Genomic DNA, 111,742 nt, shown 5'->3' with positions numbered 1-111,742 from the left:
ACATCGCCGACGACCTCCGGCGACAGATCACGACCGGCCGCATCAAGCCCGGTGAACGCCTCCCGTCCGAAGCCGACCTGGCCGACCGGTACAAGGTCAGCACCCTGACCCTGCGCAGCGCCCTCGCCGCACTCCAAGGGGAAGGCCTCGTCGAGAAGATCCACGGCAAGGGCAACTTCGTCCGCCGCCCCCTCCGCAAGATCATGTACGTCGGCGGCTGGGGAACCCTGGACCCGTGGACCGCTGCCGAAGCGGCCCTGCGTGTCACCGTTCGCACCACCACGGTTCAAGCGCACGGACGTCTCACAGGCTTGCTCAACGTGCCCATGGGCAGTCCCGTCGTCGAGGTCTCGTGCCTCAGCTTCGAGGAAGCGTCACCGCACGGGCTGGCCCGCATCTACATCCCGCGCGACCTGGTGCCGGCCGGAGCGCTCGACGACGAATCCGCGCACGGAGAAGAGGTCAAGAGATTCGCCGTTCTCGGTCCTGCGCCGACCGCCATCCGGGAGACGGTGTGCGCCCGTCCAGCGACACCGGACGAGGCATCGGCCCTTCGGATCGGCTCCACCGGGCCAGTCCTCGCCATCACACGCACCGCGACCGACTCCGCTGGACGTGTTGTCGAGGCCGCGCTGCTGGCCTTCCCGGGTGACCGCATCGACGCGGTCTTCACCACCCACCACGTGATCGACGAGAGGCAGACGCAAGGATGACGGCACAAGACGAACTGCGACTCCTCCCGTGGTCGGGCCCCGGCGGAAACCCCTGCTACCTGAGCACCGACGACCGCGACGGCTTCATGTCACGCCTGGCGGACAACATCGAATCGGTCCAACTAGGCACGGCCGCCGAGCTGCTGGAGCAAGCCTCCGAAACGCTCGACGACCAGGACGCGGCCCCAGAGGAAAAGCAACGACTGGCGAAGGAACTGACCGGGGCCCTACGGGACGTACTCCGCGTCGCGATCAGCCGCGGTCACCTGCTGGCGGTGAACGAACCACACGGCACCTGAAGACGCACCTGCACAGCAGCGCTTGCCGATGACGCTCCTCCCTTCCACACGGGAAGGGGAGCCCGAAAATCAACCCGGGCTCTCCTCCCCGTCGCGCTGTGCCAACCCGGGGCAGACGCATCACGCACCGAGGCAGAGACGAACCCTTTCGCGACCGCCTGAACCTCGGCCACAGAAAGTCAGCCACGACGGCGGGCGCGCCGACCGACCACGCACGCGTATGCCCCGCTCCGCCCCCACGTGCCCGAGCCACGCCGTCGGTGCCGTCGACCAGAGCAAGCCGCTGCGGCCCGCCCGTGACTACTGGGCCTGAGCTATCAGCTTGGGAAGCTGCGGTCATTCGGGGCCGGTCCGGACGCTGACCTGGGTAAACGGCCCGGCCGTGGTCCCGTCGGGCTCCGCTACTCTCATTGTGATTCCCCGGTGTTCCCCGCTCGATCTGGTGCGGTTGTGGTGAGGGCTGCACTGTAGCGACCTTCAGCCCTTTGCCGGCGCTTCTCCTCCACAGCTTGAGGCCCGGGCAACGTAGACGGAGAGCCACGTCGGCCTTCCGCCGGTGTATCGGGCTTCGGTGAGAGTCGCAACCACGTCACGGAGGATGCTCAGCGCCGTCTGGAAGTCGTCTTCCGCGTCCGAGGTCGGCCGAACGCCGGGCCAGACGATGACTACGCGGGGCCGTTTCAGTGCATGGAGCCCACCCCAGACAGAATCCGAGAGGGCGTCCCACACCGTGCGGGACGTTCCGAGGGGTGGGTCCAAAGGAAGCGTCTCCCGGACGGCTTCGAAGAAGGCTTCCTTGTCGGTCCGTCCGGCAGTGGAGAGCATGAACACAGGAAGCTCGTGGCAGGCGGCTTCGGCAAGGATCCCGGGGATGTCCGCACCGGAAACCTCGTGAAGGCCTCTGTCGATCACCATGCTCAGAACCGTAACGGTGCGTCTGCCTCCGGGGCGAGTTGCCCGCTAAACGGCGTGCGAGCGAACGGACGCCTTCTTCCTGGTGAGTACGGACGGATTCGAACCGCCGACATCCGCCTTGTAAGTTCGATCACCAGGCGTGGAGCTCCTGGCAACTTATGAGCGGGTAGGCCACGCACGGCCTCCTGGGGGTGCCCGCATCTGCTGCCGTTGATGTCAGACGTGGATGTCAGCCTGCTCGGTCACCAACCCCCACCGAACAGCGGTTGCAAGGTGGCGGCTACGCCCGACGTGATTGCCAGGAGGCCGCCCACGCTGGCGAGGGTGGTGGTCGCGTTCTGGAACAGCTCCTGCCGGAGCCGTGCCCAACGCGCGCTCCAGAAGAGCATCTTGAGCTTCTGCCACTTGTGCTGGCGAAGGTGACAACCCATGAGGGTCCCATAGCTGTTGTTGCGACAGGAGCTGTTGCGGCCCTCTGCACCACACCAGACAGGCACGTTGAAGAAGAAGTAGAAGGCGCTGACCCCGGACAGGACCATGAGCGCGACTGGTCCGAAGTCGAAGGTCAACCAGCCGGCAATGAGTATCGCGAAGACGATCCAACCCCAGTACTTCCCGAATCCCTTCATGGGAGGTCATGATCCAGTGACGCAAGGGGTGCTGAAGTGGCGCGACAGGGGCGCACGGAAGCATGCAGCAGCGCTGGTCCGTGGACTCTCAGCCTGGGAAGCAGCGATCGGAGACGTCGGTAGCCGCTGACCTGGGTGAACGGTTGGGATGTGGCATAGCGATATGGCCTACTTTCATCGCGATTGCCCGCTTTTCTCCCCTCCGTCTGGTGCGCTTGCACGGGAGGTTCAGTCGCCCCGCTGGCGGTCGATCAACGGCAGGCTCATTGTCACTGTCTACAGCTATGGTCTCTGGAGTTGACTGCCAGAAGACGCGCTGGGGCACTGACACGGGCGAGAGCGCGGGTCACTCTCCACTCACCTCAAGTCATCTGAACCTTCAAAGAGTGCGGTGGCCTTCGGAAATAGGGGAATTGCTTTGAGTGAAGAAGCTGCGCGCGCTGGAAATTCTCGAACTGTGGCTCGCGTTAGTCATATCAGTGACGACGGACGGACAACATTCCTAGAGCTAAGGGACGGGCGTACCGCTACGGCAGATCACGAGGAGCCCTTTGCCGACGTTGGTGAGATCGTTCTTATCGATCCCGAGGACGGATCAATTGAGGTTGCTCCGCGAGACCTTTGGAGGGAAGAGGTCTGGGTCGGGGTGACAAAGCTGGTAGTTGATAACCGAGTCGTAGTCGAAATTGGAGGTCGACTCCGCCTGTTCCCGGTTCCGCATAATGAGAACCTACGTGCAGGACTCACCGTAGAAGGAACGGATTCAGAAGGGATTGTAGGAGTTCTCTCCAGCAAAGCGATCAGCTTCCTGGATAACTCGACGGAAGATGCTCTTCCGGAGCGGTTTATCGTGCCGCCCGATGAAAAACTTTCTTTCGAAGACTTCGGCGGCTACGGTGAAATTGTCACGAGAGCTCGAGAACTGATCGAGCTGCCACTCAAGCACCACGCAGCCCTAAATGAAATTGGCACGAAGCCGATCAAGGGAATCCTCTTCTCTGGCCCGTCAGGAACTGGCAAGACTCTATTGGCTCGAATCATTGCCAATCATGCCGATGCCACCTTCTATGTCATTAGTGGTCCGGAGGTTCTCAGCAAGTGGTACGGCCAAAGCGAGGAGCTTATTCGGCGCATTTTCGAAGATGCGAAGCGGCGTGAAAGAGCCATCATTTTCTTTGATGAGATCGACAGCTTGGCATCTCAGCGTAATGACGAGTCCCACGAGGCTTCCCGGCGTGTTGTTGGGCAGTTGCTGGCGCTCATGGATGGATTTTCTCCAGACACTAACGTGATGGTTCTTGGTACTACTAACCGTCCACAGGATGTCGACTCCGCACTGCGCCGACCAGGCCGCTTTGACTGGCACGTTGACTTTCCAATTCCCAGCAGAGAGGACCGAGAGGCGATCCTTTCAACATCGGGACGGAAGCTGCAACTCCAGGAGAAAATGCCACATGACTGGGTTGCCGAGAGGACAGATGCTTGGACTCCTGCTGAGCTTGCCGCAATCTGGACCGAGGCCGGCCTACTTGCAGTTTCCGAGGGGCGTAATTCTCTCCTAGCTGAAGACTACATTGGCGGCTACGAGCGGGTTGCTAAGCAGCGTAGAGATTCGAGAGGGTGATCTCAATTGATTCGGCGGTTCAAGGTATGGTTCAGGGTTAAGGTTCTCCGCCGCGGACTTCGCGAAATGAAACGACTTCGCGAGTTCATCTACCTGGATGAGGTGAGCGTTACGAGCCTGCTGGCGTCCATTCTGGGTGCCATCCCGAGCGAAATCACGGAAAAGCTCACGAACTCCACTCGGTCCGAGGCAAGTGGGAGTGGTGAACATAAGTTCGTTGCAGGGAAGGTCAATGCTGGCATCAAGCGCGAGGTCACTCGAACCAGCGATTACCAAGTCCTGCGGAAGGCCTCAATCCAGGCGACCTTTAAGGACCTATATGCGAGTGTCGAGTCATCGCTCGCACTGCGATCTGGGCACCTGCCGGAGTTGAAGCCAGCAGTCCGAAGAAAGATTCGCAATGCTTCACCTGGCGGTTTGGATATCGCTCCCTGGATTTTTGATTCGACGGAGCTGAAGCGTGGCCAGCTCCTAGAACTTCAGGTTGAACTGCGAGCCGACGCTATCTTTCGGACCAGTACAATCATTTCAAGCATGACCAATATTATCGGCCAGTCCCCTGCTCTTGCGGCTGAGATCGACACGCAAGAAATGAGAACAGCGATCGAGCTCAACGGCTTCATCCAAGAGTTGATGGCTGGCCTGATCCCAATTAAATGCCAAGTCCTTGATTATGAAATCTCTAGTATCGCCGGACGTGACTACATTGTCCACAGCTCCCTATTCTCCGAGCTCCCGCTAATCTATAGGAGAAATCGGAAACCTCTCCATCTGGTTGGCGTGGTCGAGGAGGCGCTCTTCTGGAAAGATATCAGGCGGGTCCTATTTTCAAGCTCTCCGGTAAAGGTGCTTTGTCGCGTCGGGCATGACCGGGTACAGGATTCCTGGAGTCCAGTCAAGCTTGTTGACGTACTCAAAGAAGTAATTCCTGACATGGAAAGTGCGATGGATGATTTCGGTCCCTCTGCGCTTAGGGCACTGACTGGTGGGATGGATGACAGTCGCGACGTCTCGCAGCTGCGGCAGGCGGCATTGATTCGTTACGCCGAACTTCTTATTGAATCGCAAGGGTTGACCATGCCCGAAGCTCTGCGGGCGCGCATCACTGAAATTGCATCTGCTAGATCTTCCCAGCTAGGTTCCGTCATCGCCAATCGCACTATCTTCAGGGAGGTTACCGAGTGCGTCTCCGATGGGATCTCTCATCGATTTGCATCCGAAGATCTGGGCAGACTGCGTGGTCAAGCACTGGCACAGTTCGGCCTAATGGTTGACGGGAGCCTTTCGGTCCGCCCTGAAAATTCTAGCGGCCGACTTGATGAAACAGTCGATGGGAAATTTATCGATGCTGAAATTGTGGCGATCTATTGGTGACTAAATCATCGAACGCTGTTCCGCCCCCGGGTTGTGAAGCGGTCGGCGGAGCGGCTTTGGGCTGGAGCTGCTTTGGGGCGAGTGATCATGGCCCCGTAAGCTCATGGCGAGTCGGGCAGTCAGTGGACCTGCCCGTAAAGCACGACGTTGGGGCCATGATCTTCGAGGCTCGCCCCAAAGTGGCTGCCTAAAGCCGTGGAGCCGGCCGCCCCAGCCACAGAGGGTGTCTCCCACTTCGTGCCCGCAGCTCGCTAGCGCGCCGTCGGGCGCGGCCAGCCGGGGCGGAGACAGGAGGCAGGCCGCGCCGCAGAGGCGGCGCGCGCCCGCGCCGTGCGCGGGCCTTGATGAAGTAGGGAAAGTCTTATCCCGCTGAGATGCAGGTGAGGCGATCGCGCCTGGTGGGCTCAGGCTCCCGATGTTCGGATGCCATCAGAGTCGGCCGGTCGCTGGTGACCGCATGCGAGCCTCTCGCCGTTGATCCCTGTCACTTCGTAGTCGAGCAACGCGTTGTAGGGGTCGCCGTCTTGGTAGAGCCAGACCGTGAACACGTGCTTGGCGACGACCACTGAGAACTGCACGTTGTCGTCGCTCACCGGCACGACTTTGAAGGCATCCCCGGGCTTCAGCCAGAAGTCTTCGCCGTACGGCTCGATGAACAGGCAGACGTCCGTGTCGCCTGCATTCTCCACCGGCAGTGTGGACTTCATGTGTTCCCGCCGAGGAGACGCTGCCCGTCGTGGCTACGGACGTGGGGCCCGTTGCCGTCCAAGGCGTCCAGGAGCCTCACAGCGAAAGCCTCCGACATGCGTTCGCTGACCTCGTCCGGTGTGAGCCACGAGACCGCCAGGGACTCGCTGGACGTGCGTTCCGTGCCGCCCGAGGGCTTGCAGCGGAAGACCAGGGCGACGACGCCGCGGGTCATGTTCTTGTAGACGCCAGTGAGTTCGTCCACCTCGACGTGGATACCGGTCTCCTCCAGGACCTCGCGGGCAACGCCGGCCTCGGGGGTCTCTTCGAGTTCGAGGATGCCGCCCGGGAGCTCCCAGGTGCCGTTGTCGGCTCGGCGGATCGCCAGGAGGCGGCCGTCCTCGCGCACCACTACTCCGGCTACGGATACGGAGTGCAGGGGGGAGGGTGTCACTTCCTGTGATTGACTCATGTAAAGGAGCATAGGAGGCAGGGAAGGACTATGGGAACTGCGGCGGGAGGGGTCGGTTCCGGGCCTCGGTACGTTCAGATCGCGGACGAGATCGTGCGGCAGATCCGGGCGGGTGTTCTCAAGCCCGGTGACATGGTGCCCAGTGAATCGGAGCTGGTAGAGCGCTATGGCGTCTCGGGCGGGACGATCCGTAAGGCCATGGTCGAGGTGCGGGCGAGTGGGCTGGTCGAGACCCGGCACGGCAAGGGTTCGATCGTGAAGGACCGGCCTCCGGTGCGGCACCGTTCCTCCGACCGCTTCCGGCGGTCGCTGCGGCGTGGAGGGCAGGCGGCCTACCTCGCGGAGTCCGCGCAGTCCGGGGCCACCGCCAAGGTCAGCGTCCTCTACATCGGCCCCCTGGAGGCGCCCGAGGATGCCGCCGGACGTCTGGGCGTCCCCGTCGGCACACAGGTGCTGGCCCGTCGGCGTCTCTACTTCCGCAACGGCACGCCGGTCGAGACCGCCACGTCCTACCTGCCCTGGGACGTCGTGAAGGACATCCCCGAGCTGTTCGCCGAGAATCCCGGCGGCGGTGGCATTTACGCCCGACTCGAAGACCACGGGCATGAGTTCGCCGAGTTCGTCGAGACGGTGCAAGCGCGGCCGGCCTCCAAGGCGGAGGCTTCGGAGTTGGCGCTGAGCCCGGGTGCACCGGTGGTCCACCTGATCCGTGAGGCCCGTACAACCGCGGGTCTCGTGGTCGAGGTGTGCGACACCCTCATGGCAGCTGACCAGTTCGTCTTCGAGTACCGGATCCCCGCCGAGGACTGACGGCCACTCAGCATCCCGCAGCCCGCCACGAGTTCTTCTTCGTGGCGGGTTGACTCATATACAGGAGTGAGGCACTCTTCTTCGTGTCACTCCTATACATGAGTGACGGAGTCCAGCATCTATAGAGGAGTGAGTTCTGTGCGTCAGATTCCCGTCGACACCTCCGGTGCAGTCGTGATGGTCGCCAAGTCCCCGCAGGTCAAGGTGCGTGACCGCCGTACCGGTGAGGTCGCCACCGACACGGAGACCGGGGCGAGGCTGATGACCGTGGACGTGATGTTCGCGGCGAACGAGGAGGTGGAGATCCTGTCCATCACCGTCCCGGAACCGGGCATCTCCGGTGAGCTGGCCATGGGCACGCCGGTCGCGCTCACGGGCCTCATCGCCCGGCCCTGGGAGAACGACTTCAACGGCCAGAGGCGGCACGGGATCGCGTTCCGCGCGGTCGCGGTCACCTCGCTCGTCGGTGCTGCCGCCGGGTCCAAGGCAGCCTGATCGTGGCCGACTTCATGGTCGTTCTGGTCCTGGTCGTCGCTGCCGTGGGTCTCCTGCGGTGGCGGCGCCCCGCCTGGTACTGGTTGACCTTCGGGGTCACGCTGGCCGTGTTACGAGTCCTGGTCCGCTACCGCTCGGTCATGGACGCGTGCGGGCTGACCGTGCCGCCCTCGCGGTGGCGGCTCGCCCTGGCCCGTGCCGCCAACCGGCCGATGCCGGAGTCGCGTCCCCCGCGCATCCTGCGGCTGCGGCCGACCCGTACCGGCCTGGTCCTGAGACTCAAACTCCGCCCCGGGCAGGACGCCTTCGACGTCGTCGTCGCCTCGGACCGGCTCCGGCACTCGTTCTCGATGTACGGCGTGACCTCGCGTGAACTGCGCTCCGGCGTCGTCGAGGTGCGGATGACCGGCTACGACGTGCTCAAGCGAGTGCAGATGCCGACCGAGAGCGATCGCCGACCGCTGCGGGTACCGGTCGCACTGCGCGAGGACGGGGCGGTGCACTACCGCGACTACCGGGCCGTGCCCCATGCCCTCACCCTCGGCGCCACGGAATCGGGCAAGTCCGTGTACCAACGCAACCTGGTCGCGGGTCTCGCCCCGATGGACGTTGCCCTCGTCGGCATCGACTGCAAACAAGGGGTCGAACTGTTCCCGCTGGCCCGCCGGTTCTCGGCGCTGGCCGACGATCCCGACACCGCCGCGGAAGTGCTCGAAGCGCTTGTGGTCCGGATGGGGCACGTCTATCAGCTCATCCGGTCCCAGCAACGGATCACCTCCGCCGTCCCGGACGCGGAGATCGCCTCCGACATCTGGGACCTGCCCGACGACCTCCGCCCGGTCCCGGTCGTGGTCCTGGTCGACGAGGTCGCCGAACTCGCCCTGTACGCGAGCAAGGACGAGGAGAAGCGCCGCGACCGCATCATCACCGCCCTGGTCCGCCTCGCCCAGCTCGGCCGCGCGGCCGGCATCTACCTGGAGATCTGCGGGCAGCGCTTCGGCTCCGAACTCGGCAAAGGCATCACCATGCTTCGCGCCCAGCTCACCGGCCGCACAGCCCATCGCGTCAACGACGAGACCTCGGCCAACATGGCCTTCGGCGACATCTCCCCGGACGCCGTCCTCGCCGCGATCCAGATCCCGGCCGAGACACGGGGCATCGCCATCGCGGGTGACTCCTCCGGCGGGTGGCACCGCATCCGTGCCCCGCACACCTCGCTCCGCCAGGCCGTGAACATCTGCAACCGGCACGCCGATCGGACCCCGGACCTGCCCGAGCTGGCTCCGTTCCGGCCCGCTCTCCCCAGCGCTGCCACCGAGCCTGTGCCGCTGGTCAAGGCGTCCTCGGTCACCGTCTGATCCCTGCCCCACCCCCACGGTTGGCGCGACCGCCTTCGCGCCAAGTCCCTACCCCGCCATGCCCAAAGAAGTGGAGACCCGCCATGTGCCCGAACTGCGAGGACTTCGCCCGGACCGTGCTCCTGCTCGGCCAACTCGCGCTCTACGCCGACACGGACGGCGCAGACCTCGACTTCGTGGACGCCGTCAGCCCGGCCCTCGCCGCCTCGCTGCCCGAGCCGCCGTCCGGTGTGTTCCCGGACGGCTACGACCCTGACGACGGCCCCACCTATCCCGGCGACGTCTGATGGGCACCCGTCACGGCCTCCGGGTCGACGCGGTCCTGATTCAGGCCGTGATCGCCGGTGCCCTGTCCTTCGCCCACCTGCACGACCTGGCCGCCGCTGCCGGACAGAACGGCTGGAAGGCATGGGCCTACCCGGTCAGTGTCGACCTGCTCCTCGTCGCCGCCTGGCGGAGGCTGCGCAGCGAGGGACCGTCTCGGCTGGCCTGGTGCTGGTTCGTCGTCGCGCTGTTCGCCTCGCTCGGGGCCAACATCGCCACCGCCGGGTTCCTCGACCTGGCCGACCCGCCCGCTCCGCTCCGCCTCGGCATCGCCGGATGGCCCGCGCTCGCCTTCCTCGGCGGGACCCTGCTCGCCCACTCGTCCGCTGCCGAATCGGAAGCGGAGACGGTTCCGCCGGCCCCCGCCGTGGGAGCACCGGACGCCGAACAGCCCATGTCGGAAGCCGCTCCCGCGCCTGCCGCACTCCCCGCTCCGGAAGCCACTACTGCCGCTGCGCCCCCGGTCCCCGCCGTCCTCGTCGATCACGCCCGCAAGGTCGCCGACGAGTACCGCGCCCGCACCGGCTCCCCGATCGATCCCGACACCCTCGGCTCCCGCCTCGGCGTCCCGTCCCACCTTGCCGACGCCATCGCAGCTCACCTCACCTGATCAGGAATGAGGCACCCACGATGCCCGCAAGCGACAACTTCCACTCCCTGATGCGGATCGGCCCCGTGCAGATCGGTACCCACCGCGACCGCAACGGCCGCACCACGCACGCCGCCGTCTGCACCGCCGACCGCTGCGGCTGGTCCGCCGACTACTCCAGCCAGACCGCCGCCCAGCTCGCCGCCCGCACCCACCGCTGCACCGTCCGCTGAGGAGACACCCCGTGCAGGTCCCGCTCTGGCTCGCCCTGGCCGCCGTCGGCTACCTCGGCGTCAAGCTCATCCGCCCGCCCTGGTGGCTCATCGCCGTGCTCCTCCTCGGCGGCTACCTCCTCGCCGACAGCGTCCTCGCCCCCGCCATCGACACCGCCGTCAAGTAGCGCACCGCGAAGGAGAACTGCCCATGCTCCGACCCAAGTTCCCGACGATGCCCCAGCCCACCGGCCTGATCACCCCGCCCGCCGTCATCCAGCCGACCACCATCACCCCGGGCGCCACGGTCCCGCAGCCGGTCGCTGTCGCCCCCGCGCCGTCCCGCCCGGTCGTCCAGCTCACCCCCGTCACCGCGCTCGCGCTCGTGGGCGGCGGAACGGCCGTGGTCCTGGTCGTCGGCGCCGTCCTGGTCTCGCTGCTCCTGGCGGTCGCCATCACCGGCGCTTCTGTCGCTGTCTGCGCGGTCGTCCTGCGCTCCCTGCTCGCCTCCGACGCCAAGCGCCGCTGACCGGCGCCCGGGCGGCCTCGATACCGCCAAGCATCCGCCGCCCGGGAGCCGTCCCCGCCGATCGATCTCTCAACCGGAAGGAACCCCCAGCATGGCCCACCGGGCCTCTCCCTCGACACAGAAGGCGCCCACGTCCGCCCCGACGCTCGACCCGATCACCCTCGGAGACATCCTCCGGGTGGCCTCGGTTTCCGACTACACCCGTTGGGAGGACCAGATCCGCCGCACCGGCGGCTGCTCCGACCCGATCCACCTGACCGGCTGGACCCTCGCCAAGGACAAGACCACCGGCGAGACCCTGCACCACTACTCAACCGAGAACGAACCCGGCGGACGCCTGCGCCTCGCCTGCGGCAACCGCCGCGCCTCCCGCTGCCCTTCCTGCGCCTGGACGTACGCGGGCGACACCTACAACCTGATCCGTGCCGGCCTCGCCGGAGACGATCGCCGGGACATCCCGGCCACCGTCCGCGATCACCCGCGGGTCTTCGCCACACTCACCGCGCCCTCGTTCGGCCCGGTCCACAACCGCCCCGACCATTCCGGCACCTGCCGCTGCGGCACCGCCCACTCCCCCGACGCCGCCGAACTGGGCACCGCCCTCGACCCCGACACCTACGACTACGCGGGCGCCGTCCTCTTCAACAACCACGCCGGGCAGCTCTGGCAGCGCTTCACCACCCGCCTGCGCCGCGAACTCGCCGCTCGCGCCGGACTGCCCCGCCGCGAACTCGCCGAGCACCTGCGCGTCTCGTACGGCAAGGTCGCCGAGTTTCAGAAGCGCGGCGCCCTCCACTTCCACGCCGTCGTACGCCTCGACGGTCCCGAAGGGCCCGGAACACCGCCGCCCGCGTGGGCCACGGTCGACCTGCTCACGGACGCGCTGCGCGCCGCCGTCGCGCACTCGTACACATCCGTCTCGGTCCCGGCCGCGGGAGACCAACCGGCCCGGACCTTCCGATGGGGAAGACAGCTCGACGTCCGCCCGGTCAAAGCCTTCGGGAACGGCTCCGACATCACCGAACAGGCCGTCGCGTCGTACGTGGCCAAGTACGCCACCAAGGCCGCCGAGAGCACCGGCACCCTGGACCGCCGCATCGGCGAACTCGCCGAACTCGACCGCCACGGCGTGCCCGACCACACCCGGCGACTCATCACCGCGTGCCGCGACCTGGACGGCCTCTACCCGGACCGGCGCCTCTGGGTCTGGGCGCACATGCTCGGCTTCCGCGGGCACTTCTCGTCCAAGTCGCGCACGTACTCCACCACGCTCGGCGCCATCCGCCAGGAACGCGCCGACTACCGCGCCGCCCAGGAGGCATCGGTCCTCGGCCTCGACGACCGCGAGCCGGACACCGTACTCGTCCTGACCGACTGGCAGTACGCCGGCCACGGCCACACCCCGGGCGAGGCCGCCCTCGCCGCAACGATCGCCCGTGACCTCCAGGCCAACCGCGAGACCGCCCGCGAAGCTCTGCGAGACCTGGAAGTGAAAGGGGCTGCGGCATGACCGTTCGCACGCTTCCCGAGCGGTACCTGACTCCGGCCGATGTCGCTGAACTCCTGGGTGTTCCGGTCGAGACGCTGTACCAGTGGCGGCGCAAGCGCTCGGGTCCTCCGGCCTTCCGGGTCGGTCGTCATCTTCGATACGACCCTGTGCGGCTCCGCCAGTGGATCGACGCTCTGACCGAGGCGGCCGCCTGATGCCGGGGCATGTGCAGGATCGCTGGTACAAGACGGAACCGGGTCCGGGCGGCAAGCCGGTCAAGGTCAAATCGGACCGCTACGGCAACGGCCTCCGCTACCGGGCCCGCTACGTCGGGCCGGACGGCACCGAGAAGAGCCGGTCCTTTCCCGACCGTCAGAAGCGTCGGGCGGAGGAGTGGCTGGCCGAGACGGCCGCCGACATGTCTCGGGGCCAGTACATCGATCCCAAGGCAGCACAGACGACCTTCCAGCAGTACGCGGAACGCTGGATCACTGGGCAGACAACCGACCTGAACACACGCATCGGAGCGGAGACCCGCCTTCGGCTCCATGTCTTCCCTCGTATCGGGTCGCGCCCCCTTGGGTCCTTCCGGCCGCTCCACATCCGCGAGTTCGTGCGGGACCTGGAGAACGGCCCGATGAGCGGCACCTACGCCCGCAACATCTACGCCAACGTGCGCGCGGTGCTGTCGGCCGCCGTGGATGACGGTCACCTCGCCCGGAATCCGTGTTCGGCGGCGTCTGTCCGGCCGCCTGCCGCCTCCGCCGCCCGGGTCGTCCCCTGGTTGCCGTCACAGGTTCGGGCAGTCCGCGATGCCCTGCCGGAGCGCTACCGAGCCATGGTCGACGTGGGCAGCGGCTGCGGTCTCCGCCAGGGCGAGATCATCGGTCTGGCCGAGGACTCCGCACAGCTCGACGGTGACACGCTTCGGGTCACGGCTCAGGTCAAGCTGATCAGGGGCGTCGCCGTCTTCGCTCCGCCCAAGGGCAACAAGGAGCGGGACGTACCGCTGCCGTCCTCGGTGGCCTACGCCTTGCGGCGGCACATCGCGAGTCACCCGCCCATGGCGATCAAGCTGCCGTGGATCCGGCCGGACGGCCCCCTCACAGAGCGGCGGCTGATCTTCACCAACACGGCCGACGGAATCGTCTGGCGGAGCAACTTCAACGCCCTGGAGTGGAAGCGCGCCCTTGCGAGGGCCGGCCTCATCCCGACGCCCGACCCCGGGAAGCCGTACGCCTCCGCCCGACAGCACGGGATGCACGCCCTTCGCCACTTCTACGCTTCGGTCCTCCTGGACGCGGGCGAGAGCATCAAGGCGGTGAGTGAATACCTCGGACACTCCGACCCGGCGATGACGCTGCGGGTGTACGCCCACCTGATGCCCAGCAGCCGCGAGCGAGCCCGCCGGGCCCTGGACGAGGTCTTCGTCACGGCCCGGGAACCCTGACGGCCCAGGGACGGCCCAGCGGGTACAAGGCAGCCCCCTATTCGCGGCAACATCGCTGGTAGGGGGCTTCTTTGAGCCCGGATCACATAAGTTCTCCGGGCTTCGGCATAACCCTTCCAGTGTCGCAGATCAACTCACCCACCCCAGGCCGGAACGGGGTGGGGGCGGTCACCCACGGGTGCGGCCTCAGTCCAGCCGCACGGGAGCGGCCGGGAGCTGTTCCCTGTGGGGCCAGGTGAAGGTGCGATCGGGTTCGAGGTGGGCGTCTCCCCAGTGGATGGCGTGGATGCCGTCCTCGGCATCGGCCGTGAAGAACACGCAGACCAACCTGGTGGAGGCTCCCAGCTCCTCGAACGCTTCGTGCAGCCCCAGGTACTCCTCGGTCGCCAGGTCGTCATCGACATCGAACAGGGTTTCCGGAGGCTGCGGCCCGTGGGCCCGTAACAGCCGGTGCCGAGTCGGCGACGCGTTGGCAGGCAGTCGGGCTCGGTCCAGGGGCCTCGGCCTGTCCGCGTACCGGAAAGGGAAGAGCGCGTGATCGTTGATCACCGCGTACTCATACCCGCGCACGTCTCGCACGGCTTCGTCCAACGCGCGTGCCGTCTCCGCCAGGTTCTCGCGCACCAGGCCGGCGAGGGCGACACCGTACGGACTCCGCTTCTTGAGTCCCGCGGCGAGGTGCGCGGCATGAGCCTTCTCATGCGCCGCTGCCAGCCGCTCCGGGACCGCGGCGGCAAGAGCGCCGGCATGCCGCCCGAATCTCTCGACGGCCCAGGCCGACGGTCCTGCCGGATGACCACCCAACACCGACATGCAGTGCCCCCTCCCCCAGGTCCCCGCCTCTGAACTGTGTGACACGCACACGAACGGCACACAAGGGGGCGATCCGGCCAGGGCGCCACCGAACCAGCCGCGGAAGAGGCTGACGACCCGGATGAATTTCCAGACCTACCGTGCGGCTGTCGCTCGGAGCTTCAGCGCTCTTGACGTGCTGCGCATCGAGCATCTTCCCGTTCGTCCGCTGGCGCCCGGGAGCATCCGTGTCGCGGTCCGGGTCGGCGGGGTGAACCCGGTCGACGCCGCGATCCGCTCCAGTTCGTTCGGCGGGAGCACTCCGTTCGTGCTAGGCACCGAGTTCGCCGGGGTGGTCACCAAGGGTGTCTCGGTCGGCGATCACGTGGTCGGGTTCGGCACGCCTGCCTCGGACGCCGATCTCGTCGACACCTCGCCGGATCGCGTCGTGACGAAGCCGGACGACCTGGCGTGGGACCTCGCCGGGGCGTCGGCGCGGTCGGGCTCGCCACACCGAACCCTGCAGCCGCGACCACCAACCACGACAACCGCGAGTAGCACCACGAACGCGTCTGATCCGTAGCTCTATGCGGGGCGTACAGCCGGTGCCCAGCCGAAACTTCGTCCTTCCTCGGGTGGGCTGAGGCCGATTGACCCGGCACGCGATCTCTAGACCCGTTCCACCAGCTCAATCGCGATGGGTGCGGCGGACTCGATCGCGATCGTGGCCCCTTCGTCCTCCTGTAGGACGTCAGAGGAGGCATCGACGGGGAGTACGACCAGCCTCGTGTGCGGTCGAGGAAGCCGACCCAGGTCCAGAGGCGGATCGTGACGCAGGATGTCGAAGACACGAACGAGAGTCTCGGGGATGCTCACGCTGCACGAGTCCCCACGCTTCAGGAATTGAGGGCTCGGCTCGGTGCGAAACAGCGTGTACGACCACTCCCACGAGCCGGGGTCGAGAGGGAAGGCCACTTGCCCGTTCCAGCGGAACCGGGAATCCGGATCGACCTTCTCCCAGGGCCACTCCACGTAGATGTGGAAGCCCCGAACATCGGCAACTCGCGCCCTCGCCGGTGAGCAACTGACTCTCAGTACATCGCCCACCTGGTAGGCCGGTCGACCGCCCTCGCGCTTCACCACGCTGTTCCTAACATGTCTGATCCGTGTCCGAAGGCTACGGCTGGTTGTTGCCGCCTTCTCGCCCTGGGTCTTGCCGGGGATCTTGGCGACCTGCTGCTTCCCGACTCAGGGGCGGTGGGCTCGTGCGCCCGGTCGTCGAGGCCTGGCTCACCCAATACAAGCAGGGCCGTGCGAGGGTAGCGCCTAGCTGCGGCGATACAGCAATGGACTACGCGACCGCGCAGGTTCGCGAGATCTCGAACCGAACTCGGGTTGCCAGCCCCCTCGCGACTCATCGAAAACGTTGGTGGCAGGTGGATGCCAGCCCCAGTTCGAAAGCCTCTGACCTTCTCGATGCGAACTATGGGCGGAACGGTCGCTGAGGTCTACTGCGCTGTGAACTGGTCATCGAGCGCTGGTAACGGTCGGCTGCGGGCGCCGCAGTTGCTGTGCATCCGTGCTCTATTGCAGAGATTCCGGAGTCGGCGGGCCGTCTTCGTGTGCGGGAACCGGCTACTCGTTCACCGCGTCAAGTCCAACTGGCAGAGAAGGCGCGCATGAAGAAATTGGCTGTCTCGCTCGGCAGCGGCCTGCTGGTCGCCGGGATCAACGCAGGGGTGTGGTGGAACTGGTTCCACGAGCCCTATGCCCTGGCCGACGCGCCCAAGGTCGACGTGACGGTGCGCGCGGAAAAGTCCGGGTACCCCGACGTACAGGAGACAGCCGAGGACGTCGACACTCTCGTACGGGTCTACGTGCAGCGGCTCAAGGACGGAGACGCGAAGGGAATCGCCGAGCTGGCCGGCCCCGCTTTCAAGCGGCCCGGGCCCACCGCGGCCCAGCATGTGCGCGAATACGGCCGGGCGGCGGGCGGTCCCGTCGAGGTCACCGTGCTGGAGGGAGTCGTCCCGTACTTCAACCCGGTGACGGTGACGTACGAACAAACCGGCCAGCGGCAGGAGTTGCTCCTGGTGAAGGACGACGGGCACTGGTGGATAGGCCTCGGCGACGGCGACCCCGCGGCGGGCATGTAGCGATGACCGCGGAACTCTGACGTTCAGCCTCGTCTTTGTCAGGGCCGTTGGTGTCAGCTGCTGATGTCACGGTTGGAGGCGGCCTTGTCACGCGCCCACCTTGCCGAGTCGCGTCCGTAATGGATAGCCGCCATCGTGAGCGATGAGGCCAGGACCTGCGGAATGCCGCCGGGGCTGTGGGCTCTCGGCCCCGGCGGCGCGTTCTCATCGGCCTGTGTGCCGGCGTCTTCGGCTTGGCGGCTGGAGGCGTCCGGCGTGGAGGCCGGGGCCGTGCGGGTGGATCAGCGTCCGGCGCGGCGCGCGGTGACTCCGTTGGGTTCGAAGTCGTAGATCGTGCGGTTGACGCGCAGGCCGTCGACGGCGCCGGACCACAGGTAGTCGCGGCCCTTGCTGACGCCGACGGTGTCGATGGTCGGCTTGTCGCCGCCGTCGTTGAGGGCGGTCTTCAGCTGCGCGAAGGTGCATTCGGTGGTCTGGTTGCAGCCGGTGACGTCGCCCGTGTCGCCGGTGATGCGCCAGGTGCCGGTCGTGGTGGCGTCCAGGTAGGGGCTCCAGCGGTTGGGTACGACGCCGTCCGGGTCCCACACCACCGTGGCGAAAGTGTCGGTCGGGTGCCCGGTGAGGTGCGGGTTGATCTCGATGGAGATGTTCGGCATATTCCGCACGCCGCCGTTCTCCACGTTGAAGGCGGTCTGGAAGACGTGGAAGCCGATCTGGTCCACGTCGAGGAAGTTCTGGCCGACGAAGTCGACCTCGTCTCCGAAGAACGCCTTCTCGCTGGCCGGGCTGAGACTGGTGGAGGCGTCCGCCACCTGGATGCCGAGGCTTCCGTCACCGTAGGGCGGCTTCGAGATCGTGTTGTCGAGGCCGACCGTGGCGAACGGTCCGCGCCGCAGCCCGACGTCCGGCGATCCGATCTCATTGCGGGAGACCACGCCCCAGTAGTCCTGGCCGGGCCGGGGTGCGTCAGGGGCGACAGAGGCCACTGCGGGCAGGGCCGAGGCCGTGATCGCGACGAGTGCGGTGACGCCGAGAGCCGTCTTCCGTCTCATGCCGAAGCGAGCGTTCACGCTCACTCCTTTCAAGTCGATGCAGATCGAGACGCAAGATCACGTCCCCCGCAACGCCTTTCACGGCACGTCCCGGCATATGCCACGACGGATCAGGTCGCACCCGTGCGGGCAGCGACTTGATCCCCCTGGCCGACAGCGCCACGACCGCACCCGGATGATCGCCGCAGCCGGCTGAACGGCCCGGCCGGCGGGACGCCGACGGCGACTTCACGACCGTTCGGCCTCACTGACCTCGGACCGCCCTTACGACAATGGGTCCAGAACGGGGGCTCGGCAGGCGGGCCTCGCGACCACCACAGGGAAGACCGAGGCGACCACGTGAGCACACCCCGCGGAATCCGTGTCACCGCGATGACGGCCGAGCACGCGGACGAGGTTCTGGCCATCTACCGGCAGGACATCGAGGAGGGCGACTCCACCTTCGAGACCGCGGCCCCGTCCTGGGAGGAGTTCGACAGGGCCAAGCTTCCGCGGCATCGCCATGTCGCCCTGGACACGCTGGACGCCTCCGGCCGGGTGCTGGGCTGGGTCGCCGCGACACGGGTCTCGAACCGCGGCGCGTACGCCGGTGTCGTCGAGCATTCCGTGTACGTGCGTCCGGACGCCCGCGGGCGGGGCGTCGGGCGCGCCCTGCTGGACGCCTTCATCACCTCGACCGAGGCCGCGGGCATCTGGACCATCCAGTCGGGCGTCTTCCCCGAGAACACCGGCAGTCTCGCCCTGCACAGAGCGGCGGGATTCCGGGTCATCGGCACGCGCGAACGCATCGGCCGGCGTCACGGCGCCTGGCGCGACGTCGTCCTGATCGAACGCCGTAGCCCGGTGGTCTCCTGAGCGGCCGCCGGGACGGAGGCGGTGGCGTCGGTCCGTGCTGCTACGCGCCCGGCGGGCGGAAGGAGACCTGGCGACGGGCCGCCTCGTCGATCTCGTCGAGGGTGAGGAGCGGCGTTGCCCGGGTGTGGAGCGCGCCGCTGGCCTTGACGCTCAGGCTGACCGCGGCCATGGAGACCGAGTCGGGGAAGTCGAGGACGCACACGAAGTCGTCCTCCCCGAAGGAGAAGTACATGGCCTCGACGGTGCCGCCGAGGCCCGCGACGACCTGCTCGACGGCGGCGCGGCGGCCGCTCGCGCCCTCCTTGAGCACACCCTTCGCGCCCTCGGGCGTATAACGGGCCTGAATGAGGAACTTCGGCATCGAGGTGCTCCCTGCCCATGACGTGACCGGTACACGGATGACCTTCCCGCTGCCGCACCGGCCGCCCATCCACGAACGGCAGGATTCACCCGTACGGCCCGGATAGCCCGGATGGCCGGGACGGCCGGGACGGCTCCGGAGACTCGGAAACCCGGAGACCCAGGAGATCCAGGAGACCCAGGAGATCCAGGACGACCGGGCTGGACCTCGGCGACCCCGTACGACCCCGGCAACCCTGGACCGCCCCGCCCGGCCGACACCCGCGGCGGCCGGCCACCAGCCACCAGCCACCCGCGCCGGCCGCCCAAAGCACCCGGGGCGGCCCGAACACCCGGACCGGTCCGCCCCCGCACACGACCCCGGTTACGCGAACTGGCCGGGCCGGTAGTCGCCGGCGGGCTGCTGGATCATGACGTTCACGCGGTTGAAGGCGTTGATGAGCGCGACGCAGGACACCAGCGCGGCCAGTTGCGCCTCGTCGTAGTGCTTGGCGGCGTTCGCCCAGCACTCGTCCGTGACGCCGCCCGCCGCGTCGGCGATCCGCGTGGCCTGCTCCGTCAGTTCCAGGGCGGCGCGCTCGGCGTCGGTGAAGACGGTCGCCTCCCGCCAGGCCGCGACCAGGTTGAGGCGTACGGACGTCTCGCCCGCGGCCTCGGCGTCCTTGCTGTGCATGTCGGTGCAGAACCCGCAGCCGTTGATCTGACTGGCGCGCAGCTTCACCAGTTCCTGCGTCGCCAGCGGCAGCGTCGACTCCGCGAGCGGCCGGCCCGCGGCGACGATGTGCTTCATGACCTTGGCCGAGACGGGGTCGGCGAAGAGGCTGAGACGGGCTTCCATGGTGCGCTCCCTGGGTCGTTTTCGTGGGCTACACCTGGATGACGGAACGGCCCGAGGCGATGTGACCGGCCCGAGTGTGACCTGCGTCTCCCCATGGAAGGGCGGCCTGACGTGGACGGACGCGCTCCGGGTGCTGTCGCGTCCCCGCGCCAAGGCCTAGAATCGAATACGTGTCCGAAAAAGTGTCCCGCCTGCAACACCTGCGCAGCGTCCGCGTCTGGCTGCTCTGGCAACTGCGCCGCACCGACGACACCATCGCCGAGCTGGAACGCCAGGAGGTGGCCGCCACCCGGGCGGCCCGCACCGCTCCCCCGCGGCCGCGCGGCTGGAAACTCGCGATGCGACGGGCGGGCGGCAGCGAAGGCGGCGGTGCCGGTGCGACCCCGGACGCCGTCCACACGGGCGACTGCGGCCTGGCCGGGAAGAACACGAAGCCGCTCGCCCGCGAGCAGGCCCTCCGGGCGATCACCGAAGACGGCGTCACGGCCTGCCCGTACTGCCGCCCCGACACGGATCTGGGTGTCCTGTGAACCACGAACACGTCCCCTCCGCCCCCATCGTCGTCGGCCGCCCGGCCCCCGCCGGAGGCCGTCGCGTGACGATCCGCGGCCGCAGCGCCGGCATCGCCCACAGCGACGCCGACGTGGTCGAGTTCCTGCGCCGGGCGGGTCTGCCCGACGCGTGGGACCACCTCGACGACCCGCACTGGGTGGAGTGGCAGGACGGCGGACCCCGTACATACGACACCACCCCTCCGGGTCACGGGGATCACGGTGAGGTGATCGGATGACCCGAAGGGGTGGTGTCGTGGCGGTGGTTCGCGGATACGGGGGCCGTAAACGCGTACGGAAAAACGATCAGCCGGATCCGACGAAGAGCACCAGCAGCAGCCAGACGACCGGAGCCGTCGGGAGCAGCGAGTCCAGCCGGTCCATGATGCCGCCGTGGCCCGGCAGCAGCGTGCCCATGTCCTTGATGCCCAGGTCCCGCTTGATCATGGACTCGCCGAGGTCACCGAGCGTGGCGCTGGCCGCGACCGCGAGGCCGAGGATCAGACCCTGCCACCAGGTGCCGTCGTCGATCAGGTACTGCATGCACAGCGCACCCGCCGCCATCGCGAACGTGACCGCTCCGAACAGGCCCTCGCGGGTCTTTCCGGGGCTGATCCGCGGTGCCAGCTTGTGCTTGCCGAAGCGCCAGCCGATCGCGTACGCCCCCGTGTCGCTGACGACCGTCAGCAGCAGGAAGGTGAGCACGCGGCGCGGGCCGTCGTCGGCCGTGAGCATCATGGCCACGAAGGTCGCCAGGAACGGCACGTAGAAGGCCGCGAAGACCCCCGCCGTGACGTCCTTGAGGTAGCCCTCGGGCGGTTCCGTCATCCGCCAGACCAGGACGGCCAGCGCGGTGAGCGCCATGGCCACCCAGGCACCCTCGGCGCCGCCCACGTACCCGGCGACGACCATGGCGGCCCCGCCGAGCGCGAGCGGCACGAGGGGTGCCTTGATGCCCTTGCGCTCCTCCAGCCGTGAGGTGAGCTCCCAGAGCCCCACCACCACGGCGACCGCTATGACGCCCACGAAGACGGCCTTGACGACGAACAGCGACGCGACGATCACCGCGCCGAGACCGACGCCCACTCCTATGGCCGCGCCCAGGTCGCGACCCGCACTCTTCTTCTGCGGTGCGGGGGCGGGCTCGGGTGCGGTGCTGGGCATGGGCTCCTGCGGGCTCTGCGGGTCGTGCGACGGAGCCCCGTAGGGCACCGCCGTCGGCGTGTCGTTGCGGACCGAGGGGCCGCTCAGCCGAGCGGCCCCCCTGTCGTCATCCTGGTCTCCGCCATGTGCGGGTACGTCGGGCGCGGTGGGCATGGGCCGAGTGTGCTGCGCGTCATGCGCATCGTACGTGGGACCCGCCGGGACCGCCCCCTGGGCAGGCCCCTGCTCGGACGGCCCCCAGTACCCGGCTTGTGGCGGCGCTCCCCAGGAAGAGTCGTTCATCAGACCTCGAGCAGCTCCGCTTCCTTGTGCTTCAGGAGCTCGTCCACCTGGGCGACGTACTTCGCCGTGGTGTCGTCGAGTTCCTTCTCCGCACGGCGGACCTCGTCCTCGCCGGACTCCTTGTCCTTGACGAGCTTGTCGAGCGCGTCCTTGGCCTTGCGGCGCACGGCGCGGATCGAGACCTTGGCGTCCTCGCCCTTGGTCCGCGCGACCTTGATGTAGTCCTTGCGGCGCTCTTCGGTCAGCTCGGGGAACGTCACACGGATGATGTTGCCGTCGTTGCTGGGGTTGACGCCCAGGTCGGAGTCGCGGATCGCCTGCTCGATGTTGCGCAGCGCGCTCTTGTCGAACGGGGTCACCACGGCCATGCGCGGCTCCGGGACGGAGAACGAGGCCAGCTGGTTGATCGGCGTCAGCGCGCCGTAGTAGTCGGCCACGATCTTGTTGAACATCGCCGGGTGCGCACGGCCGGTGCGGATCGCGGCGAAGTCCTCCTTGGCGACCACGACGGCCTTCTCCATCTTCTCCTCGGCCTCGAGGAGGGTCTCTTCGATCACCACTTGCTCCTGCGTGTCTTGAGTAGGCCCGGCAGCTGTTCCTCGTCGGAGTCCGGCGGCCGGCTGCGTCGCGTCTTGTTCCTGCACGGTTCCGGACCGGCAGGACATTGTCCATCCCCCGGCCGGGGTCCGTCCCGGACCGGAAGGCGTATCCGGTCGGGAGCGTTCCCCGTCAGGCCCTGCCGCTCGGGTCGCCCACGAGTGTGCCGATCTTCTCACCCTTGACGGCCCGCGCGATATTGCCCTCCGCCAGGAGTTCGAAGACCAGGATCGGCAGCTTGTTGTCCCGGCACAGCGTGATGGCGGTCATGTCGGCGACCTTGAGGTCCCGGGTGATGACCTCGCCGTAGCTGAGCGCGTCGAACTTGACCGCCTCGGGGTTGGTCTTCGGGTCGGAGTCGTAGACACCGTCCACGCCGTTCTTGCCCATGAGGAGCGCCTCTGCGTCGATCTCCAGGGCCCGCTGGGCGGCGGTGGTGTCGGTGGAGAAGTACGGCATGCCCATGCCGGCGCCGAAGATGACCACACGGCCCTTCTCCAGGTGCCGGACACCGCGCAGCGGGATGTAGGGCTCCGCGACCTGGCCCATGGTGATGGCGGTCTGGACGCGGCTGTCGATGCCTTCCTTCTCCAGGAAGTCCTGGAGGGCGAGGCAGTTCATGACGGTGCCGAGCATGCCCATGTAGTCGGAGCGCGCCCGGTCCATGCCGCGCTGCTGGAGTTCGGCGCCGCGGAAGAAGTTGCCGCCGCCGATGACGACGGCGATCTGGGCACCTCCGCGCACGACGGCCGCGATCTCGCGGGCGATCTTGTGCACCACGTCGGGATCGACGCCCAGCCCGCCGCCACCGGCGAACGCCTCGCCGGAAAGCTTCAGCAGGAAGCGGCCCGCGCCTTTGCCGTCGTCGCTCTTCTCGCCGTTTCCGGCCTGGGTGGTGGTCATGGAGATCTCCTCATGGTGCACATACGAAGAAGGCCATTGCCGGTGGGGTGTGTTCGCATCCCATGCTCGGCAATGGCCTCCTCGTCAGATCTGCTGTCCTCCGGCACACACGGGTGCGTGCCGGCGTACGCGGACGACTGCTGTCGACCCTATCGGGGTCGCGCGTCGATCGCTGTACGGACTCAGATGCCGACCTTGATGCGCGAGAAGCGCTTCAGGACGACACCGGCCTCGTTCAGAACCTGCTGGACGGACTTCTTGTTGTCGAGCGCGTAGGGCTGACCGAGGAGGGTGGCCTCCTTGAAGAAGCCGTTGACGCGACCCTCGACGATCTTCGGGAGGGCGGCCTCGGGCTTGCCCTCGGCGCGGGTGGTCTCCTCGGCGACGCGACGCTCGGTCTCGACGACCTCGGCCGGAACGTCCTCACGGGAGAGGTACTTCGGCGCGAAGGCGGCGATGTGCTGCGCGATGCCCTTGGCGAGGTCGGCGTCGGCCTTGTCCAGCTCGACCAGAACACCGATCTGCGGGGGCAGGTCGGGCATGGTGCGGTGCATGTACGCGGACACGAAGGCACCGGAGAACTGGGCGAAGCGGTCCAGGACGATCTTCTCGCCCAGGTTCGCGTTGGCCTCGTCGACGAACGCCTGGACCGTCTTGCCGGGCTCGATCTCGGAGCCGAGCAGCGCCTCGATGTCGGCCGGGGACGTCTTGACGACGTGCGTGGCGATCTCGTTGGCGACGGCCTGGAACTTCGCGCCCTTGGCGACGAAGTCCGTCTCGCACTTCAGCTCGACCAGGACACCGGAGGTGTTGTCGTCGGCGATGATGGAGACCACGGCGCCGTTCTCGGCGGAGCGGCCCTCGCGCTTGGCGACGCCCTTCTGGCCCTTGATCCGCAGCGCCTCGACGGCCTTGTCGACGTTGCCGTCGGCCTCGTCCAGCGCCTTCTTGCAGTCCATCATGCCGGCGCCGGTGAGCTCACGGAGCTTCTTGACGTCAGCGGCGGTGTAGTTCGCCATGATTCCTGGAGTCTCTCTCGAAGTCTGAAGATCTACGGGCGGAACGGCGGGGGCTTGGTGCGCCCCCGCCGTTCACAGACCCGAAGGGGTGAGGGGTCAGGCCTGCTCGGCCTCGGCGGCGGGGGCCTCGACGGCCTCGGCCTCGGCGACGGGGGCCTCGGCCTGCTCGGCGTCGGCGACCTTCTCCGTCTCGGCGGAGGTCTGGACCTCGGCGTCGTCGGCCTTCTTCTCGCCCTCGAGCAGGTCGCGCTCCCACGCGGCGAGCGGCTCGCCCGCGGCCTTGTCACCGGCGGCCTTGCCGGCGCCGGAGCGGGCGATGAGGCCCTCGGCGACGGCGTCGGCGATCACGCGGGTGAGCAGGGTGACGGAGCGGATCGCGTCGTCGTTGCCCGGGATCTTGTAGTCGACCTCGTCGGGGTCACAGTTGGTGTCGAGGATGGCGACGACCGGGATGTTGAGCTTCCGGGCCTCGCCGACCGCGATGTGCTCCTTCTTGGTGTCCACGATCCAGACGGCGCTGGGCACCTTCTGCATCTCGCGGATACCACCGAGGGTCTTCTCCAGCTTGGCCTTCTCGCGCGAGAGCACGAGAAGCTCCTTCTTGGTGAGACCCGAGGCCGCGACGTCCTCGAAGTCGATCTGCTCGAGCTCCTTGAGGCGCTGCAGACGCTTGTAGACGGTGGAGAAGTTGGTGAGCATGCCGCCCAGCCAGCGCTGGTTGACGTAGGGCATGCCGACGCGGGTGGCCTGCTCGGCGATGGCCTCCTGCGCCTGCTTCTTCGTGCCGACGAACATGACCGTGCCGCCGTGGGCGACGGTCTCCTTGACGAACTCGTAGGCGCGGTCGATGTACGACAGCGACTGGAGCAGGTCGATGATGTAGATGCCGTTGCGCTCGGTGAAGATGAAGCGCTTCATCTTCGGGTTCCAGCGACGGGTCTGGTGACCGAAGTGGACGCCGCTTTCCAGCAGCTCCCGCATCGTGACGACGGCCATGGCCGTTCTCCTCGGTTTTCTCGGTTGCCGCGTGTGCCGGACGGCACTCGCGCCTGACGCCCGCGACGCGCCTTGCCACAAAGGACCGAGAGGCGCTGACACCGGTGGTGACCGGATGTCGGGGCGTGCGAAGTCGACCCGATGACCCGGGTCGCCATCAGAAGTGTACGGGACCCGAGAGGGCGCAGGTGACGCCGCTGTCCACAACCGGCCGGTACTCCACAGATCCCGGCCGAGATCCGTCCGATGCGGGACGGTTCCCGCATGCGAGTGAACCGATGTGCGCGTCTGCGGCTTCTCGTGGGCCTGGCCGCGATCCTCCTGGGCGCCTCGGCCCCGTCGGCGCCGGCCCATGGGGCCGGGCCGTCACCGAGAGTTCCCGTCTCCCCGCCCGCGGCCGACCCCTCGGTGCCGGCGGTCGCCCGCGTCTGGCCCGTGGGGGTACGGCCCTTCGTCCTACGGGGCTGGGAGCCGCCGGCGACGGCCTACTCCCGTGGACACCGCGGGGTCGACCTCGCGGCCGGGCCGGGCGACCCGGTGAAGGCCGTCGCGCCGGGCCGGGTGTCCTTCGCGGGCAGGGTCGGGGGCCGCGGGGTCGTCTCGGTGGAACTGTCCGGCACGGGGGCGCCCCCGCTGCGGACGACGTACGGCCCGGTGCGGGCCTCGGTGCACAAGGGCGACGAGGTCCTCGCGGGCCAGGTCCTCGGCACCCTGGAGGCGCCGGACCCGCACTGCGGAGCGCCGCCCTGTCTGCACTGGGGCCTGCTCAGGGGCGCGGTCTACCTCGACCCGCTGTCGCTGCTTCCGCCGTGGCTCCTGGACGCCGGCCCCTCGCGCCTCCTGCCGCTCGACGGCCCGGACACCCGCTCCCGAAGAGCGGAGCGGGACGCGCGGGCGGAGGCGGACGTGCAGGCGGGCGCGGAGACGGGAGCGGTCCGACTGCCGGCGGAAAGGCGGCGGGTCAGCCCCGGACGCCCCGGAGAGTCATCGTCACGGCCGCCTCGGTGATCGCGGAGGGGTCCTCGGCGGCGCCCAGTTCGATGCGCCGGGCCGCCGCGTCCACCACACCCTGGAGGAGCATCGCGGCCAGCCTCGGCTCGGCGTGCCCCATCTCCGCGAGCGCCTCGCCGATCATCGTGACCAGTCCGCCGTGCGCGGCCCGGATCTTGTCCCGGGCGCCCGCGTCGAGTTCACCGGCGGAGATGGCGACCACGGCCCGGTGCCTGCGGTCCCCGACGAGGGCCAGCTGCCGGCGCACATAGGCCTCGACCGTGGCCTCGGGGCCGTCCGCCGCGGCCATCGCCGCCGAGACCTCGGCCGCCCAGACGGGGAAGTCGACCTCGCACAGTTCCTCGACGACGGCCGCCCTGGACCGGAAGTACTCGTACACGGACGAACGCGCGAGGCCCGTGCGCTCGGCGAGCGCGGGGAAGGTCAGCGCCTCCGTCCCGCCCTCGGACAACAGGGACCGCGCCGCGTCCAGCAGGGCGGCTCGCTGCATCGACCGGTGCTCGGCCACGGAGGCCGCTCGAATCCTTGGCACGTCAACCACTGTACGGACGCGGTGCCGTCGACGGGAACCACTCCGGCCGACCCGCCCCGGTGGCGTCCGTCGCACCGGTCCCTCCACCGGGACGGCACCACGGGGCCCCCGGGGCGGCACGACGGCAGCGCGGGATCGCACGGCGTCACGAAGGCACGGCCCGGCGTCACGGCGGCGCCGGGTTCAGCGTCCGAAACTGGCCAGCTTGGCGCGCAGCTGGAGCACCGACTTGGTGTGGATCTGGCTCACCCGGCTCTCGGTCACCCCGAGCACGTTGCCGATCTCCGCGAGGGTGAGTCCCTCGTAGTAGTAGAGCGTGACCACGGTCTTCTCGCGGTCGGGCAGCGTGTTGATCGCCCGCGCCAGCAGCCTGCGCAGCTCCCGGTCCTCGGCCACCTCGACCGGATTGTCGGCGGCGGTGTCCTCCAGCGTGTCCATCAGGCTCAGCCGGTCACCGCCCTCGCCGCCGGCGTGCAGCAGCTCCTCCAGGGCGACCACGTTGGCCAGCGACAACTGGCTGAACACCGCGTGCAGTTCCTCGACGCCGATCCCCATCTCGGCCGCGACCTCGGCCTCGGAGGGGGTGCGGCGCAGCCGTGCCTCCAGGGTCGCGTAGGCGCGCTCCACGTTGCGGGCCTTCTGCCGCACCGACCGCGGGATCCAGTCCAGCGCGCGCAGTTCGTCGATCATGGCGCCGCGGATGCGGGTGATCGCGTACGTCTCGAACTTGATCTCCCGTCCGATGTCGAACTTCTCGATCGCGTCGATCAGTCCGAACACCCCCGACGAGACGAAGTCGGCCTGCTCGACATTGGCCGGCAGACCCACGCTCACGCGGCCCGCGACGTACTTCACCAGCGGCGAGTAGTGCAGGATCAGCTGTTCCCGCAGCCGTTCGTCACCGGTCGACTTGTACGACCGCCACAGCTCGTCGAGCGTCGAGGGCGCGGGCGGACGCACGGTGCCGCCGTCGCGGGCGGCTGGCGGGATCGCCGTCCGGTCGGTCCCGGAGGTGTGCTGGGGCATTCGTCGCCTTGTGCCGTTCTGCCGTGAACTGGGATTACCTGGGCGTCCTGTCGGCGTCACGCCGAGATCGCGGGTGTGCTTCGGATTCTTGTGAGCGTAGCGTGACTGGGCTGTCGCAGTGCGCGAAGGGCTGGCTGTCACCCGCACGCGAAACCTTTCCCCGGGACGTCTCCCGGAGTCACGGCGGTCGCCGTGCGTGACCACCGAGGGGCGCCAACTGCGCTGATTCTCAGGCGTGTCGGCGTTCCCCCGGACGGCCGAACACGCTCGGTCAGCATCTCTCCCGGTCACCTCGGACGGGGGTCGTCGCCTGGCGTGTCAACTTCCAGCCGTCGCCGTGTCGTTCGACGAATCCAAGTGCTCGGAGTTCGTACAGTCTCCCGACCGCGTCGTCCGTGCTGGTCGCCGCCCGCCGGGCGATCTCCTCGGCCCCGGCCGGATCCCGGGCGGGCAGGGCGGCCAGGACCCGCCCCGCGCCCGGTTCCAGCAGATCGCGCGGCAGTACGGGCCCACGGCGGTCCGGGGCCAGCTCTCCCATGTCGCCCACCAGTTCGGCGACGTCCGCGGCGTCGGACACCAGCACGGCCTCCCCGCGCAGCAGTTCGTGCACTCCGGCGGACAGCGCGCTGGTGGCGGGTCCCGGCACGCCCATGGTGAACCGGCCCAGCCGCTGGGCCGCGCGGGCGGTGACGAGCGCTCCGCTGCGGTACGCGGCCTCGACGACCACGGTGCCCCGGGTGAGCGCCGCGATGACCCGGTTGCGCAGGACGAATCTGCTCGGCGTCGGATGCTCGCCCGGCGGCAACTCCCCGACCACGAGTCCCTGTTCCGCGATCCTGGTGATGAGCTGGGCGTGTCCACGGGGGTAGGGGCGGTCGACGCCGCAGGCGAGCACCGCGACCGTGGCACCTCCTGCCCCGAGGGCGCCGCGGTGTGCGGCGCTGTCGATGCCGTAGGCGCCGCCGGACACCACCACCCAGCCCCGTTCGGCGAGGCCGGCGCCGAGGGCGGCGGCCATGTGCGCGCCGTACTCCGTGCAGGCGCGGGCTCCGACGACGGCGACCGACCGCAGCGCCCACAGCCGCAGCCCGGCCCGGCCCCTGACCCAGAGTCCGACGGGCCGCGCGTCCCCGAGGTCGTCGAGCTGGGCGGGCCATTCGGCCTCGCCCGGGCAGACGAACCTCACCCCGGCGTCCCGTGCGAGGGCGAGGTCGCGCTCCGGGTCGGCCCGCTCGGCCCTGGCCCGCAGCCCGGCCCAGCGTCTGTCGGTCATCCCCCGCGGCCGTCCCCGGTCCGCGTGCAGCCTTCGGACCGCCTCCGGGGCCCCGACCTCCCCGATCCAGCGTCCGCAGACCTCGTCACCCGGTTCGACGACCCGGGAGAGCGCGGCGCGGGCCGCGTGGTCGGCGGCCGTCATACCGGTGAGCCGATCGCCATCGGTACCCCGCGCGGGACGCCGGTGCGCAGCTGGAGGGCCAGGGCGACGTCCCCGGCGTCGGGCCGGTCGTGTCCGGACAGGTCGGCGACCGTCCACGCGACGCGGAGCACCCGGTCGAGCCCCCGGGCCGTCAGCAGTCCGCGCTCCAGGCCCCGCTCGGCCTCGTCCATCGCTCCGGCCCGGGCCTGCCAGCGTCCGCGCAGCTCCCGTCCGGGCACCTCGCTGTTGGTGTGCCAGGGCGTTCCCTTCAGACGCTCGGCGGCCCGCTCGCGCCCGGCGAGCACCCGGTCCGCGACCGTCTTCGTCGACTCGCCCCGGGCGCCGCGCGCGGTCAGTTCGGCCCGGGTGACCGGCTCGACGTCCACCCGCAGGTCGACCCGGTCGAGCAGCGGCCCGGAGAGCCGCGCCTGATAGCGGCGGATGACGGAGGGCGGACACTCGCAGAAGTCGTTCGCCGTGCTGAAGCGCCCGCACGGGCAGGGGTTGGCGGCGAGCACCAGCAGGAACTTCGCGGGGAACCGCACCACGCCGGCGCTCCGCGCGATCACCACGTGTCCCGCCTCCAGCGGCTGCCTGAGGGCGTCCAGCGCGAAGCCGGCGAACTCCGGTGCCTCGTCCAGGAAGAGCACCCCGCGGTGGGACAGGGACACCGCGCCGGGGCGGGCGAGCCCCTTGCCGCCGCCGACGAGCGCCTGCATGGTCGCGGAGTGATGGGGTGCGCAGTAGGGCGCGACGTCCACCAGGGGTTTGCCGGGCGGCAGCAGGCCCGCGACGGAGTGGATCGCCGTCACCTCCAGGGACTCCTGGCGGGTGAGGCGCGGCATGATCAGCGGCATCCGCTCGGCCAGCATCGTCTTGCCCGCGCCGGGCGGTCCCTGGAGGAAGACGTGGTGGCCTCCGGCGGCCGCCACCTCCATCGCGGTGCGCGCCGAGAGCTGGCCGACGACGTCGCCGAGGTCGTGGCCCCGGTCGTGCTCCGGCACGGCGATCCCGCACAGGCCGGTGGCCTCGCCCGTGCCCGGCAGGCGCAGCCCGGCCGACAGGGGGTCCGGGCGGCCCCGCTCGTCCGGTTCCTCCTCGGGCACGGGTTCGTCCGCGAGGACCGCGATCAGCTGGCGCAGGCTGCGGACGCCGAGCACGGAGACGCCCGGCACCAGTGAGGCCTCGGCCGCCGCGCACTCCGGCACGACCACCTGTTCGTACCCTGCCTCGGCCGCGGCGAGGACGGCCGGCAGGATGCCGCGGACCGGCCGGACCCTGCCGTCGAGGCCCAGCTCCCCGATCATCACGATGTCGGCGAGGACACGCGGGTCGATCCGCTCGGCGGCGCCCAGCACGGCGCTCGCGACGGCGAGGTCGAAGCCCGAGCCGCCCTTGGGCACCGAGGCCGGGCTCAGTCCCACCGTCAGCTTCTTCTGCGGCCAGGCCGCGCCGGAGTTGACGACCGCCGCCCTGACCCGGTCGCGGCTCTCCGTCAGGCTCTTGTCGGGGAGACCGACCAGCGCGAAGGCGGCGATGCCGGGCTCCAGGTCGGCCTGGACCTCGACGACGACGCCCTCCACGCCGACCAGGGCCACCGAGCACGTACGCGCGAACCCCATCAGGCCACCCCCCGCGCGTGCTCGACCACGGGTGCGCCGCGTTCGGGGATCAGGACGCCGACCAGGTCGATGCGGACGCCGCCCGGTGGGGCTCCGCCGTGTTCCTGGAGCCAGCGTTCGGCCAGGCCGCGCAGCCGGCGGGCCTTGGCCGGGGTGACGGCCTCCATCGGATGCTGGAACGCCCCCGCCGTGCGGGTCTTGACCTCGCAGACGACCAGCGCGTCGCCGTCCCGGGCCACGATGTCGATCTCGCCGGTCCTGCCACAGCGCCAGTTGCGCGCCAGGACCGTCATGCCGCTCCCGGTCAGCCCCCGCGCGGCGAGTTCCTCGCCGTAGGCGCCCAGTGCGTTGCGTGCCTCGGATGTCTTCATGTCGGCACCACCTCCGGCACCGACACTGACGCCGTCTCACCCGGCTGTTGGATCTTGGTGGACGAGCGGGTGACTGGGGAAAACCCAGTCACCCGAACGAGTCACCACCGTGATTGCGCTCCTCAGCCGCCCGGCAGCTCCAGATCGCTCTTGTTCAGCTCCTCGATGTTCACGTCCTTGAAAGTGAGGACGCGCACCTGTTTCACGAAGCGGGCGGGACGGTACATGTCCCACACCCAGGCATCCGCCATGGACACCTCGAAAAACACCTCGCCCTGGACCGAGTGCACCTGCATCTCGTAGTCGTTGGTGAGGTAGAAGCGCCGCTCGGTCTCGATCACATATTTGAACAGACCGACGACGTCGCGGTACTCCCGATAGAGCTTCAGCTCCATCTCGGTCTCGTACTTCTCGAGGTCCTCGGCGCTCATGGCATGTTCCCCTTCAGCCGTGCGTTCCCCTATTGTGCGCCAGCCCCGGGAGCCCCTAGACGATTTCCGTGTCGAGGACCTCGGGCGTGGCCGGGGGACCCTCGTCGAGCACCCTGCGCAGCAGCCCGGCGAGCTTGGTCGGATACACCGTCTCATGTGCCTCGGCCAGTTCCCGGCACGTCCACCAGCGCGCTCCGGCGACACTGCGCCGCTCCAGCTCCGTCAGCCCCGTGGCGGCCGTGGCCGTCTGGGTCGTACGGGCCAGGAAGTACCACTCGTCCTGGTTCCAGCGCCTGCCCGCGAACGGGAACGAGCAGACCCGCCGCCACAGCACGGGGCCCAGTTCGACCTCGGTGATGCCGGTCTCCTCCACGAGTTCCCGCAGGGCCGCCTGCTCCCGGGTCTCGTCGCCCTCCACCCCGCCGCCGGGGGTGAACCACCAGTCGTCCGAGGGATCGTCCGGCTCGTGGCCGTGCAGCAGCAGTACGCGGTCCCGCGGGTCGAGCAGCACGACCCGGGCGACCCTGCGCAGCCCTCCACCGGGGCCCTCGTCGGACGCGGGCGCCTCAGGCGGCACCGGCGGACTCCTTGCCGGCGCGGGACCGCCCGGCCAGCTTGGCGACCGGTCCGTACGCCGCTCCGCCCAGGACGAGGACGGCACCGGCGATCACCAGGGCGATCATCGTGGGGAGCGGTCCCGGCGCGGACAGGGCGCCGAGCGCCTTGAAGCCGTCGGGGCGGGCGAGCATGCCGTTCATCGGCCACGCGATGGCCTCGACCCGGGCCTTCACGGCGCCGCGCGCCACGGTGCCGCGGGCCGCGTCCGTCAGGTGCGCGGTGGAGTCGAGGGAGCCCCGCCGCTCGTCGCCCAGGAGGAACAGCCGCCCGGCGGGGACCTTGACGGTGGGGAAGCCCGTGAGCTCGGCCAGGCTCCCCTCGGGCAGATACGATTCGTCGATCTGTTTGCCGTTGACGGTCAGCTTGCCGTCGGTGCAGCAGGAGACGGTGTCGCCGCCGACGGCGACCACCCGCTTGACCACGGACGAGCCGGTGACCCACGTCTTGTCGTCGAAGACCACGACGTCACCGCGGCGGACCTCGCTGCCGTCGACGCGCTGCGCGAGCACGCGGTCACCGATCTTGATCGTCGGTGCCATCGAACTCGTGGGGACGGTGTACGGCCGGTAGACGACCGCCGCCCAGCCGAAACCGCCGAGGAACAGCACCAGACCCAGCGCGACGGCCAGTCCGGACAGCCGCTGTCCGGTCCTGCTCCCCACCGGGGCCTTGCCTGTGCCGCCGCTGCGCGGGGCCGTACGTGTTGCGCTCTCGCCACCCATGGGGCCGCACCTTACCCGGGGGTACGGTCCGGGGTCAGCCCCCTCCGGATCACGATCGCCGGAGCGGGCCGGATCCGCGCGGCTCGCGCGGCCGGGTGGCGTGGCCTGCTTGCGCGGCCCGCACGGCCCGTGTGGCCTGCGCGGGAAAGGAACAGGGCCGGCCGCCCCGGACCTGTCCGGAGAGACCGGCCCCGAAGGCCGAGCGGTTCCTCAGTCGTTCTCGGACGCCTTGCGCCTGCGGCGGCGCACCACCACGAGCGGCGCCACGCCCAGCAGGGCCAGCGAACCCGGCGCGGTCACCGCCGCGGCCGCCTGGTCGCTCAGACCGGGCTGGTCGAAGGTGTCCGGCACCGGGAGGGTGCCCCAGCGGTTGATGGGCCAGGCCTTGACGATGGCGCGGCCGACGACGTCGTTCACCGGCACCATGCCGTGGTGCTTGTCCGTCTGGTTGTAGCGCGAGTCCCGCGAGTTCTGGCGGTGGTCGCCCATCACCCAGATCATGCCCTTGGGCACCTTGACCTTGAACTGGCCGCCGTCCTCGTCCTGGCTGCACGGGGTGTTCCCGGCGTACACGTACGACGACTCGTTCAGTGCCTTGCCGTTGACCTTCAGCGGGCCGGTGCCCTTGCACTCGATGGTGTCACCACCGACGCCGATGACCCGCTTGATCAGGTCCTTCTCCTCGGCGGACGGCATCAGGCCGATCCAGCTGAGGACGGTCTGAAGAGCGTTCGGGTTGGCCGTGGGCTCGCCCGCCAGCCAGTTGTCCGGGTCGTGGAAGACGACGACCTCGCCCCGCTGCGGCTCGGAGCCGAACCACGGGGTGAGCTTGTCGACCAGGACGCGGTCACCCTGCTGGAGGGTGTTCTGCATCGAGTCCGAGGGGATCGAGAACGCCTGCACCAGGAACGTCTTGATGATCAGAGCGAGCACCAGAGCGATGCCGATCAGGATCGGCAGCTCCTTCCAGAAGGAGCGCTGCTTGGTGGACTTCGGGTCCCGTCCGGAACGCCCGGTCGAGACGTCACCGTCCTCCGAACCGCTCCCGGAATCGGAACCGGGTTCTACGGCCGGGGCAGCCGCATCCTCGGGCCGCTCCGGCTGCCCTTCGGGACCTTCGTGCCCAGAACGCGCGCCGACCGCCACATCCCCCACATCCACTCCTCACTCCGTGCCGCCGCCCGCGCCGTATTCGGCGCAGGCCCACCACTCCCATAACGAGCGGGAGTTCCGCAGGGCTCGGGAGCGGGATCAATCCGTCTGGATCCGCAGAGGCCACCCTATGCGACAGAGCTGGAGCGGAAGCCGACCCTCCAGGCGCGTCGGCCACCGTCGAGAACGTGTTCGGCTCCTGGAGCCGGGTCCAGTGGCCGATGGGCCAGCCGATGACCATCGCGCGGCCCACCACCGACTTCTCGGAGACGGTGCCGCTGAACTTGTCGCTGCGGTGGTAACGGGAGTCCGCGGAGTTGCCCCGGTGGTCGCCGAGCATGAACAGGCGGCCCGCGGGCACCTTCACCTCGAAGGCGAAGTCCGACGGTTTGTCCCCGGCGTAGATGTACGGCTCGGTCAGGGGGGTGCCGTTCACCGTCACCCGGCCCTGCGCGTCACAGCACTTGACCGTGTCCCCGCCGAGCCCGACGACCCGCTTGATCAGGTCCTTCTCGTTGTCGGAGGGCAGCAGTCCGATGAAGGTCAGCCCTTCCTTGAACTGCTTGACGACCACGGGGTCGTTCTTCTTCTGGGTGTCCTCGGCGGTCAGCCAGCCGCCGGGGTCCTTGAAGACGACGACGTCACCGCGCTTGGGCTGGGAGCCGAACCAGGGGGTGAACTTGTCCACCAGGACGCGGTCACCGATCTGGATGGTGTTCTCCATGGAGCCCGACGGGATCACGAAGGCCTGGACGAGGAACGTCTTGAGGACCAGGGCTATCAGCACGGCCACGCCGACGAGGAGGGGGATCTCCTTGACCGCCGAGCGCCGTCTGCGCCGCTTGATCTTGCGCGCCAGCTTGCGGCGCTCGACCCGGCTGGGCCGGGCGGCGCCGCCGGAGGCGCGCCGCGCCCCGGTGGGCAGCGGGTTGTCGGAGGCGGCGGCGGAGACCCCGCGCGCGCGTCCACGGTTACCCACGGGCACCTCCGGCGGCCGGCACGCCCGCGTAGGCGGCGGGGCGCGTCAGACGGCTCCAGTGGCCCGCGGGCCAGGCGATCCAGTCGGCCCTGCCGATGACATCGCCGACGGGGACCATGCCACCGCCGGGCGAGCCCAGATGGTCACGGGAATCGCTGGAGCGGCTGCGGTGATCCCCCAGGAGGAACAGGGTCCGCTCGGGCACGACGATGTCGAAGGGCACCTCGGAGGGGCTGTCGCCCCGATAGAGAAATGTCGACTCGTCGACCGATCGGCCGTTCACCTCGAGTCTCCCCTCCTTGTCGCAGCAGACCACGTGGTCTCCCCCTACCCCGACGACGCGTTTGACGTAGTCCGCGTTCCCGAAATAACCGGTGCCGTCGAAGACGACGACATCGCCCCGCTGCGGCTCGGAACCGAAACGGTACGCCAACTTGTTTACGAGAACGCGGTCGCCGATCCTCAATCCGGACTCCATGGAACCGCTGGGAATTTCGAACGGCTGCATCACGAAGCGGCTGACCAGCAGCAGAAATCCCAGACAGATCAGCACGGTCAGGGTGATCCGGCCCCCGGGAAGCCACGCGGCGGCCTTGTCGGTGAACGCAGAACGCGACCGCTCCTCCGGCCCCGCTGTGTCCGAGATCTCCTCGGAAGCGGAAGGGCGGGAGGAGCGGTCGCGCTCCACGGGCTGTGCGTCGGTGTCCATCGGGGCCAGATGCTATCCGGCCCGTCTGAGACGCCTTCTTACCGGCTCGGTCGCCGACGGGTCACCGCGGCGGACGAGCTCAGTTGTCGCGCTTCTCCTTGATCTTCGCGGCCTTGCCGCGCAGCTCACGGAGGTAGTACAGCTTCGCGCGACGGACGTCACCGCGGGTGACGAGCTCGATCTTCTCGACGATCGGGGTGTGCACCGGGAAGGTGCGCTCGACGCCGACGGAGAACGAGACCTTGCGGACCGTGAAGGTCTCGCGGACACCGGCGCCCTGGCGACGGATGACTACGCCCTTGAACTGCTGCACACGGGAGCGGTTGCCCTCGATGACGCGGACGTGGACGTTGACGGTGTCACCCGGGCGGAAGGCCGGGATGTCGGTGCGCAGCGAGGCGCCGTCGACGGAGTCGAGCAGGTGAGACATTTTGTCTGCTTTCTTCGCTGATGCCACAGGTCATCAACGGGAGAGAGGTTCGAAGATGATGCCGTCTCGTCGGGACGGGCGTCGTGTCCCCCTGTGGCAGGGGCGCACGCCGGACGACGGAGAGCAGCGGCCTATTCTTCCACGGGCTCCGGCCTGCGCCAAAATCGGCCGTCGGGGGCCGGGCGCCAGCCCATGATCGAGAGCATCTCGCGGTCCTTCTTGTCGAAGGAGGAGGCCTCGCAGCGTTCGATGAGGTCGGGCCGGTTCGCCGCCGTGCGGCGCAGGGCCTCGTCGCGGCGCCAGCGGGCGATCTTCCCGTGGTGCCCGCTGACCAGCACGTCGGGGATCTCACGGCCGCGCCACTGCGGGGGCTTGGTGTACACCGGGCCCTCCAGGAGGTTGGCCATGGGCCCGGGGGCGAAGGAGTCGTCCCGGTGGGACTCGGCGTTGCCGAGGACACCCGGGAGGAGCCTGGCCACGGCCTCGGTGACGACGAGGACGGCCGCCTCGCCGCCGGCGAGGACGTAGTCGCCGATGGAGACCTCGTAGACGGGCATGCGGGTCGCGTACTCGTCGATGACACGGCGGTCGATGCCCTCGTAGCGCGCGGGCGTGAAGACCAGCCAGGGGCGCTCGGAGAGCTCGACGGCGAGCTGCTGGGTGAAGGGGCGTCCGCTCGGGGTGGGGACCACGAGGGCGGGGCCGTGGGCGCCCGTCTCGTAGCCGTCCGCGAGGGCGGTGTCCAGGGCCTCGCCCCAGGGCTCGGTCTTCATGACCATGCCGGGGCCGCCGCCGTAGGGCGTGTCGTCGACCGTGTTGTGGCGGTCGTACGTCCAGTCCCTGAGGTCGTGCACGTGCACGTTCAGCTGCCCGCGCGCTCGGGCCTTGCCGACGAGCGAGACGTTCAGGGGCTCCAGGTACTCGGGGAAGATCGTGACCACGTCGAGCCGCATCAGACGTCGGCCCCCGTGGCGTCCTCGCCGGACCCGTTGCCGTCCGGGCCGGCCTCGGCGGACCCGGTCTCAGCGTCCTCCGCGGCCTCCGCGGCCTCCTCGTCCCTGGCGGAGACGATCTCGGCCCGGTCGTCGATCAGCCCGGGCGGCGGGTCGATGACGGCCCGCTGCTCCTCCAGGTCGATCTCGACGACGATCTCCTCCACGAACGGGATCAGCACCTCGGTCCCGTCCGGGCGCTCCACCACGAACAGGTCCTGCGAGGGCAGGTGCGAGATCTCCGTGATGCGTCCGACCTCGGCGCCGTCGACGGTGACCACGTCCAGGTCCATCAGCTGGTGGTCGTAGTACTCGTCCGGGTCCTCGGGCGTCTCGTCCGGGTCGACCTCGGCGATCAGCAGGGTGTTGCGCAGGGCCTCGGCCGCGTTGCGGTCGCGCACGCCCGCGAAGCGCAGCAGGAGACGGCCGCTGTGGACGCGGCCCGTCTCGATGGTCAGTGGCCCGGTGGAGGCCGGATCGGTGAGCAGGACGGCACCGGGGCCGAGCCGCAGCTCCGGCTCGTCGGTGCGGACCTCCACGGTGACCTCGCCCTTGATGCCGTGGGCGCGGCCGACGCGAGCGACTACCAGCTGCACTGTGCTTGATCTCCTGTGGTGTACCGACGGCGAAGCTTCGGATGCGGATACGAGGGCCCGGCCCGACCGCGCGGCGGACGGTTCCGGCCGTACAGACGACTACGGGCCGGGGACGGCTCGTAAGCCCTCCCCGGCCCGAGCCGGTGCTGCCTGTTACGTCAGCGGACGTGGTCCACGTCGACGAGGTCGACGCGGACACCGCGGCCGCCGATGGCACCCACGACGGTCCGCAGAGCGCGCGCGGTGCGGCCGTTGCGGCCGATCACCTTGCCGAGGTCGTCCGGGTGGACCCGGACCTCGAGAACGCGCCCGCGGCGCAGGTTGCGCGAGGCGACCTGCACGTCGTCGGGGTTGTCGACGATGCCCTTCACGAGGTGCTCGAGAGCCTCCTCGAGCATGCTCAGGCCTCGGTCGACTCGGACTCGGCCGCGGCCTCGTCCTTCTTCTCAGCCTTCTTCTTCTGGGTGATGGCCTCACCCTTGCCCGTGTCCTCGCCACCGAGGGCGTCGAACAGCGGGCGCGCGGCCTTCGGCTCGGCGACGAGCAGCGGAGCCGGGGCCGGCAGGCCCTTGAACTTCTGCCAGTCACCGGTCAGCTTCAGGATGGCGAGCACGGGCTCGGTCGGCTGCGCGCCGACACCCAGCCAGTACTGCGCGCGGTCCGAGTCGACCTCGATGCGCGAAGGGTTCTGCACCGGGTGGTACAGACCGATCTCCTCGATGGCCCGGCCGTCACGGCGGGTACGGGAGTCGGCGACGACGATGCGGTAGTGAGGCGAACGGATCTTGCCCAGACGCTTCAGCTTGATCTTGACTGCCACGGAAGTGGTGTCTCCTGGTCTTGACGGGGTTGGGCACGCAGAGATGGCCGCGTGGGGTTGCGGTACCCGAGTGCCCGATGGACGCGTCAGCCGGAGGAGAGAGGGGTCCTATGCGGCTGTCGAGTACAGCTAGCCATTCTGCCACATCCTGCGCACAGCCCGGACCGGGGGTGCCGCGGCTCACGCCGGACGGGCACGCGGCCGGCGGGCACCCGGCGTTCCGGGTGCCCACGGGCCACGCGACGGGGCGGACCGGCCGCCGGGGGGGTCGGAGAGGTGCCGCCCGCGCGCACTCGTGCCTCCTGAATTCCCCCACCCGCGCGGGGCGGGTGGGGGAGGCACGACTGCTCACGGGCCGTGCGGACTCGTCCGGCACCCACGAGACGCCGGTTGAGCACACGCCTCAGCCGGCTGCGGCCCCGACCACCTCCGGGATGCGGAAGGGCTTGCCGCAGCCCCCGCACACGATCGGCGCCTGCGCGAGGACGGACGGGACCACGCGCACGTTGCGCCCGCAGTCGCAGACCGCCTTGACCCGCACGCCTCCACCGGAGGAGCCGTGGCGGGCGGCCGGACCGCGGAACGAGCGGGCCGTGTCCGCGGACGTGGCGGCCGAGTGGGCCTTCAGCGCGCGCTGGAGCCGCTCGATGGTCGGACGGTAGCGGCGCTTCGCCTCGGGGTTGAGCGTGACCAGGGAGAAGCCACTGCTGGGATGCGGTTCCTCCGGGTGGTCGAGGCCCAGCTCCTCGGCGATCGCGAGGAATCTGCGGTTGTGGTAGCGGCCGGCGCGCGAGGTGTCGCGGACTCCACGGGCGGCGGCGATGCCGTGGACTGCTTCGTGAAGCAGTCGTTCGAAGGAGAGCTCGTGTCCGCAGGCGGACGACGATTCTCCGATCAGGGACTCTGGCGCGGCAAGATCGGGCAGTTCGGGGTGGTGCCGCTGAATGTCGGCCCACGCGCCTGCCAGCTCTGCGGCGAGAACAGGTGGTGTCGTGCTCACGTAATGAGAACGAGCGGGAGTGCCTCCGTGTTCCTATTACGGGGCATCCCAAATAATTTGCACGTACCCGTCAGTTGGCACTGATGCGTCGCGACGAGGGCGGGTGCGCTGATCTGCGGAGAAGCGTCACAGCTCCTACCAAGGCGGTACGTAGGCACACGTACGCCCCGGCGCGTAGGCGACATCCGCACGCCGGGGCACCTGTGGCGCGGGAATGCGCAAGAGGTGTTTCGGCCGCCCTGGGGCCCCGCTCAGTAGGCGCGGGCGACGACGGCGACGTTACCGGGTGCGTCGTCGGCGTCGGGCACCGACCCGTCCTCGGCGACCAGACACCGTACGGTCACCGCGTGCTCGGCGAGCCCCGCCTCGCCCTCTTCGCCGAGGTCGGCCCAGGGGATGCGCGCCCAGCCGCCGGCCAGCGCGGCCTCCACCGCCTCGGCGGCCGTGGACACGTCCGACGTACGGGACTCGCGGCGCTCGCGGGACTGCTTCAGGAGCAGCGCCTGGTCCTCCTCCAGCATCGCGGGGACCAGGGCCGCCAGCGCGTCGACGGCCACCGGCTCCTTGCCGCCGGGAATGCGGCGGACCAGCATCGCCGTGCCGCTCTCCAGGTCACGGGGGCCGATCTCGACCCGTACGGGGACGCCCTTGAGCTCCCAGTCGACGGCGCGGCGCCCGAAGGGGGTGTCCGTACGGTCGTCGACCTGGACCCGTACCCCCGCCGCGGTCAGTCGCTCGCCGATCTCGCGGACCTTGGCCAGAACCGCATCGTCGCCCTTGATCGCGAGGACGACCACCTGTACCGGGGCGAGCCGGGGCGGCACCCGCAACCCGCTGTCATCGCCGTGCGACATGATCAGGCCACCCACCATGCGGGTCGAGGAGCCCCAGGAGGTCTGCCAGACGAGCTCCTGCCGGCCGTCCCCCGACAGGTACCGGGTGTTGAACGCCCTGGCGAAGTTCTGCCCCAGCTCGTGACTCGTGCCCAGCTGGAGCGCCTTGCCGTCACCCATCATGCCTTCGAGCGTGAGGGTGTTGATCGCGCCCGCGAACCGCTCGCCCGCCGTCTTCCGGCCGAGGACGACGTCGATGCCGAGGACGTTCACCATGAAGTCGGCGTAGACCTCCTTGTGGATGTGCGCGGCGTAGTCCCGCGCGTCCTCGTACGTGGCGTGCGCGGTGTGGCCCTCCTGCCAGAGGAATTCGGTCGTCCTCAGGAACACCCGCGGGCGCATCTCCCAACGGACCACGTTCGCCCACTGGTTGATGAGCAGCGGCAGGTCGCGGTAGCTCTGCACCCACTTGGAGAAGTACTCGTTGACGATCGTCTCGGAGGTGGGCCGGACGACGACCGGCTCCTCCAGCTCCTTGCCGCCGCCGTGCGTGACGACCGCGAGCTCGGGCGCGAAGCCCTCGACGTGCTCGGCCTCCCGGTTCAGGTACGACTGCGGGATGAACAGCGGGAAGTACGCGTTCTGGGCGCCCGCCGCCTTGATGCGGGCGTCCATCTCCTGCTGCATCCGCTCCCACAGCCCGTACCCGTAGGGCCGGATGACCATGGTGCCGCGCACCGGTCCGTTGTCGGCGAGCTCGGCCTTGCCGATCAAGTCCTGGTACCAGCGCGGGAAGTCGTCCGCCCTGGGCGTGAGCACGGGTGCCTTTGCCATGTGGGTGATGCTACGGGCACACGTTGCCGGTATGTGAATTCTTGCGCCTTTCGCGCCTGGGGCACAAAGAGGGCCCCGCAACCCCTGGACGGCACGTCGAGGGCGGAGTTACCTGACATACGGGGGGAGTGCGGGCCTTACGCGCGGGGGCGGAGGAAAGGAGGCCCGGCGGCAACTCTCGGCGGATTGGGGCACTTTCGATGACACCTACGCTCGTGCGGCAGCGCCTTCCTCATGCGGGCCCACCGGGCCGCGCGGACCGGGGTGCACGCGCGCGTGACTGGGCCGAGATCCAGGAGCGGATGCTGGTGCCGCTCTACGAGGCCGTCCACGACCGGCTCGAAGTGGGCGCGGGGACGCGGCTGCTCGGGCTCGGCTGCGGGTCGGGGCTCGCCCTGCTGATGGCCGCCTCCCGCGGCGCCGCGGTCACGGGTGTCGACTCCTCGTCGCCCGAACGGCTGGCCCTCGCGCGGGAACGGCTGCTGCCGCGGGACGGGGACGCCGGCCCGCGCGCGGAGACCCGGGTCGTGGCGGGATCCCCTCGGGACACGGTGGCCGAGGGGGCTCCCCCCTACACCCTGGTGACCGCGTTCGAGCCGATCGGCTGCGTGGCCGGGGACTCCGAGGGACTCGGCTCGCTGCTCGCGGAGGCGGCGCCGCTCGCCGGCCGGGGGGCGCCCGTGGTGCTGGTCGGGTGGGGGCCGCCGGAGCGGTGCGCCACCTCGGCGGTGCTGCGGGTGGCGACCAAGCTCGCCGATCCGCTGCGCGGTGCGGCGAGCTGGCGTGCGGCCTGCCGGGACGACCTGGAGGAGGTCGCCCAGCGGGCCGGGCTGCGGCCGGACGGGTCCGGGCGGGTGGCCTGTCCGTTCGGCTACGCCGATGTGGACAGCGCGGTGCGCGGGCTGCTCTCCACGGGGCTCTTCGACGCCGCGGTGGAGGCCACCGACCAGGCCCAGGTCGACAAGGAGGTGACCGAGGCGCTGCATCCTCATCTGCGGCGCGACGGGACCGTCTGGATGCCGAACGTGTTCCGGTATCTGATCGCCCGTACGCCCTGAGGGGGGTGATGGGGCTGGGCCCTTGTGCCGGTGCGTCAGGCCTTCGGCGGGGACCGGTGGGGGGGTCGGGGCCGTGCCGGTGCATCAGGCCGTCGCCGTTGGGTGAGGTGTGGGCGTCGGTGGCGACGGCCATCGATGTACCGGCACGGCCCCTCGCGTCGTATCCCGGCTGCGGGTGCGTCGTGGTGGATGCCGGCACGGCCCCTCACGCCGGATGCCGACTGCGGGTGCGTCGTGGTGGATGCCGGCACGGCCCCTCACGCCGTATCCCGGCTGCGGGTGCGTCGTGGTGGATGCCGACTGCGGGTGCGTCGTGGTGGATGCCGGGTGCGGGAGGGTGGGGGTTCGGGGTCACACCTCCTTCGTCGTTCGGGGGACTCCGGCGATGCGGTATGCCTCGGCCTCCTCCAGGGTTTCGTTCGCGAGGAGGGCCTCCGCCAGGGCGTCCAGCTGTTCCCGGTGTTCACGGAGTTTCTGGCAGGCCTCCTCGTAGCACTCGTCGACGATGCGGCGCATCTCGTGGTCGATCGAGTCGAGGGTGCCCGGGGCGGCGGCTAGGCCGTAGGCCTGCTGGGCGTCGTTGGGCAGCGCGGACAGCCTGCCGACGCGTTCGCTCATGCCCCAGCGGGCCACCATGCCGCGGGCGAGGTTGGTGACCTGTTCCAGGTCGTTCTCCGAGCCCGTGGTGATGACGTCGTAGACGACGTGCTCGGCCGCCATGCCGCCGAGGGCGCCGATGATCCGGCCGCGCAGATACTCCTCGGTGTACGCGTACCGGTCCGCGTCCGGTGTCGAGAGGGTGACGCCGAGGGCCCGGCCGCGCGGCACGATGGTGATCTTGCGGACCGGGTCGGCGCCCGGCCGCAGCATCCCGAGGAGGGCGTGGCCGCTCTCGTGGTACGCGGTGCGGCGGCGCTCCTCGTACGGCATGACCAGGGAGCGTTCGGCGCCGAGCTGGACCTTCTCCAGTGCTTCGGAGAGGTCGCCCTGGGTCACCTCGGACTGCTTGCGCTTGACGGCGAGGAGCGCGGCCTCGTTGGCGAGGTTGGCGAGATCCGCGCCGGTCATGCCCGGGGTCGTCCGGGCCACCTGGGTGAGGTCCACGTCGGGGGCGAGCGGGATCTCGCGGGTGTGGATCTCCAGGATCGCCTCCCGGCCGCCGCGGTCGGGCGGCGAGACGTTGACGACCCGGTCGAAGCGGCCGGGGCGGGTGAGCGCCGGGTCCAGGATGTCCGCCCGGTTGGTGGCGGCGATGACGATGACGCCCTCCGAACCGGAGAAGCCGTCCATCTCGGTGAGGATCTGGTTGAGCGTCTGTTCGCGCTCGTCGTGGCCGCCCATCGCGGAACCGCCCGACCGCGACCGTCCGATGGTGTCGATCTCGTCGATGAAGATGATGGACGGGGCCACCTTGCGGGCCTCGGCGAACAGTTCGCGGACCCGGGACGCGCCGACGCCCACGATCATCTCGATGAACTCGGACGCCGAGGCGGAGAAGAAGGGGACGCCCGCCTCGCCCGCGACCGCCCGGGCGAGCAGGGTCTTGCCGGTGCCGGGCGGGCCCGCCAGCAGCACTCCGCGGGGCATCTTCGCGCCCATCCTGCGGTAGGCGTCGGGGTTCTTGAGGAAGTCCACGACGTCGTCGACCTCGCCGGCCACCTCGTCGATGCCGGCCACGTCCGAGAACGTGGTGCGCTTGCCGCCGGGCACGAGCTCGACCGGTTTCGGGGGCGTCTTGCGGCCGAGCATGCCGCCCGCGCCGCCCATGCCCGAGCCCATCCGCCGGGCGATGAAGATCCACAGGACGACGAGCAGGATCATCGGGGCGAGCGAGATCAGCAGGTTGAACAGGAAGCTGCGCTCCTGCACCACCGGCGAGGCGGTCACGGTGACGTCGTGCTTCTGGAGGTTCTGCCAGAGGTTGTCGTCCGCGAAGACCGGGCGCTGCGTCTTGAACTTGGTGTACTTCCCGCCGCCGTCGGGCTTCTCCTGGGAGTTCTTGAGCTGTCCCTGGATCGCGTCGCCCTTGGCGTAGATCTTGGTGACGTTGCCGTCGCCGACCTGTCTGCTGAACTCCGTGTACGAGATCGTCGGCTCGTTGCCCTGGTTGTAGAAGGACAGCACCAGGTTGGCGATCAGGAACACGATGAGCGCGGCCAGGGCCAGGCTCCACCAGCCGCCGGGCAGCTTCCGCCGGCCGCCGGGCGGCGGTGTCGGCTCGGGGGGCGTGCCTTCGGTGCGCCACGGCTGGTCCGGTGCCTTGCGGGGCGGCACGGGATTGCTCATACAGGGACGTTACGACACATGGCGGACACCGGCACCCGCGGTCATGCCGCTGGGGGCGCCTCTCGGTGAGAGGCGCCCCCAGCGGGCGTCACGACAGCGCTTGCGCGCGGGGCGTCAGCCCATGAACTTCTTGAACTCGTCCGGCAGCTCGAAGTTGTCCTGGGCGTTCTGCTGCGGAAGACCGAAGGCGTTGCCGCCCTGGGCGCCGGCCTCGCGGCGGGCGGCCTCCTCTTCCTCCTGCTGCTTGCGCTTCATCGGGTTGCCGGAGCGCTGCTTGCCCTTGGCCACCTTCGGCTTCTTCTTGGCGCGGCCGGGGCCGCCGCCCATGCCCGGCATCCCCGGCATGCCCGGCATCCCGCCGCCCTGGGCCATGCGGGACATCATCTTGCGGGCCTCGAAGAAGCGCTCGACCAGGCCCTTGACCGCGCTGACCTCGACGCCGGAACCCTTGGCGATACGGGCGCGGCGCGAGCCGTTGATGATCGTCGGGTCCTGGCGCTCGCCCGGGGTCATCGACTTGATGATCGCGCCGACACGGTCGACGTCCCGCTCGTCCAGGTTGTTGATCTGGTCCTTGATCTGGCCCATGCCCGGGAGCATGCCGAGCAGCTTGCTGATGCTGCCCATCTTCCGGACCTGTTCCATCTGGGCCAGGAAGTCGTCCAGGGTGAAGTCCTGGCCCTTCTTGGACGCCAGCTTGGAGGCCATCTTCTCGGCCTCTTCCTGGCTGAACGTCTTCTCCGCCTGCTCGATCAGGGTGAGGAGGTCACCCATGTCGAGGATGCGGGAGGCCATCCGGTCAGGGTGGAAGGCGTCGAAGTCGTCGAGCTTCTCGCCGTTCGAGGCGAACATGATCGGCTTGCCGGTGATCTGCCGGATCGACAGGGCGGCACCACCGCGGGCGTCACCGTCGAGCTTGGAGAGCACCACGCCGTCGAAGCCGACGCCGTCGCGGAAGGCCTCGGCGGTGTTGACCGCGTCCTGGCCGATCATCGCGTCGACGACGAAGAGGATCTCGTCGGGGCTGACGGCGTCGCGGATGTCCGCGGCCTGCTGCATCAGCTCCTGGTCGATACCGAGGCGGCCTGCGGTGTCCACGATCACGATGTCGTGGACCTTGGCCTTGGCGAACTCGATGGAGTCCTTGGCGACCTTGACCGGGTCGCCGACGCCGTTGCCCGGCTCGGGGGCGTAGACGGCGACGCCCGCGCGCTCGGCGACGACGCTGAGCTGGTTCACCGCGTTGGGGCGCTGGAGGTCGGCGGCGACGAGGATCGGGGAGTGCCCCTGGTCCTTGAGCCACTTGCCGAGCTTTCCGGCGAGCGTGGTCTTGCCCGCGCCCTGGAGGCCCGCGAGCATGATCACGGTGGGCGGGTTCTTGGCGAACCGCAGACGGCGGGTCTCGCCGCCGAGGATCGTCACGAGCTCGTCGTTGACGATCTTCAGGACCTGCTGGGCGGGGTTGAGGGCCCTGGAGACATCGCTGCCCATGGCCCGTTCCTTGACGTTCTTGATGAACGTGCGGACGACGGGCAGGGCGACATCGGCTTCGAGGAGCGCGATGCGGATCTCGCGTGCCGTGGCGTCGATGTCCGCCTCACTGAGGCGCCCCTTGCCGCGGAGGTTTTTGAACGTCGCGCTGAGGCGGTCGGAGAGGGTATCGAACACGGTGGCTTCGGTCCTCGGAGTCGGGGTCGTTTCGGGCTGCCCTCCAGGGTATCTGTCCCCGCAAGCGATTCGTCCCCGCGCACCGCATTCGACGGGCCGGGACGGCCTCCGGAGCGGCGGGGGCACGGGTCCGCGCCCCCGCGAGGACCGTGATCCGCCCGACGGACGGCCCCTGGGGTCGTGGAGATCACATGCCCACGCACCGGCTCAGGAGCGCAGTGCCTCCTCCAGGGCGCGGGCCACCGAGGCGGCCTCCTCCCCCGGCAGGGGTTCCCCCTTCGTGCCGGTCACGTAGAAGGCGTCCACGGCGTTCGCGCCGAGCGTGGACACGTGCATGCTCCGTACCCGCACCCGCGCCGTCTCCAGGGCCCGGCCGATGCGGTGCAGCAGGCCCGGGGCGTCGTGGGCGCGGACCTCGATGACCGTGGCCAGACGGGACGCGGCGGGGGCGACGGTGACCCGCGCGGGGGGCGCGACGACGCCCCGGCGGCGCGGATAGGCGGCGTCGCGCTCGGCGAGGCGGGCGGTGATGTCCAGGGAGCCGTCGAGGGCGCGTACGAGGTCGGCGCGCAGCCGGGCGGCCTGCGGCAGGGAGCCGTACTCGGCCGCGACCCGCCAGTTGAGCAGCAGCACCGAGCCCTCGACGCCGTCGGGCAGGTCCAGGGCGCGCAGTTCGGCAGTGCGGACGGTGAGCCGGTGCATGGCGAGGACGCCGGCCACCGAGGGGAGCACGCCGGGCTGGTCGGGGACGGCGATGAGGAGTTCCACGCCGAGCGGCTCGGGGTCCTCGGGGCCGGTGGCGGGTTCGGCCTCGGTGTCGAGGGGTTCGGTCTGGGCGCGCAGGGACAGGACGGGTCCGCCGGTGCGGCAGGCCTCGATCGCGAGGCGTTCCATCTCGGCGGTCGGCGCGGCGGCCTCGGGTTCCTCGGGCGCGTCCCCCGCGAGCACCGCCGAGACCCGTTTGACCAGGTCGGTGACGAGGCCCCCGCGCCAGGAGGACCAGGCGGCGGGCCCGGTGGCCAGCGCGTCGGCCTCGGTGAGGGCGTGCAGCAGCTCCAGGGTGCCCTGGGAGCCGACGGCCTCGGCGACCGAGCGGACGGTGGCCGGGTCCTCCAGGTCGCGCCGGGTCGCGGTGTCGATGAGCAGCAGGTGGTGGCGTACGAGGGTGGCGAGCACGGCGGCGTCCACGCGGTCGAAGCCGATGCGGGCGGCCACGTCGCGGGCGATGATCTCGCCGGCCACGGAGTGGTCGCCGGGCCAGCCCTTGCCGATGTCGTGGAGCAGGGCGGCGACGAGGAGGAGGTCGGGGCGGCCGACGCGGCGGGTCAGTTCGGAGGCGCGGACGGCCGTCTCGATCAGGTGGCGGTCGACGGTCCAGATGTGGACGGCGTTGCGCTGCGGCCGGCAGCGCACCCGCTCCCAGTCGGGCAGCAGCCGGGTGATCAGCCCTTCGGCCTCCAGTGCCTCCCAGACCTCGACGGTCGGGCGGCCCGAGCCGAGGAGGGTGACGAGCTGTTCGCGGGCCTCGGCAGGCCAGGGCGTGGGGAGCGGGCGGACGGCGGCGGCCAGGCGGCGTACGGCGTGCAGGGACAGCGGGAGGTCCGCCTGCGCGGCAGCGGCGGCGGCCCGCAGCGGGAGCACGGGGTCGCGTTCGGGCCGGGCGGCGCGGGCGAGCACGACCTCGCCGTCCTGTTCGACCACTCCCTCGGCGAGGGGGGAGCGTTCGGCGACGGGCTTGCCCCCGCCGAGCATGGCGCGCAGCCGGGGCCGCACCGCGCGCGAGCGCAGGACGCGTCCGACCTCGCGCCAGGTGACGTCGGAGGCGTACGAGACGACGCGGGCGGCCTCGTAGACCTGGCGCAGCAGGGTGTCGGCGTCCAGCAGTCCGAGTCCGGCGGCGACCTGGTCCTGTTCCTGGAGGGCGAGGCGGTCGGTGGCGCGGCCGGTGGCCAGGTGCAGGGCGTCGCGGACGTCGAGGAGCCGGCGGCGGGCTTCGGCGAGGCCTTCGCGGGGTGCGTCGGCGAGCCAGGACGCGGCGACGGCGCGCAGCGCGGTGGCGTCGCGCAGTCCGCCGCGCGCCTCCTTCAGGTCGGGTTCGAGGAGGTACTGGAGTTCGCCCTGGCGTTCGGCGCGTTCGGCGCACAGTTCCTGGAGTTCGGGCAGCCGCTTGGGTGCCTGGTTGCGCCAGTCGGCGAGGACGGCGGTGCGCAGTCCGGCGGTGAGGCCGAGGTCGCCGGCGAGGTGGCGGGCGTCGAGCAGGCCGAGCTGGACCTTGAGGTCGTCGGCGGCGGTCTTGCGGGCCTCGGCGGGGGTGCGGACGGAGTGGTCGAGATCGAGGCCGAGGTCCCACACGGGGTACCAGAGGCGGTCGGCGAGGGCGGCGACGGCGCCGGAGTCGGAGCCGTCGTGCAGGAGGAGCAGGTCGAGGTCGCTGCGGGGGGAGAGCTCGCCGCGGCCGTAGCCGCCGACGGCGACGAGGGAGACTCCGCGCAGCCCCTGGGAGCCGGCGGTGAACAGGCCGGTCAGCCAGTCGTCCGTCAGTTCCGCGAGGGCGGCACGGCGCGGCGGCCCGGACCGCGCCCCCTCTTGGAGGAGGCGCAGCCGGGCCGCCGCGTAGCCGCTGGGTCCCGAGTCCTCTGCTTCCACTCGCGTGTCCGTGCTCGTCACCCAGCGACTCCTGTCTTTCCTGTTCGTGCGGGCCGGTCCCGTCAGAGCGCGTCCGGGCCGCGCTCGCCGGTGCGGACGCGGACGGCCGTGTCGACCGGCACGGACCACACCTTGCCGTCACCGATCTTGCCGGTACGGGCCGCCTTGACGACGACGTCGACGAGCTGTTCGGCGTCGTCGTCCTCGACCAGCACCTCGATGCGGATCTTGGGAACGAGGTCGACCGTGTACTCGGCGCCGCGGTACACCTCGGTGTGTCCCCGCTGCCGACCGTAGCCGCTCGCCTCGGTGACCGTCAGTCCGTGGACGCCGAAGGCCTGGAGCGCCTCCTTGATCTCGTCGAGCCGGTGGGGCTTGACGACGGCGGTGATGAGCTTCATGCGTCCACCTTCTTGGTCTCCGTGGCGGGCACGGCCGTCGCGGAGCCGGCGATGACACCGCCACCGGTACCGCTGAAGTCGTATGCGGTCTCGGCGTGCTGGGCCTGGTCGATGCCCGAGACCTCTTCCTCCTCGGTGATCCGCATGCCGATGGTCTTGTCGAGGATGAAGGCGAGGATCGCGGAGGCGATCAGGGAGTAGAAGAGGACTCCGAAGACGCCGGCGCACTGGATCCAGAACTGGTGCATCCCGCCGCCGTAGAACAGGCCCTTGACGTCCGACTGGCCCTTGCCGCTGGCGAAGAGGCCGATCAGGAGCGAGCCCGCGATACCGCCGACCATGTGGACGCCGACGACGTCCAGGGAGTCGTCGAAGCCGAACTTGAACTTCAGTCCGACGGCCGCGGCGCAGGCGACACCGGCGATGACGCCGACGGCGATGGCTCCGAGCGGGGAGACCGCGCCGCCGGACGGGGTGATGGCGACCAGACCGGCGACCGCGCCGGAGGCGGCGCCCAGCGTGGTGAACGCGCCGTGCCGGATCTTCTCGTAGGCGAGCCAGGCGAGCATGGCGGCGCCGGTGGCGATCTGGGTGTTGACGAACATCAGCGGGCCGACGCCGTCGTCGTTGCCGAGCCAGGAGCCGGCGTTGAAGCCGAACCAGCCGAACCACAGCAGACCGGCGCCGAGCATGACCAGCGGGAGGCTGTGCGGGCGCATCGGGTCCTTCTTGAACCCGACGCGCTTGCCGATCACCAGGATCACGCCGAGCGCCGCGGCGCCCGCGTTGATGTGGACCGCCGTACCGCCGGCGAAGTCGATCACGCCGAGTTCGAAGGCCCAGCCGCCGGTGCCCCAGACCCAGTGCGCGACCGGGAAGTACACGACCGTCGCCCACAGGACGAGGAACACGGCCCAGGCGCTGAACTTGACGCGGTCCGCGATGGCTCCGCTTATCAGGGCGGGCGTGATGATCGCGAACATCATCTGGAAGACGGCGAAGACGAACACCGGGATGGTGTAGCCCGGCCAGAGGTCCATCTTGTCGATGCCGGCCCAGCCCACGTAGTCGCCGGTCCAGCCGATGATCGAGCCGTGGTCCGTGCCGAAGCTCATGGAGAAGCCGTAGAGCACCCACAGGATGGTGACGATGCCCATGCTGATGAAGCTCATCATCAGCATGTTCAGGGTGCTCTTGACCCGGACCATGCCTCCGTAGAAGAAGGCGAGGCCCGGCGTCATGATGAGCACGAGGGCGGAAGCAATGAGCATGAAGCCTGTGTTCGCGGAGGACAGCTTGGGTGCCTCCGCGGCAAGCGTGATGGCTGGTGCCATCGGCGTCTCCTCGTCGTTGGTACGGCCCCGTGCGGGCGAAGCCTGGGGTGGGTCGTGAGGGGTGGGCCGGTTATGCGCCATGAGATTGACGCAGCGCCGTTTCCGTGGACGCCCCTCGATGTTTCGCACCCGTGACGAAGGCACTCCGCGTGTTACACGTTCATGAACTGCCCCATTGCGGTCGAAGCGATCGTTATCGTGACGCAATCTCCCGCGGGACGCCCACGGCGTCCGGGGCGGGTCGGGCCGGGGTCGCCGTACGGGATGCCCCGGCGGTGGCCGGCCGTCCGCGCGGGAGCGGCGCCTAACGGGGCCGCGCACAACGGAACCGGCCACGGCGGGCCGTCCGATGACCTGGCACGGGGGAGCCGAGTCGGGCAGTTCGGGACGGCCGGCCGCAGCCGGGGTACTGGGCGGGGCCGCCTCGGCGGCCGGGGGTCAGACCGCCTCTGCGGTCTCGGGCAGGTCGACGGCGAGCTGGTCGGTGAGGTCGATGACCTCGGCGAGGTCGCCGAACTCGCGGACCGCGGTGTCGACCGTCTTTCGGATACGAGTGTTGACGCGCTCGGAGCGCACTTTCTTGCCGATCCTGAGTGCCTCTTTGGCCAGGACCGCACTCTGCTCGGGCTCGCGCTGGAGCAGGTGCACGGTGGCCATGCCGATGAGGTTGAGCGCGTACGACCGCTGGTGCTCGGAGTCCTTGCCGAAGCGGTCGACCGCCTGCTGCATGAGGGGCTCGGCCATGGAGGCGTACGTGGGGCTGCGCCCGGCGACGTAGGCGAGGTCGCGGTAGGAGTGCGAGTTCTCGCCGTACAGCTCGGCCTTGGAGAAGAAGCGGATCCAGTCGGGGTCCGGCTCGTCCCACTCGTGCACGTCGGCGAAGGTGTCCTCGGCCATGCGGACGGCCCGCTTGCACTTTCCGGGCTGGCCCATGTTGGCGTAGGCGCGGGCCTCCATCGCATACAGCATCGACTGGGTGCGCGGGCCGGCGCAGTCACGGCTTCCGTACTGGGCGAGGTGGATCAGCTCCAGCGCGTCCTCGGGCCGCCCGAGGTGGATCATCTGCCGGCTCATGCTGGAGAGGATGTACGAGCCGAGCGGCTTGTCGCCCGCCTCCTTCGAGGCGTGCAGGGCGAGCACGAAGTACTTCTGGGCGGTGGGCTGGAGACCCACGTCGTAGCTCATCCAGCCCGCCAGTTCGGCCAGTTCGGCGGCGACCTTGAACAGACGTTTCTCGGTGGCGGCGGGCTGCGGTTCCTGGAGCAGGTCCGTCACCTCGTGCAGCTGGCCGACGACGGCCTTGCGGCGCAGTCCGCCGCCGCACTGCGCGTCCCACTGACGGAACATCACCGTGGTGGACTCCAGCAGGTCGAGCTCCGGCTGCGAGAGCCGGCCGCCGCGGCGCGTCGAGGCGGGCGGTTCGGCCGCCTCGTACGGTGCCGCGGGCGTGGGGACGAGCCAGCGCTGCATGGGCTCGATGAGGGCCGGGCCCGCGGAGAGGCCCAGCGAGCTGCCGAGGAACCCGCGCCGCGCCAGCATGAGGTCGCTGCGCGAGTACTCGCTGATCAGGGCGACGGTCTGGGGCCCGGTCCACGGCAGGTCGATGCCGGACACGGAGGGTGCCTGGTGGGCGGTGCGCAGACCGAGGTCCTCCACGGCGACGACACAGCCGAACCGCTCGGAGAACAGCTCGGAGAGGATCCGCGGGATCGGCTCGCGCGGGTTCTCCCCGTCCAGCCAGCGGCGCACCCGTGAGGTGTCGGTCGAGATGTGGTTGGCCCCCAACTGGCGGGCCCTGCGGTTCACCTGACGCGCCAGCTCGCCCTTCGACCAGCCGCTGCGCACGAACCACGAGCCGAGCAGCTCGTTGGGGCGCTTGTCAGCGTTCGTCCCGCCTCCGCCGTTGCCGCCCACTGGAACGCCCCCACTCCCCGAGACCACTTGTCGCCGCTCTGCGCCAAGCCCTATCAGAATGCCCGTAAACGCGGCCGCGCGTCCGGTAGTTCTCACCCTTCGAACGGGAACCCGGCTTGCCCTTGGCATACTCACGAGTAAACAAAACCCCAGGACTCGTGCACACAAAGTAATCCTACGATCACCCGTCCAGCCATGGCGAACCGTGAAACGCCACCATTCGCCACCCCTTCGAATGAACTCCATTCGCCCCGTGCGCGATTCACTTGACACGGAACGGCCAAGGGTGGGCGGAGAGGCGCACTTCAGGGCGCAGCGAGCCGGGCGCACCACCCCCCGCACAACAACACGCCGTCTGGATCGCGTGATACCGGGCAGCCAGGAACAGAGGGTGACAATCCGGTTCCGTCACGTAACCACGGGCGCATCGAACCCGTTGGAGGGGGCATGGGCTTCACGATCGGCAGTAGTCGGGCGATGCGCGACATCCGGACCGGTGCTCGTCGCCGCGGCCGTTCGTCGGAGGGCACCGCCGTCGCCGCGTTCACCGGACTGTGGGGATGGGACGTGGTCCCGGGTGCCCGAGCCGCCGCGGGGGCGTGCTCGTGCGGCCGGGCGGACTGCTCCGCCCCGGGTGCGCATCCCCTCTCCTTCGCCCCGGTGATCCCGGCGGGCACGACCCTGGACGGGGCGACCCGCGCCTGGGCCGGGTTCCCGGGGGCCGCGGTGATGCTGCCGGTCGGCCGGGCCTTCGACGTGCTCGAGGTTGCCGAGGCGGCGGGGCGGCGCGCGCTCGTCCGGCTGGAGCGCATGGGTCTGCCGCTCGGTCCCGTCACGGCCACCCCGGACGGCCGCGCCCAGTTCTTCGTCTCCCCCGGGTCGGCCGCCGAACTTCCCGAGCTGCTCTACCGCATGGGCTGGGACGACGCCTCCCTCGACCTGCACGGTCTGGGCCCCGGCACGTTCATCACCGCCCCGCCCTCCGACCGTGCGGGACTCGGCCCGGTCCGCTGGCTGCGCTCCCCCGTCCTCGACTCCGTCACCAAGCCGCCGCCGGCCAGGCTGCTGCTGGGCACGCTCGCCTACGTGGCGCACCGCTCACGGGCCTGACCACGGGCCGGGTGCGGGAGCACGGCGGGCCCGTACCCCGGAGCCCCTCCCCCGCACCCCGTCGCGTCCCTCCCCGTACAGGACGAAGCGCCCGTCCCCCAGGCAGTGCCGTGGGGGCGGGCGCTTCTTCGCGTACCTACGCGTTCGCGTGGGTGGTCACTCTCCGATAAGGGCGTCAACGAACGCCTCCGGCTCGAACGGCGCCAGGTCGTCCGCGCCCTCGCCGAGCCCGACGAGCTTGACCGGGACGCCGAGCTCGCGCTGCACCGCGACGACGATGCCGCCCTTGGCCGTGCCGTCGAGCTTGGTCAGGACGATGCCGGTGATCTCCACGACCTCGGCGAACACCCGCGCCTGCACCAGACCGTTCTGGCCGGTGGTCGCGTCGAGGACGAGCAGCACCTCGTCGAGCGGGGCGTGCTTCTCCACGACACGCTTGACCTTGCCGAGCTCGTCCATGAGGCCGGTCTTGGTGTGGAGCCGGCCCGCGGTGTCGATGAGGACGACGTCCGCGCCCTCCTCGATGCCCTCCTTGACCGCGTCGAACGCGATCGAGGCCGGGTCGCCGCCCTCGGGGCCGCGGACGGTACGGGCGCCCACCCGCTCGCCCCAGGTCTGGAGCTGGTCGGCGGCGGCGGCGCGGAAGGTGTCGGCCGCGCCGAGCACGACGCTCTTGCCGTCGGCGACGAGCACGCGCGCGAGCTTGCCGGTGGTGGTGGTCTTGCCGGTGCCGTTGACGCCGACGACCATCACGATGCCCGGCGTGTCGAGGTTCGAGTCGGTCTTGACCGTACGGTCGAACTCCGGGACGAGCAGCTGGATCAGCTCCTCGCGCAGCAGGCCGCGCAGCTCGTCGGGCGTGCGGGTGCCGAGCACCTTCACGCGCTCGCGGAGCCGCTCGACCAGTTCCTGGGTGGGCTGCACACCGACGTCGGCGACGAGCAGCGTGTCCTCGATCTCCTCCCAGGTCTCGTCGTCCAGGTGCTCGCGCGAGAGCAGCGTGAGCAGGCCCTTGCCGAGAGCGTTCTGCGAACGCGAGAGCCGGGTGCGCAGCCGCACCAGACGGCCGGCGGTCGGCTCCGGGATCTCGATCTGGGGGACGGCCGGAGGCTCCTCGACGACGACCGGCGGGGCGGCCGAGCCGTCGGGGAGATCCACCTCCTCCAGGGTGCGGCGCGGTTCGTCGTGCGGCGCCTCGGCCTCGTCGCCGACGTGCGGTTCGGCCGGAGGGGCGGTGATGTCGGGGGCGGCGGGGGGCGGCGGGGGCAGCTGCTTCCGCTTGCGACTGCCGACGACGAGCCCACCGAGCGCGCCGATCACCACCACGGCGATGACTACAGCAAGGATGATGGTTTCCATAACGCCCTCAGTATCCGCCATCCCCTGTGCCGGAAGCTTTTTCCCCGCGCAGGAGAAGGCTTGTAGTTTCGTACGAACACTGGATCCCCGGAGTGTCCCGCCGGACGGCGGGCGGCTCGCCACCCGGGGGTCCGCGGCTATGGCCACCTGACGCCCTGTCAGCTACCGTCCCCCTCCACCCACGAAGGGGGGCTCCCCATGCCCGTGACGGTCGTGCGCTTCAACCTCGTCGAACCCGACGCCACCCCCGCCTCGCTCGGCGCCCGCTACCGGACCGCCGTCGAGATGGCCGCGTACGCGGACGACCGCGGGGTCACCACCGTGCAGACCGAGGAACACCACGGCGCCGCCAACAACTGGCTGCCGTCGCCCTTCGCGTTCGCGGGGGCGGTCTTCGGAGCGACCCGGCGCATCGCGGTCACCGTCTCGGCGGTCATCGGCCCGCTGCACGACCCGCTGCGGCTCGCCGAGGACATCGCCGTGCTCGACCTGCTCGGCGGCGGACGGCTGGTGACCGTGGCCGGCATCGGATACCGCCCCGAGGAGTACGCGCAGTTCGACGTGGACTGGAAGCGGCGCGGCGAGCTCCAGGACGAGCTCCTGGAGACGGTGCTGAAGGCGTGGACCGGCGAGGAGTTCACGTACCGGGGCCGTACGGTACGGGTCACCCCGCGCCCGTTCTCGGACCCGCATCCGCTGCTGCTGGTGGGCGGCTCCTCCCGGGCCGCGGCCCGGCGCGCGGCGCGGCTCGGTCTGCCGTTCTTCCCGAGCGCGCACCTGCCCGCGCTGGAGGCCTACTACAAGGAGCGGCTCATCGAGTACGGCACCGAGGGCTGGACCATGATGCCCGGCGCCGAGACACCGCTGCTGCACATCGCCGAGGACCCGGACCGGTGCTGGGCCGAGTACGGCCGCCACTTCCTGCACGAGGCACGGACGTACGCCTCCTGGCAGTCCGGCGAGATCCGCTCGGCGGTGAAGTCGGCGGCCACGACGGTCGACGAGCTGCGCGCCGAGGGCGTCTACCGGATCCTGACGCCCGGTCAGTGCGTGGACCTGGGCCTGGACAGTCTCGTCCTGCATCCGCTGTCCGGCGGGATGCCGCTGGAGGAGGGCTGGCGCAGTCTGCGTCTGTTCTGCGAAAGCGTGCTGCCCCGGCTCGCGTGACCTGACGGTCCGGACCGGGGCGGCACGCCCTCTTCACTGGTGCCGCGCCAGGCAACGTTTGCCCCTGAAGGAGCGGCGTCCGGTGCGTGCTCTCGGTGTGCCGGCCGGAAGTCCTCGTACTGGATGTACTTGGGCTTTCGGCCGGTGCAGCGAGAGGGCGTGCCGGGCGTCGCGACGGGGTGAACGTTGCCTGGCGCGGCACCAGTACGGGGAGAGGGGCAGCGGGGACTTGGCCCTTCTCCCCGGGTCGGGGGGCCGCCGGCGGGCGTGGGGGGCCGCCGGCGGCACGGGCGGTCAGCCCATCTCCTCCAGCGCCTTGCCCTTCGTCTCCTTGACGAACTTGAGGACGAAGGGGATGGAGAGCACCGCGAAGCAGGTGTAGATCACATAGGTGCCGGAGAGGTTCCAGTCGGCCAGCGACGGGAAGCTCGCGGTGATGGCCCAGTTGGCCATCCACTGCGCGGAGGCGGCGACACCGAGCGCGGCGGCGCGGATCCGGTTCGGGAACATCTCGCCGAGGAACACCCAGACCACGACACCCCAGGAGAGGGCGAAGAAGAGGACGAAGACGTGGGCGGCGATCAGGGCGACCCAGCCCTGGGTGGCGGGCAGCTTGCCGTCGACCAGGTCGTAGGAGAAGGCCCAGGCCTCCAGGCCGAGGCCGATGGCCATACCCACCGAGCCGATGAGGGCGAGCGGCCTGCGGCCGATGCGGTCGACGAAGATCATGGCGATCACGGTGCCGATGATGTTGATGATCGACGTGGTGAACGAGTAGAAGAACGAGTCCGTCGGGTCGACACCGACCGACTGCCACAGCGTCGCGGAGTAGTAGAACGCGATGTTGATGCCGACGAACTGCTGGAAGACCGAGAGCCCGATACCGACCCAGACGATCGGGAGGAAGAGGAAGCTGCCGCCGAGCAGGTCCTTGAAGGTCGACTTGTGCTCGCGCTTCATGGCCGTCTCGATCTCGTCCATGCGGGCGTCCAGGTCGATCTTGTCGCCCTCGACCTCCTTGAGCACCTCACGGGCCCGGTCCCTGCGGCCCACTTCGAGGAGGAAGCGCGGCGACTCGGGGATGGCGAAGGAGAGCAGACCGTAGAGGACGGCCGGGATGACCATGACACCGAGCATGACCTGCCAGGCCTCCACGCCCAGCAGCTGACCGCGCTGGTCGCCGCCGGCCGCGTTCAGGATGGCGTAGTTGACGAGCTGCGAGATGGCGATGCCGACGACGATCGCGGCCTGCTGGAACGAGCCGAGCCGTCCGCGGTACGCGGGCGGGGAGACCTCGGCGATGTAGGCGGGGCCGATGACGGAGGCCATGCCGATGGCGAATCCGCCGATGATGCGCCAGAAGGCGAGGTCCCAGAGCGCGAACGGCAGGGCCGAGCCGACGGCGCTGATGGTGAAGAGGCTCGCGGAGATCTGCATGCAGCGGATGCGTCCGATGCGGTCCGCCATGCGGCCGGCGGCCGCCGCGCCGATGGCGCAGCCGATCAGGGCGATGGCGATCACCTGGGCCAGCGCCGCGGAGCCGATGTTGTAGCGGTCGCGGATGGCCTCGACCGCGCCGTTGATCACAGCGCTGTCGTAGCCGAAGAGGAAGCCGCCCATCGCGGCCGCGGCCGCGATGAAGATGACATGCCCGAGATGCTCGGGATGAGCCGTCCGGGCTCCTGGCACAGGTGCCTGCGATGCGCTGGTCACTAAGACTCCTCGGGCCACCGGCCTCGCTGCCGGGGGTGGGGGGCGAAGACCTTCACCGGTGGTTACCAGTGGCGCACAGGTTCACGCGGGCCACCACCTGAAGGTAAAAGGAACGTCGGAGAGACTATGCCTTCACTTTTCGAAGTCAAACCCCGGGGTCGTTCCGGACATCGCCACCGATGTGACGTTGTTGTGTTCAAGGTTTGAACATCAAGTGCCCGAATGGTCCAGCGAGGGCCGGTTCTCGGCCGCGCTCACGTTGCTCCCGGCCGCCCGAACGAGGAGGATCCGAGCATGCCCAGGACCACGGTCGTCAACCTCAAGGGTCACCGCGACGACCCTGCGTACGCCGATGTGGTGTACGTCGGCCGCGCCATGCACCGGGGCGGCTGGCGGCTGGCCGGTTCCCCGCTGGCGAGCCCGTTCCGCCCGGGCCACGACGGCACCCGCGAGGAGGTCGTCGAGATGTACCGCGCCTATCTGCTGGCGCGCCCGGAACTGCTGGCCCGGCTCCCGGCCCTGCGCGGCCACCGCCTCGGCTGCTGGTGCGTCCCCGAGCGCTGCCACGCCGAGGTGCTGGCCGAACTCGCCGACGAGGGCGTGGGCGAGGACCTTCCGGAGCCGGACGAGGGGGAGCCTGGCCTCAGCGCAGGCGCTGGCTGATCACCTTCGAGACGCCGTCGCCCTGCATGGAGACGCCGTACAGCGCGTCCGCGACCTCCATCGTGCGCTTCTGGTGCGTGATCACGATCAGCTGCGAGGCCTCCTGGAGCTCCTGCATGATCCTGATCAGCCGCTGGAGGTTCGTGTCGTCCAGCGCCGCCTCGACCTCGTCCATCACGTAGAACGGGCTCGGGCGCGCCTTGAAGATCGACACCAGGAGCGCCACGGCGGTCAGCGACCGCTCGCCGCCCGACAGGAGGCTGAGCCGCTTGACCTTCTTGCCCGGCGGCCTGGCCTCCACGTCGACACCCGTGGTCAGCATGTTGTCGGGGTCGGTCAGGATCAGCCGCCCCTCACCGCCCGGGAACAGCCGGCCGAACACGCCCTCGAACTCCCGGGCGGTGTCCCGGTACGCCTCGGTGAAGACCTGCTCGACGCGCTCGTCGACCTCCTTCACCACCTGGAGAAGGTCGGCGCGCGTCTTCTTCAGGTCCTCCAGCTGCTCGCTGAGGAACTTGTGGCGCTCCTCCAGCGCGGCGAACTCCTCCAGGGCCAGCGGATTGACCTTGCCGAGCTGCTGGTACGCCCGCTCGGCCGACTTCAGCCGCTTCTCCTGCTCGGCCCGGTGGAAGCGCCGCGGCTGGTTGCGCGGGTGCTCGGGGTCGTCGGGCAGCTCCTCGCCCTCGGCGGGCAGCGACGGCGGTACGAGCTGGTCGGGGCCGTAGTCCGCGACGAGTCCCGCCGGTTCGACGCCGAGTTCGTCCAGCGCCTTCGCCTCCAGCTGCTCCATGCGCATCCGCTTCTCGGCGCCGAGCACCTCGCCCCGGTGCACCGAGTCGGTGAGCTTGTCGAGCTCTTCCTTGAGGTCACGGCCCTGGCCGCGCGCGGCCACGAGCTCCTGCTCGCGGCGGGCCTTCGCCGTGTCGGCGGCGGTGCGCTCCTCCTCGGCGCGGGCGAGCGAGATCTCGACGTGCGCGAGCAGCTGGCGGGCGCCGGAGGCGACGGCCGAGGCGACGGCGGCCTCGTGGCGCAGCCGGGCACGCCGCTGTTCGGCACGCGCGCGTGCCTCGCGTTCGGCCCGGGCGGCCCGGTCCAGCGAGTCGGCCCGTCCGGCGAGTCCCTTCACCCGCTCCTCGTGCGTACGGACCTGGAGGCGGGCCTCCATCTCCGTCTGCCGCGCGTTGGCGCCGTCCGCGGCGAGCCGGTCCCGTACCGAGGTGTCGGGTTCCTCCTCGGCCGGCATCTCCTCGGCCACGGCGAGCCGTTCGGCCAGTTCCTCCGCCTCGGCCACGGCACGGTCGAGCGCCTCCTGCGCGCGGGCCGCGGCCGCGGTGCCGCGCTCGGCCTCTCCGGCGGCGCCCCGCGCCTGCCCGGCCAGCCGTCCCAACTGCTGCGCCACGGAAGACTTCTCCCGCTCGGAGGCCCGGCGTCGCTCCCCCAACTCCTCGACCAGCGCGGCCCGTTCCTTGCGCAGTTCCGTGGCAAGTTGCTGAGCCTCGGCCAACTCCTCGCAGCGTACGGCCAGTTCCTCCAGCTCGGCGGTGGCCTCGTCCACGGAGGCCTGCACTTCGAGGAGGCTCGGCGCACCGGCGGACCCGCCGTGCGCGAAGTGCGCCCCGAGCAGGTCGCCCTCGGCGGTCACCGCGGTGAGTCCGGGGCGGGCGTGGACCAGGTCCTCGGCCTCCTCCAGGGTGCCGACGACGACGATCCCGCGCAGCAACCGCCGTACGGCGGGCATCAGTTCGGCGGGACCGCGGACCAGAGCGGCGGCGTACGGGCGGCCGTCGGCGTCGGTGCCCGAGCCGGCGTCGGGGGCCGTACCGGTGCCGGTCCCCGCGTCGGGTTCCTCGGGCGCTCCGGCGAGCAGCAGGGTCGCGCGGCCCGCGTCCTGCTTGCGCAGCAGCCGGATGGCCTCGGCCGCCGAGGCGGTGGTGGTCACCGCGACGGCGTCGGCGGCCGCGCCGAAGGCAGCGGCGAGCGCGACCTCGAAACCAGGGGTGACCGACAGCAGCACGGCGGCGGGACCGAGGATCCCGGTGAGCCGGTCCGTGGCGCCGAGCAGCACTCCCGTGCCGTCCTTGCGCCGCAGGCCGAGGGCGAGGGCGTCACGGCGGGCCCGGGTGGCGGCCCGCTCGCGTTCCGAGGCGGTCGCGGCCTCGCGGGCGGCGCTCAGGGCGGCCTCGGCGTCGGACAGGGCGGCCCTGGCCGCCTCGTGCCGCTCGGCGAGATCGGCGTCGTCCGCGTCGAGTCCGTCGACCTCGGCCTTGAGCTGCTCGTACTCCTCCTGGGCGGTGACCGCGCGGTCCCGTGCCTCGTCGCGGGCGGCGGCGAGCCGGTCGATCTCGGCCTGCGCCGAGGCGGCGCGCGAACGGGCCGCGTTGACCTGGCCGCCCAGGCGGGCGAGGCCCTCGCGGCGGTCGGCGATGGCGCGGGCCACGTCCTTGAGCCGGCGCTCCTCGACGGTCAGTTCGCGCTCCAGCTCGGCGCGGTGCGCGACGGTGTCCTCCAGGGCCCGCTCGGCCGCCTCCAGGGCCGCTTCGAGTTCGGCCTCCTGCTCACGGACGCGGGCGGCCTCTCGCTCCATGTCCTCGGGGTCGCGGCCGCGCCGCTCCTCGGCGGGCACCGAGGTGGCGCTCTTGACGCGGGCGTCGGCCAGCGAGACGGTGCCGCGCACCCGCTCCGCGAGCTGGGAGAGTTCGTACCAGGTCTGCTGGGCGCGCTGGAGACGCGGCGTCAGCTGCCGTACCTCGTCCTCCAGCAGGGCCTCCCGCTGGAGCGCCTTCCTGAGCTCGGTCTCGGCGGACTCCTTGCGCCGCTTGAGCTCGGCCTCGTCGGCGATCTCGGACTGGAGCGCCCCCCGCAGCCGTACGAGGTCGTCGGCGAGCAGGCGCAGCCGGGCGTCGCGCAGGTCGGCCTGGATCACGGCCGCGCGGCGGGCGACGGCGGCCTGCCGGCCGAGCGGCTTGAGCTGGCGGCGCAGTTCGTCGGTGAGGTCCTGGACGCGGGCGAGGTTCGCCTGCATGGCGTCCAGCTTCCGCAGCGCCTTCTCCTTGCGCTTGCGGTGCTTGAGGACGCCGGCCGCCTCCTCGATGAAGGCACGGCGGCCCATCGGGTCGGCGTGCAGGACGGAGTCGAGCTGGCCCTGTCCGACGATGACGTGCATCTCGCGGCCGATGCCGGAGTCGGACAACAGCTCCTGGATGTCGAGGAGTCGGCAGGTGTCGCCGTTGATCTGGTACTCGCTGCCGCCGTTGCGGAACATGATCCGCGTGATGGTGACCTCGGCGTACTCGATGGGCAGCGCCCCGTCGGAGTTGTCGATGGTCAGCGAGACCTCGGCCCGGCCGAGCGGCGGACGCCCGGTGGTCCCGGCGAAGATGACGTCCTCCATCTTGCCGCCGCGCAGCGACTTGGCGCCCTGTTCGCCCATGACCCAGCTGAGCGCGTCCACGACGTTGGACTTGCCCGAGCCGTTGGGGCCCACGACACAGGTGATGCCCGGCTCGAACCGCAGCGTGGTCGCCGAGGCGAACGACTTGAACCCGCGCAGGGTCAGGGCCTTGAGGTGCACGCCGCCGGACTCTACCTTTCGGGCCGGTCTCACTCCATGAACGCGCGGTTTCGCCCATGAAGGCGCAGGGCAGACCAGACGTTGAAGAGGGGGAAACGTTGCCCGGGAGCAAGAAAGAAGGGACGCCGGAGGGCGTCCCTTGCAAATCCGACAACTGAGCGGTTGATTCGGGCTGCCCAACCACTGCTGTCATGGTGCGGTGCAGTGATCAGGTGAGCGCAGGCTCCGCCTGGGGTACGTCGATGCTCTCGAGAAGCGAGTCGTGAGAAGCGGCAGCCGCGAGCGCGTCGTTCTCGGCCTGGATCCGTACGAGCTCGGATTCGAGGTCCTGGACGCGCTGCTGGAGCCGTCGCATCTCGGCAATGAGTCGCGGGTCGGAGCCGCCGACGTAACCGAGAAGCGCCTTTGCCATGATGGATGGTCCTCCACACTGAGTGACCGACCGAAGCGGTGTGGGTCGTGAGGGAATCGCACCCGCGATGCTTGACACTGCTGTTGTCGTGCTGCCGTTCCACATGCCAAACAGCTAAGGTGCGCGGGGCTTTCAGCGTCTCACCAAAAAGTTTGACGGTCAACACGATCACGCCCCGTATCGGCGGGCAACCCACTGTCGCGCGGCTTCTGGAACGGCGGCGCGGCGACTCCGGTGGGACCCTCGGGGCGTCGGGATCATCGTTATCTCGGGAGCCTGCCACTTCGAGCCGTCGTTGGCAACCACCAGGCGGTTTCCACTACTGACGGGTGCCGGAGGCATACGCCACGCCACTTTCGGAGGGTCTCGCGGGAGGCTCCGTCAGCGGATCGCGAAGCCGTCGTAGATCCCCCGGGGCGTGTCCCAGATCTCAGTGACTCCGTCGACCCGGCCGGGCGTGTCGTCTCCCTGGAGCCAGTCGAGCAGACTCTGGCAGCCGGCCCGGGGGCCCTCCGCGACGACCTGGACGCGTCCGTCGTCGAGATTGAGAGCAAAACCACTCAGCCCGCCGATCTCCAGGGCCCTGGCCCGGGTAAACCAGCGGAAACCCACACCTTGGACGCGTCCGCGGACCCAGACGACCAGCCGTGAAACCTCGTTCATGGCTGCACGCTAACCGGACAATGTCTCGTGGAGCACATCCTCCCCACGCGCCATGGGGTACCGTCCCGGACCAATGAGTCTCACTAGAAACTCACTCTTCCGGGTGAGTTTGAGGTGAGGATCGCTGACTCAAGATCGAGGAAGGCCCAAGAGATGGGACGCCACCGACGCTCCGACGCCGGCCGCGCCGCCACAGGGCGCGCCACCGGAGTCACAGAGACGAGCGAGAGCCACACGGAAAGCTACGGCCCGGAGAACCTGTACGGCTACGCGGCCGTCGCCGATCTCCCGTCCGCCGCCTCCGCCCGCTCGCACCGCAAGCGCAAGGGCCCGAGCCCCGTCAAGACGGGTCTGCTCGGCGTCTCGGCGGCCGTGGCCCTCGGCACCGTGGCCGTCGCGGCCGGTGTCGTGCCCGGCGCCGACAACTACGCGCTCGGCGGTGGCAGCAACAACTCCGACAACATCCAGGCCGCGAGCTCTCCCTCCAGCATCGACCGGCAGCAGGGCGGCACGTCCGGCCCCGCCGACGCCCGCGGAGGCACCTCGACGAGCCGCGGCTCCGGGCGCGCGACCACCACCCCCTCGACCACCGCCCCCTCGGCCTCCACCTCGCCGTCGGCCGCTCCGACCACGAAGACGCCGCCGAAGAAGCAGGCGACCCCGGGCAAGGAAGCCGGCGCGTCGAAGCAGAAGGAGACGACGACCGCGCCCGAGGCTCCCAAGCCCTCGCAGTCCGAGACCAGCGCCCCTGTCGCCGTGGCCCCGGTGAACGTGTCCGCGCAGGCGGCCGCCGAGGCCGAAGTGCTCAAGCTCGTCAACGACGAGCGCGCCAAGGTCGGTTGCAGCCCGGTCGCCGCGAACAGCGCCCTGACCGACCTCGCCCAGGCCTTCAGCGAGGACATGGCGGCGCGGGACTTCTTCGACCACACCGACCCGAGCGGGCTGACCCCCTGGGACCGTGCGGCGAAGGCCGGGATAACCGACCTCGGCGGCGAGAACATAGCCCGCGGCCAGGCCGACGCGGCGGCCGTCATGGACGCCTGGATGAACAGCCCCGGCCACAAGGCCAACATCCTGAACTGCGACTTCAAGACCCTCGGCGTCGGAGTCCACTTCGGCGAGGGCGGCCCCTGGTGGACACAGGACTTCGGCTACTGAACCGACCGCTGACGACACGACCGGCCCGCTCGGGGGGCCGGTCGTGTCGTGCTTTCCGGGCCGGAAGCGCCGGGACGACGGGCTAACCAGGAGTCAGCGCAACCCCTCGGGTGGCGCTGTGGCTGCGTATGCTGGGTGCATGGAATCGTCCCCGCGGATCAGTGAGTACTCCGGGAGCGGCGACGGCGAGGATCTCGCGTACGACGTGTTCGCCCGTGGCTGTCCGTCCCGGGGCACGCTGGAGCACGTCACCGGCCGCTGGGGCTCCCTGACCCTCGGGGCGCTGCACGACGGCACGTTCCGGTTCAACGAGCTGCGCCGCAGGGTCGACGGCGTCAGCGAGAAGATGCTCTCGCAGACCCTGCACGCGCTGGAGCGCGACGGTCTGGTGCACCGTGACGCGCGGCCCACGAACCCCCCGCGCGTCGACTACACCCTCACCCCGCTGGGCCGCGAGGTCGCCGAGCGCCTGCTGGCCCTCATCGGCTTCGTGGAGAGCCGCATGGACGACGTCCTGGCGGCCCGCGGACGTTACGACGAGACCCGCGAGGCCCGGCAGGGGGCGTAGGCCCGCACGGGCGTGGACGGCTCCCGGGCGGTGGCGCCGGGGTGTCAGGCCGCCGGGCGCGGTGCGCGCTGGCAGCGCGGGCAGAAGTAGCTGGAGCGGTTCATCCAGGGCTTCCGGCGCATCGGGGTACCGCAGCGGTGGCAGGGCTCGCCCTCACGCCCGTAAGCGTCGAGCGAGCGGTCGAAGTAGCCCGACTCGCCGTTGACGTTGACGTACAGGCTGTCGAAGCTGGTGCCGCCGACGGCGAGGGCGTCGTTCATGACATCGCGGACGTGGCCGAGGAGTTCGGCGGTGCGCGGCCGGGTCATCGTTCCCGCCGGGCGTTCGTAGTGGAGCCTGGAGCGCCACAGCGCCTCGTCCGCGTAGATGTTCCCGACACCGCTGATCAGTGACTGGTCGAGCAGGGCCCGCTTGAGGGTCGTACGGCGGGCCCGCAGCGCGGTGTGGAACGCGGCGTCGTCGAAGAGGGGGTCGAGCGGGTCGCGGGCGATGTGCGCGATGACGTCGGGGAGGCCGTCCGCGGTGTTCTCGTGCAGCGACAGACCGCCGAAGGTGCGCTGGTCGACGAACCGCAGCTCGGTGCCCTGCGCGTCCTCGAAGCGGACGCGGATGCGCAGATGCTTCTCGTCGGCGGCGTCCTGCGGCTGCACGAGGAGCTGACCGCTCATGCCCAGGTGCGCCAGCACGGAGAAGGGCGAGTCGTCGAGCGGCAGCCACAGATACTTGCCGCGGCGCATCGCCCCGCCCACCCGGTGCCCGGTGAGTGCCTTCGCGAAGGCGTCGGGTCCCGCCAGGTGCCGCCGCACGGCCCGCGGGTGGCGGACCTCCACGGATCCGACGACCCGCCCGGTGACCCAGCGCTCCAAGCCCCGCCGCACGACCTCGACTTCGGGCAGCTCGGGCACGGGACTCCTCCAGGGGAACGGACGGGGCGGGTGATGCCGGAAGGGTACATCGAGCCCGGCGACGGCGGCCGGGGAACGGCCCGCGGGCGGGCCGGCGCAACGCGCGGACCCCGCCGCGGCGCTGGTGCGCCGTGACGGGGTCCGGTGGTGCGGGTACTTCGGGTGCTGCGCGTACCGCGGTACGTCAGCGGGTCGAAGGAGTCAGGCCGTGGCCGGGTCGGGGCCGGGCGTCGAGGGGACGTCGGCGGTCTCCTCGCCGTCCCGGGCCGCCTGCTGGGCGACACGGTCCGCCTGCTCCGCGGCCCGGGCCGACTTCGCCCGCTCGTCCGCGGCGGAGTGGATGGCACGCCACGCGGACTCCGCGGCCTGCTGCTCCGCCTCCTTCTTGCTGCGGCCGGTGCCGGTGCCGTACGAGACGCCTCCGACGCGGGCGGCAGCAGTGAAGACCTTCTCGTGGTCCGGGCCGGTCTCCGTGACCAGGTACTCGGGAACCCCGAGCCCCTCGGTCGCGGTGAGCTCCTGGAGACTGGTCTTCCAGTCCAGGCCGGCACCGAGATTCGAGGACTTCTCGATCAACGGGTCGAAGAGACGGTGGACGAGCTCGCCCGCCGCTTCCAGACCCTGGTCGAGATACACAGCGCCGATCACCGCTTCGAGGGTGTCGGCGAGGATGGACGCCTTGTCCCGGCCTCCCGTGCCTTCCTCGCCCCGGCCGAGCCGGATGAAGGAGCCGAGTTCGAGGCCGCGGCCCACCTCCGCCAGTGCACGAGAATTGACCACCGCGGCCCGCAGTTTGGCCAGCTGGCCCTCGGGCAGGTCGGGGTGGGTGCGGTACAGCGTGTCCGTGACCACGAGGCCGAGTACGGAGTCCCCGAGGAACTCCAGACGCTCGTTGGTCGGCAGACCGCCGTTCTCGTACGCGTAGGAACGGTGGGTCAGCGCACGCACCAGAAGGGCGGACTCGAGCTTGTAGCCGAGCCGCCCTTCCAGAAGCGTGTGGGACGAGGCTGTGTTGTCCGCCTTTTTCTTGGCGGTTGGATCCGCCTTGGCGTCAGACATCAGACCTCTCACCAGCCGCTCAGACCTCGAGGACCTGGCGCTTGTTGTAGGTGCCGCAAGCCGGGCACGCGATGTGCTGCAGCTTGGGCTCGTGGCAGCGCTCGCACGCAACCAGGGTGGGGACCGCAGCCTTCCACTGCGACCGGCGGTGGCGCGTGTTGCTGCGCGACATCTTCCGCTTCGGAACAGCCACGGCTACTTCTCCTGCTTCTCGTCGACGCCAGGTTCGGCGCCGCTCAACTCGTCCTTCTCGCCATCTTCGAGTGAACCGGCGAGTCCCTGCAGTGCCGCCCAACGGATGTCGACGGCGTCGTGGTGGTGGTCCGGGTCGTCCGCGAGCCGGGCTCCGCATTCGGAGCACAGACCCAGGCAGTCGTCCTGGCACACCGGCTGCATCGGCAGTGCGAGCACCACCGCATCCCGCAGCACGGGTTCGAGGTCGAACAGGCCGTCCTCGAGAAAGAGCGTGTCCTCGTCGTCCTCGGCGTCGTCGACCGGCTCCGCCTTGGGGCGGCCCCGGTCATCGGCGTCAGGGTACGAGAACATCTCCTGGAAATCCGCTTCGAGCGCCTGCTCTAGCGGCTCCAGACACCTTACGCACTCCCCCTTCACCGATGCACGGGCGGTGCCTGTGACAAGCACCCCTTCCATGACCGACTCCAGACGGAGTTCGAGTTCCACCGGGGCGCCTTCCGGCACTCCGATGACACCCTGGATCCCGAGATCCACGGGAGCGTCGATCGTGCGGGTCAGGCGCTGCATCGCGCCAGGACGCCGCCCCAGCTCGTGCGTGTCGAACACGAGAGGATTGCGGTGGTCGAGGCGGGCGTTCAGAGCCATTCCTGCTTTCGATCTTCGAACTCGAGGAACGCCACCCGGGGTGTCCCTCGGGCAGCGCTGATCACGGACGTAGACGCGACCGAAGAGCCAGGATACTGGACCTTTCGCTCTCGGCCCAATCCGGTGCGCGCCCCCATCCGGGCCGGCGGCGCGCACCCCCTGCCGACCGTGCGGTCAGTGCCCGCCGCGGCCCTGCTCGTACGCCCTCAGCTGGTCCGCGCTGATCATGCTGGTGTCGAAGAGGCTGGCCTCGTCGAGGGCGTGGCTCTGCTGGTCCATGAGATGGGCCTGCTGCTGGGCGTAGCCCTGCTGGCCCTGGTCGTACCCCTGCTGGTCGTAGCCCTGCTGCTGGTAGGCGGCGTACGGGTCGGCCTGCTGGTAGCCGTAGGCGTCCTGCTGGGGGGCGTACTGCTGCTGGTAGCCGTACGGGTCGGCCTGCTGCTGGTAGGCGTACGCCTCCTGCTGCCCGTAGGACGGCTGCGCGGCCGGTTCCGGGGCCTGGGCCGGGATGCTCTGCTCGGGCTCGTCGGCGAGCTCCGCGAGGCCGGCCAGGTAGTCGGCGTCGCTGGTGTGCGCGCCGGGCGTCCCGTCGTCCCCGTAGGAGCCGAGCGTGCCGAGGTCGTCCGAGGCGATCCGGCCCTGGAGCTTCTCCCGGCCGCGGCCGACGGCCTCCAGGGTCTTGGCGAGGACGGCCTCGAAGGCGCCGAGCTTGGCGTCGACGTATTCGTCGGCGTTGCGGCGCAGGGTCTCCGGGTCGTAGCTGCGCTCGGGGGAGTCCTCGTCCTCGTAGCCGTCCTCGTCGAGGCCGGGGCCGGTGCCGAGGAGCTTCTCGCGGCCGCGGCCGACGGAGCCGAGGGTCTTGGTGAGGACGACCTCGAAGTTGGCGAGCTGGGAGTCGACGTAGTCGTCGGCCTCGGCCCGGATCTCCTCGGCCTCCTTGCGGGACTCGTTCAGGATCCGGTCCGCCTCGTTCTGCGAGCGGCGGGCGACCTCGGTGTCGGAGATCAGCGAACCGCGCTCGGCGTGCGCGGTCTCGATGATCCGCTCGGCCTCCTGACGGGCCCGTTCGACCATCTCCTCGCGGCCGCCGATCAGCTCCTGCGCCTGGGCGAGGGAGCCGGGCAGCGCCTGGCGCACCTCTTCCAGCATCGCGAGCAGGTCGGCGCGGTTGACCACGCACGACGCCGACATGGGCATGGAACGGGCGCTGCCGACCGCCGAGACGATCTCATCGAGCTTCTTCTGTACGTCCACCGTGTGCTCGCCACTCTCTACAGCCGTGATGGAGACGGACGGGACGACTGTACGACCACTGCCGCGCCGTCCGACACCGGGTGACGGACTGTCAGTCGCTCAGTCCTCGCCGAGCCGCTCCTTGAGCGCCTCCAGGACCACCGGGGGCACCAGGTGGGAGATGTCCCCGCCCCAGTTCGCGACCTCCTTGACCAGCGACGAGGACAGGAAGCTGTAGGTGGGGCTGGTCGGGATGAACAGGGTCTCGACGCCCGAGAGGCCGTTGTTCATCTGGGCCATCTGGAGTTCGTAGTCGAAGTCGCTGACCGCGCGGAGGCCCTTGACGATGGCCGGGATGTCCCGCTGTTTGCAGTAGTCGACGAGGAGGCCGTGGTAGGCCTCGACCTGGACGTTGCCGAACTCGGCCGTGACCTCGCGGATCAGCTCGATCCGCTCGTCGACCGTGAACAGGCCCTTCTTCGACTGATTGATCATCACGACGACGTGCACGACGTCGTACAGCGCGGAGGCGCGGGCGATGATGTCGAGATGTCCGTTGGTGATGGGGTCGAATGACCCCGGACAGACGGCGCGGCGCAACAGTGGTCCCTCGCTCTCCGGTCCGGTCATCGTGCGTCTTCGCACGTAGAGGCGGCGCGACCGTACCAAAAGGTGCCCTCGCCGTAGCGACGGGCCCTGAGGGCCTCGAAACCCTCGGGCCAGCCGAATTCACCGCCTCTGGTGCTGCGCTCCACGGTGACGAGCGCATCCTCCGTGAGCCAGCCCCCGGTGCGGAGTGTGAGCAGGATCTCCCGAAGATCGTCGTCCGGGACGGCGTACGGGGGGTCGAGGAAGACCAGGTCGTACGGCTCCGGGGGCGCCGCCGTCCGGACGATCTGTTCCGCTTTGCCCGCTCTGACCTCGGCGCCCGGCAGACCCAGGGTCCGCACGTTGTCGCGGACGACCTTGGCGGCGCGGGCGTCCGCCTCCACGAGGAGGGTGTGTCCGGCACCGCGGCTGAGCGCCTCCAGGCCGACGGCGCCCGACCCGGCGTACAGGTCGAGGACGCGCTCGCCCTCCAGCGGGCCGCCGAGCAGGGACTCCCAGGTGGAGAAGAGGCCCTCGCGCGCCCGGTCGGAGGTGGGGCGGGTGCCGGTGCCCGGCGGCACGGCCAGACGGCGTCCGCCGGCCCGGCCGGCGATCACGCGGGTCATGGGGGTCCTTTGCGCTGGGGGTGGTCGGTTCCTCCCAGTCTCTCAGCCGCGGGCCTGTCGCCGCCGCTCAGCCCTTGTCCAGGTACTGCTCCCGTTCCTCGTCCAGCAGGGCGTCCAGGGCGACGCGCAGGCCGGGCAGGCCGACGAGGTCCGGGTCGGCCGCGACGACCGAGGTGGCCTCCTCGCGGGCCTCGGCGATGATCTCCTCGTCCTCGATGACGGCGAGCATGCGCAGAGAGGAGCGGACGCCGGACTGGGCCTGGCCGAGGACGTCGCCCTCGCGGCGCTGTTCGAGGTCGATACGGGAGAGTTCGAAGCCGTCCAGGGTCGAGGCCACCGCGTTCAGCCGCTGACGGGCCGGGCTCGCCTCCGGCATCTCGGAGACCAGCAGGCACAGCCCCGCCGCCGAGCCGCGGCCGACGCGGCCGCGGAGCTGGTGGAGCTGGGAGACGCCGAAGCGGTCGGCGTCCATGATCACCATGGCGGTGGCGTTCGGCACGTTGACCCCGACCTCGATGACGGTCGTGGCGACCAGGACGTGCGTCTCGCCCGCGGCGAAGCGGCGCATGACGGCGTCCTTGTCGTCCGGGTGCATCCTGCCGTGCAGGACCTCGACGCGCAGGCCCTGGAGGGGACCCTTGAGGAGCTGGTCGGCGACGTCGAGGACGGCCAGCGGCGGGCGTTTCTCGGCGTCGTCCGCGGGTGACTTCTTCCGGGCGCCCTTCTTGTCGTCCTCCTCGTCGCCGATGCGGGGGCAGACGACGTACGCCTGGTGGCCGTTCTCCACTTCCTCGCGCACGCGCTCCCACGCGCGCGTGAGGAAGTGCGGTTTGTCGGCGGCGGGGACGACATGGGTGGCGATCGGGGAGCGTCCGGCGGGGAGCTGGTCGAGGACGGAGGTCTCCAGGTCGCCGAAGACCGTCATCGCGACCGTGCGCGGGATGGGGGTGGCGGTCATGACCAGGAGGTGCGGGGGCTGTTTGCCCTTGCCGCGCAGGGCGTCGCGCTGCTCGACGCCGAAGCGGTGCTGCTCGTCGACCACGACCAGGCCCAGGTCGTGGAACTGCACCTTGTCCTCGATCAGCGCGTGGGTGCCGATCACGATCCCGGCCTCGCCGGTGACCAGGTCGAGCAGCGCCTGACGCCGGCCGGCCGCGCCCATGGAGCCGGTGAGCAGCACGACCTTCGTGGAGTGCTCGGCCCCGCCGAGCATGCCGCCCTCGGCCAGCTCGCCCATCATCTCGGTGATCGACCGGTGGTGCTGCTGGGCGAGCACCTCGGTGGGCGCGAGCATCGCGGCCTGCCCCCCGGCATCGACGACGGCGAGCATGGCGCGCAGGGCCACCATCGTCTTGCCCGATCCGACCTCCCCCTGGAGCAGGCGGTGCATCGGGTGTTCGGTGGCCAGGCCGTCGAAGATCTCCTTGGAGACCTTCTGCTGGCCCTCGGTGAGGGTGAAGGGCAGCCGGGCGTCGAAGGCGGTGAGCAGGCCGTCCGGGGCGGGGACGCGGGCGACGGCCGGGAGCTGGGCGTCGGCGTGGCGGCGGCGGGCCAGGGCGACCTGGAGGACGAAGGCCTCGTCCCACTTGAGGCGGGCGCGGGCGTCGTGGACGTCGGCCTTGGTGTGCGGGCGGTGGATCTTGAGGAGGGCCTCGGGGAGGGTCACCAGACCGCGGCCGTCGCGCAGCGAGTCAGGGAGGGGGTCGACCGCCTCCTGGGCGCTGGGCAGCACCGTCTGCACGGACTTGGCGATCTTCCAGGACTCCAGCTTGGCGGTGGCCGGGTAGATCGGGATGAGGGCACCGGCCCAGCTGTCGACGCTCTCCGCGGCCTCGCCGTCCTCGCCGCGCAGCAGTTCGTAGGCCGGATGGGCCAGCTGGAGACGGCGGTTGAAGACGGAGACCTTGCCGGAGAACATCGCGCGGGTGCCGGGCAGCAGGTCCTTGTGGGGCTTGTGCACGCCGTTGCCGAAGAAGACGAGCTGCACGCGGCCGCTGCCGTCCGTGATGGTGACCTCCAGGCGCTGGCCCTTGCCGCGGGGCGCCTTGGCGGAGGCGAAGGTGTGCAGACGGGCGTCGGCGACCTGGGCGACCACCGTCACGTGCTCGTCCATCGGCAGGTCGGCGAGGTGGGTGAGCTGCCCGCGCTCCTCGTATCTGCGGGGGTAGTGGTGCAGCAGGTCGCCGACGGTGTGCAGGCCGAGATGCTCGGCCATCACCTTCGCGGTGGCGGGACCGAGCGCCTTCTTCAGTGGTTCTTCGAGCACGGGCACGAGATCCATTGCACACCACGGCACTGACATTGCCGTATACGTCCGGGAAATCCGCTGGTCAGACGGCTGGTTCCGGGCCTAGGATGACGCGCCCGGCCCTCTTCGCGGTCACCGCCCCCGGGACCGCCCTACCCGCGCCGTCGCCCCTTCCCCCCGCCGGCCGGCGCAGCGACGATGGAATCCCAGACCTCACAGCCGTCCCCGGCCTCCCCGTCACCCCATACGTTCCAGGTCGACCTGCGCGGTCTGGTCGACCTCCTCTCCCATCACCTCTACTCAAGCCCCAAGGTCTATCTGCGCGAGCTGCTGCAGAACGCCGTCGACGCGATCACCGCCCGGCGCGCCGAGGAGCCGGACGCCCCGGCCACGGTGCGCCTGTACGCCGAGGGCGGGACCCTGCGGATCGAGGACTCCGGTGTCGGGCTCACCGAGTCCGACGTGCACAGCCTGCTGGCGACCATCGGCCGCAGCTCCAAGCGGAACGACGGCCTGGAGTCGGCGCGTTCGGACTTCCTCGGCCAGTTCGGCATCGGACTGCTGGCCTGTTTCGTCGTCGCCGAGCGGATCCGGGTGGTCAGCCGCAGCGCCCGGACGCCCGACGCGGAGCCGGTCGAGTGGACCGCGGCCGACGACGGCTCGTACACCGTGCGCACCCTGCCGCGGGAGGCGCGCCCCGAGCCGGGCACCACCGTGCACCTGGTGGCGCGGGCCGGGGCCGGCGAGTGGCTGGGCCCGGAACGGGTCCGGTCGCTGGCGCGCGACTTCGGTGCGCTGCTGCCGTACGACGTCCGGGTCGGCGACGAGGCGGTCGCGGACCTTCCGGCGCCCTGGGACCGGCCGTACCCGAGCCCCTCGGCCCGGCGGTCCGCCCTGGCCCGGCACTGCCGTGACCTGTTCGGCTTCACCCCGCTGGACGCGATCGACCTGAACGTGCCGCTCGCCGGGATCCGGGGGGTGGCCTACGTCCTGCCGACGGCCGTCTCCCCCGCCCAGCGCGCGAGCCACCGCGTGCACCTGAAGGGCATGCTGCTCACCGAGCGGGCCGAACAGCTGCTCCCCGACTGGGCGTTCTTCGTGCGCTGCGTCCTCGACACGGACAGTCTGCGGCCCACCGCGTCCCGCGAGTCGCTGTACGAGGACGAGACGCTCGCCGCCGTACGGGAGGCGCTCGGCGAACGCGTCCGGTCCTGGCTGACCGGCCTGGCGGCGGGTGATCCCGAGCGTCTGGCCGCCTTCCTGTCCGTGCACCACCTCGGGGTGAAGTCGCTGGCGCGGCACGACCCGCAGATGCTGCGCACGATGCTGCCGTGGCTGCCGTTCGAGACGACCGACGGACGGCTGTCCCTGGAGGAGTTCGCGCAGCGGCACCCGGTGGTGCACTTCACTCGGACCGTGGAGGAGTACCGGCAGGTCGCGCCGATCGCCTCCGCGCAGGGCGTCGGGGTCGTCAACGGCGGCTACACGTACGACAGCGAGCTGGTCGAGGCGCTGCCCTCCGTACGCCCCGGCACGGCCGTCTCGGAGCTGGACGCGGACACCGTGACCGCGCACCTGGACACGGTGGACCCGGGCGAGGAGCTGGCGCTGTCGGGCTTCCTCGCCGCCGCGCGGGCCAGGCTCGACCCGCTGCACTGCGACGTGGTGCTGCGCGCCTTCCACCCGCTGTCGGTGCCCGCGCTGCACCTGGACGACCGTGCGGCCCGCCACGAGCAGGCCCGCGCGGAGGCCGAGGAGGGGGCCGACGACCTGTGGGCGGGCATCCTGGGCTCGCTGCGCGGCAGCGCGCCCCGCGCGCGACTGGTCCTCAACCATCTCAACCCGCTGATCCGCAGGATCGGTTCGCTCGGTGATCCGGACCTGATCGGCACCGCCACGGAGTCGCTGTACGGGCAGGCCCTGCTGATGGCCCAGCGGCCGCTGCGGCCGGCGGACTCGGCGCTCCTGAACCGCGCGTTCATCGGCCTCCTGGAGTGGGCCACCCACACCGACCCCGGAACGGACGGCCGCCGATGAGCTCCGCCATGGACTTCGACACCCTGCGCCGGGCCATGGCGGACAACTACGAGCAGCCCGAGGGGCCCGGCCGCAACGCGCGCGCGGAGCAGCTGCTCGTGGAGGCCGAGAAGCTGGGCGTCCCGCTCGCCGTCATAGAGGCGCTCGGCCACCAGCTGAAGGTCTACAACTACAGCTCCGAGAAGGGGAAGATGTTCGTTCCCTTCGCGCGTCTGCTGCGCATGTGGGACGAACACCCGGAGGACTTCGACGAGTTCGAGATCCACTCGCTGCACTGGGTCTTCAAGTGGATGTCGGCGGGGATGCTCGACCAGCCGCACGTCCCGCTGGCCTCCATAGAGAAGTGGCTCGGCGAGATGGAGCGGCGCTACCGTCTCGCCGGTCACTCCGAACGGGCCGTGCGCGGCGCCGAGTTCAGCGTCGCCGCGCATCTGGGCGACCTGGAGCGCGCCGAGCGGGCGTACGGCGCCTGGCTGGCGGCGGACCGTGACTCGATGGCCGACTGCCACGCGTGCGAGCTGCACGCGCAGGGGTGGTGGCGGGCGGTGCGCGGCGCGGACCAGGAGGCGCTGGAGCTGTGGGCGCCGGTGCTCCGGGGCGAGTTCACCTGTGCCCATGAGCCGCACGCCGTTCTCGCGTCCTCCCTGCTGCCGCTGCTGCGTCTGGGGCGTGCCGAGGAGGCCCGCGCCCATCATCTGCGCGGTTTCCGGCTGGTGCGGGCCATGGAGAGCATGCGGGGCGCGTACGCGGACCATGTGGAGTTCTGCGCCCTGACCGGCAACGAGGCGCGCGCCCTGGAACTGCTCGCGGAGCGCCCGGCCTATTTCACGGACGCCGGGGATCCGCGCAGCCGGCTGGACTTCCTGTCGGTCGTGGCGCTCACGATGGACCGGCTGACCGCGCTCGGGCACGGCGGGCAGCAGGTTCCCGGGCCCGCGGGACGGGCGTGGACGGCGGCGGAACTCGCGGCGCACGCGCGCGGGGAGGCGCTGGCGCTGGCCGCGCGGTTCGACGACCGCAACGGCACGCCGTACGTCGGCGAGCGGGCCCGCGCGCGCATGGACCGGCCGCCGCTGGTCGACCGGCTGCCGCTCGGGGTGCGCTCCTCGGGTCCGTCGGGCGCCGGTTCCCACCGGCCGGCGCCGGTGTCCGCGTCCGCGTCCGGTTCGGTGTCCGTCCCTGAAGCCGCGGCCGGGGCCGGCGGACCGGGTGTGGAGGCGCTGCTCGCCGAGGCACGGCGGCTCTCGGCGCTGCGGGACCCGGACGCCGTCCGGGCGTGGGCGGCGGTCTCGGAGGCCGCCGAGGGCCATGAGCTGGAGGTGCGCGACCGCGCGGAGATCGCCGACCACGCGGCGATGGGCCGCGGGCCGCAGGGCGCCGCTCTCTTCCAGGAGGCCGCGGAGCTGTACGAGCGGGCGGGCGACCCCGGTGAGGCGCTCGCGGCCCGTTCCCGCGCCGCCTACGTCCGGGCGTTGTCGGGCGGGTCCTCGGGGAAGGCCCTGGAGGCCGTGGCGGAGCTGCGGGAACAGGTGCTCGTCCTGTTCGCGGACGGCGGGACGCAGGCGGCGCAGACTGCGTCCGTGCTGGTGAGCCGGGCGCGGACGCTGATGCACCGGGTGGACGAGCTGGAGGGCGCCGCCCTGGACGGGCGGCCGCTCACCGGGGACGGTCCGGTCTCCGAGGACGAGGTCATGGCCGCCGCCGAGGAGGCGGCCGTCGAGCTGCTGGAGCTCGCGCAGCCGTACGCCGGGGACGACGTGGCCCTCGCGTCGCGGGCCGCCGAGGCGTACGCGATGCTCGGCGAGCTCGCCGCCCGCGCCGACGACGCCGAGGGGGCCGCCGGACATCTGCGGCGGGCCGTCGACGGGTTCGTGGCGGCGGGACTGCCGTGGTTCGCCGTCGAGTACGACTCCCGGCTGGCGGGGATCGCGACCCACCTCGGCGACCTGGAGGCCGCGGAACGGGCGACGCGGGACGCGCTGGAGCACGGCGGGTCCCATCTGGAGCCGGCCGGTCATGCGCAGCTGCGGCTGCGGCTCGCCGAGACGCTCGCGGCCGGCGGGAGCTTCGGCCCCGCTGCGGAGCACGCCCTGGAGGCCGCGCACTGGGCCGACGCGGCGGGCCTGGCCGCCACGTTCGGCGCCTGGGCGCGCCACCACCTCGGCGGCTACCTGCTGCGCCTGGGACGGTGGGCGGAGGCCGCCGAGATCCTGGAGTCGGCGCTGCCGGATCTGACCGCCGAGACGCACGGCGAGGGCTCGATCGTGCAGACGCGCTGGTGGCTCGGCGACTGTCTCACCGAGCTCGGCGAGCACCGCGAGGCCGCCGAGCACTGGCTGCGCGCCGCGGGCATCGCCCGTCACTGGCCCGAGCAGCGCGACCACGCGACGCTCGCGAACCTCGCGGCCGAGGCCCTCGCGCAGGCCGGGCTGGCCGCCGAGGCGGATCAGGCGTACGTCCGCGCGTGCGGTCTCTGGCGAGAGCTGGGCGATGTCGAAGGGCTGGTCCGCGCGCTGCGGTCCCGCGCGTGGAGCGCGGCCGCACGGGAGGGCGGACTCTCCGAGGCGCGGGAGCTGATGGCGCAGGCGGTCCGGGAATGCGGGGCGACGACCGTGCCGGGTCCTGCCGGAACGGACGAGCCGGATGCCGTGCCTGGGGCGGCTGGGGCTGACGGGCCGGACGCTTCCCCCAAGGCCGCCGGGACGGACGAGCCGGATGCCGTGCCCGGGGCCGTCAGGGCGGCTGGGGCTGACGGGCCGGACGCTTCCCCCAAGGCCGCCGGGACGGACGAGCCGGATGCCGTGCCCGGGGCCGTCAGGGCGGCTGGGGCTGACGGGCCGGGGGGCCTCCCCTGGGCCGTCGAACTCGGGCATACCCATCGCCAGTTCGGCGATCTGGTGGCCCGGTCGGCTTCGTACGCCGCCGAAGGCGGTGAGGGTGCCGTCCGGGAGGTCGTCGAGGAGGCCCTCGGGCACCTCGACCGGGCGGCGGTCGTGTTCGCCTCCCTCGGGGACGCCCAGCTCGGTCCCCGGACCGGCGCCGAGTTGGCGGCGGGCCGCCTGGAGGCCGAACTGGGGCTGCGCGAGGCCGCGGCGGCCCGCGCGCGCACGGTCCTCGCCCTGTGCGGCCGTCTGGACGGGGAGCCCGCCGCGGCCCGGCGCGCCGAAGCCGGAAAGCTGCTCGCACTCGCGGAGAGGACCGGCTAGGGCGGGGCGCCCGGCTACGGCAGGGCGGGGTTCGGATCGGTGGGGTCGGTGGCGCGGATCGTGTCGGCCGCTCGGCGCAGTTCGCCGAGGACCGTGCGTACGGCCCTGCGGGCGGCCTGCTCGGGACGGTGGAGCACGTCGATGCGGCGGACGGCGTGCACCCCGGTCAGGGGTCTGAGGACCAGGGCGGGATGCGGGCGCGTGGTCCAGCGGGGCATCAGGGCGATCCCGCCTCCCGCGGCGACGATCTCCGCGACGACCGTGAACTCGTTGACGCGGTGCACGATGTCGAGCCGCCGGTTCGCGGCGGTCGCGACGGCGTCGACGGTGGCCATCAGCGGGAAGCCGTCGTGCACGGTGATCCAGGGCTGGTCCGCGACGTCCCGCGCGCTCAGGGTCGTCTCGCGGGCCAGCGGGTGGCCGGCGGGCAGGGCGACGTCGAGGGGCTCGCTCAGCAGCGTGGTCACGGTGACGGTCCGCGGCCAGGGCGGCGTGTGCGCGAGATGGTGGGCGACGACGAGGTCGTAGTCCCGGGTCAGCCGGGGGAAGTGGTCCTGCGCCACGTCCTCGTCGGCGAGCGAGAGCCGCGGGGCCGTCGCGGCCCGGTCGCGCAGCAGGACAGGGAAGAACGTGGCGGCCGCGCTGTGGAAGGCGGCCACGGACACGTCCCCGGCCGGTTCGCCGACGAAGTCGTCCACGCAGTGCCGTGCCCGCGCGAGGGCGCTCTCCACCTCGATCGCCGCTCCGGCCAGCACCCGGCCGGCGTCCGTCAGCACCAGCCGCCGTCCGTCGCGTTCGGTGAGCGGGACCGGGATCGAGCGTTGCAGCAGACGCAGGTGCTGCGAGATCGCCGACGGGGTCATCAGCAGCGCCTCCGCGACGGCGGTGACACTTCCCAGCTCGCCCAGTTCGCGCAGGATCCGCAGCTGTCGCTCGTTCACCCCTTCATTGTAGTGACGCTTAAAAGATGTTGAAGAACTTCGGTCTGGGCTTCAGGGTCGCGATACGGGAGCGTGGGGGCGTGTCCCGAGTCCGCAGCACCGACGCGGTGCTTCTCCTTGTCGCCGTCGTCTGGGGTTCCAGTTACCTGGCCGCCAAGTCCGCCACGTCGGCGCTCCCCGTCCTGCTCGTCCTCTTCGCGCGGTACGGCATCTCGGCCGCGGCCTGTGTCGCGCTCCTCGGCGTCCGGCGCCGGACGAGGCGCTTCGCGCGCGACGAGCTGCGGGTCGGGGCGGTGCTGGGGGTCACCCAGGCGGCCGTCCTGGTCCTGGAGACGTACGGGGTCGCCCACACCAGTGCCGCCAACGCGGGCCTGCTGATCAGCCTCACCATCGTGCTCACCCCGCTGCTGGACCGTACGTCCGGCGGGGCCGGGCTGCCGCCCCGCTACTTCGCCGCGACCGGCCTGTGTCTGCTGGCCGTCGTCCTTCTGGTGTCCGGCAGCGGCTTTCACTCGCCCGGTGGCGGTGACCTGCTGATCCTCGCCGCCGCGCTGGTCCGCGCGGCCCATGTGGCCCTGGTGGGACGGCTCACCGCCCGTCACCCGGTGCGCCCGCTGCAGGTCACGGCCGTCCAGACGCTCGTCGGTGCCGTCCTGTTCGCGGTGCCCGTCGCCGGCAGCCTGACGGCACTCGGCGGGGTCGACGCCGGCGGCTGGGCGCGGCTCTTCTATCTCGCCCTGTTCTGCGGCCTGTTCGCCTTCCTCGCCCAGACCTGGGCGGTGCAGCGCAGTTCCGCCAGCCGGGTCAGTCTGCTGCTGGGCACCGAGCCGGTCTGGGCCGTCGCGGTCGGCGTCGTTCTGGGCGGCGAACATCTGACGGCCCTCACCGCGCTCGGCGCCCTGCTCATGGTCGCCGGGACCTACTGGGGGCAGGCCGTCGAACGCGCCCACAGGACGGCCGGGATCCCCGAGGTCCCCCGGCGGGCCGAGGTGCCCGCCGGCGCCTGATCGCCGGCACCGGGTCCGCTACTCGACCCCGATCAGCAGCAGCGCGCCCTGGCGGCCGCCGCGGTAGACCACGGTGTCCACGGCGAGGTACGCCTCCCGCACCCGGGTCTCCAGGTGCGCGGTGATGCTCTCGGGGGCCTCGTCCCCGAGGACGAGCGTGACCATCTCCCCGCCCGCGGAGAGCATGCGGTCGAGGACGGCCTCCGCCGTGGCGGTCACGTCGGTGCCGATGACGGCGACGTCGCCGTCGATGAGCCCGAGGACGTCCCCGGCCTGGCAGATGCCGGCCATGGTCCAGGACTGCCGCTCGGCGACGGCGACCTCGGCGTAGCGGGTGGCGCCGGCCGCCGAGGTCATGGCGACGACGTCCTCGTCGAAGCGGCGCCCCGGTTCGTGCACGGCCAGCGCGGCGATGCCCTGCACGGCGGAACGGGTGGGGATCAGCGCGACCCGGACGCCCTCGGCGCGCGCCTGTTCGGCGGCGGCCGCCGCGGTGTGCCGCAGGTCGGCGTCGTTGGGCAGCAGCACCACCTCGCGCGCGTGGGCCCGTCGCACGGCCTCCACGAGCTCCCCGCTGGCCGGCGGCTCGTCCGGCCGCGCGAGGACGGTGGTGGCCCCGGCCTCCGCGTAGAGCCCGGCCAGGCCCTCGCCGGGCACGACCGCCACGACGGCGCGCTGGGCCCGCTCGCGGGGCGGACGCCCGGCCCCGGCCCCGGTGTGCGCGTCGCCGAGACCGAAGTGGGTGATCCGGATGCGGTGCGGGCGTCCGGCCTCGACGCCCGCCTCGACGGCCGCGCCGGCGTCGTCGACGTGCACATGGACGTTCCACAGGCCGTCGCCTCCGACGACGACGAGGGAGTCGCCGAGGGCGTCGAGCCGGTCCCGGAGCCGGTCCACCGCGGTGTCCTCCGCGTCCAGGAGGTAGATCACCTCGAAGGCGGGATGACCGTCCTCGGCGGACGCGTCCCCGCAGGCGGCCTCGGCGCCGGATCCATCACGGTCCGGCAGTCGGGGCCCCGCGACGCCCGGTGCGCCCTCCGTGCCGGATCCGCGGGCCCCGGCCGGGAGGACGTCCGGAGGAGTGCCGACGGTGCCGGTCTCGCCCAGAAGGCCGGTGGCACCGGGGACGTCGGCGGAACCCGTGGCGTCCGGGGTGCCGGAGATCCCGGAGGCGCCGCTCCCCTCCCCCGGCCCGTACGGTCGCGGCGCCTCCCCCGTGAAGGTCTCGGCCAGCGCCGCGAGCACCGCCAGCAGGCCCCTCCCGCCCGCGTCGACGACACCGGCGTGCTCCAGGACGTCGAGCTGTCCGGTGGTCGCGGTGAGCGCGGTGCCCGCGCCCGCGTAGGCGGCGAGCGCGACCGTGCCGCAGTCCCCCTCGGCTCCGCGGGCCGCGTCGGCGGCGGCCGAGGCGACGGTGAGGACCGTGCCCTCGACGGGGTGGGCGACGGCCCCGCGGGCGGAGTCGGCGGCGTTGCGCAGGGCGAGGGACAGGCCGCGGCCGTCGGTGTGAGCGGTCTCACCGTCGGCGGCCAGCACCTGGGCCATGCCCCGCAGCAGCTGGGCCAGGATCGTCCCGGAGTTGCCGCGGGCCCCGATCAGGGCCCCGTGCGCCATGGCCCTGATGGCGTCCGCGAGCGGGACCGTGCTCCCGGCCACCGTCTCGTACCCGGCGAACAGCGCCTCGACGGCGGCCGCGGCGGATTCCACGGTCAGATACAGGTTCGTCCCGGTGTCCCCGTCGGCGACCGGGTAGACATTGATCGCGTCGATCTCCTCGCGCGCACGGCCCAGGGCCTGAAGCGCGAGCCCGCACCAGGTGCGCACCGCGAGAGCATCGAATGTCTGCGGCACCTGCGGCACCCGCGCCTCCTTGAGCTGCTGGACGTGGGACGCAGCGTAGACCCAGAACCGGTTACTGCCGGTAGAGGGTCCCCGGGGGCAGGGGAGGGCGGAGTGACAACCGGCAGATCATGGTAGTTTCGTTCTCCGGACGCAGTCGTTGTATGCTGCTCCAGTTGCCCGATCCGATCGGGCCATCCCCCTGGCAGCGCCCCTCAGATCCTAGATCTTGATCCTCGGCATGCCGGGATCAACCGTAAGTGCATCTGAAGTCTTTGGAGTGACCCGTGGCTGCCAACTGCGACGTCTGCGGCAAGGGGCCGGGCTTCGGCAACAACATCTCGCACTCGCACCGCCGTACACCGCGTCGCTGGAACCCCAACATCCAGCGCGTCCGTACCGTGGTGGGCGGGACGCCGAAGCGCGTGAACGCTTGCACCTCGTGCATCAAGGCCGGCAAGGTCACGCGCTGACAACCGCTAGCGCGCGGCCACTGCTGGTTCGCTTGCACTGAACCCGTCCACCTCACGGTGGGCGGGTTTTTTGCTGCCCTCACGCGCACGCGCGCGGACGGCCCCGGTGTCCGTGCCGCCCGACGCCTCCGGCGTCCGAGGTGGGCACCCCGGACGCCGGAGGCCTCAGGACTCGATGTCCCCGAAGTGGTCCCAGCCGCCCTTGCTCGTCCAGGGCGCGCCGTCCACGGTCACCCGGGGCAGCGCCGACGGGTTGAGGACCTCGCCGATCACCTTCCAGCGCGCCGGCAGCTTCACGTCCGGCGGGAACGTGGCGACGATCGCGTGATCCTCGCCACCGGTGAGCACCCACTGGATCGGGTCGACCCCGACGGCCTGGCCGATGTCGTTCATCTGCGAGGGGATGTCGATGTCCCCGGAGCGGATGTCGATCCGTACCTTGCTCGCCTCGGCGATGTGCCCGAGGTCGGCGATCAGACCGTCGCTGACGTCCGTCATCGAGGTCGCGCCGAGCCCGGCGGCGGCCGGACCCGCGTGGTACGGCGGTTCGGGCCTGCGGTGGGCCTCGACGAAGGCGCGCGGCGAGCGGAACCCCCGGGAGAGGACCGCGAACCCGGCCGCGGACCAGCCCAGCCAGCCCGTCACGGCCACGACGTCACCGGGCTGGGCGCCGCCCCGGGTGACCGGCTCGTGGTTGCGCAGATCGCCGAGCGCGGTGATCGCGACGGTGATGGTCTCGCCCCGTACGACGTCCCCGCCGACCACGGCCGCGCCCGCGACCTGGCACTCGTCGCGCAGCCCGTCCATCAGCTCGGAGGGCCAGGTGGCCGGGAGCTCGGCGGGCACGACCAGACCGAGCAGCAGCGCGGTCGGTACGGCGCCCATGGCGGCGATGTCCGCGAGGTTCTGCGCGGCGGCCTTGCGGCCGACGTCGTACGCCGTGGACCAGTCCCGGCGGAAGTGACGTCCTTCCAGGAGGATGTCGGTGCTCGCCACGACCCTGCGGTCCGGCGCTGCCACCACCGCGGCGTCGTCGCCCGGGCCGACCCGGACCGCCGGGGTGGTGGTGAGGCGCGAGGTGAGCTCTCGGATGAGCCCGAACTCCCCCAGCTCGCCCACGGTGCCCTTCATGATCGTCGTGCTCCCTCTGTCGCTGCTCGTGCCCGGTCGCGAGCCGTCTGAGTACTCGGTACGGTCGAGTTGACCGTCAACTTGCGCAGTCCCTCCACCCCGGCGCGCGAGCCCCAGTCACCGCGGGTCTCCCCGCGGCGAGCGGCAACGCGATACCGTGGCGTTCCTTTTCCCCACATGATCCTCGTGGCCGCCCTGGAGGTTCCGTGGTACAGGCGTACATCCTGATCCAGACGGAGGTCGGCAAGGCGTCGACCGTCGCCGAGACGATCGGCAAGATCCCGGGGGTGATCCAGGCCGAGGACGTGACCGGACCGTACGACGTGATCGTGCGCGCCCAGGCCGACACCGTGGACGAACTCGGCCGCATGGTCGTGGCCAAGGTCCAGCAGGTGGACGGCATCACCCGCACCCTGACCTGTCCGGTCGTGCACCTGTAGCCCCCGTCTACCCTTGGCCGGTGAACTTCTTCCGTCACCGGCACACCGCCTCCCTCGGGCTGCCCGCTCTCGCGGCACTGATCGCGATCGCGGGCTGCTCCTCAGCAGACGACAGCGCGTCCGCCGCGGTTCCGAACCCGGGTACGAAGGTCACCGAGCTGTGCCAGAACCTGGACAAGGTGCTGCCGCGGACCGTGGACGGCCGGCGCCGTGAGGACCCGGAGCCCCGGTCCGCGCTGACCGCGGGCTGGGGAAGCCCGGCGATCATACTGCGCTGCGGTGTGGAACGGCCGCCGAAGATGATCGATCCGAAGGTGGCGACGGGTGACGACCCGAAGGCCCTGGCCGGCGGGGTCGACGGCGTCGACTGGCTGATGGAGAAGCAGGACGACGGCTCGACCCGCCTCACCACCGCGTCGCGCCGGGCCTACGTCGAGGTCACCGTGCCCGGGGGCGTCGATGCCACCGGCGTGCTCGTCGACCTGGCCGCCTCCGTCAAGAAGGCGATCCCCGAAGGGATCGCCGACTGACGTTCCGGTCCCGCGGGGTGCTCAGCGCAGCCCGGTGGACCGCCGCAGTGCCGCCTGGATGAGCCGGTCGACGAGCTCGGCGTAGCCGACGCCCGTCTCCCGCCACATCCGCGGGTACATGGAGATGGGCGTGAAGCCCGGCATCGTGTTGATCTCGTTGATCACGAACTCGCCGTCCTCGGTGAGGAAGAAGTCCGCGCGGACCAGGCCCTCGCAGGAGGCCGCGTCGAAGGCCTCGACGGCCAGGCGGCGGACCTCGGCGGTCTGCTCCTCGGTGAGCGGCGCCGGCACGATCCCGTCGGCCGCGTCGATGTACTTGGCCTCGAAGTCGTAGAAGGCGTGCGACTGGACGGGCGGGATCTCCGCGGGGACCGACGCGCGCGGACCGTCCTCGAACTCCAGGACACCGCACTCGATCTCGCGGCCGCGCAGCAGCGCCTCCACGATGATCTTCGGGTCGTGGCGCTGGGCCTCCTCGATCGCCTCGTCGAGGCCCGAGAGGTCGTCGACCTTCGTGATGCCGAACGACGAACCCGCGCGGGCGGGCTTCACGAACAGGGGCCAGCCGTGCTCACCGGCGAAGTCGACGATCCGCTTGCGGGCGCCGGACTGGTCCTGCCGCCACTCGCGCGGCCGGATCACCATGTACGGGCCCACCTTCAGGCCGAACGAGGTGAACACCCGCTTCATGTAGTCCTTGTCCTGGCCGACGGCCGAGGCGAGGACGCCCGAGCCGACGTAGGGGACACCGGACAGCTCCAGGAGGCCCTGGAGGGTGCCGTCCTCGCCGTAGGGGCCGTGCAGCATCGGGAAGACGACGTCGACCTCGCCGAGCGCCTTGGGGACCGACCCGGGCTCGTTGTAGACGACTTCACGGTTGGCGGGGTCGACGGGGAGCACCACGCCGCCCTCGCCGGACTCGGCGAGCTGATCGACGCTGGGCTGCCTGCGGTCGACGATCGCCATGCGTTCCGGCTCGTCCGCGGTGAGCGCCCAGCGGCCGTCCTGGGTGATGCCGATCGGCAGTACGTCGTACTTCGTACGGTCGATGGCGCTCAGGACGGCGCCGGCCGTGACCACGGAGATCCCGTGTTCGGAGCTGCGGCCGCCGAAGACGACGGCCACGCGCGGCTTGCGAGGCGGCTGCTCAGGGGTCTGGGGGAGGTTCTCGGTGCTCATATCGGGTTGAGAGTACCCGGTGGTACGCGGTGAGTCAGCGCCCCACGGCGGCCGTTGCTCAGCGTCGTTCCGGCCGTTGCGGAGCGTCGCCCGTCCGGCCCTCCCGGCGGGGCCGGTTCAGCGCCGTTCGGACTTGGCGCTGCGTCCCATCAGCTCCTTGAGGGCGACCACCGGGGCCTTGCCCTCGTGGACGATGCTGACGACCGTCTCCGTGATCGGCATGTCGACGCCGTGCCTGCGGGCCAGATCGAGCACCGACTCGCAGGACTTGACGCCCTCGGCGGTCTGCCGGGTGACGGCGATGGTCTCCTGGAGGGTCATGCCCCGGCCGAGGTTGATGCCGAAGGTGTGGTTGCGGGACAGCGGCGAGGAGCAGGTCGCGGCGAGGTCGCCGAGGCCCGCGAGGCCGGAGAACGTCATCGGGTCCGCGCCCATGACGAGTCCGAGCCGGGTCGTCTCGGCCAGACCGCGGGTGATCAGCGAGCCCTTGGCGTTGTCGCCCAGGCCCATGCCGTCGGCGATGCCGACGGCGAGTCCGATCACGTTCTTGACCGCTCCGCCGAGTTCGCAGCCCACCACGTCGGTGTTGGTGTACGGGCGGAAGTACGGCGTGTGGCAGGCGGTCTGGATGCGCCGGGCCACCTCCTCGTCGCGGCAGGCGACGACGCCGGCCGCGGGCATCCGCTGCGCGACCTCCTTGGCGAGGTTGGGTCCGGTGACGACGGCGACGCGGTCGGCGGAGACCTTGGCGACCTCCTCGATCACCTCGCTCATCCGCTTCACCGTGCCGAGTTCGACGCCCTTCATGAGCGAGACGAGCACGGTGTCGGGGGCGAGCAGCGGCACCCACTCCGCGAGGTTGGCGCGCAGCGTCTGGGACGGGACCGCGAGGACGGTGAAGTCGGCGTCCCGCGCGGCCTGCGCCGGGTCGGCGGTGGCCCGCAGGTTCTCCGGGAGCTCGATCCCCGGGAGGTAGTCCGGGTTCATCCGCGTGGAGTTGACCGCGTCGGCGAGTTCGGGGCGGCGTGCCCACAGGGTGACGTCGCACCCGGCGTCGGCGAGCACCATACCGAAGGCCGTACCCCACGATCCGGTCCCGAAGACGGCCGCCCTGACCGGGTTGCTCACGTGCCCTGCCCCTCTTCCTGCTGTGCCTTCGACTTGGCCGCGGCCTTGCGGCGCTGCGCGATGCGCACCTCGCGCGGGTCGTACACCTTCTCGGGCGCCTTCTCGCCGCGGATCAGCTCGAGCTGCGCGGTGATGGCCGCCATGATGACCTCGGTGACCTCCTTGAGGAGGTCCGGGTTCATCTCCCGGTCGTAGTAGCCGGAGAGGTCCACCGGCGGGCCCGCGAGCACGTGGTGGGTCTTGCGCGGGAGGATGTCGGGCTTCTTGGCGTAGGGGGCCAGGAGTTCGTTGGCGCCCCACTGGGCGACCGGGATCACCGGGCACCTGGTCTGGAGGGCGACCCGCGCCGCACCGGTCTTGCCGGTCATCGGCCAGCCGCCGGGGTCACGGGTGAGCGTGCCCTCGGGGTAGAACGCGACGCACTCGCCGCGTTCCACGGCGTCGATCGCGGCCCGGAAGGCGCTCAGGGCGTCGGTGCTCTCGCGATAGACGGGAATCTGTCCGGTGCCGCGCATCGCGGCGCCGACGAATCCCTTCTTGAAAAGCCCGGCCTTCGCCAGGAAGCGCGGAACACGCCCGGTGTTGTACTGGTAGTGCGCATACGCGAACGGGTCCACGTGGGAATTGTGGTTCACCGCCGTGATAAATCCGCCCTCGGCCGGAATGTTCTCCATCCCACGCCAGTCCCGCTTGATCAGAACCACGAGCGGCGGTTTGACGAGAACCGCTGCAAAGCGGTACCAGAAGCCGATTCTGCGGCGGGGCACGCGGACACCTTCCTCTAGAGCCTGGGGGGCCGCACAAGTGTCGCTCCAGGCCGCCTGTCTGTCGAGAACACCGTACGCCCCGACGCCCGGACCGCCAGGGTGACCAGGTCACAATAAGGCGTGACAGGAGAGGGTGGAGTGCTCGTGCGGTGGACCCTGGTCGTGCCCCTCAAACCCTTGGCGCGGGCCAAGAGCAGGCTGGCGGACACCGCCTCCGACGTCGTGCGGCCCGGTCTCGCCCTCGCGTTCGCGCAGGACACGGTGGCCGCGGCGCTGGCCTGCCCCGCCGTCCGGGGTGTGGTGGTCGTCACGGGCGACGCCCTGGCCGGGCGGGAGCTGGCCGCCCTGGGCGCGGACATCGTCGCGGACGAGCCGGGCGGCGGTCTCAACGCGGCGCTGGCGCACGGAGCGGGGGTCGTGCGGGCCCGCGATCCGGAAAGCGCGGTCGCCGCCCTGAACGCCGATCTGCCCGCTCTGCGGCCTTCGGAATTGGCCCGGGTGCTGGCCGCCGCGGGCGAATTCCCGCGCGCTTTTCTGGCCGATGCGGCCGCAATCGGCACCACTCTCCTGGCCGCCTCCCCGGGCCGGGAATTGCTGCCCGCTTTCGGCGGTGATTCCCGGGCCCGCCACCGTGCCTCGGGGGCCGCGGAACTCCGGCCCGGCGCGGTGGAATCCGTCCGGCGGGACGTGGACACCCGGGAGGATCTACGGGCGGCGCTGGCGCTCGGCGTGGGGCCGCGCACGGCCGCAGCGGCGGCGCGGCTGCTGATTCCGGGGCAGTAGCGGGCGGCGAGCGGTCCGCGCGCGACGCCGGGTGCGGCGGGATCAGTAGGCTGCCCTCATGCAGGCGACCTCGTACACGTACGACCCCGAGACCCGCAGCGGACAGGTGCTGCTCGACGACGGCACCCCGGTGCCCTTCGACGGTCCCGCGTTCGACGCCGGCGGGCTGCGGCTGCTGCGGCCGGGTCAGCGCGTGCGGATCGAGACCGAGGGCGAGGGCGCGGGGCTCCGGATCACCCTGATCACGCTCCAGACGTTCTGAACATGCCGCGGGCCGGGCTCCCCGTGGGAGCCCGGCCCGGCGCGTGAGGTGCCCCTGCGCCCGGTTTCCGGCGGGCGCCGGCCTTCTTGGCGGTCGGTCTAGCGGGCGGTGGCCTTCTTGGCGGTGGTCTTGCGGGCCGTCGACTTCTTGGCGGGGGCCTTCTTGGCGGTGGCCTTCTTCGCCGGGGCCTTCTTGGCGGCGGTCTTCTTGGCCGCGGTCGTCTTCGCCGTGGTCTTCTTGGCGGCGGCCGTCTTCGCCGTCGTCTTCTTCGCCGCGGTCTTCTTCACGGCGGCCGTGGTCTTCTTCGCGACGGTCTTCTTCGCCACGGTCTTCCTGACCGCCGCCTTCTTGGCGGTGGTGGCCTTCTTGGCCGCGGCCTTCTTCACCGTCGCGGAAGCGCCGCCGGAGAGGCTGCCCTTCGGGGCCTTCTTGACCGCGACGTCGTTCTTCGGGAGCTTCTTCGAGCCGCTGACGAGGTCCTTGAACCCCTGGCCGGCACGGAAGCGCGGCACGGAGGTCTTCTTGACCCGAACACGCTCACCCGTCTGGGGGTTGCGGGCGTAGCGGGCGGGGCGGTCGACCTTCTCGAAGGAACCGAAGCCGGTGACCGAGACCCGGTCTCCGCCGACAACCGCACGGACGATGGCGTCCAGTACCGCGTCGACCGCGTCGGCGGCCTGCTGACGCCCGCCGACCTTGTCGGCAATCGCTTCTACGAGCTGCGCCTTGTTCACGTCTTCCCCTTCGGAGACATTGCCCGAACGAATGCGTTCAAGCTTTTTCGCACGTTAGGCAGATATATACCGCAAATCAAACACGAAACGGGCTAATCACCCTTGTGCCGCAACGAACTCGGGCCGCAGCGCAGTTCGTCAGTGATCCCCGTCGAGGAATCGGCCCTCGTCGAGGTCGCTGGTGAACCGGTCCAGCCGCCTTGCCGCGTCGGCGAGATCGTGTTTGGCCGCGGCCGTAATGACCAGCAGCTTCCGGGTCAGCGCCATCCGTACGCCCTCCGGGACTTGCAGTGCGCGCACTGTTGTGTGCGCTTCCTTGAGTTGGGCCGCGACCGCCGTGTAGAGCTCGAGTTGGCCGTCACGTTCCATGCACAGATTGTGCCATCTGGGGCGAGTTGTCGCCTGCGCAGGGGGTAACTGCCGCCCCCCGGAGGCCTCCTGACCCCCTTGGCCGGAAGTCGCCCATGAGGTCGACTACCCAGGCAATCCCCTTTGTAACTAGGGGAGTTGACCGCCCTTGTGGGGGTGCGCGAGGGCCTTCCGGAGGCGGAAACAGCTGTACCCCCAACCGTCCACGATTGGGGGTACAGAGGGGTGTTGCGTGGCTGAAATCAGTCGCGACCCGGCCGCCGTGCGGCCCGGGGTCAGACCGGGAGCGTCTTCGGCTTGTGCGAGGGCCGCTTGGCCTCGTACGCCGCGATGTCGCCCTCGTTCTGGAGGGTGATGGAGATGTCGTCCAGCCCGTTCAGCAGCCGCCAGCGGGCGTTCTCGTCGAGCTCGAAGGCCGCGGTGACGCCCTCGGCACGTACCTCGCGCTCCTCCAGGTCGACCGTGATCTCGGCCTGCGGGTCCTGCTCCGACAGCTCCTGCAGCGCCTCCACGATCTTCTGGTCGAGAACCACCGTGAGCAGGCCGTTCTTGAGCGAGTTGCCGCGGAAGATGTCGGCGAACCGGGAGGAGATCACGGTCTTGAAGCCGTAGTTCTGGAGCGCCCAGACGGCGTGCTCGCGGGAGGAGCCCGTACCGAAGTCGGGGCCCGCGACCAGGACCGTGGCGCCCTGGCGCTCCGGCTGGTTGAGGACGAAGGAGGAGTCCTTGCGCCAGGCCTCGAAGAGACCGTCCTCGAAGCCGTCCCTGGTCACCTTCTTGAGCCAGTGGGCGGGGATGATCTGGTCGGTGTCGACGTTGCTGCGGCGCAGCGGGACGGCCCGGCCGGTGTGCTTGGTGAATGCTTCCATGGCTCTCAGACTCCAGCGGGCGCGGGGGCGTCGGACAGGTCGGCCGGGGAGGCCAGGTGGCCGAGGACCGCCGAGGCGGCGGCGACCTGCGGCGAGACCAGGTGCGTACGGCCGCCCTTGCCCTGCCTGCCCTCGAAGTTGCGGTTGGAGGTCGAGGCGGAGCGCTCGCCGGGGGCCAGCTGGTCGGGGTTCATGCCCAGACACATCGAGCAGCCCGCGTGCCGCCACTCGGCGCCGGCCTCCTTGAAGACCACGTCCAGACCCTCGGAGACGGCCTGGAGACCGACCCGCGCGGAGCCGGGGACGACCAGCATCCGTACGCCGTCGGCGACTTTGCGGCCCTCGACGATCGAAGCGGCCGCGCGCAGGTCCTCGATGCGGCCGTTGGTGCACGAACCTACGAAGACGGTGTCGACCGTGATCTCGCGCAGCGGCTGCCCGGCGGTCAACCCCATGTACTCCAGGGCCTTTTCGGCTGCCAGTCGCTCCGAAGCGTCTTCGTACGAAGCCGGGTCGGGGACGTTCGCCGAAAGCGGCGCTCCCTGGCCGGGGTTGGTGCCCCAGGTGACGAACGGCGACAGGGAGGCGGCGTCGATGACGACCTCGGTGTCGAACTCGGCGTCGTCGTCGGACCTCAGCGTCTTCCAGTACGCGACGGCGGCGTCCCAGTCCTCGCCCTCGGGGGCGTGGGCGCGGCCCTTGAGGTAGGCGAAGGTCGTCTCGTCGGGGGCGATCATGCCCGCGCGGGCGCCGGCCTCGATCGACATGTTGCAGATCGTCATCCGGGCCTCCATCGAGAGCTTCTCGATGGCCGAGCCGCGGTACTCCAGGATGTAGCCCTGACCGCCGCCCGTACCGATCTTGGCGATGATCGCCAGGATCAGGTCCTTGGCGCTGACCCCTTCGGGCAGCTCCCCGTCGATGGTGATGGCCATGGTCTTGGGACGGGCCAGCGGCAGCGTCTGGGTGGCCAGCACGTGCTCCACCTGCGAGGTGCCGATGCCGAACGCCAGGGCTCCGAAGGCGCCGTGCGTGGAGGTGTGCGAGTCACCGCAGACCACGGTGGTGCCCGGCTGGGTCAGACCCAGCTGCGGTCCCACCACGTGGACCACGCCCTGCTCGACGTCGCCCAGCGAGTGCAGCCGCACGCCGAACTCGGCGGCGTTCTTGCGCAGCGTCTCCAGCTGGACCCGGGAGACCGGGTCCGCGATGGGCTTGTCGATGTCGAGGGTCGGGGTGTTGTGATCCTCGGTGGCGATGGTGAGGTCGAGGCGGCGCACCTGGCGCCCTGCCTGACGCAGACCGTCGAAGGCCTGCGGGCTGGTCACCTCGTGCAGCAGGTGCAGATCGATGAAGAGGAGGTCGGGCTCGCCCTCGGCGCGCCGGACGACATGGTCGTCCCAGACCTTCTCCGCGAGTGTCCTACCCATCGCTTTCCCTCCGGCCGGCTTGTGTGGCGCCGGCCCAACTAGAGATTTCGGGGCGGTGGACGTCCGCACCCCTCGTGCCGGACGTCGTCCGCCGGACCCGTTGGTCCGCGGGCCGCTGTGTCTACAAGGGTGGCGCGTTCCACCGGAAATTGAACTTGCGTTTCACAGAGTGAGACGCGAGTATCGTTTCATGGACAACAGTAGCGGCGTCGGCGTTCTGGACAAGGCAGCCCTTGTCCTGAGCGCTCTGGAGTCCGGTCCGGCCACCCTCGCGGGCTTGGTCGCGGCGACCGGACTGGCACGACCCACGGCACATCGCCTCGCCGTGGCACTTGAACACCACCGCATGGTGGCGCGCGACATGCAGGGCCGCTTCATCCTCGGCCCGCGGCTCGCCGAGCTGGCCGCGGCCGCCGGCGAGGACCGCCTCCTCGCGACGGCGGGCCCGGTGCTCACGCACCTGCGGGACATCACGGGCGAGAGCGCTCAGCTCTACCGCCGCCAGGGCGACATGCGCATCTGCGTCGCCGCGGCCGAGCGGCTGTCCGGTCTGCGGGACACGGTCCCGGTGGGCTCCACGCTCACGATGAAGGCCGGTTCCTCCGCCCAGATCCTGATGGCCTGGGAGGAGCCGGAGCGGCTGCACCGCGGTCTCCAGGGTGCCCGCTTCACCGCGACCGCGCTGTCGGGTGTACGGCGCCGGGGCTGGGCCCAGTCGATCGGCGAGCGCGAGCCGGGCGTGGCGTCCGTCTCCGCGCCGGTCCGCGGACCCTCGAACCGTGTCGTGGCCGCCGTCTCGGTCTCCGGGCCGATCGAGCGCCTGACCCGGCACCCGGGCCGTATGCACGCCCAGGCGGTCATCGACGCCGCCGGCCGTCTGTCCGAGGCCCTGCGCCGCACGGGCTGACCCCCGCTCCGCTCCCGCGCGACGGGAGGGCCGGCCTCAACGCCGCGGCAGGCCCTCCCCGAAGCACACCGTCCCGTACGTGGGGTGCGCCGTGGTCCGGCGCACCCCACACCCGTTTCCGCGTGATCCAACTCACGGCCTCGCGCGCCGAGTTGATCCAGGCCGGGGACGCGCGGAGGGGTGGGGCGCGAGGAGGGGGCGGGAACGCCGCAAGGGCCCCCACCGAAGTGGAGACCCTTGCGGACCGTGTACCCCCGACCGGATTCGAACCGGCGCTACCGCCTTGAGAGGGCGGCGTGCTAGGCCGCTACACAACGGGGGCCTGAATCCTGCGTTTCCGCAGATTCGGAGCTGGGCTACCAGGACTCGAACCTAGAATGACGGTACCAGAAACCGTAGTGTTGCCAATTACACCATAGCCCATGGTGGTTTAGACCAATTATGGTCAGTACCCCCGACCGGATTCGAACCGGCGCTACTGCCGTGAGAGGGCAGCGTGCTAGGCCGCTACACAACGGGGGCCCTAGCGATCCTGCATGAAGGGCAGCGGGTGCGACCCGAACTGCCTTCCTGGGAAGGATCTGTACCCCCGACCGGATTCGAACCGGCGCTACTGCCGTGAGAGGGCAGCGTGCTAGGCCGCTACACAACGGGGGCTTTGCGGATCTGGATCTCCGCGGTGCAGATGAGCTCTGCGAGCTGGCCTACCAGGACTCGAACCTAGAATGACGGTACCAGAAACCGTAGTGTTGCCAATTACACCATAGGCCACAGAAACGCAATCCCGTACGAAGATCTTGTTTCGGCTGACGTCTCCGGGCTCCGGCCTTTCGGCCCGCTCCCGGCGGCGCAGAAAGAACATTACCCGAAGGTGGACCCCGCTCCAAAACGGGTATCCGCGCCAAGGATCGCGGGCAACTCGGCGAGTGATCCGATGCGATGCGGACCGGCCCGTCCCGGAGCGGCGGGAGCCCCGTCGCCGCCGCGGTCGATCCAGACCGAGAGCAGCCCGGCGTCGGCGGCGCCCAGTCCGTCGATCTCCGGGTGGTCCCCGACGTAGGCGACCCGGTGCGGCGGCAGCCCCAGGGCCTCGCAGGCCGCGTGGAACGCGGCCGCGGCGGGTTTGGAGACGCCCAGCTCGGCGGCGCACAGGATGGCCTCGAAGCGGTCGTGCACCCCGAGGGTGCGCAGCTTGCGGTCCTGCACGTGGATGCTGGAGTTGGAGAGCACCGCGTGCCGGTGGCTGGAGACGAGGGCGTCCAGGGCGGGCAGGACGTCCGGGAACAGGGTCCAGGCGCCCTCGTAGTGCGTGATGTACCGGCCGAACCACGCGTCGGCCTCGGCGTCGCTCAGCGGCTCCTCCAGGAACGCCCGGACCCGGTCGCGCCGCTGGCCCTGCCAGTCGGTCTCGCCTGCCGCGTACCGGACCCACTGGGCGTCGGTGACCTCACGCCAGCGGGTGAGGGCCTCCTCCACGGTCGTCCCGTCCCCTAGCAGGCCCTCGGCCGCGAGATGCTCCCGCATGCCCGCGCGGTCCGCGCTCGTGTAGTCGAAGAGCGTGTCGTCGATGTCCCACACCACGGCGTCGATGCTCATGCGCCGACGGTAGCGCCGGACACGGCCGGCTGTCCCTCCGGGGTGCGGCCGTACCGGTGCCCGGCCGGGTGCGCGCCCGCGCGACGGCGCCGGGTCCGCCGTGGACGGCTGGACCGCGGGTGGCGTACGACCACCGCTCCGGAAAAAGGAGTTGACACGGACGGTGAACTCCGGGCCGGCGGGCGCGGATACGCGCGAGGGGCGGTGCCCGGACCGGACACCGCCCCTCGCTCACGTACGGACGACGGCTACGCGGCGAGCCGCTCCAGCGCGGCGTCGACGCGCGCCAGCGTCGTCTCCTTGCCCAGGATCTCCAGGGACTCGAAGAGCGGCAGACCGACCGTGCGGCCGGTGACGGCGACACGGACCGGGGCCTGGGCCTTGCCGAGCTTGAGGCCGTGCTCCTCGCCGGCGGCCAGGACGGCCTCCTTGAGGGACTCCGGGGAGGACCAGTCGGCCGCCTCCAGCTTCTCGCGGGCCGTGCGGAGCAGGGCGTCGCTGCCCTCCTTCATGGCCTTCGCCCAGGACGCCTCGTCGACGGCCGGCTCCGGCAGGAACAGGAAGTCGACGTTGTCCGTGATCTCGGAGAGGACCTTCATCCGGGACTGGGCGTGCGGGGCGATCGCCTGCCACTTGGCCTCGTCGAAGTCCTCCGGCGCCCAGGGCGCGAAGGGGGCGCGCAGCCAGGGGGCGCAGCGCTCCGTGAAGTCCTTCACATCGAGCATGCGGATGTGGTCGGCGTTGATCGCCTCGCACTTCTTCAGGTCGAAGCGGGCCGGGTTCGGGTTCACGTCCGTGACGTCGAACGCGGCGACCATCTCGTCGATCGAGAAGATGTCGCGGTCGGCGGCGAGGGACCAGCCGAGCAGGGAGAGGTAGTTCAGCAGGCCCTCGGGGAGGAAGCCGCGCTCGCGGTAGAGGTTGAGCGAGGACTCCGGGTCGCGCTTGGAGAGCTTCTTGTTGCCCTCGCCCATCACGTACGGGAGGTGGCCGAAGGCCGGGGTCTCCTTGGCGATGCCCAGCTCGATGAGCGCCTTGTAGAGGGCGACCTGGCGGGGGGTGGAGGAGAGCAGGTCCTCGCCGCGCAGGACGTGGGTGATCTCCATCAGGGCGTCGTCGACGGGGTTGACGAGCGTGTACAGCGGCGCGCCGTTGGCGCGGACGATGCCGTAGTCCGGGACGTTCTCCGGGAGATACGTGATCTCGCCGCGGACGAGGTCCTCGAAGGTGATCGCCTCGTCGGGCATCCGGAAGCGCACGATGGGCTCGCGGCCCTCCGCCTCGTAGGCGGCCTTCTGCTCGGCGCTCAGGTCGCGGCAGTGGCCGTCGTAGCCGGAGGGCTTGCCGGCGGCGCGGGCGGCGTCGCGGCGGGTGTCCAGCTCCTCGGTCGAGCAGTAGCAGTGGTACGCGTGGCCGGCGTCCAGGAGCTTGGCGGCCACGTCCGCGTAGATGTCCATGCGCTGCGACTGGCGGTACGGCGCGTGCGGGCCGCCGATCTCGGGGCCCTCGTCCCAGTCGAAGCCCAGCCAGCGCATCGAGTCGAGGAGCTGCCCGTACGACTCCTCGGAGTCGCGGGCCGCGTCGGTGTCCTCGATACGGAAGACCAGGGTGCCTTCGTTGTGCCGGGCGAACGCCCAGTTGAACAGGGCGGTGCGGACCAGCCCGACGTGGGGGTTGCCGGTCGGGGAGGGACAGAAACGTACACGGACGTTAGCCACGCTTGATCACCTTGTTGGTGAGAGTGCCGATGCCTTCGATGGTGACGGCGACCTCGTCGCCGACGTTCAGGGGGCCGACCCCAGCCGGGGTGCCGGTGAGGATCACGTCGCCGGGGAGCAGCGTCATGGCCTCGGTGATGTTGACGATCAGGTCCTCGACGGAGTGGATCATCTCGCTGGTGCGGCCGAGCTGCCGCTGCTGCCCGTTGACCGTGCACTGGATGGTCAGGTCGGCGGGGTCGAGGTCGGTCTCGATCCAGGGGCCGAGCGGGCAGGAGCTGTCGAAGCCCTTGGCGCGGGCCCACTGCTTCTCGCGCCTCTGCACGTCGCGGGCGGTCACGTCGTTGGCGCAGGTGTAACCGAGAATCACGTCCTTGACGCGCTCGCGCGGCACCTCGCGGCACATGCGGCCGATGACGACGGCGAGCTCCGCCTCGTGGTGGAGCTCGCTGGAGAAGGAGGGGTACTGGATCGGGTCGCCGGGACCGGTCACCGAGGTCGAGGGCTTGAAGAAGGCGAACGGGGCCTCGGGCACCTCGTTGCCGAGCTCCTGGGCGTGCTCGGCGTAGTTGCGGCCGAAGGCCACGACCTTGTTCGGGAGCACCGGCGGCAGCAGCCGGACCTTGTTCAGCGGGACCTTCGTCCCGGAGAGCTCGAAGTCCGCGAACGGGATGCCCTTGATGATGTCGAGGACGAGCTCGTCCGGCTTGTCGCCCTCGACCGCGCCGAAAGCGACGTTGCCGTCGATGGAGAATCTGGCGATGCGCACGGGATCCTTGCGCCCCTCACTGAGCTGGCTGGAGTCTGACGCTCCAGGCTAACGCGGCAGGGGCTGCGGGCTTCGCGTATATCCGCCGGGGCGGTGAGCCATCCGCCGGGGCGGTGGGCGGCGGGGCGCCGGTCCCGGACGGGGAGGGGTGCTGGTGCCGGTCCCGGGGACGGGCGGGCCGCCGGTCCCCGGAGGGCGGTGGTCCCGGAGCCGGGGCGGTGGCGGTGGCCGGCGGGGCCGCGCGCAGGGCGCGGCCCTCGGGCCGGCCGCCGGGGTCACTCCGCGGCGGCGACCGCGACCGGGGCGTCCATCAGGACGGTGCGACGGGGGTTGGCGGTCTGGAGGGGAAGCGTGACCGCGTGCTCCGGCAGCTCCGGCGTGCGCAGGGCGTCGGCGTCCTCGAGGTGCGCCAGCGTCGTGCGCCGCGGGTTGGCAATGTTGCGGAACATCATCGTCGTCTTCACCGTTTTGCTCGACCTTGTCGTCCTGGGCGCCGCCGGGGGCAAAGAGCCCCGTATAGGCGCGGGTTGTCGGATTCGCCATCCCTGTAAAGCGTCAGGCTAAACATTCAATTCCCTGGCGATGCCGTGAAGACGCCATGATCGCCGTGTGAGTTTGCTCACTCACCAAGGGGCAAACCGGTCAATCGAGGCCCCCCACTCGGGGCGACCAAACGGACATTACTCCACTGAACCAATCATTCCGCTCCTGATCATCGCGACTGGGACAGGGTGGGGACGCCCGTGGCTCGTAGGCCTATGCCCGGTATGTACGAGAACCCTTTACACACCTGGTGACAGCGCACTCACATGCTGTCACGGAGGTCACAGCCTGGTACACGGCCCTTGTTGGAGATCCTGCACTGTGCTGGAATTCCTCGGACCGCCGCGGATTCACGATCCGGCGCGCAGGGGCGCTACTGAGCGCCGAGTGGCGGCGGGAAGGGGGAACCTGCGCCGGTCACTCAGACCACATACACAGAGCGCATCTGCGCCTGTGTACAACGCCGACACCGTCCCGCCGTTCCAGCGGAGGGGCGCCTGGTCCAGAGGTTGCGACGCTAGTGCAGGGACGTTTCAAGAGGGATGGCAGCGCTTCGGCGGAGCCGGAGCCGCGCGGCGGGACCGACCGCGGTTCCTCGCCCCAGCACGCCCAGAACCCGGGACCGGCAGAGGTCGGCGGCAGCGGTGAACACTCCGCTCGCGCCGGCGCGAAGCCCAAGGCTCCCGCCACCACGACCGACGCCACGCAGACAAGCACGCCGAGCTACGGCTCGCGCGTAGCGCTGCGGAACTGGCGCATCTCGACGCGACTCGTCTCGCTGCTCGCACTCCCCGTGGTCGCCGCGACCTCGCTGGGTGCGCTCCGCATCAACGAGTCGATGGACAACATCCAGCAGCTCGACAACATGCGACTGCTGACCGAGATGACCAAGCAGGCCACCGAGCTCGCCGCCGCGCTCCAGAAGGAGCGCGACGAGTCGGCCGGTCCGCTGGCTCACGGGGCCCTGGCCAACGACTTCAAGGTCAAGTCGGTGCGTGACAACACCGACATAGCCAAGAAGCACTTCCTCGAGGGCACGCAGCAGGTCGACGACGCCACGTCGAAGGGCCAGCTGTCCGGTGTGCACGACAGCCTCGTCGGCGTCGTGAGCGAGCTCTACAAGCTCAACCAGATCCGCAGCGACGCCTACAACGACCCGGCGAACGCCACCCAGACGGTGGACGCGTACCACCGCCTGGTCACCGAGCTCCTCGCGTTGTCGCAGGACATGGCCGAGGCGACCAGCAACCCGGAGATGATCCAGCGCACCCGTGCACTGGCGGCCTTCTCCTCCGCCAAGGAGTACGCCTCCGTCCAGCGGGCCATCATCGCCGCGGCGCTGCCCACGCGCCCCACGGTCTTCGGAAACCTCTCCAAGAACGACCAGCAGTACGCGCTGTCCGCGCAGGAGAGCCAGGAGTCCGAGAACAGCAGCTTCAAGAACATCTACGGTGCCGGCAGCACGGAACTGCTCCTGCCCATCGAGGGTGACAACCCGACGATCAAGTCGGCCGACCAGTACGCCAAGCGCGTGCTGAGCAACCCCGAAGGTCTGAAGACGCAGAACAAGCGGTCGTACCTCGACTGGCTCGACGACGACTCGGCCAAGATCGACCAGATGTCGAAGATCGAGACCACGCTGCTCAGCGAGATGGAGCAGAAGGCCCGTGAGCTGCGCAACCAGTCCCAGAGTGAAGCGATCATCTCCGGTGTACTGATCCTGCTCGTCCTCGGTGTCTCGCTCGTCGGCGCCTTCGTCGTGGCCCGGTCCATGATCCGCTCGCTGCGCCGCCTCCAGGACACCGCCACCCGGGTCGCCCAGGACCGTCTGCCCGAGCTCGTCAAGCAGCTCTCGGAGTCGGACCCGCAGGACGTCGACACCTCGGTGGAGTCCGTCGGTGTGCACTCCCGGGACGAGATCGGCCAGGTGGCCGCGGCCTTCGACGACGTGCACCGCGAGGCCGTCCGCCTCGCCGCCGAGCAGGCCCTTCTGCGAGGCAACGTCAACGCGATGTTCACCAACCTCTCGCGCCGTTCCCAGGGTCTTATCCAGCGCCAGCTCTCGCTCATCTCCGAGCTGGAGTCCCGCGAGGCCGACCCCGACCAGCTCTCCTCGCTGTTCAAGCTCGACCACCTCGCGACCCGCATGCGCCGTAACGGTGAAAACCTCCTCGTCCTCGCCGGTGAAGAGCCCGGCCGTCGCTGGACCCGTCCGGTCCCGCTGGTCGACGTCCTCCGCGCCGCCGCCTCCGAGGTGGAGCAGTACGAGCGCATCGAACTCGCCTCGGTGCCGGGCACCGAGGTCGCCGGCCGGGTCGTCAACGACCTCGTCCACCTGCTCGCCGAGCTGCTGGAGAACGCCACGTCGTTCTCCTCCCCGCAGACCAAGGTCAAGGTCACCGGTCACGCCCTGCCCGACGGCCGCGTGCTGATCGAGATCCACGACACCGGTATCGGTCTGTCCCCCGAGGACCTGGCCGCGATCAACGAGCGGCTCGCCGCTCCGCCCACGGTGGACGTCTCCGTCTCCCGCCGCATGGGTCTGTTCGTGGTCGGTCGTCTGTCGCAGCGTCACGGCATCCGCATCCAGCTGCGTCCGTCCGACTCCGGTGGTACGACCGCGCTGGTCATGCTGCCCGTGGACGTCGCCCAGGGCGGCAAGAAGCCCATGCCGAACAAGCCCGGCCAGGGTGCCTCCGGCGGCGGCCCCGCCGCGGCGCAGGCCTCGGCCGGTGTGGCCGCGGCCCGTCGCTCGGGCGGTCCCTCGCTCGGCGCCGGCTCCCCCTCCGCTCCCGGCGGCTCCCTCGGGGCCTCGCCGCAGCGCGGACAGGTCGCTTCGGGCCAGGGTCAGCGGGCGGCACTGCCCGGCAGCAACCAGGGCGGTCGCCCCGGTGCCTCCGGCGGTGGGCGCGGTTCCCAGGGCGGTCAGCGCGGCGGGCAGGCTCCCGCGGGCGCCAACGCCTTCGGAGCGAGCCCGCAGCAGGGCTTCCCGGCCCAGAACGGCTCGCAGCAGGGCTTCGGCGACGGACAGTCGGCGAACGCCTTCGGCGACACCTCCGGCGGCCGCAAGAACGCTTACGGCAACGGGAACGGCTCGGGTCAGAACTCCTTCGGCGACAGCGGTGCGGCTCCGGCCGCTCCCGCGCAGGCGCCGTCCGGCAAGAGCGGCCGTCGCCGGCCGCAGCTGCCCGGACGCGGCAACTCCTCCGCCCGTGCCGAGCTGCCCGGCGGCAACGCCGGTGCGCGCACGCCGAGCTGGAGCGACGACAACGCGCAGCCGCCGGTTCCGCGTACGTCGCTCGACACTCCGCGCGGCCACGAGGACCCCGACTCCACCTCGCGCATGCCGCGGATCGACGACCGGCAGAACCCCGCCTCCACCGCGGAGTTCGCCCGTCCCGACTTCGACGCCCCGCGCCCCGGCGCGGCCGCGCCGCAGAACAACGGCCAGCACAACGGCCAGAACAACGGCCAGTACGGCTACGGCAACCAGTCCTCCAACGGCCAGAACCCGGCCGCCACGGGACAGTTCGCCGCCCAGGGCTACGGGGCCTCCCAGTCCCCGTCGTCCACCGGCCAGTTCGCCCAGCCGGGCTACGCGCCTTCCCAGGACCCCTCGTCCACCGGGCAGTTCGCGGCACCCGGGTACGGCAACGGGCAGGGTTCGTCCACCGGACAGTACGAGCGACCGGCTCCCCCACAGCCGCCCGCCCGTCCGCAGGCTCCCGAGGCGCTTCCCCCGGCCTCGAACCCCGGTGACGGCCGTACCCCGCTGTACGACACCCTGGAGACCAACTGGTTCCACGGTCAGGCGAACGGCTCGGACGGCGCGCCCGCCAATGGCGCCGTCCAGAACAACGGTTCCCAGGGATACGCGCAGGCCGCCCCCCAGCAGCCCGCCACTCCTCCGGCTCCGCAGCGGCCGGCCGCCGCACCGGCCGCCACCACCACGTGGCGCAGCTCTCCCAACGACGACCTCGTCAAGCAGGCAGAGCGTTCCCGCAAGCCGTCGGCAGGCGGGGTCACCACCTCAGGCCTGCCGCGCCGCGTCCCGCGAGCCAACCTCGTCGCGGGTACGGCACAGCAGCAACAGCACCAAAGCGGTCCGCAGGTCTCGCGTGCGCCCGATGACGTACGCGGCCGGCTGACCAATCTCCGTCGGGGCATTCAGCAAGGTCGACAGGCCGCTCCCAACGGCCAGACCGGCAGCTTCCCCAGCCCCACTCACCAGCAGGAGCGTTAGTTGAGCCCGATGAGCCAGGCGGCACAGAACCTCAACTGGTTGATCACCAACTTCGTGGACAACACCCCCGGGGTGTCCCACACCGTCGTCGTGTCCGCCGACGGACTCCTTCTGGCAATGTCCGAAGGCTTCCCCCGCGACCGCGCGGACCAACTGGCGGCCGTCGCCTCCGGACTCACTTCGCTGACCGCCGGGGCGTCCCGGATCTTCGAAGGCGGCTCGGTGGCCCAGACGGTCGTGGAGATGGAGCGCGGTTTCCTCTTCCTGATGTCGGTTTCGGACGGATCGTCCCTCGCGGTCCTCTCCCACCCGGAGTGCGACATCGGCCTTGTCGGCTACGAGATGGCACTGCTCGTCGACCGTGCGGGCGCCGTCCTCACGCCGGACCTGCGTGCCGAACTACAAGGCAGTCTGCTTCACTGACCGCCGCCGGATCCAGACACCGCACGAAATCACCGTCCGGCCGCCACAATCCCCCCACCGGCCTCAACAGACGGCACGACTGACCGACTTGCTGTCCCGCCCGGAGGATTCATGACCCCGCCCCCCGCCTCTCATGATCCGTACGCCGAGTCGTACGGGGATGAAGGCGACCAGCCGCTGGTACGTCCGTACGCGATGACCGGCGGCCGGACCAGGCCGCGGTACCAACTGGCCATAGAGGCTCTGATCAGCACCACGGCCGATCCGGCCCAGCTGATGGGTCTGCTCCCCGAACACCAGCGCATCTGCCATCTGTGCCGGGAAGTGAAGTCGGTGGCCGAGGTGTCGGCCCTCCTGTCCATGCCGCTCGGCGTGGCCAGGATCCTTGTCGCGGACCTCGCCGAGGCCGGACTTGTCGCCATTCACCAGCCTGGCGGCGATGAGAACAACGGCGGCGCGCCGGACGTGACACTGCTCGAAAGGGTGCTCAGTGGACTTCGCAAGCTCTGACGGAGGCCGGGCGACCACCTCCGCGAAGATCGTCGTAGCGGGTGGCTTCGGTGTCGGCAAGACCACGTTCGTGGGTGCCGTCTCCGAGATCAACCCCCTGCGGACCGAGGCCGTCATGACCTCCGCTTCGGCGGGCATCGACGACCTCACCCACACCGGGGACAAGACCACCACCACGGTGGCCATGGACTTCGGCCGTATCACCCTCGACCAGGACCTGATCCTGTACCTCTTCGGTACGCCGGGCCAGGACCGCTTCTGGTTCATGTGGGACGACCTGGTCCGCGGCGCCATCGGTGCCGTGGTCCTGGTGGACACCCGGCGTCTCGCCGACTGCTTCCCCGCGGTCGACTACTTCGAGAACAGCGGCCTTCCGTTCGTCATCGCCCTCAACGGCTTCGACGGGCACCAGCCGTACAACCCGGAGGAAGTGCGCGAGGCTCTTCAGATCGGCCCGGACGCTCCGATCATCACGACGGACGCGCGACACCGTGCAGATGCGAAGAGCGCTCTGATCACTCTGGTCGAGCACGCTCTCATGGCCCGGCTGCGGTAGCAGCCAAGTAGACGGCCCTGTATGGAAGTTGTCGTAGAAGCATTGGAGCCGGCTGTGTCATTTGACACGGCCGGCCTCGGTGTTCATAACGTTTCGACAGAGAATTTCGGGGGCCCCGACACGCATAGCGGTCAGCCGGTGCCCCTGCGTTCATGAAAGCCCCGTCTTTTGGCGGGGCTCGCTCTTTATGACCGTTTTATCTGTGGTCAGCGCCACTCGGAATCATCCGTTCCGAGTGTTTGGAATGGCGCTGCTTGACGTGCTGGAATGCGCTGAACTGCCCAGTAGTCAAGGGCGCTGGTAGATACGGCGGCACACAGTGGGTGCCGACGCCGAGAGGTTGTTGGTCGAGTGAGGCGAAGCATGAACGGTCCCGAGCCGTCGGCACGGGGCAACTTCACCCCGCCGGCGCGCGGAGCGGCGCCCGCACAAGTCGCCGGCCCCGAGCCCACGCCGGCGCCCGCGCCGAGCGGGAGCCGATTCTCCCCGCGCAACTGGCGCGTGCCGACCAGGCTGAACGCGATCCTGCTCATACCCGTGGTGGTCGGCCTCGTCATGGGCGGCTTCCAGGTGAAGGGCTCGATCGACACCTGGCAGGAAGCCCAGGACGCCGAGAAGACGGCCCGCCTGGTGCAGGCGGCCCTGAACTACGGCGACAAGCTGTTCGTCGAGCGCGACCTCAGCGCCGCGCCCCTGCTGACCGGCAAGGGCGCGAAGGACGCGACCGTCGTCAAGGTCCGCCGGGACACCGACCTGGCCGCGGACGCCTTCGACCAGGCCGCGCAGAACATGCCCAAGACGCCGGGTCTTGAGCGCCGCCTCTCGGTCTTCCGCAACGTCGAGCCCGGTCTCACGAAGCTGCGGGCCCTCGCGTACGGCAGCAAGCTCACCGGCGTGCAGACCGAGGAGGGCTACCTCCAGATCCAGCACCCGCTGATGGAGTTCGCCAACGAGCTCGGTCTGGGCACCGGAAACATCACCAGCTACGGCCGTACGGTCTACGCGATCTCGCTGTCCAAGGCCGCGCTGTCGCTGGAGCGGTCCATCGGCATGCACATGCTGATCAAGCCGGGCCCCGGTCTGAGCAGCCTGGCGAGCCAGCGCGTCGCCCTGTCCTCGTACGCCTACCTCGAAGGCATCGCCGTCGAGGAGTACCGCGGTGGTGGTACCGAGGAGGACTCCACCAAGCTCGACGAGGCCACGGCCAAGGTCAAGGCCGAGCTGACGGCGAAGGCGCGGGAAGCCGCGGCCGCCGACCCCAACTACGTACCGCCGCCGTCGAACCCGACCGACATGGTCACGGCTCTGGCGCAGCTCCAGTCCCCGCAGGAGAGCGACCGCGCCACGCTGGCCGCGAGCGGCATCACCGCGCAGAACTGGATGGCGGTCAACACCGCCAAGTACAACGCGTACCGCCAGATCGAGTCCGACCTCGCCGACAAGGCCGTGGCCGAGGCCGGCGACATCTCCAACACGGCGCAGACCGACGCCTTCATCACCGGTGCCATCGTCGTCGTCGCCCTGCTCGCCGCGTTCATCCTGGCCGGCATGGTGGCCCGCCAGATGTCCCGCTCGATGCGCCAGCTGCGCAGCGCCGCCTTCAATGTCGCCGAGCAGCGCCTGCCGATGCTGGTCGACCAGCTCTCGCGCACCGACCCCGGCCGGGTCGACACCCGTGTGCAGCCGATCCCGATCAACACGACGGACGAGATCGGCGAGGTCGCCCGAGCCTTCGACCAGGTCCACCGCGAGGCCGTACGACTGGCCGCCGAGCAGGCCCTCCTGCGAGGCAACATCAACGCGATCTTCACGAACCTCTCGCGCCGCAACCAGTCGCTGATCGAGGGCCAGCTGACCCTGATCACCGACCTGGAGAACAACGAGGCCGACCCGGACCAGCTGGAGAACCTCTTCCGCCTGGACCACCTCGCGACCCGTATGCGCCGCAACGGCGAGAACCTCCTGGTCCTCGCCGGCGAGGAGCCCGGCCGCCGCTGGGACCAGCCGGTCCCGCTGGTCGACGTCCTGCGCGCCGCCTCCTCCGAGGTGGAGCAGTACGAGCGCATCGAGCTCTCCGGCGTCCCGGAGGCCGAGATCCACGGCCGCGCCGTGACCGACCTCGTGCACCTGCTGGCCGAGCTGCTGGAGAACGCGACCACGTTCTCCTCCCCGCAGACCAAGGTCCGCGTCACCGCGACCCGTCTTCCCGACGGCCGCATCATGGTCGAGATCCACGACAAGGGCATCGGCCTCACCGCCGAGGACTTCGCGGACATCAACCACAAGCTGGCCAACCCGCCGACCGTGGACGCCGCGATCTCCCAGCGCATGGGCCTCTTCGTGGTCGGCCGTCTGTCGGACCGGCACGGCATCCGGGTCCAGCTGCGCCCCTCGGGCGAGCAGGCCGGCACCACCTCCCTGGTCATGCTGCCCGACGCCATCACCCACGGTGGCGGTGGCGAACAGCAGCCGATGCGCGACGAGTTCACCGTGTCCCAGATCATCCCCGAGCAGCAGCAGTCGTTCCAGGGTGAGAACTTCGGGACCCAGCAGCAGCCCGTGCTGACCGCGGCGGACCTCGGTTTCGACGACAGCCGCTACGAGGTCCCGGACGACATCCGCGATCTGGACCCCGTGGGCCGCTCCCTCATGCGTGAGGGGCGCCGTGCCGCGCTGGAGGCCCAGACGCACGGTCCCGAGGCGGGCGAGGCCCCCCAGGGCTACGCCGAGGGCTTCGACGCCCAGCCGGCTCACGGGTACGACGAGGGACAGCAGTCCTTCGAGGGTGCCCCGGCGTACGACGGCGCCCAGGGTGTGCACGAGGAGCAGCAGACCACGTACGACCAGCAGACGTCGTACGAGGAGCCTCAGCAGGCCGCGTACGACGAGGCGTACTTCCCGTCCAATGGCGGCTACCCTGAGCCCTCCTACACGGAGCCGGTTCAGCAGGAGCACGCCGGAATGGGTGTCTCCGCCCCGGAGACGCTGTCCGGTTTCGGTGAGCCGTCCTACCAGGACGACTGGCCGCAGCAGGACGCGTACCAGGGCGGGTACCAGGCCGACTACGCTCCGCAAGCGGAATCTCCGCAGGTCGCTGACGCGAGCGAGCGGGACAGCGTAGGCTTTGGTCGTCCGGGTCCGGCCGCCTCGGCCCCCCACACGATGACCGACGCGGGGCTTCCCCGTCGCGGAGCCGCCCCGGCCGGCAACGGTCGGCGCCCTGCGGAACCGGCGGCGCAGTCTGCGCCCGCTTCCTCCGGGAACGCGGGTGACGACTGGCGGTCGTCCAACGACGACCGCTGGCAGCGCGCCGAGCAGCTGAAGAAGCCCAAGGCGGGCGGGGTCACCTCGTCCGGTCTGCCGCGGCGGGTACCCAAGGCCAACCTGGTCGAGGGAACCGCGGAATCGACCCCCCAGGGAGGCCCCCAGGTCTCCCGTGCTCCCGAAGACGTCCGGGGCAGGCTGAGCAACCTGCGTCGCGGTGTCGAGCGGGGACGCAGTGCAGGTAGTGAGACGAACGGTCAGGGCCTCGGTTCTGACAGCACCTACAACCAGGAGCGTTAGTGTGAGCCCGATGAGCCAGGCGGCACAGAACCTGAACTGGTTGATCACCAACTTCGTGGACAACACCCCCGGTGTGTCGCACACAGTGGTGGTCTCCGCCGATGGACTCCTTCTGGCTATGTCCGAAGGCTTTCCCCGCGACCGCGCCGACCAGCTCGCCGCCGTCGCGTCCGGCCTGACCTCTTTGACCGCGGGCGCGTCCCGTATCTTCGAGGGCGGCCACGTGAACCAGACCGTTGTGGAGATGGAGCGAGGATTCCTCTTCCTCATGTCCATCTCGGACGGTTCTTCACTCGCAGTACTCGCACACCCTGAGGCGGACATCGGTCTCATTGGGTACGAGATGGCGCTTCTGGTGGACCGTGCGGGCACGGTCCTCACTCCGGATCTTCGTGCGGAGCTCCAGGGCAGCCTTCTCAACTAATAGACAGACGGTGCGAATTGTCGTCCCGGGGCCGTAAGGTTTCGGGACGCGGTCCCAGCGTTGGGTGCCCGGCACAGTCGGAGGAGGAGAGAAAGTGGTAACACCCCCAGGCGGTTCGTCTTCGGGCAATTGGTCGTACGGCCCCGGCCAGGGGCAGGGCGACGGTTCAGGCGACCCGAACCGGTACAACTTTCCTCCCTCCGCACCCCACCAGCGACGGCAGCCGTACGCGCCCCAGGGTCCCCAGGGTCCCGGGCCGTCTCCGTACGACCAGCCGTCGGCACCGCGTATCCAGCCCGTGCAGCCGCAGCGACGCTCACCCGAGGCGTCGCCCGCCGGGGCGTCCAACAATCCACTGGTGCGTCCCTACGCCATGACGGGTGGCCGCACCAGGCCCCGCTACCAGCTCGCCATCGAGGCGCTGGTGCACACCACCGCGCAGCCGCACCAGATGCAGGGCCAGTTGCCCGAGCATCAGCGCATCTGCAACCTCTGCCGGGAGATCAAGTCGGTGGCCGAGATCTCGGCCCTGCTGACCATCCCTCTCGGTGTAGCCAGGATCCTCGTCGCCGACTTGGCGGAAGCGGGCCTGGTCGCCATTCATCAGCCGGGCGGCGACGAGAGCGCCGGCGGCCAGCCAGCCGTGACATTGCTCGAAAGGGTGCTCAGTGGACTTCGCAAGCTCTAGCGGAGGGCCTTCCCGCTCCACCACGTCCGCGAAGATCGTGGTGGCGGGCGGCTTCGGCGTGGGCAAGACCACGTTCGTCGGCGCCGTCTCGGAGATCAACCCGCTGCGCACCGAGGCCGTCATGACGTCCGCTTCGGCGGGCATCGACGACCTCACGCACACCGGAGACAAGACGACGACGACCGTCGCCATGGACTTCGGCCGTATCACCCTCGACCAGGACCTGATCCTGTACCTCTTCGGTACGCCGGGCCAGGACCGCTTCTGGTTCATGTGGGACGACCTGGTCCGCGGCGCCATCGGCGCGATCGTCCTGGTGGACACCCGGCGTCTCGCCGACTGCTTCCCCGCGGTCGACTACTTCGAGAACAGCGGCCTTCCGTTCGTCATCGCCCTCAACGGCTTCGACGGCAACCAGCCGTACAACCCGGAGGAAGTCCGCGAGGCCCTTCAGATCGGCCCGGACGCCCCGATCATCACGACCGACGCCCGCCACCGCGCGGACGCCAAGTCGGCGCTCATCACGCTGGTCGAGCACGCCCTCATGGCGCGCCTGCGCTAGCGTCACACGCTCGCACGACGACGGCCCCTGCCTCTCCGCCCGGAGAGGCAGGGGCCGTCGTGCGTCGCCGGCCGCGCCGGTCCGGCGGCTCTTCCGCCCGAACGCCCTTGCCCGGTACGCCCGTACGGGAGCGCCGGATCCAACTGCCGCCCCGTGGAGCCGCGTCGGGCGGCACGAGGACGCGGGATGCCCCGACGCCCGGGAAAGGGGCCCCAGTCGGCCGTGGAGGGCGCCCGCGGACTTCCGGACACACCACAGCCCCGCCCTCCGGTGGAGGACGGGGCTGTGGGCGTCGGACTCTCAGTGCCAGCTGTGCGGCGCCCGGAAACCGGGCTCCCGCTCCAGGCGGCGCCAGCCCGCCTTGCGGTGGGGGCGGTCGGAGGAGGCGGCATCAGTGGGAGCGGAGGCGGCACGGGCCAGGAGGATCGCCGTGATGGCGGCGACCTCCTCGGGCTCGGCATGGCCCTTCTCGACGCGGATGTCAGCGTTGCTCATAGGTTTCAGTCTCCATGAGAGAGGTTTCCGCGGGGGTACCGCGGAGGATCCGCCGGGTTACTGCGGGGGGTTGCCGTGCTTGCGGGAGGGCAGGTCCGCGTGCTTGGTGTGCAGCATCGCGAGCGACTTGATCAGCACCTCGCGGGTCTCGGCGGGGTCGATCACGTCGTCGACCAGGCCGCGCTCCGCCGCGTAGTACGGGTGCATCAGCTCGGCCTTGTACTCCTTGACCATGCGGACCCGCATGGCCTCGGGATCGGCGGCGTCGGCGATCTGGCGGCGGAAGATGACGTTGGCGGCACCCTCGGCGCCCATCACGGCGATCTCGTTCGTCGGCCAGGCGTAGGTGAGGTCCGCCCCGATGGACTGGCTGTCCATGACGATGTAGGCACCTCCGTACGCCTTGCGCAGGATGAGGGAGATCCGCGGCACCGTCGCGTTGCAGTAGGCGTAGAGCAGCTTCGCGCCGTGCCGGATGATCCCGCCGTGCTCCTGGTCGACACCCGGGAGGAACCCGGGCACGTCCAGCAGCGTGATGATCGGGATATTGAAAGCGTCACACATCTGGACAAAGCGCGCAGCTTTTTCGGACGCCTCGATGTCGAGCACACCCGCGAGGCTCTGCGGCTGGTTGGCGACGATGCCGACGACCTGGCCGTCGAGGCGGGCCAGCGCACAGATGATGTTGCGGGCCCAGCGCTCGTGGACCTCGAGGTAGTCGCCGTCGTCGACGAGCTCCTCGATGACCTTGGTCATGTCGTACGGGCGGTTGCCGTCGGCCGGGACCAGGTCGAGGAGCACCTCGCTGCGGCGGTCGGCGGGGTCCGCGGACTCCGCGCGCGGCGGGTTCTCGCGGTTGTTCTGCGGCAGCATCGACAGGAGGTAGCGCACCTCGGCGATGCAGGTCTCCTCGTCGTCGTACGCGAAGTGGCACACGCCGGAGGTCTCGGCGTGGACGTCGGCGCCGCCCAGGCCGTTCTGGGTGATCTCCTCGCCGGTGACCGCCTTGACGACGTCCGGGCCGGTGATGAACATCTGCGAGGTCTCGCGGACCATGAACACGAAGTCGGTCAGCGCGGGGCTGTAGGCCGCGCCACCGGCGCAGGGGCCGAGCATGACCGAGATCTGCGGGATGACCCCGGAGGCCTTGGTGTTGCGCTGGAAGATGCCGCCGTAACCGGCGAGCGCGGAGACGCCCTCCTGGATACGGGCGCCGGCGCCGTCGTTCAGGGAGACCAGCGGCGCACCCGCCGCGATGGCCATGTCCATGATCTTGTGGATCTTCGTGGCGTGGGCCTCGCCCAGCGCGCCGCCGAAGATGCGGAAGTCGTGGGCGTACACGAAGACCGTGCGGCCCTCGACCGTGCCCCAGCCGGTGATGACACCGTCGGTGTACGGCTTCTTGGCCTCCAGGCCGAACCCGGTCGCCCGGTGCCGGCGCAGCTGCTCGACCTCCTGGAACGAGCCCGCGTCGAGCAGCAGCTCGATGCGCTCCCGGGCGGTCAGCTTGCCCTTGGCGTGCTGCGCCTCGGTCGCCTTCTCGCTCGGGCCGGCCAGCGCCGCCGCGCGGATGGCGTGCAGCTCCGCCACGCGGCCACGCGCGTCGGTCGGTTCGCCTGCGGGGATCGTGGTGCTCGCGGTGTCGGCCTCGTCCAAAACGGTCATGTAGCGACCATACGAAGTCCACCAAGGAAAGAGGCCCGTCGACTCTGCACAGTCCTCGGACCGTTTTCCTGGTGCCCCTGAACAGAACCACCATCACATGCAGGCGATCCGACTGCCGGGAGGGGTTCGGTCTTGTCGGGGTCGCACAAACCGTTCGGCCGAGTGCCATCCGGCATTCATGAGCGGCCCATGCCGTCAGCGGGGTGACACGGACCCCCGTTCGGCGGTCCGCACCCCTCGGCCGCCGGTCCGGCGGCGGCCCCGGAAGCGAACCGCTCGTGACCGAATGTCACCTCTCCCGCACACTGCGGATGCTGTTGAAAGTTGAACGGAATAGGTCTACGGTGTGCCGTGTTGACCTCGTTGAACATTCAACAGAAAGTCGCCGTGGCTCTCCCCGGACCCGCGGCCCCTCTCCCAAGGAGCTTCTGATGGGCATCTTCGGCCGCAAGACCACCGACACCGCCGAGACCTCCGCCGCCGCGGCGGCCACCACGACGGCCACCGCCGTCAGCCCCGACCTGGCCGCCCTGACCGGCGAGTACACCATCGACCCGGCCCACTCGACGATCGGCTTCGTCGCCCGGCACGCGATGGTCACCAACGTCAAGGGCTCGTTCAACGAGTTCGAGGGCACGCTGCACCTGGACGGCGGCGACCCCTCCCGGTCCACGGCCTCCCTCGACATCACGATGGACAGCATCGACACCGGGTCCGCCGACCGCGACGGTCACCTCAAGAGCGCCGACTTCTTCAAGACCGACGAGTTCCCGTCGATGACCTTCCGTTCCGTCAAGGCGGAGGCCCTGGGCGGCGACGACTACCGGATCACCGGTGACCTGGAGATCCTCGGCACCACCAAGCAGATCAGCATCGACCTGGAGTTCAACGGCTCCGCGAAGGACCCGTTCGGCAACGAGCGCGTGGGCTTCGAGGGCAAGGCCGAGATCCTCCGCTCCGACTGGGGCCTCACCTGGAACGCGGCCCTGGAGACCGGTGGCGTCCTCGTCTCCGACAAGATCAAGCTGAACTTCGACATCTCGGCGATCAAGAACGCCGGCTGAGCCCCGGGCCGACGGCCCCCGCACCGCCGCACGCTGTTCTCCGGCGCCGGGCTCCCCTCACGGGGGCGCCC

111 protein-coding genes, 5 tRNA genes and 2 pseudogenes (1 of these 118 cut by a window edge) are annotated in these 111,742 nt (G+C 70.4%); 46 read left to right on the top strand and 72 right to left on the bottom strand.

From position 1 onward, the window contains the following. From ACFWI4_RS12355 to ACFWI4_RS12345, 3 genes are all read left to right on the top strand, one after another. Window positions 1-713 carry the 3' portion of a GntR family transcriptional regulator gene (locus ACFWI4_RS12355; RefSeq protein ID WP_387194230.1) on the top strand. 31 nt of this gene lie to the left of the window's left edge, so the window shows 713 of its 744 coding nt (coding positions 32-744); the start codon falls outside the window, past its left edge; it ends in the stop codon at window positions 711-713. Further along, complete coding sequence (locus tag ACFWI4_RS12350) at window positions 710-1,012, top strand: hypothetical protein (protein WP_387194227.1); 303 nt, start codon at window positions 710-712, stop codon at window positions 1,010-1,012. Before ACFWI4_RS12355 ends, ACFWI4_RS12350 begins: the two co-directional genes overlap by 4 nt. A 322-nt stretch (window positions 1,013-1,334) precedes the next feature. Further along, window positions 1,335-1,469 (top strand): hypothetical protein, encoded by a 135-nt coding sequence (locus tag ACFWI4_RS12345; protein WP_387194224.1) that lies wholly within the window; start codon window positions 1,335-1,337, stop codon window positions 1,467-1,469. A gap of 20 nt (window positions 1,470-1,489) precedes the next feature. Here the strand turns inward: ACFWI4_RS12345 and ACFWI4_RS12340 are convergent, their stop codons facing one another. Together ACFWI4_RS12340 and ACFWI4_RS12335 are read right to left on the bottom strand one after the other, a co-directional pair. After that, window positions 1,490-1,927, bottom strand: coding sequence for a barstar family protein (locus ACFWI4_RS12340; RefSeq protein ID WP_387194221.1), 438 nt, complete (start codon window positions 1,925-1,927; stop codon window positions 1,490-1,492). A 242-nt stretch (window positions 1,928-2,169) separates the two neighbouring features. Continuing rightward, a complete protein-coding gene (locus ACFWI4_RS12335; protein WP_387194218.1) occupies window positions 2,170-2,556 on the bottom strand; it encodes a hypothetical protein in 387 nt (128 codons plus the stop codon). A gap of 418 nt (window positions 2,557-2,974) precedes the next feature. Between ACFWI4_RS12335 and ACFWI4_RS12330 the strand changes: the two genes are divergently transcribed. Then, a complete protein-coding gene (locus tag ACFWI4_RS12330; protein WP_387194215.1) occupies window positions 2,975-4,180 on the top strand; it encodes an ATP-binding protein in 1,206 nt (401 codons plus the stop codon). A 66-nt stretch (window positions 4,181-4,246) separates the two neighbouring features. Then, the gene (locus ACFWI4_RS12325) at window positions 4,247-5,554 is read left to right on the top strand and encodes a hypothetical protein (protein ID WP_387194212.1); all 1,308 of its coding nucleotides are present in this window, start codon (window positions 4,247-4,249) and stop codon (window positions 5,552-5,554) included. A 404-nt stretch (window positions 5,555-5,958) separates the two neighbouring features. Here ACFWI4_RS12325 and ACFWI4_RS12320 read toward each other — a convergent pair whose 3' ends face one another. Both ACFWI4_RS12320 and ACFWI4_RS12315 read right to left on the bottom strand, forming a co-directional pair. Next, on the bottom strand, window positions 5,959-6,261 hold the full coding sequence (locus ACFWI4_RS12320; RefSeq protein ID WP_387194209.1) for a hypothetical protein: 303 nt from the start codon (window positions 6,259-6,261) through the stop codon (window positions 5,959-5,961). Continuing rightward, window positions 6,258-6,725, bottom strand: a complete 468-nt coding sequence (locus ACFWI4_RS12315) for an NUDIX hydrolase (protein WP_387194206.1) — start codon at window positions 6,723-6,725, stop codon at window positions 6,258-6,260. Before ACFWI4_RS12315 ends, ACFWI4_RS12320 begins: the two co-directional genes overlap by 4 nt. Window positions 6,726-6,743: 18 nt before the next feature. Between ACFWI4_RS12315 and ACFWI4_RS12310 the strand changes: the two genes are divergently transcribed. The 11 genes from ACFWI4_RS12310 (at window position 6,744) to ACFWI4_RS12260 (ending at window position 13,969) form a co-directional block, all read left to right on the top strand. Next, complete coding sequence (locus tag ACFWI4_RS12310; protein WP_387194203.1) at window positions 6,744-7,523, top strand: GntR family transcriptional regulator; 780 nt, start codon at window positions 6,744-6,746, stop codon at window positions 7,521-7,523. Window positions 7,524-7,661: 138 nt separating this feature from the next. Further along, window positions 7,662-8,018 carry a hypothetical protein gene (locus tag ACFWI4_RS12305; RefSeq protein WP_328447596.1) on the top strand — a complete coding sequence of 119 codons (357 nt, stop codon included), beginning with the start codon at window positions 7,662-7,664 and terminating at the stop codon, window positions 8,016-8,018. Window positions 8,019-8,032: 14 nt separating this feature from the next. Beyond that, on the top strand, window positions 8,033-9,376 hold the full coding sequence (locus ACFWI4_RS12300) for an FtsK/SpoIIIE domain-containing protein (RefSeq protein WP_387194333.1): 1,344 nt from the start codon (window positions 8,033-8,035) through the stop codon (window positions 9,374-9,376). An 83-nt stretch (window positions 9,377-9,459) separates the two neighbouring features. Then, a complete protein-coding gene (locus ACFWI4_RS12295) occupies window positions 9,460-9,663 on the top strand; it encodes a hypothetical protein (RefSeq protein WP_387194200.1) in 204 nt (67 codons plus the stop codon). Then, window positions 9,663-10,310 carry a DUF2637 domain-containing protein gene (locus ACFWI4_RS12290; protein WP_387194197.1) on the top strand — a complete coding sequence of 216 codons (648 nt, stop codon included), beginning with the start codon at window positions 9,663-9,665 and terminating at the stop codon, window positions 10,308-10,310. The genes ACFWI4_RS12295 and ACFWI4_RS12290 overlap by 1 nt, the downstream gene beginning before the upstream one ends. 20 nt (window positions 10,311-10,330) lie before the next feature. Continuing rightward, window positions 10,331-10,522 (top strand): mobile element transfer protein, encoded by a 192-nt coding sequence (locus ACFWI4_RS12285; RefSeq protein WP_328447602.1) that lies wholly within the window; start codon window positions 10,331-10,333, stop codon window positions 10,520-10,522. 11 nt (window positions 10,523-10,533) lie between these two features. Continuing rightward, window positions 10,534-10,689: a hypothetical protein gene (locus ACFWI4_RS12280; protein WP_385707808.1), complete on the top strand. Its 156-nt coding sequence runs from the start codon at window positions 10,534-10,536 to the stop codon at window positions 10,687-10,689. Window positions 10,690-10,712: 23 nt separating this feature from the next. Then, a complete protein-coding gene (locus ACFWI4_RS12275) occupies window positions 10,713-11,030 on the top strand; it encodes a SpdD-like protein (protein WP_387194194.1) in 318 nt (105 codons plus the stop codon). A gap of 91 nt (window positions 11,031-11,121) precedes the next feature. Next, window positions 11,122-12,540, top strand: coding sequence for a replication initiator protein RepSA (gene repSA, locus ACFWI4_RS12270; RefSeq protein WP_387194192.1), 1,419 nt, complete (start codon window positions 11,122-11,124; stop codon window positions 12,538-12,540). Next, on the top strand, window positions 12,537-12,734 hold the full coding sequence (locus ACFWI4_RS12265; protein WP_387071590.1) for a helix-turn-helix transcriptional regulator: 198 nt from the start codon (window positions 12,537-12,539) through the stop codon (window positions 12,732-12,734). Before repSA ends, ACFWI4_RS12265 begins: the two co-directional genes overlap by 4 nt. Next, on the top strand, window positions 12,734-13,969 hold the full coding sequence (locus tag ACFWI4_RS12260; protein WP_387194189.1) for a tyrosine-type recombinase/integrase: 1,236 nt from the start codon (window positions 12,734-12,736) through the stop codon (window positions 13,967-13,969). Before ACFWI4_RS12265 ends, ACFWI4_RS12260 begins: the two co-directional genes overlap by 1 nt. Before the next feature lie 186 nt (window positions 13,970-14,155). Here the strand turns inward: ACFWI4_RS12260 and ACFWI4_RS12255 are convergent, their stop codons facing one another. After that, a complete protein-coding gene (locus ACFWI4_RS12255) occupies window positions 14,156-14,782 on the bottom strand; it encodes a hypothetical protein (protein ID WP_387194186.1) in 627 nt (208 codons plus the stop codon). A gap of 121 nt (window positions 14,783-14,903) precedes the next feature. On the opposite strand from ACFWI4_RS12255, the gene ACFWI4_RS12250 reads away from it, so the two are divergent. Further along, window positions 14,904-15,344, top strand: coding sequence for an alcohol dehydrogenase catalytic domain-containing protein (locus tag ACFWI4_RS12250; RefSeq protein WP_387194183.1), 441 nt, complete (start codon window positions 14,904-14,906; stop codon window positions 15,342-15,344). An 86-nt stretch (window positions 15,345-15,430) separates the two neighbouring features. Here the strand turns inward: ACFWI4_RS12250 and ACFWI4_RS12245 are convergent, their stop codons facing one another. Then, window positions 15,431-15,904, bottom strand: a complete 474-nt coding sequence (locus tag ACFWI4_RS12245) for a hypothetical protein (RefSeq protein WP_387194180.1) — start codon at window positions 15,902-15,904, stop codon at window positions 15,431-15,433. Between the two features lie 536 nt (window positions 15,905-16,440). Here ACFWI4_RS12245 and ACFWI4_RS12240 point away from each other — a divergent pair. Continuing rightward, window positions 16,441-16,917: a hypothetical protein gene (locus tag ACFWI4_RS12240; RefSeq protein ID WP_387194177.1), complete on the top strand. Its 477-nt coding sequence runs from the start codon at window positions 16,441-16,443 to the stop codon at window positions 16,915-16,917. 281 nt (window positions 16,918-17,198) lie between these two features. Here ACFWI4_RS12240 and ACFWI4_RS12235 read toward each other — a convergent pair whose 3' ends face one another. Beyond that, window positions 17,199-17,987 carry a hypothetical protein gene (locus tag ACFWI4_RS12235; RefSeq protein WP_385403961.1) on the bottom strand — a complete coding sequence of 263 codons (789 nt, stop codon included), beginning with the start codon at window positions 17,985-17,987 and terminating at the stop codon, window positions 17,199-17,201. Window positions 17,988-18,341: 354 nt separating this feature from the next. On the opposite strand from ACFWI4_RS12235, the gene ACFWI4_RS12230 reads away from it, so the two are divergent. Further along, window positions 18,342-18,824, top strand: coding sequence for a GNAT family N-acetyltransferase (locus ACFWI4_RS12230; protein WP_387194330.1), 483 nt, complete (start codon window positions 18,342-18,344; stop codon window positions 18,822-18,824). 40 nt (window positions 18,825-18,864) lie between these two features. On the opposite strand, the gene ACFWI4_RS12225 is transcribed toward ACFWI4_RS12230, so the two are convergent. Together ACFWI4_RS12225 and ACFWI4_RS12220 are read right to left on the bottom strand one after the other, a co-directional pair. After that, a complete protein-coding gene (locus ACFWI4_RS12225) occupies window positions 18,865-19,185 on the bottom strand; it encodes a GYD domain-containing protein (protein ID WP_385403966.1) in 321 nt (106 codons plus the stop codon). A gap of 363 nt (window positions 19,186-19,548) precedes the next feature. Then, window positions 19,549-20,022, bottom strand: coding sequence for a carboxymuconolactone decarboxylase family protein (locus tag ACFWI4_RS12220; protein ID WP_387194174.1), 474 nt, complete (start codon window positions 20,020-20,022; stop codon window positions 19,549-19,551). A gap of 170 nt (window positions 20,023-20,192) precedes the next feature. Here ACFWI4_RS12220 and ACFWI4_RS12215 point away from each other — a divergent pair, with 170 nt between their 5' ends. Continuing rightward, window positions 20,193-20,552: a DUF6233 domain-containing protein gene (locus tag ACFWI4_RS12215; RefSeq protein WP_387194171.1), complete on the top strand. Its 360-nt coding sequence runs from the start codon at window positions 20,193-20,195 to the stop codon at window positions 20,550-20,552. After that, complete coding sequence (locus tag ACFWI4_RS12210; protein WP_387194168.1) at window positions 20,549-20,812, top strand: hypothetical protein; 264 nt, start codon at window positions 20,549-20,551, stop codon at window positions 20,810-20,812. Before ACFWI4_RS12215 ends, ACFWI4_RS12210 begins: the two co-directional genes overlap by 4 nt. Window positions 20,813-20,879: 67 nt before the next feature. Here ACFWI4_RS12210 and ACFWI4_RS12205 read toward each other — a convergent pair whose 3' ends face one another. From ACFWI4_RS12205 to rpsB, 5 genes are all read right to left on the bottom strand, one after another. After that, the gene (locus tag ACFWI4_RS12205; protein ID WP_387194165.1) at window positions 20,880-22,019 is read right to left on the bottom strand and encodes a phosphatidate cytidylyltransferase; all 1,140 of its coding nucleotides are present in this window, start codon (window positions 22,017-22,019) and stop codon (window positions 20,880-20,882) included. Beyond that, entirely contained in the window at window positions 22,019-22,576 is a 558-nt protein-coding gene (gene frr, locus ACFWI4_RS12200) for a ribosome recycling factor (RefSeq protein WP_037625129.1), read from the bottom strand. The genes ACFWI4_RS12205 and frr overlap by 1 nt, the downstream gene beginning before the upstream one ends. A gap of 172 nt (window positions 22,577-22,748) precedes the next feature. After that, window positions 22,749-23,519 (bottom strand): UMP kinase, encoded by a 771-nt coding sequence (gene pyrH / locus ACFWI4_RS12195; RefSeq protein ID WP_385403978.1) that lies wholly within the window; start codon window positions 23,517-23,519, stop codon window positions 22,749-22,751. 182 nt (window positions 23,520-23,701) lie between these two features. Further along, window positions 23,702-24,538, bottom strand: coding sequence for a translation elongation factor Ts (gene tsf, locus ACFWI4_RS12190; protein WP_387194161.1), 837 nt, complete (start codon window positions 24,536-24,538; stop codon window positions 23,702-23,704). Between the two features lie 96 nt (window positions 24,539-24,634). Then, complete coding sequence (gene rpsB, locus ACFWI4_RS12185) at window positions 24,635-25,534, bottom strand: 30S ribosomal protein S2 (protein ID WP_387194158.1); 900 nt, start codon at window positions 25,532-25,534, stop codon at window positions 24,635-24,637. 246 nt (window positions 25,535-25,780) lie between these two features. On the opposite strand from rpsB, the pseudogene ACFWI4_RS12180 reads away from it, so the two are divergent. Continuing rightward, a pseudogene (locus ACFWI4_RS12180) lies at window positions 25,781-26,389 on the top strand (peptidoglycan DD-metalloendopeptidase family protein); the annotation flags it as partial. A 106-nt stretch (window positions 26,390-26,495) separates the two neighbouring features. Here ACFWI4_RS12180 and ACFWI4_RS12175 read toward each other — a convergent pair. The 18 genes and pseudogenes from ACFWI4_RS12175 to proS all read right to left on the bottom strand — a co-directional run bounded on the left by ACFWI4_RS12175 (window position 26,496) and on the right by proS (window position 41,629). Further along, the gene (locus ACFWI4_RS12175; protein WP_387194327.1) at window positions 26,496-27,053 is read right to left on the bottom strand and encodes a TetR/AcrR family transcriptional regulator; all 558 of its coding nucleotides are present in this window, start codon (window positions 27,051-27,053) and stop codon (window positions 26,496-26,498) included. Window positions 27,054-27,260: 207 nt separating this feature from the next. Continuing rightward, on the bottom strand, window positions 27,261-28,103 hold the full coding sequence (gene whiG / locus ACFWI4_RS12170; RefSeq protein ID WP_387194156.1) for an RNA polymerase sigma factor WhiG: 843 nt from the start codon (window positions 28,101-28,103) through the stop codon (window positions 27,261-27,263). Window positions 28,104-28,374: 271 nt separating this feature from the next. After that, the gene (dprA, locus tag ACFWI4_RS12165) at window positions 28,375-29,520 is read right to left on the bottom strand and encodes a DNA-processing protein DprA (protein ID WP_387194154.1); all 1,146 of its coding nucleotides are present in this window, start codon (window positions 29,518-29,520) and stop codon (window positions 28,375-28,377) included. After that, window positions 29,517-31,142, bottom strand: a complete 1,626-nt coding sequence (locus ACFWI4_RS12160) for a YifB family Mg chelatase-like AAA ATPase (protein WP_387194152.1) — start codon at window positions 31,140-31,142, stop codon at window positions 29,517-29,519. The genes dprA and ACFWI4_RS12160 overlap by 4 nt, the downstream gene beginning before the upstream one ends. Further along, the gene (locus tag ACFWI4_RS12155; RefSeq protein ID WP_385403993.1) at window positions 31,142-31,513 is read right to left on the bottom strand and encodes a YraN family protein; all 372 of its coding nucleotides are present in this window, start codon (window positions 31,511-31,513) and stop codon (window positions 31,142-31,144) included. The genes ACFWI4_RS12160 and ACFWI4_RS12155 overlap by 1 nt, the downstream gene beginning before the upstream one ends. Before the next feature lie 122 nt (window positions 31,514-31,635). Then, a complete protein-coding gene (locus ACFWI4_RS12150) occupies window positions 31,636-31,944 on the bottom strand; it encodes a DUF2469 domain-containing protein (RefSeq protein ID WP_003965949.1) in 309 nt (102 codons plus the stop codon). Window positions 31,945-31,999: 55 nt separating this feature from the next. Beyond that, entirely contained in the window at window positions 32,000-32,521 is a 522-nt protein-coding gene (locus ACFWI4_RS12145) for an NUDIX hydrolase (RefSeq protein ID WP_387194150.1), read from the bottom strand. Then, on the bottom strand, window positions 32,511-33,284 hold the full coding sequence (lepB, locus tag ACFWI4_RS12140) for a signal peptidase I (RefSeq protein ID WP_385403998.1): 774 nt from the start codon (window positions 33,282-33,284) through the stop codon (window positions 32,511-32,513). The genes ACFWI4_RS12145 and lepB (ACFWI4_RS12140) overlap by 11 nt, the downstream gene beginning before the upstream one ends. A 210-nt stretch (window positions 33,285-33,494) precedes the next feature. Continuing rightward, entirely contained in the window at window positions 33,495-34,439 is a 945-nt protein-coding gene (gene lepB / locus ACFWI4_RS12135; RefSeq protein ID WP_385404000.1) for a signal peptidase I, read from the bottom strand. Then, window positions 34,327-35,415, bottom strand: a pseudogene (lepB, locus tag ACFWI4_RS12130) (signal peptidase I); the annotation flags it as partial. The pseudogene lepB (ACFWI4_RS12130) and the gene lepB (ACFWI4_RS12135), both read right to left, overlap by 113 nt. After that, the gene (gene lepB / locus ACFWI4_RS12125) at window positions 35,408-36,124 is read right to left on the bottom strand and encodes a signal peptidase I (protein WP_387194146.1); all 717 of its coding nucleotides are present in this window, start codon (window positions 36,122-36,124) and stop codon (window positions 35,408-35,410) included. The gene lepB (ACFWI4_RS12125) and the pseudogene lepB (ACFWI4_RS12130), both read right to left, overlap by 8 nt. Before the next feature lie 79 nt (window positions 36,125-36,203). Beyond that, entirely contained in the window at window positions 36,204-36,554 is a 351-nt protein-coding gene (gene rplS / locus ACFWI4_RS12120; protein WP_385404005.1) for a 50S ribosomal protein L19, read from the bottom strand. A 131-nt stretch (window positions 36,555-36,685) separates the two neighbouring features. Further along, on the bottom strand, window positions 36,686-37,507 hold the full coding sequence (gene trmD / locus ACFWI4_RS12115; protein WP_387194143.1) for a tRNA (guanosine(37)-N1)-methyltransferase TrmD: 822 nt from the start codon (window positions 37,505-37,507) through the stop codon (window positions 36,686-36,688). Next, on the bottom strand, window positions 37,507-38,142 hold the full coding sequence (rimM, locus tag ACFWI4_RS12110) for a ribosome maturation factor RimM (RefSeq protein ID WP_387194140.1): 636 nt from the start codon (window positions 38,140-38,142) through the stop codon (window positions 37,507-37,509). Before rimM ends, trmD begins: the two co-directional genes overlap by 1 nt. A gap of 158 nt (window positions 38,143-38,300) precedes the next feature. Further along, window positions 38,301-38,540, bottom strand: coding sequence for an RNA-binding protein (locus tag ACFWI4_RS12105; protein WP_003973401.1), 240 nt, complete (start codon window positions 38,538-38,540; stop codon window positions 38,301-38,303). A 2-nt stretch (window positions 38,541-38,542) separates the two neighbouring features. Next, window positions 38,543-38,962, bottom strand: a complete 420-nt coding sequence (gene rpsP, locus ACFWI4_RS12100; RefSeq protein WP_339131840.1) for a 30S ribosomal protein S16 — start codon at window positions 38,960-38,962, stop codon at window positions 38,543-38,545. Between the two features lie 403 nt (window positions 38,963-39,365). Then, window positions 39,366-39,962: a hypothetical protein gene (locus ACFWI4_RS12095; protein WP_385404012.1), complete on the bottom strand. Its 597-nt coding sequence runs from the start codon at window positions 39,960-39,962 to the stop codon at window positions 39,366-39,368. A gap of 251 nt (window positions 39,963-40,213) precedes the next feature. After that, entirely contained in the window at window positions 40,214-41,629 is a 1,416-nt protein-coding gene (proS, locus tag ACFWI4_RS12090; protein ID WP_385404015.1) for a proline--tRNA ligase, read from the bottom strand. A gap of 200 nt (window positions 41,630-41,829) precedes the next feature. Here proS and ACFWI4_RS12085 point away from each other — a divergent pair, with 200 nt between their 5' ends. Next, window positions 41,830-42,687 (top strand): SAM-dependent methyltransferase, encoded by an 858-nt coding sequence (locus ACFWI4_RS12085; protein WP_387194135.1) that lies wholly within the window; start codon window positions 41,830-41,832, stop codon window positions 42,685-42,687. Window positions 42,688-43,038: 351 nt separating this feature from the next. Here ACFWI4_RS12085 and ftsH read toward each other — a convergent pair whose 3' ends face one another. From ftsH to ACFWI4_RS12055, 6 genes are all read right to left on the bottom strand, one after another. Continuing rightward, window positions 43,039-44,973 (bottom strand): ATP-dependent zinc metalloprotease FtsH, encoded by a 1,935-nt coding sequence (gene ftsH / locus ACFWI4_RS12080; RefSeq protein ID WP_387194132.1) that lies wholly within the window; start codon window positions 44,971-44,973, stop codon window positions 43,039-43,041. A gap of 114 nt (window positions 44,974-45,087) precedes the next feature. Further along, window positions 45,088-46,641 (bottom strand): signal recognition particle protein, encoded by a 1,554-nt coding sequence (gene ffh / locus ACFWI4_RS12075; protein WP_387194129.1) that lies wholly within the window; start codon window positions 46,639-46,641, stop codon window positions 45,088-45,090. A gap of 207 nt (window positions 46,642-46,848) precedes the next feature. Further along, window positions 46,849-49,308, bottom strand: coding sequence for a [protein-PII] uridylyltransferase (locus tag ACFWI4_RS12070; RefSeq protein WP_387194126.1), 2,460 nt, complete (start codon window positions 49,306-49,308; stop codon window positions 46,849-46,851). 41 nt (window positions 49,309-49,349) lie between these two features. Beyond that, entirely contained in the window at window positions 49,350-49,688 is a 339-nt protein-coding gene (locus ACFWI4_RS12065) for a P-II family nitrogen regulator (protein ID WP_037625082.1), read from the bottom strand. Continuing rightward, window positions 49,685-51,022 (bottom strand): ammonium transporter, encoded by a 1,338-nt coding sequence (locus tag ACFWI4_RS12060; RefSeq protein ID WP_387194123.1) that lies wholly within the window; start codon window positions 51,020-51,022, stop codon window positions 49,685-49,687. Before ACFWI4_RS12060 ends, ACFWI4_RS12065 begins: the two co-directional genes overlap by 4 nt. A gap of 438 nt (window positions 51,023-51,460) precedes the next feature. Further along, window positions 51,461-52,936: a hypothetical protein gene (locus ACFWI4_RS12055; protein WP_387194120.1), complete on the bottom strand. Its 1,476-nt coding sequence runs from the start codon at window positions 52,934-52,936 to the stop codon at window positions 51,461-51,463. Window positions 52,937-53,383: 447 nt separating this feature from the next. On the opposite strand from ACFWI4_RS12055, the gene ACFWI4_RS12050 reads away from it, so the two are divergent. Beyond that, complete coding sequence (locus ACFWI4_RS12050; RefSeq protein WP_387194117.1) at window positions 53,384-54,046, top strand: bifunctional DNA primase/polymerase; 663 nt, start codon at window positions 53,384-53,386, stop codon at window positions 54,044-54,046. Window positions 54,047-54,202: 156 nt separating this feature from the next. Here the strand turns inward: ACFWI4_RS12050 and ftsY are convergent, their stop codons facing one another. Beyond that, window positions 54,203-55,405, bottom strand: coding sequence for a signal recognition particle-docking protein FtsY (gene ftsY, locus ACFWI4_RS12045; protein WP_385408202.1), 1,203 nt, complete (start codon window positions 55,403-55,405; stop codon window positions 54,203-54,205). Window positions 55,406-55,603: 198 nt separating this feature from the next. Between ftsY and ACFWI4_RS12040 the strand changes: the two genes are divergently transcribed. After that, window positions 55,604-56,572, top strand: a complete 969-nt coding sequence (locus ACFWI4_RS12040; RefSeq protein WP_387194114.1) for an LLM class flavin-dependent oxidoreductase — start codon at window positions 55,604-55,606, stop codon at window positions 56,570-56,572. A gap of 294 nt (window positions 56,573-56,866) precedes the next feature. Here the strand turns inward: ACFWI4_RS12040 and ACFWI4_RS12035 are convergent, their stop codons facing one another. Then, window positions 56,867-58,285 carry a sugar porter family MFS transporter gene (locus ACFWI4_RS12035; RefSeq protein WP_387194112.1) on the bottom strand — a complete coding sequence of 473 codons (1,419 nt, stop codon included), beginning with the start codon at window positions 58,283-58,285 and terminating at the stop codon, window positions 56,867-56,869. A gap of 294 nt (window positions 58,286-58,579) precedes the next feature. On the opposite strand from ACFWI4_RS12035, the gene ACFWI4_RS12030 reads away from it, so the two are divergent. Continuing rightward, a complete protein-coding gene (locus ACFWI4_RS12030; RefSeq protein ID WP_387194110.1) occupies window positions 58,580-58,948 on the top strand; it encodes a DUF4326 domain-containing protein in 369 nt (122 codons plus the stop codon). Here the strand turns inward: ACFWI4_RS12030 and smc are convergent. The 3 genes from smc to ACFWI4_RS12015 form a co-directional block, all read right to left on the bottom strand. After that, window positions 58,929-62,519, bottom strand: a complete 3,591-nt coding sequence (smc, locus tag ACFWI4_RS12025; RefSeq protein WP_387194107.1) for a chromosome segregation protein SMC — start codon at window positions 62,517-62,519, stop codon at window positions 58,929-58,931. The two genes, ACFWI4_RS12030 and smc, sit on opposite strands and share 20 nt — an antisense overlap. 208 nt (window positions 62,520-62,727) lie before the next feature. Continuing rightward, window positions 62,728-62,931, bottom strand: coding sequence for a hypothetical protein (locus tag ACFWI4_RS12020; protein ID WP_028802434.1), 204 nt, complete (start codon window positions 62,929-62,931; stop codon window positions 62,728-62,730). 381 nt (window positions 62,932-63,312) lie between these two features. Next, on the bottom strand, window positions 63,313-63,594 hold the full coding sequence (locus tag ACFWI4_RS12015) for an acylphosphatase (RefSeq protein WP_361683156.1): 282 nt from the start codon (window positions 63,592-63,594) through the stop codon (window positions 63,313-63,315). Between the two features lie 153 nt (window positions 63,595-63,747). Between ACFWI4_RS12015 and ACFWI4_RS12010 the strand changes: the two genes are divergently transcribed. After that, window positions 63,748-64,752 (top strand): CAP domain-containing protein, encoded by a 1,005-nt coding sequence (locus ACFWI4_RS12010; RefSeq protein ID WP_387194103.1) that lies wholly within the window; start codon window positions 63,748-63,750, stop codon window positions 64,750-64,752. Window positions 64,753-64,891: 139 nt separating this feature from the next. Beyond that, a complete protein-coding gene (locus tag ACFWI4_RS12005) occupies window positions 64,892-65,320 on the top strand; it encodes a winged helix-turn-helix transcriptional regulator (RefSeq protein ID WP_387194100.1) in 429 nt (142 codons plus the stop codon). Between the two features lie 44 nt (window positions 65,321-65,364). Here the strand turns inward: ACFWI4_RS12005 and mutM are convergent, their stop codons facing one another. The 8 genes from mutM to recG all read right to left on the bottom strand — a co-directional run bounded on the left by mutM (window position 65,365) and on the right by recG (window position 72,852). Continuing rightward, window positions 65,365-66,225: a bifunctional DNA-formamidopyrimidine glycosylase/DNA-(apurinic or apyrimidinic site) lyase gene (mutM, locus tag ACFWI4_RS12000; protein WP_385408216.1), complete on the bottom strand. Its 861-nt coding sequence runs from the start codon at window positions 66,223-66,225 to the stop codon at window positions 65,365-65,367. A 201-nt stretch (window positions 66,226-66,426) separates the two neighbouring features. After that, entirely contained in the window at window positions 66,427-67,284 is an 858-nt protein-coding gene (gene rnc, locus ACFWI4_RS11995; protein WP_385408218.1) for a ribonuclease III, read from the bottom strand. A gap of 19 nt (window positions 67,285-67,303) precedes the next feature. Next, the gene (rpmF, locus tag ACFWI4_RS11990; protein WP_006139588.1) at window positions 67,304-67,477 is read right to left on the bottom strand and encodes a 50S ribosomal protein L32; all 174 of its coding nucleotides are present in this window, start codon (window positions 67,475-67,477) and stop codon (window positions 67,304-67,306) included. A gap of 2 nt (window positions 67,478-67,479) precedes the next feature. Further along, window positions 67,480-68,124 carry a YceD family protein gene (locus tag ACFWI4_RS11985; protein ID WP_385408220.1) on the bottom strand — a complete coding sequence of 215 codons (645 nt, stop codon included), beginning with the start codon at window positions 68,122-68,124 and terminating at the stop codon, window positions 67,480-67,482. A gap of 174 nt (window positions 68,125-68,298) precedes the next feature. Continuing rightward, window positions 68,299-69,378 (bottom strand): cell division initiation protein, encoded by a 1,080-nt coding sequence (locus ACFWI4_RS11980; protein ID WP_387194094.1) that lies wholly within the window; start codon window positions 69,376-69,378, stop codon window positions 68,299-68,301. Window positions 69,379-69,477: 99 nt separating this feature from the next. Next, window positions 69,478-69,957 carry a pantetheine-phosphate adenylyltransferase gene (coaD, locus tag ACFWI4_RS11975; protein WP_385408236.1) on the bottom strand — a complete coding sequence of 160 codons (480 nt, stop codon included), beginning with the start codon at window positions 69,955-69,957 and terminating at the stop codon, window positions 69,478-69,480. A gap of 26 nt (window positions 69,958-69,983) precedes the next feature. Further along, window positions 69,984-70,571 (bottom strand): 16S rRNA (guanine(966)-N(2))-methyltransferase RsmD, encoded by a 588-nt coding sequence (rsmD, locus tag ACFWI4_RS11970; protein ID WP_387194091.1) that lies wholly within the window; start codon window positions 70,569-70,571, stop codon window positions 69,984-69,986. Between the two features lie 67 nt (window positions 70,572-70,638). Further along, window positions 70,639-72,852: an ATP-dependent DNA helicase RecG gene (gene recG / locus ACFWI4_RS11965; RefSeq protein ID WP_387194088.1), complete on the bottom strand. Its 2,214-nt coding sequence runs from the start codon at window positions 72,850-72,852 to the stop codon at window positions 70,639-70,641. A 165-nt stretch (window positions 72,853-73,017) separates the two neighbouring features. Between recG and ACFWI4_RS11960 the strand changes: the two genes are divergently transcribed. Then, a complete protein-coding gene (locus ACFWI4_RS11960; protein ID WP_387194085.1) occupies window positions 73,018-74,856 on the top strand; it encodes an HSP90 family protein in 1,839 nt (612 codons plus the stop codon). Then, on the top strand, window positions 74,853-78,062 hold the full coding sequence (locus tag ACFWI4_RS11955; RefSeq protein ID WP_387194082.1) for a tetratricopeptide repeat protein: 3,210 nt from the start codon (window positions 74,853-74,855) through the stop codon (window positions 78,060-78,062). Before ACFWI4_RS11960 ends, ACFWI4_RS11955 begins: the two co-directional genes overlap by 4 nt. A gap of 14 nt (window positions 78,063-78,076) precedes the next feature. On the opposite strand, the gene ACFWI4_RS11950 is transcribed toward ACFWI4_RS11955, so the two are convergent. Beyond that, window positions 78,077-79,003 (bottom strand): LysR family transcriptional regulator, encoded by a 927-nt coding sequence (locus ACFWI4_RS11950; RefSeq protein ID WP_387194079.1) that lies wholly within the window; start codon window positions 79,001-79,003, stop codon window positions 78,077-78,079. A gap of 26 nt (window positions 79,004-79,029) precedes the next feature. Between ACFWI4_RS11950 and ACFWI4_RS11945 the strand changes: the two genes are divergently transcribed. Then, a complete protein-coding gene (locus ACFWI4_RS11945; RefSeq protein WP_387194076.1) occupies window positions 79,030-80,010 on the top strand; it encodes a DMT family transporter in 981 nt (326 codons plus the stop codon). An 18-nt stretch (window positions 80,011-80,028) separates the two neighbouring features. Here the strand turns inward: ACFWI4_RS11945 and ACFWI4_RS11940 are convergent, their stop codons facing one another. Further along, a complete protein-coding gene (locus ACFWI4_RS11940; protein ID WP_387194073.1) occupies window positions 80,029-81,870 on the bottom strand; it encodes a DAK2 domain-containing protein in 1,842 nt (613 codons plus the stop codon). Between the two features lie 266 nt (window positions 81,871-82,136). On the opposite strand from ACFWI4_RS11940, the gene rpmB reads away from it, so the two are divergent. Further along, entirely contained in the window at window positions 82,137-82,322 is a 186-nt protein-coding gene (gene rpmB / locus ACFWI4_RS11935) for a 50S ribosomal protein L28 (protein WP_037625034.1), read from the top strand. Between the two features lie 165 nt (window positions 82,323-82,487). On the opposite strand, the gene ACFWI4_RS11930 is transcribed toward rpmB, so the two are convergent. Further along, window positions 82,488-83,453, bottom strand: coding sequence for a thiamine-phosphate kinase (locus tag ACFWI4_RS11930; RefSeq protein ID WP_339131813.1), 966 nt, complete (start codon window positions 83,451-83,453; stop codon window positions 82,488-82,490). Window positions 83,454-83,659: 206 nt separating this feature from the next. Here ACFWI4_RS11930 and ACFWI4_RS11925 point away from each other — a divergent pair, with 206 nt between their 5' ends. Then, window positions 83,660-83,893 carry an Lrp/AsnC family transcriptional regulator gene (locus ACFWI4_RS11925; protein ID WP_037625030.1) on the top strand — a complete coding sequence of 78 codons (234 nt, stop codon included), beginning with the start codon at window positions 83,660-83,662 and terminating at the stop codon, window positions 83,891-83,893. A gap of 20 nt (window positions 83,894-83,913) precedes the next feature. Then, window positions 83,914-84,423, top strand: a complete 510-nt coding sequence (locus tag ACFWI4_RS11920) for a DUF3515 domain-containing protein (protein ID WP_387194069.1) — start codon at window positions 83,914-83,916, stop codon at window positions 84,421-84,423. A 21-nt stretch (window positions 84,424-84,444) separates the two neighbouring features. Here ACFWI4_RS11920 and ACFWI4_RS11915 read toward each other — a convergent pair whose 3' ends face one another. The 3 genes from ACFWI4_RS11915 to ACFWI4_RS11905 form a co-directional block, all read right to left on the bottom strand. Further along, window positions 84,445-85,602: a D-alanine--D-alanine ligase family protein gene (locus tag ACFWI4_RS11915; protein ID WP_387194066.1), complete on the bottom strand. Its 1,158-nt coding sequence runs from the start codon at window positions 85,600-85,602 to the stop codon at window positions 84,445-84,447. Window positions 85,603-85,719: 117 nt separating this feature from the next. Continuing rightward, window positions 85,720-86,730, bottom strand: a complete 1,011-nt coding sequence (locus ACFWI4_RS11910; RefSeq protein ID WP_387194063.1) for an NAD(P)H-dependent glycerol-3-phosphate dehydrogenase — start codon at window positions 86,728-86,730, stop codon at window positions 85,720-85,722. Continuing rightward, window positions 86,727-87,497, bottom strand: a complete 771-nt coding sequence (locus ACFWI4_RS11905; protein ID WP_385405604.1) for a lysophospholipid acyltransferase family protein — start codon at window positions 87,495-87,497, stop codon at window positions 86,727-86,729. Before ACFWI4_RS11905 ends, ACFWI4_RS11910 begins: the two co-directional genes overlap by 4 nt. 144 nt (window positions 87,498-87,641) lie before the next feature. Here ACFWI4_RS11905 and cofC point away from each other — a divergent pair, with 144 nt between their 5' ends. Together cofC and ACFWI4_RS11895 are read left to right on the top strand one after the other, a co-directional pair. Continuing rightward, on the top strand, window positions 87,642-88,280 hold the full coding sequence (cofC, locus tag ACFWI4_RS11900) for a 2-phospho-L-lactate guanylyltransferase (protein WP_387194325.1): 639 nt from the start codon (window positions 87,642-87,644) through the stop codon (window positions 88,278-88,280). Window positions 88,281-88,338: 58 nt separating this feature from the next. Beyond that, complete coding sequence (locus ACFWI4_RS11895) at window positions 88,339-88,542, top strand: hypothetical protein (protein ID WP_037625018.1); 204 nt, start codon at window positions 88,339-88,341, stop codon at window positions 88,540-88,542. Between the two features lie 98 nt (window positions 88,543-88,640). On the opposite strand, the gene ACFWI4_RS11890 is transcribed toward ACFWI4_RS11895, so the two are convergent. The 4 genes from ACFWI4_RS11890 to leuC all read right to left on the bottom strand — a co-directional run bounded on the left by ACFWI4_RS11890 (window position 88,641) and on the right by leuC (window position 91,944). Then, window positions 88,641-89,276: an HU family DNA-binding protein gene (locus ACFWI4_RS11890; RefSeq protein WP_385405606.1), complete on the bottom strand. Its 636-nt coding sequence runs from the start codon at window positions 89,274-89,276 to the stop codon at window positions 88,641-88,643. 138 nt (window positions 89,277-89,414) lie between these two features. After that, window positions 89,415-89,645, bottom strand: a complete 231-nt coding sequence (locus tag ACFWI4_RS11885) for a hypothetical protein (protein ID WP_385405609.1) — start codon at window positions 89,643-89,645, stop codon at window positions 89,415-89,417. A 275-nt stretch (window positions 89,646-89,920) separates the two neighbouring features. Beyond that, window positions 89,921-90,514, bottom strand: a complete 594-nt coding sequence (gene leuD, locus ACFWI4_RS11880) for a 3-isopropylmalate dehydratase small subunit (protein ID WP_385405611.1) — start codon at window positions 90,512-90,514, stop codon at window positions 89,921-89,923. Window positions 90,515-90,519: 5 nt separating this feature from the next. Further along, complete coding sequence (leuC, locus tag ACFWI4_RS11875; protein ID WP_387194057.1) at window positions 90,520-91,944, bottom strand: 3-isopropylmalate dehydratase large subunit; 1,425 nt, start codon at window positions 91,942-91,944, stop codon at window positions 90,520-90,522. A 190-nt stretch (window positions 91,945-92,134) separates the two neighbouring features. Between leuC and ndgR the strand changes: the two genes are divergently transcribed. Then, window positions 92,135-92,851 (top strand): IclR family transcriptional regulator NdgR, encoded by a 717-nt coding sequence (gene ndgR, locus ACFWI4_RS11870; RefSeq protein WP_028806673.1) that lies wholly within the window; start codon window positions 92,135-92,137, stop codon window positions 92,849-92,851. A 249-nt stretch (window positions 92,852-93,100) separates the two neighbouring features. On the opposite strand, the gene ACFWI4_RS11865 is transcribed toward ndgR, so the two are convergent. The 9 genes from ACFWI4_RS11865 to ACFWI4_RS11825 all read right to left on the bottom strand — a co-directional run bounded on the left by ACFWI4_RS11865 (window position 93,101) and on the right by ACFWI4_RS11825 (window position 97,398). Further along, window positions 93,101-93,173: transfer RNA gene (locus ACFWI4_RS11865), tRNA-Glu, on the bottom strand. Window positions 93,174-93,202: 29 nt separating this feature from the next. Next, window positions 93,203-93,274, bottom strand: a tRNA-Gln gene (locus ACFWI4_RS11860). A gap of 26 nt (window positions 93,275-93,300) precedes the next feature. Next, window positions 93,301-93,373 (bottom strand) — tRNA-Glu (locus ACFWI4_RS11855). Window positions 93,374-93,435: 62 nt separating this feature from the next. Next, window positions 93,436-93,508 (bottom strand) — tRNA-Glu (locus ACFWI4_RS11850). A gap of 42 nt (window positions 93,509-93,550) precedes the next feature. Further along, window positions 93,551-93,622 (bottom strand) — tRNA-Gln (locus ACFWI4_RS11845). Window positions 93,623-93,712: 90 nt separating this feature from the next. Continuing rightward, complete coding sequence (locus ACFWI4_RS11840; protein WP_387194054.1) at window positions 93,713-94,447, bottom strand: HAD family hydrolase; 735 nt, start codon at window positions 94,445-94,447, stop codon at window positions 93,713-93,715. Window positions 94,448-94,695: 248 nt separating this feature from the next. Further along, window positions 94,696-96,165 (bottom strand): glutamate--tRNA ligase, encoded by a 1,470-nt coding sequence (gene gltX / locus ACFWI4_RS11835; RefSeq protein WP_387194051.1) that lies wholly within the window; start codon window positions 96,163-96,165, stop codon window positions 94,696-94,698. Beyond that, window positions 96,158-96,934, bottom strand: a complete 777-nt coding sequence (locus ACFWI4_RS11830) for a fumarylacetoacetate hydrolase family protein (RefSeq protein WP_387194048.1) — start codon at window positions 96,932-96,934, stop codon at window positions 96,158-96,160. Before ACFWI4_RS11830 ends, gltX begins: the two co-directional genes overlap by 8 nt. Before the next feature lie 275 nt (window positions 96,935-97,209). Further along, window positions 97,210-97,398, bottom strand: coding sequence for a hypothetical protein (locus tag ACFWI4_RS11825; RefSeq protein WP_385405623.1), 189 nt, complete (start codon window positions 97,396-97,398; stop codon window positions 97,210-97,212). A 599-nt stretch (window positions 97,399-97,997) separates the two neighbouring features. On the opposite strand from ACFWI4_RS11825, the gene ACFWI4_RS11820 reads away from it, so the two are divergent. The 8 genes from ACFWI4_RS11820 (at window position 97,998) to ACFWI4_RS11785 (ending at window position 108,447) form a co-directional block, all read left to right on the top strand. Beyond that, complete coding sequence (locus ACFWI4_RS11820) at window positions 97,998-101,720, top strand: nitrate- and nitrite sensing domain-containing protein (RefSeq protein ID WP_387194045.1); 3,723 nt, start codon at window positions 97,998-98,000, stop codon at window positions 101,718-101,720. 9 nt (window positions 101,721-101,729) lie between these two features. Next, on the top strand, window positions 101,730-102,143 hold the full coding sequence (locus ACFWI4_RS11815) for a roadblock/LC7 domain-containing protein (protein ID WP_037624995.1): 414 nt from the start codon (window positions 101,730-101,732) through the stop codon (window positions 102,141-102,143). A gap of 111 nt (window positions 102,144-102,254) precedes the next feature. Next, entirely contained in the window at window positions 102,255-102,653 is a 399-nt protein-coding gene (locus ACFWI4_RS11810) for a DUF742 domain-containing protein (protein ID WP_037624993.1), read from the top strand. After that, the gene (locus ACFWI4_RS11805) at window positions 102,634-103,209 is read left to right on the top strand and encodes an ATP/GTP-binding protein (protein ID WP_028802395.1); all 576 of its coding nucleotides are present in this window, start codon (window positions 102,634-102,636) and stop codon (window positions 103,207-103,209) included. The genes ACFWI4_RS11810 and ACFWI4_RS11805 overlap by 20 nt, the downstream gene beginning before the upstream one ends. Before the next feature lie 351 nt (window positions 103,210-103,560). Beyond that, window positions 103,561-106,773: a nitrate- and nitrite sensing domain-containing protein gene (locus ACFWI4_RS11800; protein ID WP_387194041.1), complete on the top strand. Its 3,213-nt coding sequence runs from the start codon at window positions 103,561-103,563 to the stop codon at window positions 106,771-106,773. Between the two features lie 10 nt (window positions 106,774-106,783). Next, window positions 106,784-107,197: a roadblock/LC7 domain-containing protein gene (locus tag ACFWI4_RS11795; RefSeq protein WP_037625176.1), complete on the top strand. Its 414-nt coding sequence runs from the start codon at window positions 106,784-106,786 to the stop codon at window positions 107,195-107,197. A 94-nt stretch (window positions 107,198-107,291) separates the two neighbouring features. Beyond that, window positions 107,292-107,885, top strand: coding sequence for a DUF742 domain-containing protein (locus ACFWI4_RS11790; protein WP_385405631.1), 594 nt, complete (start codon window positions 107,292-107,294; stop codon window positions 107,883-107,885). Next, window positions 107,866-108,447 carry an ATP/GTP-binding protein gene (locus ACFWI4_RS11785; RefSeq protein ID WP_103554950.1) on the top strand — a complete coding sequence of 194 codons (582 nt, stop codon included), beginning with the start codon at window positions 107,866-107,868 and terminating at the stop codon, window positions 108,445-108,447. The genes ACFWI4_RS11790 and ACFWI4_RS11785 overlap by 20 nt, the downstream gene beginning before the upstream one ends. A gap of 300 nt (window positions 108,448-108,747) precedes the next feature. Here ACFWI4_RS11785 and ACFWI4_RS11780 read toward each other — a convergent pair whose 3' ends face one another. Next, window positions 108,748-108,942 carry an acyl-CoA carboxylase subunit epsilon gene (locus ACFWI4_RS11780; protein ID WP_385405634.1) on the bottom strand — a complete coding sequence of 65 codons (195 nt, stop codon included), beginning with the start codon at window positions 108,940-108,942 and terminating at the stop codon, window positions 108,748-108,750. 57 nt (window positions 108,943-108,999) lie between these two features. Next, window positions 109,000-110,607 carry an acyl-CoA carboxylase subunit beta gene (locus ACFWI4_RS11775; protein ID WP_385405636.1) on the bottom strand — a complete coding sequence of 536 codons (1,608 nt, stop codon included), beginning with the start codon at window positions 110,605-110,607 and terminating at the stop codon, window positions 109,000-109,002. Window positions 110,608-111,038: 431 nt separating this feature from the next. Between ACFWI4_RS11775 and ACFWI4_RS11770 the strand changes: the two genes are divergently transcribed. Beyond that, window positions 111,039-111,671 carry a YceI family protein gene (locus tag ACFWI4_RS11770; RefSeq protein ID WP_387194036.1) on the top strand — a complete coding sequence of 211 codons (633 nt, stop codon included), beginning with the start codon at window positions 111,039-111,041 and terminating at the stop codon, window positions 111,669-111,671. The last annotated feature ends 71 nt before the right edge of the window (window positions 111,672-111,742 follow it).

Source organism: Streptomyces sp. NPDC127038 (genome assembly GCF_042725875.1).
In the GTDB taxonomy this organism is placed as follows: Bacteria; Actinomycetota; Actinomycetes; order Streptomycetales; family Streptomycetaceae; genus Streptomyces.
The sequence above is the reverse complement of the archived record's forward strand: the minus strand, read 5'-3'. Positions and strand labels throughout refer to the sequence as shown.

Bases quoted from the DNA above. Each gene is read 5' to 3' on its own strand.
- ACFWI4_RS12310 (WP_387194203.1), top strand. From the start codon at position 6,744: ATGGGAACTGCGGCGGGAGGGGTCGGTTCCGGGCCTCGGTACGTTCAG.
- ACFWI4_RS12010 (WP_387194103.1), top strand. From the start codon at position 63,748: ATGGGACGCCACCGACGCTCCGACGCCGGCCGCGCCGCCACAGGGCGC.
- ACFWI4_RS12105 (WP_003973401.1), bottom strand. From the start codon at position 38,540: ATGCTCGAGGAGGCTCTCGAGCACCTCGTGAAGGGCATCGTCGACAAC.
- trmD (WP_387194143.1), bottom strand. From the start codon at position 37,507: ATGCGGCTCGACGTGGTCACGATCTTCCCCGAGTACCTGGAGCCCCTG.
- ACFWI4_RS11810 (WP_037624993.1), top strand. From the start codon at position 102,255: ATGACCCCGCCCCCCGCCTCTCATGATCCGTACGCCGAGTCGTACGGG.
- ACFWI4_RS12285 (WP_328447602.1), top strand. From the start codon at position 10,331: ATGCCCGCAAGCGACAACTTCCACTCCCTGATGCGGATCGGCCCCGTG.
- ndgR (WP_028806673.1), top strand. From the start codon at position 92,135: ATGGACAACAGTAGCGGCGTCGGCGTTCTGGACAAGGCAGCCCTTGTC.
- ACFWI4_RS12065 (WP_037625082.1), bottom strand. From the start codon at position 49,688: ATGAAGCTCATCACCGCCGTCGTCAAGCCCCACCGGCTCGACGAGATC.
- lepB (WP_387194146.1), bottom strand. From the start codon at position 36,124: ATGGACACCGACGCACAGCCCGTGGAGCGCGACCGCTCCTCCCGCCCT.
- ACFWI4_RS12350 (WP_387194227.1), top strand. From the start codon at position 710: ATGACGGCACAAGACGAACTGCGACTCCTCCCGTGGTCGGGCCCCGGC.
- ACFWI4_RS12160 (WP_387194152.1), bottom strand. From the start codon at position 31,142: ATGGGGTTCGCGCGTACGTGCTCGGTGGCCCTGGTCGGCGTGGAGGGC.
- proS (WP_385404015.1), bottom strand. From the start codon at position 41,629: ATGGCAAAGGCACCCGTGCTCACGCCCAGGGCGGACGACTTCCCGCGC.
- rpsB (WP_387194158.1), bottom strand. From the start codon at position 25,534: ATGGCCGTCGTCACGATGCGGGAGCTGCTGGAAAGCGGCGTCCACTTC.
- repSA (WP_387194192.1), top strand. From the start codon at position 11,122: ATGGCCCACCGGGCCTCTCCCTCGACACAGAAGGCGCCCACGTCCGCC.
- ACFWI4_RS12290 (WP_387194197.1), top strand. From the start codon at position 9,663: ATGGGCACCCGTCACGGCCTCCGGGTCGACGCGGTCCTGATTCAGGCC.
- leuD (WP_385405611.1), bottom strand. From the start codon at position 90,514: ATGGAAGCATTCACCAAGCACACCGGCCGGGCCGTCCCGCTGCGCCGC.
- ACFWI4_RS12225 (WP_385403966.1), bottom strand. From the start codon at position 19,185: ATGCCGAAGTTCCTCATTCAGGCCCGTTATACGCCCGAGGGCGCGAAG.
- ACFWI4_RS12220 (WP_387194174.1), bottom strand. From the start codon at position 20,022: ATGGAAGCCCGTCTCAGCCTCTTCGCCGACCCCGTCTCGGCCAAGGTC.
- ACFWI4_RS12335 (WP_387194218.1), bottom strand. From the start codon at position 2,556: ATGAAGGGATTCGGGAAGTACTGGGGTTGGATCGTCTTCGCGATACTC.
- ACFWI4_RS12260 (WP_387194189.1), top strand. From the start codon at position 12,734: ATGCCGGGGCATGTGCAGGATCGCTGGTACAAGACGGAACCGGGTCCG.
- leuC (WP_387194057.1), bottom strand. From the start codon at position 91,944: ATGGGTAGGACACTCGCGGAGAAGGTCTGGGACGACCATGTCGTCCGG.
- ACFWI4_RS12240 (WP_387194177.1), top strand. From the start codon at position 16,441: ATGAAGAAATTGGCTGTCTCGCTCGGCAGCGGCCTGCTGGTCGCCGGG.
- ACFWI4_RS12015 (WP_361683156.1), bottom strand. From the start codon at position 63,594: ATGAACGAGGTTTCACGGCTGGTCGTCTGGGTCCGCGGACGCGTCCAA.
- ftsY (WP_385408202.1), bottom strand. From the start codon at position 55,405: ATGGAAACCATCATCCTTGCTGTAGTCATCGCCGTGGTGGTGATCGGC.
- lepB (WP_385403998.1), bottom strand. From the start codon at position 33,284: ATGGGTGGCGAGAGCGCAACACGTACGGCCCCGCGCAGCGGCGGCACA.
- pyrH (WP_385403978.1), bottom strand. From the start codon at position 23,519: ATGACCACCACCCAGGCCGGAAACGGCGAGAAGAGCGACGACGGCAAA.
- ACFWI4_RS12150 (WP_003965949.1), bottom strand. From the start codon at position 31,944: ATGAGCGCCGAGGACCTCGAGAAGTACGAGACCGAGATGGAGCTGAAG.
- ACFWI4_RS11815 (WP_037624995.1), top strand. From the start codon at position 101,730: ATGAGCCAGGCGGCACAGAACCTCAACTGGTTGATCACCAACTTCGTG.
- ACFWI4_RS11885 (WP_385405609.1), bottom strand. From the start codon at position 89,645: ATGGAACGTGACGGCCAACTCGAGCTCTACACGGCGGTCGCGGCCCAA.
- ACFWI4_RS11985 (WP_385408220.1), bottom strand. From the start codon at position 68,124: ATGGCTCTGAACGCCCGCCTCGACCACCGCAATCCTCTCGTGTTCGAC.
- ftsH (WP_387194132.1), bottom strand. From the start codon at position 44,973: ATGAGCAATCCCGTGCCGCCCCGCAAGGCACCGGACCAGCCGTGGCGC.
- ACFWI4_RS12050 (WP_387194117.1), top strand. From the start codon at position 53,384: ATGGGCTTCACGATCGGCAGTAGTCGGGCGATGCGCGACATCCGGACC.
- ACFWI4_RS11795 (WP_037625176.1), top strand. From the start codon at position 106,784: ATGAGCCAGGCGGCACAGAACCTGAACTGGTTGATCACCAACTTCGTG.
- ACFWI4_RS11840 (WP_387194054.1), bottom strand. From the start codon at position 94,447: ATGAGCATCGACGCCGTGGTGTGGGACATCGACGACACGCTCTTCGAC.
- ACFWI4_RS11770 (WP_387194036.1), top strand. From the start codon at position 111,039: ATGGGCATCTTCGGCCGCAAGACCACCGACACCGCCGAGACCTCCGCC.
- ACFWI4_RS12325 (WP_387194212.1), top strand. From the start codon at position 4,247: ATGAAACGACTTCGCGAGTTCATCTACCTGGATGAGGTGAGCGTTACG.
- ACFWI4_RS12315 (WP_387194206.1), bottom strand. From the start codon at position 6,725: ATGCTCCTTTACATGAGTCAATCACAGGAAGTGACACCCTCCCCCCTG.
- dprA (WP_387194154.1), bottom strand. From the start codon at position 29,520: ATGACGGCCGCCGACCACGCGGCCCGCGCCGCGCTCTCCCGGGTCGTC.
- ACFWI4_RS11915 (WP_387194066.1), bottom strand. From the start codon at position 85,602: ATGAGCACCGAGAACCTCCCCCAGACCCCTGAGCAGCCGCCTCGCAAG.
- ACFWI4_RS11775 (WP_385405636.1), bottom strand. From the start codon at position 110,607: ATGACCGTTTTGGACGAGGCCGACACCGCGAGCACCACGATCCCCGCA.
- ACFWI4_RS11895 (WP_037625018.1), top strand. From the start codon at position 88,339: ATGCAGGCGACCTCGTACACGTACGACCCCGAGACCCGCAGCGGACAG.
- ACFWI4_RS12255 (WP_387194186.1), bottom strand. From the start codon at position 14,782: ATGTCGGTGTTGGGTGGTCATCCGGCAGGACCGTCGGCCTGGGCCGTC.
- ACFWI4_RS12300 (WP_387194333.1), top strand. From the start codon at position 8,033: ATGGTCGTTCTGGTCCTGGTCGTCGCTGCCGTGGGTCTCCTGCGGTGG.
- ACFWI4_RS12020 (WP_028802434.1), bottom strand. From the start codon at position 62,931: ATGGCAAAGGCGCTTCTCGGTTACGTCGGCGGCTCCGACCCGCGACTC.
- ACFWI4_RS11780 (WP_385405634.1), bottom strand. From the start codon at position 108,942: ATGAGCAACGCTGACATCCGCGTCGAGAAGGGCCATGCCGAGCCCGAG.
- ACFWI4_RS11955 (WP_387194082.1), top strand. From the start codon at position 74,853: ATGAGCTCCGCCATGGACTTCGACACCCTGCGCCGGGCCATGGCGGAC.
- rplS (WP_385404005.1), bottom strand. From the start codon at position 36,554: ATGTCTCACCTGCTCGACTCCGTCGACGGCGCCTCGCTGCGCACCGAC.
- whiG (WP_387194156.1), bottom strand. From the start codon at position 28,103: ATGCCCCAGCACACCTCCGGGACCGACCGGACGGCGATCCCGCCAGCC.
- ACFWI4_RS12040 (WP_387194114.1), top strand. From the start codon at position 55,604: ATGCCCGTGACGGTCGTGCGCTTCAACCTCGTCGAACCCGACGCCACC.
- ACFWI4_RS12340 (WP_387194221.1), bottom strand. From the start codon at position 1,927: ATGGTGATCGACAGAGGCCTTCACGAGGTTTCCGGTGCGGACATCCCC.
- ACFWI4_RS12295 (WP_387194200.1), top strand. From the start codon at position 9,460: ATGTGCCCGAACTGCGAGGACTTCGCCCGGACCGTGCTCCTGCTCGGC.
- ACFWI4_RS12060 (WP_387194123.1), bottom strand. From the start codon at position 51,022: ATGGCACCAGCCATCACGCTTGCCGCGGAGGCACCCAAGCTGTCCTCC.
- ACFWI4_RS12155 (WP_385403993.1), bottom strand. From the start codon at position 31,513: ATGAAGACATCCGAGGCACGCAACGCACTGGGCGCCTACGGCGAGGAA.
- ACFWI4_RS12265 (WP_387071590.1), top strand. From the start codon at position 12,537: ATGACCGTTCGCACGCTTCCCGAGCGGTACCTGACTCCGGCCGATGTC.
- rsmD (WP_387194091.1), bottom strand. From the start codon at position 70,571: ATGACCCGCGTGATCGCCGGCCGGGCCGGCGGACGCCGTCTGGCCGTG.
- ACFWI4_RS12085 (WP_387194135.1), top strand. From the start codon at position 41,830: ATGACACCTACGCTCGTGCGGCAGCGCCTTCCTCATGCGGGCCCACCG.
- ACFWI4_RS12230 (WP_387194330.1), top strand. From the start codon at position 18,342: ATGACGGCCGAGCACGCGGACGAGGTTCTGGCCATCTACCGGCAGGAC.
- ACFWI4_RS11960 (WP_387194085.1), top strand. From the start codon at position 73,018: ATGGAATCCCAGACCTCACAGCCGTCCCCGGCCTCCCCGTCACCCCAT.
- ACFWI4_RS12250 (WP_387194183.1), top strand. From the start codon at position 14,904: ATGAATTTCCAGACCTACCGTGCGGCTGTCGCTCGGAGCTTCAGCGCT.
- tsf (WP_387194161.1), bottom strand. From the start codon at position 24,538: ATGGCGAACTACACCGCCGCTGACGTCAAGAAGCTCCGTGAGCTCACC.
- ACFWI4_RS12030 (WP_387194110.1), top strand. From the start codon at position 58,580: ATGCCCAGGACCACGGTCGTCAACCTCAAGGGTCACCGCGACGACCCT.
- recG (WP_387194088.1), bottom strand. From the start codon at position 72,852: ATGGATCTCGTGCCCGTGCTCGAAGAACCACTGAAGAAGGCGCTCGGT.
- ACFWI4_RS12320 (WP_387194209.1), bottom strand. From the start codon at position 6,261: ATGAAGTCCACACTGCCGGTGGAGAATGCAGGCGACACGGACGTCTGC.
- ACFWI4_RS11930 (WP_339131813.1), bottom strand. From the start codon at position 83,453: ATGAAGGGCACCGTGGGCGAGCTGGGGGAGTTCGGGCTCATCCGAGAG.
- ACFWI4_RS12005 (WP_387194100.1), top strand. From the start codon at position 64,892: ATGGAATCGTCCCCGCGGATCAGTGAGTACTCCGGGAGCGGCGACGGC.
- rnc (WP_385408218.1), bottom strand. From the start codon at position 67,284: ATGTCTGACGCCAAGGCGGATCCAACCGCCAAGAAAAAGGCGGACAAC.
- ACFWI4_RS12275 (WP_387194194.1), top strand. From the start codon at position 10,713: ATGCTCCGACCCAAGTTCCCGACGATGCCCCAGCCCACCGGCCTGATC.
- ACFWI4_RS12205 (WP_387194165.1), bottom strand. From the start codon at position 22,019: ATGAACGACTCTTCCTGGGGAGCGCCGCCACAAGCCGGGTACTGGGGG.
- ACFWI4_RS11945 (WP_387194076.1), top strand. From the start codon at position 79,030: ATGTTGAAGAACTTCGGTCTGGGCTTCAGGGTCGCGATACGGGAGCGT.